This is a genomic window from Pseudomonas sp. GW821-FHT03A09 (assembly GCF_059421065.1).
Window position 1 is genome coordinate 230687 of sequence record NZ_JBWKUX010000006.1, and the last position, 113862, is coordinate 344548.

Sequence of the window (113862 nt, forward strand, 5' to 3'; positions counted from 1 at the left end):
CGATGCCGCAGCCTTGGGCTTCCTCGGCCTTGGCGTACAGCCGCCAACCCCGGAGTGGGGCACCATGCTGGCCTCGGCCCGCGACTACATCGAACGCGCCTGGTGGGTCGTGAGCCTGCCTGGTTTGACCATTTTGCTCAGCGTGCTGGCAATCAACTTGATGGGCGACGGCCTGCGCGATGCGCTGGACCCGAAACTCAAGAACGCCGCCTGAGGAGATTCCCATGTCATTGTTAGAAATCAAGAATCTCAATGTGCGCTTCGGCGACAAGACCGCCGTACCGGTGGTCGATGGCCTCGACCTGTCGGTCGACAAAGGCGAAGTACTAGCGATCGTTGGCGAGTCGGGCTCGGGTAAATCCGTGACCATGATGGCGCTGATGGGCCTGATCGAGCACCCCGGCATCGTCACCGCCGACTCACTGACCTTCGACGGCAAGGACATGCTCAAGCTGAGCAGCCGCCAGCGTCGCCAGATCGTCGGCAAGGACCTGGCGATGGTGTTCCAGGACCCGATGACCGCGCTGAACCCGAGTTACACCGTGGGCTTCCAGATTGAAGAAGTGCTGCGCCTGCACCTGAAAATGTCCGGCAAGCAAGCGCGCAAGCGGGCCATCGAACTCTTGGAAAAAGTGGAGATCCCAGGCGCTGCCAGCCGTATGGATGCCTACCCGCACCAACTGTCCGGTGGTATGAGCCAGCGTGTGGCTATCGCCATGGCCATTGCCGGCGAGCCGAAACTGCTGATTGCGGATGAGCCGACCACGGCGTTGGACGTAACGATTCAAGCGCAGATCATGGAGCTGCTGCTGGCCCTGCAGAAAGAACAGAACATGGGCCTGGTGCTGATCACCCATGACCTCGCGGTGGTGGCTGAAACCGCCCAGCGCGTGTGTGTGATGTACGCCGGCCAGGCCGTGGAAGTCGGCCAGGTGCCGCAGTTGTTCGACATCCCGGCACACCCGTACAGCGAAGCGCTGCTCAAGGCGATCCCGGAGCACAGCCTCGGAGCCACGCGCCTGGCCACTCTGCCGGGTATCGTGCCCGGTCGTTATGACCGCCCGCAGGGTTGCCTGCTGTCGCCGCGTTGCCCGTATGTGCAGGACTCCTGCCGCGCCCAGCGGCCTGGCCTTGATCCGAAAACCAACAGCCTTGCGCGCTGCTTCTACCCCTTGAACCAGGAGGTGGCGTAATGGCCGTCGTTCTTACCGCCCGCGACCTGACCCGTCACTACGAAGTGTCCCGTGGCCTGTTCAAGGGCCACGCCACCGTGCGCGCCCTGAACGGCGTGTCTTTCGAGCTGGAAGCCGGCAAGACCCTCGCCGTAGTGGGCGAGTCGGGTTGCGGCAAGTCCACCCTGGCTCGTGCGCTCACATTGATTGAAGAGCCGTCTTCCGGTTCCTTGAAAATCGCTGGCCAGGAAGTGGCCGGCGCCGACAAGGCCCAGCGCAAACAACTGCGCAAAGACGTGCAGATGGTGTTCCAGAGCCCCTACGCCTCGTTGAATCCACGCCAGAAAGTGGGTGATCAACTCGGCGAGCCGTTGCTGATCAACACCAACCTGTCCGCCGCCGAACGCCGCGAAAAAGTGCAGGCGATGATGAAGCAAGTGGGCCTGCGCCCTGAGCATTATCAGCGCTACCCGCACATGTTCTCCGGTGGCCAGCGTCAGCGTATCGCGCTGGCCCGGGCGATGATGCTGCAACCGAAAGTGCTGGTGGCGGATGAGCCGACCTCCGCTCTGGACGTGTCGATCCAGGCCCAGGTGCTCAACCTGTTCATGGACCTGCAGCAGGAATTCAACACGGCCTACGTGTTCATCTCCCACAACCTGGCGGTGGTGCAACACGTCGCCGATGACGTGATGGTGATGTACCTCGGCCGCCCGGTGGAAGTGGGCCCCAAGGAAGACATCTACGCCCGTCCGCTGCACCCGTACACCCAGGCGCTGCTGTCGGCCACCCCGACCATCCACCCGGACCCGAACAAGCCGAAGATCAAGATCGTCGGCGAGTTGCCCAACCCGCTGAACCCGCCGCCTGGCTGCGCTTTCCACAAGCGCTGCCCGTACGCGACCGCCCGTTGCAGCAGCGAGGAGCCGCAACTGCGTGCCTTGGATAACCGCCAGGTGGCCTGCCACTACGCGGAGCAGTTCGTCGCCTGATCCCGCAACAAAAATGCCCTGGGCGATTTAGCCCAGGGCATGACATGAGTTCTACCGCCCCACCCGTCGGATTGCGCATCAGTCCGGCAGGTGGGGCTTTTTTTCAGACCGACTTATGTATCGCTGTCACCGTCCGAGGTGTCATCGTCGTCTGGTGGGGCTTGCTGGTCATCGTCATCCTTGGAGCCACCCTGGTCTTCATCACCGGGCTCCGACTCACTCTTGGCCAATTGCAGACCTGCGGCCTGCGCCGTCTTCGCGGCCACGAACCCCGGGGCCTGGCCCTGCACAGTCGTATTGGCCCACGCGGACGAAATGCCCAGGGATAACATCACCAGCACTTTTAGCATCAGCACTAAACGTTGAAAGATAGTCATGGTCGATTTCCGTCCAGTCAGTGGAACATGTGCGCCGGCGTTCGACCGTCGCTGTCAATCAAGCTAGTTCCTATCCTGGTTTTGCGCCACTTGCTGTCAGGTATCGCCGCCGTCGTAGGTTTCGCTGTCCTCCCCTTCGTTGTAGGGGGTTCCTGGTCTTCCTTGGGCGCCGCTTGCGCTTGGGGCTGCCAGTTGCCGGAGTTGACTTCGCTCTGCTTCTTCTTGGTGACCGGGCCAGTGTCTTTCCACTGCGGCGTCCCGGCGTCGGCCAGTACCGGTGTGGCGGGCAGGGCCAGGCTGGCGAGCAGTAGCAAGGGGATGGTGTGTTTAAGGCTCAGTACAGGGGGCTCCTTCCTAATGAGTGAATAGGAAAACGCTAGACCTGATGTGGAGTTATCGCCAATCCAACGCCAAATGAAGATCAAAATGTGGGAGCTGGCTTGCCTGCGATGGCGGTGTATCAGCCAGCATTTCAGTGACTGATCCATTGCTATCGCAGGCAAGCCAGCTCCCACATTTGGTCATGGTGCGCCCAATAAAAAGGGTGAAGCCATGACAGCTTCACCCTTCTCGATACCGCTCAGCCCTTAATGATGCTCGCGAGTCGCACGGAACTTCACATCCGGCCAACGCTCTTCCATCAGCGCCAGGTTCACCCGGGTCGGTGCCAGGTAGGTCAAGTGACCACCGCCGTCCACTGCCAGGTTTTCCACAGCCTTGTTGGAGAACTCTTCCAACTTCTTCTTATCGCTGCAATCGATCCAACGCGCGGAATACACGGTGATTGGCTCGTAGGAGCATTCGACCTTGTATTCCTCTTTCAGGCGGCTGGCCACCACATCGAACTGCAGCACGCCCACGGCGCCGAGGATGATGTCGTTGCTGCGCTCGGGGAAGAACACCTGGGTGGCGCCCTCTTCCGCCAACTGCTGCAAGCCTTGGCGCAGTTGCTTGGATTTGAGCGGGTCACGCAGGCGTACGCGGCGGAACAGTTCCGGGGCGAAGTGCGGGATACCGGTGAAGCCCAGGGTTTCGCCTTCGGTGAAGGTGTCGCCGATCTGGATGGTGCCGTGGTTGTGCAGGCCGATGATGTCGCCAGCGTAGGCCTCTTCCAGTTGTTCACGCTCGGAAGAGAAGAACGTCAGGGCGTCGCCGATGCGCACGTCCTTGCCGGTGCGCACATGGCGCATCTTCATGCCTTTTTCGTATTTGCCGGAGCAAATGCGCATGAAGGCAATACGGTCGCGGTGCTTGGGGTCCATGTTCGCCTGGATCTTGAACACGAAGCCCGAGAACTTCTCTTCCACCGGCTCCACGGTGCGCTCGTTGGCCACACGCGGCAGCGGGCGCGGAGCCCAGTCCACCACGGCATCGAGCACGTGGTCGACACCGAAGTTGCCCAACGCGGTCCCGAAGAACACCGGCGTCAGCTGGCCGTCGAGGAATTCCTGCTGGTTGAACTCGTGGCAGGCGCCCTGCACCAGTTCCAGTTGGTCGACGAAGCGGTCGTACTCGTCACCCAGGTGGGCACGGGCTTCGTCCGAATCCAGCTTCTCGATGATCTTGGTTTCGGTGCGCTCGTGACCGTGGCCGGCGGTGTAGACGATGATGTAGTCGTCGGCCAGGTGGTACACACCCTTGAAATCGCGGTAGCAACCAATCGGCCAGGTGATCGGCGCCGCCTTGATCTTCAGGACGGCTTCGATTTCATCCAACAGCTCGATGGGATCGCGGATATCGCGGTCGAGTTTGTTGATGAAGCTGACGATAGGCGTGTCACGCAGACGGCACACGTCCATCAGGGCGATGGTACGTGGCTCGACGCCTTTACCGCCGTCGAGGACCATCAACGCCGAGTCCACTGCGGTCAGGGTGCGGTAGGTGTCTTCGGAGAAGTCTTCGTGGCCCGGGGTGTCGAGCAGGTTGACCATGTGGTCGCGATACGGGAACTGCATGACCGACGTGGTAATGGAGATACCCCGTTGTTTTTCCATTTCCATCCAGTCGGAGGTGGCATGGCGGTCGGATTTGCGGGATTTCACCGTGCCGGCCACTGCGATTGCCTTGCCCATCAGCAGGAGCTTCTCGGTGATGGTGGTTTTACCGGCATCGGGGTGGGAAATAATGGCGAAAGTGCGGCGTTTCGCGACTTCGGCGGCCTGGTGGGTCATGGGAAATCGCCTGGCAGGTGAGTCAAAAAAGGGCGGCGAGTATAGCGCAAACCCCAGGGGCCGGACCACCGTTCACCCGATTAGGGGTGGCTAAATGCTGCCAAGTGTGGAACCTTTTAAAAGGTCGAGACGTCCACTCCCCTGCTACCACACTCGTAACAGGGACTGAAAAATCAGCAAGTTAGCCTGACGAGGCTGCGCTCATGGCTCGGATTTTTACCGCGTTGCCGGTATGGACGAGCTGCTTTTCGCGAACGCATTCGAAGGCGGCCAGGAATGGCATTGCCGCTCGGAAATGTGTTCGCCGACAAAAGAAAAAAGGAGTCCGCCTGTGGCTATTCGCTATGGCAAAGGGCTGATAGGAAGCGTGGTTGTCGTCGCGCTCCTGGCCCTGCTGGTCCACTGGATCGGCATCAACACGATCGAACTGTACCGCGACGATTTGTTGTTTTACCTGCAAGCTCACCTGATCCTCGTTCTTGTCTCCATGCTGGCCGCCCTCGTTGTGGGCATCCCTGCCGGTATCCTGCTCAGCCGACCGAACATGGTCGGGCGCGCAGAACGCTTCATGCAAATCTTCAACATCGGCAACACCGTCCCTCCCCTGGCCGTACTGGCCATCGCCCTCGGCGTCCTCGGCATCGGCAGCGGCCCAGCCATCTTCGCGTTGTTCCTCGCCTCCCTCCTGCCCATCGTGCGCAACACCTACGAAGGCCTCAAAAACGTCCAGGGCTCCCTGAAAGAAGCTGCCACCGGCATCGGCATGACGCCGCGCCAGGTGCTGTTCCGCGTGGAATTGCCCAACGCCGTGCCGATCATCATCGGCGGCGTGCGTGTGGCCCTGGCGATCAACGTCGGTACCGCACCGCTGGCCTTCCTGATCGGCGCCAACAGCCTGGGCAGCCTGATCTTCCCCGGCATCGCCCTGAACAATCAGCCGCAATTGCTGCTTGGCGCCGCGTGCACCGCGTTGCTGGCATTGCTGCTTGACGGTCTGGTGACCATGGCCAGCCGCCTCTGGCTGGAACGCGGGTTGCGTCCGTCTTAAGGCCTGGCAAAGGAATACACATGAAAAAGATAACTCTGATATTGAGCTGCTTCCTGCTGTTCGCAGGCATTGCGCAAGCCGCCGAAAAACCGGTGATCCGCATCGGTGCCCGGGTGTTCACCGAACAGACCCTGCTCGCCGAAATCACTTCCCAGTACCTGCGCAGCAAGGGCTACGACACCCGTGTGACCGGTGGCCTGGGCAGTAACCTGGCACGCAGTGCCCAGGAAAGCGGGCAACTGGATTTGATCTGGGAATACACCGGTGTGTCGCTGGTGGCCTACAACCATGTCGATGAGAAGCTCGACAGCGAACAGTCCTACGCCCGAGTGAAAGAACTCGACGCGAAAAAAGGCTTGGTCTGGCTGTCGCCGTCGAAATTCAGCAACACCTACGCCCTGGCCCTGCCCGAGAACGTGGCCCAGGCGTTCCCGCAGATCAACAGCATCAGCGACCTGACCCAAGCCTTGGCCGAAGACGCCAAAGCCACACGCCTGGTGGCCCTGGACACCGAGTTCGCCAACCGCTCCGACGGCATGGGCGGCATGGTCAAGCTGTACGGCATGAACCTCACGCGCAAAAACACCCGGCAGATGGACGCTGGCCTGGTCTACACCGCGCTGCGTAATGGCCAGGTGTTCGCCGGGTTGGTCTACACCACGGACGGGCGCCTGAACGCCTTCAAATTGAAGCTGCTGGAAGACGACAAGCACTACTTCCCGGACTACACCGCCGCACCCGTGGTGCGTCAGGTTTATCTCGATGCCCACCCGCAATTGGCCGCTGACCTCAAGCCTCTGGCCGCTCTGTTCGATGACGAAACCATGCGTCAGTTGAATGCGCGGGTCGACGTCGACCATGAAAGCCCTTCCGCTGTAGCCGCCGACTTCCTGCGCCAACATCCGATCAATCAATAAGAGGAGAAGACATGGAATTCCTGAACGCCTTTTCCCATCTTGATTGGGCCCAAGTCCTGCACCTCACGTGGCAGCACATTACCCTGGTCGGTATCGCCGTGATCCTCGCGATCTTGATCGGCGTGCCCCTGGGCATCCTGATGACGCGTTTTCCGACGCTGGCCGGGCCGTTGCAAGCCAGTGCCACGGTATTACTGACGGTGCCATCCATCGCCCTGTTCGGCCTGCTACTGCCGTTCTACTCCAAGTTCGGCCAGGGCCTGGGGCCGATGCCGGCGATTACCGCCGTGTTCCTCTATTCCTTGCTGCCGATCATGCGTAACACCTACCTGGCCCTGACCGGCGTAGAACCGGGCATTCGCGAAGCCGCACGCGGCATCGGCATGACGTTCGGCCAGCGCCTGCGCATGGTCGAACTACCTATCGCGGTGCCGGTGATCCTCGCCGGTGTGCGCACCGCCGTGGTGATGAACATCGGTGTGATGACCATTGCCGCCACCATCGGCGCCGGTGGCCTCGGTGTACTTATTCTGGCCTCCATCAGCCGCAGCGACATGTCGATGCTGATCGTCGGCGCCGTGCTGGTCAGTCTCCTGGCCATTTTCGCCGACCTGCTTCTGCAATGGCTGCAACGCTCGCTGACTCCAAAAGGATTGCTCAAATGATCGAACTTCAAAACCTGTCCAAGACCTTCCAAAGCAACGGCAAGATCGTAACAGCCGTTAACGATGTGAGCCTGACCGTCAATGAAGGCGAAATTTGCGTATTCCTCGGCCCCTCGGGCTGCGGCAAGAGCACCACGCTGAAGATGATCAACCGCCTGATCAAGCCCTCTTCAGGCAAGATTTTGATCAACGGCGAAGACACCACCGACCTGGACGAAGTGACCCTGCGCCGCAACATCGGCTATGTGATCCAGCAGATCGGCCTGTTCCCCAACATGACCATCGAAGAAAACATCGTGGTGGTGCCGAAACTGCTCGGCTGGGACAAACAGAAATGCCACGACCGCGCCCGCGAGTTGATGAGCATGATCAAGCTGGAACCCAAGCAGTACCTGCATCGCTACCCGCGTGAGTTATCGGGCGGGCAGCAACAGCGGATCGGCGTGATCCGTGCTCTGGCGGCCGATGCGCCGTTGCTGCTGATGGATGAACCGTTCGGCGCGGTCGACCCGATCAACCGCGAGATGATCCAGAACGAGTTCTTCGAGATGCAGCGGGCACTGAACAAGACGGTGATCATGGTCAGCCACGACATCGACGAAGCGATCAAGCTGGGCGACAAGATCGCAATTTTCCGTGCAGGCAAGCTGCTACAGATCGACCACCCGGACACGCTGCTCGCGCACCCGGCCGATGAATTCGTCAGCAACTTCGTAGGCCAAGACAGCACCCTCAAGCGCCTGCTGCTGGTGAAGGCCGAAGACGCGGCGGACAACGCACCGTCGGTGAGCCCGGAGACGCCAGTGGCCGATGCGCTGGAACTGATGGACGAGCATGACCGCCGTTATGTGGTGGTCACCTGCGCCGAGAACAAAGCACTGGGCTATGTACGACGTCGCGACCTGCACCGTCAGACCGGGACCTGCGGGCAATATCTACGCGAATTCAACGCCACGGCGGCGTATGACGAGCATTTGCGCATCCTGTTGTCGCGCATGTACGAGTTCAACCGTTCGTGGTTGCCGGTGATGGATGCGGAGCGGGTGTTCCTGGGGGAAGTGACCCAGGAGTCGATTGCCGAGTACCTGAGTTCCGGTAAGTCGCGTGGGGGCAAGACCAGTATCGTCTCCCCAGCGGAAATCGCCCTCGCCTGATAGACCGCTATCGCAGGCAAGCCAGCTCCCACAGGGAATGCATTCCAACAGGTGCATGCCATTCAACTGTGGGAGCTGGCTTGCCTGCGATGAAGACGCCGCCAATCCCCCTGATTTGCCCCACCCGGGGAACATCATTCCGTCACACCGGTCGGTTACATAAGTAGCTGCACGAGGTGCCGCGACGAACGCGTGCAAAAACGCGACATTTTTAGTTGATCTATGGCCCCTCACGTCCTAAAGTTCGCGCCGAACGTCCATGCTGGAAACGATCCATCCGGCTCAAGTACTGACGACGAGACAGCAAGGCCAAGGGAAGCGGTTATTCCCATGGCCTTTTTGCTTTCGGCGACATGCCTTGGGAAGTAGGCGAACCAAAGTGGGGATACGGAGGACGTTCATTTGCACCCATTGATCAAATTAGTTTGCCCTTAGGAGTTCCCAGCATGTCGATCCAGGTCGAAGATTATTTCGCGCGCGCCACTTTTGACAAAATGAAGGCGTTCGCCGACAAGCAAGAAACCCCATTCGTGGTGATCGACACCGCGATGATCAGCCAGGCCTACGATGACCTGCGCGCCGGTTTCGAATTCGCCAAGGTTTATTACGCGGTCAAAGCCAACCCGGCTGTCGAGATCATCGACCTGCTCAAAGACAAAGGCTCGAGCTTCGACATCGCTTCGATCTATGAGCTGGACAAAGTGATGGACCGTGGCGTCAGCCCGGACCGTATCAGCTACGGCAACACCATCAAGAAGTCCAAGGACATCCGCTACTTCTACGAGAAGGGCGTGCGCCTGTTCTCCACCGACTCCGAAGCCGACCTGCGCAACATCGCCAAGGCCGCACCGGGCTCGAAAGTGTATGTACGCATTCTCACCGAAGGCTCGACCACGGCGGATTGGCCTCTGTCGCGCAAATTCGGCTGCCAGACCGACATGGCCATGGACCTGCTGATCCTGGCCCGCGACTTGGGCCTGGTGCCCTACGGCATCTCGTTCCACGTCGGTTCGCAACAGCGCGACATCAGCGTGTGGGACGCGGCCATCGCCAAGGTCAAAGTGATCTTCGAACGCCTGAAGGAAGAAGACGGCATCCACCTCAAGCTGATCAACATGGGCGGCGGCTTCCCGGCCAACTACATCACCCGTACCAACAGCCTGGAAACCTACGCGGAAGAAATCATCCGTTTCCTCAAGGAAGACTTCGGCGACGACCTGCCGGAAATCATCCTGGAGCCAGGCCGTTCGTTGATCGCCAACGCCGGTATCCTGGTCAGCGAAGTGGTGTTGGTGGCGCGCAAATCCCGCACCGCCGTCGAGCGCTGGGTGTACACCGACGTGGGCAAGTTCTCCGGCCTGATCGAAACCATGGACGAAGCCATCAAGTTCCCGATCTGGACCGAAAAGAAAGGCGAGATGGAAGAAGTGGTCATCGCCGGCCCTACCTGCGACAGCGCCGATATCATGTACGAAAACTACAAGTACGGCCTGCCGCTGAACCTGGCAATCGGTGATCGTCTGTACTGGCTGTCGACCGGTGCGTACACCACCAGCTACAGCGCGGTTGAATTCAACGGCTTCCCGCCGCTGAAGTCTTACTACGTGTAAGAACGCTGCACATAAAAAACCCATGACGTGTCATGGGTTTTTTTATATCTCAGGAAAGGGTAACGGCGCGTTGCTGGTAGGCTTCAGCCATGGCGCGAATCTGCGGATCGTTGGCGGCCTCCAAGGCTTTATGGGCCGTACGCAAAAATTTGAGATTCCCGCCCGCCAACGCCTTGCGCAACCACTGCAGTGCCTCTTCGATTTGACCTTTATCAGCCAACACCGCGGCATAACTGAACTGTCCGCGAAAATCGCCACCCTCCGCGGAACGGCGATACCAGTCGACGGCGGCCTCCAGATCTCTTGGGCAAAACTGCCCGTCTTCCAGATAACGACCCACCAGGTTCATGGATTTGGCATGCCCCTGCTCGGCCGCCAGACGATAAAACATCAGCGCTAGCGGGCGATCTTCAGCCACGCCTCGGCCGGTCGCCAGCAGGTTCGCGTAGTTGTACTGGCCCCAATCCAACCCAGCCTCCGCCGCTCGGCAATATTCTCGCGCCGCCGCCACCTCATCAACGGCACAGCCCCAGCCATGCTCCAGGCAACGCCCGGCCATATTGCGCGCCATCAAATGCCCGCCTTGGGCCGCGATCTGAAACCAACGCAGTGCCAACGCTTCATCCCGCGCAATGCCGCGCCCTTCCAGCAGGATTTGCCCGAGCAACGCCTGGGCGTCGAGTACGCCCTCCTTCGCCGCCATCAGGATGGCCTGGGCGGCGCGCACCGGGGAGTCGTCGAGCATGCTTTGCAGTTGTTCGACGTTGAGCACTTCTTCACGGCGCAATAAAAAGCCCATGTCAGACCTCGACCCAGCGACGCAGCAGGTTGTGGTACGTGCCGGTGAGTTGGATCAGGGCCGGGTGGTCCGGGACGTCACGGGTCAGTTGCTGGATGGCACCGTCCATCTCGAACAACAAGGTGCGCTGGCTGTCTTCGCGCACCAGGCTTTGGGTCCAGAAGAACGAGGCATAGCGCGCGCCGCGGGTCACGGCGTTGACTTTATGCAGGCTGGAACCGGGGTACAGCACCATGTCGCCGGCCGGCAGCTTGACCCGTTGCAGGCCGAAGGTGTCCTGGATTTCCAACTCACCGCCGTCGTATTCGTCCGGGTCGCTGAAGAACAGGGTGGACGACAGGTCAGTGCGCACCCGCTCGTGACTGCCCCGGGCCTGGCGCACGGCGTTGTCGATATGGAAATCGAAACTGCCACCCGCGGTGTAACAGTTAAGCAACGGCGGGAAAACCTTGTGCGGTAGCGCCGCTGACATAAACAACGGATTTTTCCACAACCGCTCCAGCATCGCCGCGCCAATTTCCTTGGCCAGCGGGTGACCTTCGGGCAATTGCAGGTTGTGCTTGGCTTTGGCGGACTGGTGCCCGGCGGTGATCTTGCCGTCAGCCCACTCGGTGGTTTCCAGGGCCTGGCGAATGCGCTGCACTTCCTCACGAGAGAACAGGCCGGGTATGTGCAGCAGCATGGGGCAGTACCTGAAAACAGAGAGTCATTAATGGTATTGATTCTTATCCGCCCTGTAAAACACCGGAGACGAATGAGTGTGCAAAAACCGTAAGCCAAAAGTGTAAAGAATGTAAATTCAATGCAATTAGCAATGTATCGCAATTGATATGAATACTTGTTCACCCTATATTCCGCGACCTCACATCCTTGGGGAAAGGACACGTCATGTCGCGCATTACTACAAAAACACCTGCCAGTTCACCACGCATGCTGGCTTCGGCCATCGGCGTCGCTCTCAGTGCCAGCTCCGTCGCCCATCTGGCGCAAGCGGCTGAAGACACCGAACAAAAAGGCGAGCGCAACAGCATCTCCCTCGGCGCCACCAGCATTACCGGCCAGGAACAGGACAACACCTCCTACCAGGTGGAAAAAGCCTCTTCACAGAAGTACACCGCGCCGCTGGTGGACACCCCGCGCTCGGTCACCGTGGTGCCGCAACAAGTGCTGAAAGACACCGCCGCCACCTCGTTGCAGGATGCCTTGCGCACCGTGCCGGGCATTACCTTCGGTGCCGGTGAAGGTGGCAACCCTCAAGGCGACCGCCCGTTCATCCGTGGTTTTGACGCCCAGGGCGACACCTACCTGGACGGCGTGCGCGACACTGGCGGCCAGAGCCGCGAAATCTTCGACATCGAGTCGATCGAAGTCAGCAAAGGCCCGAATTCGTCCTTCGGTGGTCGCGGCTCGGCCGGCGGCAGCATCAACCTAGTGAGCAAGACGCCACAGGCGCGGGACTTCACCAACGGTGGCTTCACCTACGGTTCCGACCAGACCCGCCGTTACGTACTCGACGTGAACCGTCAGTTCCTCGACGACAGCGCCGCGTTCCGTCTGAACCTGATGAGCCACGAGCAGAACGTGGCCGGTCGCGATGCGATCAATTACGACCGTTGGGGCGTGGCGCCGTCGCTGACCTTTGGCCTGGGCACACCGACCCGCGTCAACGTCAGCTACTACCACATGGAAAGCGACGACCTGCCGGACTCGGGCATTCCTTATGGCTACAGCAACAGCGGCGCCAAAGCCGCGCATGTGCATGACAAGCCCACCGACGGCGGTGACAGCAACAACTTCTACGGTTTGAAAGACCGTGACTTCCGCAAGACCCGCGCCGACATCAGCACCGTCTCCGTCGAGCACGACCTGAACGACAACATGACGCTGAAAAACACCCTGCGTCACGGCAGCACCGGCCAGGACTACATCCTCACCCAGCCGGACGACAGCCAGCACAACGTCAACCAGTTCGGTACCGTTTGGCGTCGCGCCAACACCCGCGTGTCCACCACGACCACGACCACCAACCAGACCGATCTGTTTGGTAATTTCCAACTGGCGGGTATGAAGCACTCCTACTCCACCGGCCTGGAATTTACCGGTGAGGAAACCCGCTACAGCGGCTACACCGTGTCGCCAAACGCCAACCCAAGCGGCGGTTGCAAACCCGGCCTGGTCGGCAACAGCGGCGGTAGCTGCACGTCCCTGGGCAATCCGAACCCGGACGACGCCTGGACCGGCAGCGCCACACGCAACTACATGGGCACCAACACCAAGGCCACCAGCCGCGCCGCCTACGTGTTCGACACCATCGAACTCGACCCGAAATGGCTGCTGAATGTCGGTTTGCGCTACGACACCTTCGACACCGTGGCCAATACCAACGCCACCACCGGGCGTTCCAAGATCAAAGAGGACAGCCAGTTCTTCAACTGGCAGGCTGGTTTGGTCTGGAAGCCTGTGGATAACGGCAGCATCTACGCGTCTTACGCCACTTCGGCCTCACCAGCCGGCGGCCTGGTCGGTGAAGGCGCCGATGGCAACCCACTGTCGGCCGGTGCCGCCAGCAGCGACCTGAAGCCGGAAGAAACCGTCAACTACGAGCTGGGCACCAAGTGGGACCTGTTCCACGACCGCCTGTCCCTGACCGCCGCAGTGTTCCGCACCGAGAAGAAGAACACCCGCATCCTGGTAGACGCGATGACTTACCAGAACGCCGGCGAATCCCAGGTCGATGGCCTGGAGCTCTCCGCCAGCGGCAAGCTGACCGATCACTGGCAGGTGTTCGCCGGCTACAGCTACCTGGACAGCGAACTGGTCAAATCCGGTCTCAACGGACGTAATGGCGTGGTCAGCGCTGGCTCCAACAAAGGCAACGAAATGCCCAACACGCCGAAGAACACCTTCAGCCTGTGGACCACTTATGACATCACGCCAAAACTGACCATCGGCGGCGGCGCGTTCTACGTCGACCAGGTTTACGGTGATGCGGCCAACACGGTGTACGTGCCGTCCTACACCCGCTACGACGCCATGGCCAGCTACAAGCTGACCAAGAACGTCGACCTGCAATTGAACGTGCAGAACCTGACCGACAAGACCTACTACGACAAAGCCTACGCGGCGCACTTCGCCAACCAGGCGGCCGGTCGTACGGCGCTGTTGACCACCAGCTTCCACTTCTAAAAGCGGTCAACGTTCAGCCAAAAGCCCCACGCATCGGATGCGTGGGGCTTTTGCATGTAAAACAGAATGTTTCTCGACAACTCACGGCATAATGCGCGCCGTGACGAACAAACCCAGATGAGCGAGGCGGTCAGACGTGTTGAAGAAAACCCTGTTTCAGTTGCACTGGTTCTTCGGCATCACGGCCGGGCTGGTGCTGGCGTTAATGGGGATCACCGGAGCAGCGGTTTCGTTTCAGGATGAAATCCTGCGGGCGCTCAACCCCGCGACACTGAGCGTGGAAAAACGCGAGGCTGGCGTATTGCCGCCCGCCGAACTGGTGCGCAAGCTCGAAGCCACCGAAGGCAAGACCGTGTCGATGCTGTGGGTGGAAAGTGAAAGCGGCAATGCCGCCCGCGTGTTTTTCACCCCGCCGCCAGGCGAGCGTCGCGGCCAGATGCGCTACTTCGACCCCTATACCGGCGACTACATGGGCGATGCCGTCGGCCAGGATGTACTCGTCTTCACTCTGCAACTGCACCGTTTCCTGGCCATGGGTGAAACCGGGCGCAACATCACGGGCGCCTGCACGCTGCTCCTGGTGTTCTTCTGCCTCTCCGGCCTGTACCTGCGCTGGCCGCGCCAGGTGGCGAGCTGGCGAGCCTGGCTGACATTGGACTGGCGCAAAAAAGGCCGCAGCTTCAACTGGGACCTGCACTCGGTATTCGGCACCTGGTGCCTGTTGTTCTATCTATTTTCGGCGCTGACCGGGCTGTATTGGTCCTACGACTGGTACAGCAAAGGGCTGACCCAACTGCTGTCCGACGCCCCACAAAACGAACGGATGCGCAAACGCGGCCCGCCGCCCGCAGGCCCGGCACCAGTGGCCAACTACGACGCCATCTGGAGCAGCATCTACGCCAACGCCGGTCCCGACCTGAGCGCCTACAACATCCGCATGCCGGCCGTCGCCGGGCAACCGGCTACCGTCTATTACCTGCTCAAGTCATCGCCCCATGACCGGGCGCTGAACCAGATCAACCTCGACCCGGCCAACGGCGAGGTCAAATCCCACGATCAATACGCGAGCAAGACGCTTGGCTCACAGTTACTCACTAGCATCTATGCACTGCACACCGGCAGCTACTTCGGCCTGACCGGCAGGATCATCCTCACCGTCAGCTCGCTGTTGATGCCACTGTTCTTTATCACCGGCTGGCTGCTGTACCTCGACCGTCGCCGCAAAAAGCGCCAGGTACGCGACGCCCGCAAAGGCTTAGGCTCCAATCACAGTGATGCACCGGCGTGGCTGATCGGCTTCGCCAGCCAGAGCGGCTTTGCCGAGCAACTGGCATGGCAAACGGCTGGGCAACTGCAGGCCGCAGGCTTGCCGGTGAAGGTGCAGCCTCTGGGAAGCGTCAGCCAGAGTGACTTGAGCCAGTCTGAAAATGCTCTGTTCGTGGTCAGCACTTTCGGTGACGGTGAAGCGCCGGACAGCGCCCGTGGTTTTGAGCGCAGCGTGCTCGGCCAGGACCTGTCCCTCAAAGGCTTGAACTACTCGGTGCTGGCCCTGGGTGACCGTCAATATGAGCACTTCTGCGGCTTTGCCCGACGCCTGCATTTCTGGCTGACCCATCAAGGCGGCAATGCGCTGTTCGCCCCCGTGGAAGTCGACAGCGGCGACACCGAAGCCCTGCTGACCTGGCAACAACAACTCGGCCAACTGACCGGCCACGCGCCTGCAGCGGCCTGGCAAGCGGCGCCGTATGAAAACTGGACGCTCAACCAGCGCACCCTGCTCAACCACGACAGCGTCGGCGCCGACATTTACCTACTGGGCCTGACACCACCTTCGCCGCAAAGCTGGCTGGCAGGTGACTTGGTGGAAGTGTTGCCGCGCAACTGTACCTGGGCCGTCGAGCACTTCCTTGAAGGCCTGGGCCTGGCCGGCAGCGACGGCGTGGTGATCGACGGATTGACGCAAACCCTCGACCAAGCCTTGGCCACCCGCCAGCTGCCGACCCATCGTGCGCATCTGGTCGGCCTGCACGCCCAGGCGCTGGTGAACGCCTTGGTGCCCTTGGGCATGCGCGAGTACTCCATCGCCTCGATTGCCAGCGACGGCGTGCTGGAGTTGATAGTGCGCCAGGAACGCCACCCCGACGGCAGCCTGGGGCTCGGCTCGGGCTGGCTGACCGAACACGCGGCCATTGGCTCAGGGATCAGCCTGCGCCTGCGCCGCAACAGTGGTTTCCACCTGCCACAGGCACCGGTGCCTCTGATCCTGCTGGGCAACGGCACCGGCCTGGCCGGCCTGCGCAGCTTGCTCAAGGCGCGCATTGCCGATGGCCAGCAGCGTAACTGGCTGCTGTTCGGTGAGCGCAATATCAAGCACGACTTCCTCTGCCAGGACGAACTGCACGGTTGGTTGGCCGGCGGTGACCTGGCCCTGCTCGACCTGGCGTTTTCCCGGGATCAGGAAGAGAAAATCTACGTGCAGGACCGCCTGCGAGAGTCGGCGGATGTGCTACGGAAATGGCTGGCCGATGGCGCGGCGATTTATGTCTGCGGGAGTTTGCAGGGTATGGCGGCGGGGGTGGATCAGGTGCTGCATGAGGTGCTGGGCAGTGAAGCCGTGGAGCGCTTGATCGAGCAAGGCCGCTATCGTCGAGACGTCTACTAACCTCCTGAATGAACAGCGATCAAATTGTGGGAGGGCCCCCCTCCCACAGTTTTAACTGCATTCCAAGTCAAGTCGGTTGCAGTTTTTGCTCGAACACCGACACACCGTCCAAGTCCCGCAAAATCACAGTCAACTCCGCCGTCTGCCCATCAATCTGCACTTCGCCAAAAAACTGAAAACCGGCAAACGGCGAGGTGTTCTGTGCGGGTGGCGCCTTCTCGAATACCACTTCAGGACCAAAGGTTTTATCCAACTGATTCGGCCCGAAGCTTCCGGCATTCAACGGCCCGGCTACAAATTCCCAGAACGGCTCGAAATCCTGGAACGCCGCACGATCCGGGTGGTAGTGATGCGCTGCGCAGTAATGCACATCCGCCGTCAGCCACACATGGTTACGCACCTTTTGCGCTCTTAAAAAGCCCAACAACTCGGCAATCTCCAATTCACGACCTTGGGGTGCACCTGGGTCATTGTTGGCGATGGCTTCCCAACGTGGCACGCCAGGACTGACCTCACCGTCAGGTACGCCAAGGCCAATGGGCATGTCGGCGGCGATGACTTTCCACTGCGCCTGGGAACCCTTGAGTTCGCGCTTGAGCCAGTCCAATTGCTCACGCCCCAGAAAGGGTTTTTCGCCGCCCAGATTGTCATCGTTGGGCCCACGATAACTGCGCATATCCAGTACAAATACGTCCAACAGCGGGCCGTAGTTGAGTTTGCGATAAATGCGCCCGCCGCCATCGGCACTCTGTCGACGCATGGGTGAATATTCCAGCCAGGCCTGACGCGCACACCCCACCAGGGTGTTGATGTCCTTGGTCTGATAACGCTCATCCAGTTGCTTGCTCGGCGACCAGTTGTTGACGACCTCGTGATCGTCCCATTGCCAGATTTGCGGCACCTCGGCATTGAAGCGGCGCACGTTCTCATCCATCAGGTTGTAGCGATAGTTGCCGCGATATTCATCCAGGGTTTCGGCGACTTTGCTCTTGGCTTCGGTGGTGATGTTGCGCCAGATGCGCCCGTCCTCGACGGTGAGTTGCGCAGGCACCGGGCCGTCGGCGTAGATGGTATCGCCGCTGTGGATAAAGAAGTCCGGCAGGCGCAAGCGCATGGCTTCGTAGATGCGCATGCCGCCGATGTCGGGGTTGATGCCGAAGCCCTGGCCGACGGTATCGCCGCTCCACACAAAACGAATGTCGCGGCGCTGTTGCGGCACGCTGCGCAGGTGGCCAAACCAGGGCTCACTGGCGACGCCGGTCTGTGCATCCTCGAAGTACACGCGATAGAAAATCGCCTGATCGACCGGCAGCCCGGTGAGTTCGACACGGGCGGTAAAGTCGGTGCGGCTGTCGGCCAACGGCGAGATGAACTTACGGGGGTTGCTGAACACACTGCGGGTGTCCCACTCCACCACCATCTTGGCCGGGCGGTCGCTGCGGCTCCAGATCATGGCGCGGTCGCCGAGCAGGTCGCCGGACTGCACGCCATCGGTGAGTTGCGGCCGGTCTTTCACCGAAGCAATCACCGCCGGTGCCAGGCCTGGCAGCAGAATGCCGGCGCCGACGGCTTGCATCACACGGCGACGGCCGAGATCGAAGTGGCTCATGCAGGTGCCCTCTTGAGTATCAAAAGAACAACTTAAGCACGCGCAGATGACACTAATCTTGCGATCAATGGAGTTCAAATGTGGGAGGGGGCAAGCCCCCTCCCACATTTTTGAACAGTGTCAGGCTTTGGCAGGTGCAACCGACAGTTCGACCGCTTCCGGGCGTTTGATCAGCGCATACACCAATCCGGTCAACACACTACCCGCGACAATCGCCAGCAAATACAACAACGCATGGTTCATCGCATTCGGGATGATCAACACAAACAACCCACCGTGAGGCGCAGCCAGCTTGCAGCCGAAATACATCGACAACGCACCGGTCAAGGCGCCCCCGGCGATGCTGGCCGGGATCACCCGCAGCGGGTCTTTGGCAGCAAACGGGATCGCCCCTTCAGAGATAAAGCACAGCCCCAGAATCATCGCGGCCTTGCCGGCTTCGCGCTCGGTCTGGGCGAACTTGCGGCGCGCCAGGAACGTGGCGATGCCCATGCCAATCGGCGGCACCATGCCGGCGGCCATGGTCGCCGCCATCGGTGCGCCACTCGAGGCCGCCAGCAAGCCGACGGAAAACGCATACGCCGCCTTGTTGATCGGCCCGCCCAGGTCGACACACATCATGCCGCCCAACAGAATGCCCAGCAGCACCGCGTTGGTGGTGCCCATGGTGCTGAGGAAGTCGGTGAGCCCAGTGAGCAGCCGCGCAACGGGCGGGCCGACCAGATAGATCATCACCAGGCCGGTGAACAGGCTCGCCAGCAACGGGATGATCAGAATCGGCTTGAGCGCCTCCAGGCTCTGCGGCAGCTTCACCGCACGGGTGATCAGTTTGACGCAGTAACCGGCGAGGAAACCGGCAAAAATCCCGCCAATAAAACCTGCCCCTAATGTGCCCGCCAGCAACCCACCGATCATGCCGGGCGCGATGCCCGGACGGTCGGCAATCGAGTAGGCAATGTAGCCCGCCAGTAGCGGCACCATCAGCATAAAGGCCTGGTCGCCGACGGTTTTGAGCGCCGCCGCCAAGGTGCCTTTTTCTTCGAAGGCATGGATACCGAACACGAACGACAAGGCGATCAGCAACCCGCCCGCCACCACCATCGGCAACATGAACGACACGCCGGTGAGCAGATGCTTGTACACACCGGTTTTTTCCTGCTTGGCCACCGCGCCACTGGCCACGTTTTCAATCGCACCCTCGGCCAACGCCTTGTTGAGGGTCGCTTCGGCTTGCTTGAGGGCGATGCCGGTGCCGCAACGGTAAATCTTCTTGCCGGCGAAACGCTCGGTGGCGACTTCGATATCCGCTGCGAGCAACACCACGTCGGCATTCGCGATGGCTTCCGGGCTCAGGGGCGTACGGGCGCCCACCGAACCTTGGGTCTCGACCTGCAAGTCATAGCCCAGGCGTTTCGCCGTTTGCTGCAAGGCTTCGGCGGCCATGAAGGTGTGGGCGACGCCCGTAGGGCATGCGGTAATCGCGACAATGCGCGGTGTGTGTTTAATCGTCTGTTGCGCCGTGGCATACACCTGGGACTCTTCGGCGCCCCGGCGCAACACGGCGTCGACATCCGCCAGCGCCTGGGCTGGCGTGCTCTGGAACACCCGTTTACCGACAAACCGCTGCATGTCCACGGGCGTGCTGCTGACCAACAGCACCCACTCGGCAGCCTCTATCGTCGCCTGGGACAACTGGCGCTCCGGGCGTGCGACGTCCACCACTTCGACGCTGGTGCTCCAGCCTTGGCGCTGCGCGGCGGCGTCCAACAAGCGGGCGCACAGCACACTGGTGACCATGCCGTTCGGGCAGGCAGTAACAATGGCTAACTTCATTACAAACCCTCTTATTGTTCTGTCAGCGTGCGCACATCGACGCCGCTTTCCAGACGCGCCAGTTGCGCGTCATCGCTGATGCCGAAACCAATCTGTGTTACCGCCATTGCGGCAATCGCCGTGGCACGGCGCAGGGTGTGCTCGGGTGTATCGCCACCGAGCAAACCGTGGAGCATTCCGGCCAGCAGCGAGTCACCCGCACCGACGGTGCTGGCCACGCTGACCTTAGGCGGCGTGGCATGCAGTGCCATGCCTGGCCGATACCAGGTCACGCCCGCAGCACCATCGGAAACCACCACATGCTCCACCCCCTGACGATGCAACCGGCTGATCGCGTCAGTGGCGTTGTCCAGGGCTTCAGCCAGTTCCTCAGTGTTGGGCTTGACCAGCCACGGGCCCGTCTGCAAACCGGCGCGCAGGGCGTCGCCGCTGGTGTCCAGGGCAACTTTCAAACCGAGGTGGTTCAGATGCACCAGCAGGTCTTGGAACCACTGCGCACTGACGCCACCGGGCAAGCTGCCAGCGACCACCACCGCATCGTGCCCCGGTGCGATCAGCGTGAGTTGATTGAGCAACGCCAGCTGCGCCTGCTCGCTGACCTGTGGTCCCGGCGCGTTGATGTCCGTGACCCGTCCGTCCTGTTCGGCAATCTTGATATTGCTGCGGGTTTCTCCCGGCACGCGGATAAACGCATCGGCAAAACCGCGCTGTGCAATCAACGCCTCGAAGGCTTGGGGATTATCTTCACCGAGAAAGCCGCCAACGGTGATTTGATGGCCCAGGTCGGCCAAGACCTGGGCAACATTCACGCCCTTGCCGGCGGCATGGGTCAGCAGGGTTTCGCTGCGGTTGACGGCCCCCGGTTCCAAGTGTGCGAGGCGCACCGTGAGGTCCAGCGCCGGGTTCAGCGTCAGGGTCAGAATCTTCGCCATTTACACAGCCTCCACAAGGGCACGCACGTCGGCGGGCGAGCCCAGTGCGAGTGCTTTTTGCGCCAGGCCCTGGGCCTCGCTCAGGCTGAATTCCCGCACCCGCGCCTTCACTTCAGGGATGCTGCGGGCCGACACGCTCAATTCGTCCACACCCAGGCCGATCAACACCGGCACTGCCAGCGGGTCGGCTGCCAACTCACCGCACACACCGACCCATTTGCCATGGGCATGGGCGGCGCGCACGGTGATGTCGATCAGTTGCAAGACGGCCGGGTGCAAGCCATCGGCCTGGGCCGATAGCGTCGGATGGCCACGGTCGATGGCCAGGGTGTACTGGGTCAGGTCATTGGTGCCGACGCTGAAGAAGTCCACTTCCTTGGCCAGTACTGGCGCCAGCAAGGCAGCGGACGGTACTTCGATCATGATCCCTAGCTGCAAATCCGCCACCGGGATTTCCAGGCGCAGGCGCTCGGTCATGTCGCGGGCCGCGCGCCACTCATCCACGCTGCCGACCATGGGGAACATGATGCGCAGCGGGCGGCTGTCTGCCGAGCGAAGCAACGCACGCAACTGGGCTTCCATGATCTGTGGGCGCTGCAACGTCAGGCGGATGCCGCGCACACCGAGGAAGGGGTTCTCCTCCTCGGCAATCGGCCAATACGGCAGCGGTTTGTCACCGCCGACATCGAGGGTGCGCACCACCAGCGGGCGACCGCCAAGGCCATCGAGCACACGGCGGTATTCGGCTTCCTGGGTGGCTTCGTCCGGCGCTTGGGGGTGCGCCATGAAAATAAGTTCGGTACGCAGCAGGCCAATACCTTCGGCGCCCTGCTCCACCGCGCTGGCGACACCGGCGCTTTCGCCGATGTTGGCGAACACTTCCACGGCGTGACCGTCGCGGGTCAGTGCCGGTTGATGGCGCTGGGCCGATGCGGCTTGCAGACGCTGTTCGCGGGTGTCGCGCTCGACAACGGCACGTTGCAAGGCGCTGGCGTCGGGATCGACATGCAGGCGGCCGCGCTGACCGTCGAGCAACAACGGCGTGCCCGAAGCCAGCAACAACACCGCTGAACCTGCGCCCACCAACGCGGGAATGCCCAGTGCTCGCGCCACAATGGCACTGTGGGCCGTGGCGCCACCACGGGCGGTGAGGATGCCCGCTACTCGGGCTGGATCAAGACGCGCCACATCCGAAGGCCCGACTTCGTCCATCACCAGAATGTAGGGCTCATTCGGTTCCTGGGCGGTCTCGACGCCGCACAGCTGCGCCAGCACACGACGGCCAATGTCACGCAGGTCGGCAGCACGCTCGGCGAGCAAGGCGTCCTGCAACGACTCTTGTTGCTTGGCGGCGGCTTCGATCACGCTCATCCAGGCCGCTTGCGCGCTTTCGCCTTGTTTGAGACGGGTGTCGACTTCGTCGGTCAGTTCCGGGTCGTCGAGCATTTCCTGGTGGGTGATGAAGATCTCGCGAATGGCCTTGGCCTGGCTGCGTTCGATCAAGCCTTGGATGTCACGTCGTACATCGGCCAGAGCCTGTTGCAGGCGCTGGCGCTCAACGGCGCAAGACTCACCGCGCAGTGGGTAATCGAACACTTGCTGGACCTGAATATGGGCCGGGCCGATGGCGATGCCCGGAGCAGCGGCGATGGCCTGGATCTGGCTGCCGGACAGCGGCACATTGATCAGTGGCTCGCTGTCGAGCATGGCAGGTTGGGCGCTCACGCTCGGCAGCGGCTCGACGTCTTCGCCGAGACCTTCCTCTACTGCCGCCAACAAAGCAGGCAAGGCGTCACCGGCAATCGTCGGCTCGGCGACAAACTCCAGCACCTGGCCGCGACGGGCGCCCAAACTCAACAATTTACTCAGGCTTTTCACCGACACCGCCCCCACCGGGCCGTCGATGATGCGCACGCGGATATCGCCGTCGAAGCTTTTTGCCAACTGCGCGAGGATCTTGGCCGGACGCGCGTGCAAACCATGGGCGTTGGCCAGGGTGATGCGTGCGCTCGGCCAATCAGGTGGCAATTCGCCGCCGAGGACTTCGAGCACCGCCCGGCTGCTCGTGGCGCGGCCCAACTCCTGGCCGCGACCTTCAATCAGCAACGCACACAGGCGCTCCAGCAAGGTCTGGTGTGCTTCGCCCAGGCTCGCCAGGCAGAACAGGCCGTTCAGCGGCTGGCCCAGGTAACGCATGGGTTTGTCCGGGGTAACGAACGCCAGGCCGGGACGCTTGACCGTCTGTTCGCTGTGCAACCACCACAGGCCATCGCCCAAGGGCAACGCGTCGACTTGCTGCAGCACAGCGGCGAAGCCATTGCTGACACAATCGGCCTGGCGCAACAGGCGTGCACCGCGCCAAACCAGCTCTTCGAAATCATCGGCGGACACCCCCAGGCTGATCATCTGCGCATCCAGCGCCAGTTCCTGCGGCGCGCCTTGCAGCAACTTCAGCAAGGCTTCGGCGGAGCCGGCGCGGCGCAGCGCCTGCCCCAGGTCGGTTTCACCGAGGGCACGGGTCAGCAGTTGCAGCAGACGCAAATGCTCATCGGATTTGGCGGCAATGCCGATGGCCAGGTAAACGATCTGGCCATCGCCCCAGTCCACCCCTTCGGGGAACTGCAACAGGCGTACGCCGGTGGAAAACACTTGGTCACGGGTTTCTGGGGTGCCGTGGGGAATGGCGATGCCTTGGCCGAGAAAGGTAGAGCCTTGGGCTTCACGGGCCTGCAAACCACTGAGGTAACCCTCGGCGACCAGGCCATCGGCCACCAGTTTGTCAGCGAGCAAATGCAAGGCGGCAGATTTATCCACAGCCACTTGGCCCATGGATATCTGCTCTACAGTGAGCTCCAGCATGCCGTTCTCCTAGTTAGTGCAAGGAATGCACTAGGTATTGTTTTGAATAAATCTGCGCAGTGGCGTTCAAAAATAACTGACTGAGCGGTCAATTGGCAGTAGCCACTTAGTCACGAACGTCGTAAAAATACGCCAGCTGAAACGTTTAATCTAGAATTTATGGCAGGTTACGCGTTAATTGCGCAAGCTTGAAGGGCCACTCGGCACTTGTGCTCAGACATTGGTCGTGTGCTGGAATCGGTTACGATTGGACAAAATGTCGGGGCAAGCTCCAAAAAACAAGGAAATCCCGGTTTGAAACTCAGTGATATCGCACGCCTGGCCGGTGTGTCCGTGACCACCGCCAGCTATGTCATCAATGGCAAGGCCGAACAGCAGCGCATCAGCAACGCCACCGTCGAGCGGGTGCGTGCCGTGGTCGAGGCCCATGGTTTTACTCCCAACCCCCAGGCAGCCGGGCTACGCAGCCGGCACACACGCACCCTGGGTTTCATCCTGCCGGACCTGGAAAACCCCAGTTACGCACGCATCGCCAAGCTGCTGGAGCAAGGCGCGCGGGCGCGGGGCTATCAACTGCTGATTGCCAGCTCCGACGATGAGGCCGACAGCGAACGCCAACTGCTGCAACTGTTCCGCGCACGGCGCTGCGATGCGCTGTTTGTCGCCAGTTGCCTGCCGGCCAGCGACGACAGTTACCGCGAGCTGCAAGCCAAAGGTCTGCCGGTGATCGCCATCGACCGGGTGATGGAGCCTGGGCAGTTCTGCTCGGTGGTCAGCGACGACCGCAAGGCCTGCCAACAACTGACCAGCAGTCTGCTACAACCGCTGCCCAAACAAATCGCGCTGATCGGCGCCCACCCCGAGTTGAGCATCAGCCAGGAGCGCGCCGCAGGCTTTCGTGAAGCACTCAAAGGCTTCAGCGGTGACGTGATCGTCGAACACGGTGAAGCGTTCAGCCGTGATTGTGGCCGGCAATTAATGGAACAACTCCTGCAGCGCCTGGGGCATTTGCCTGACGCGCTGGTGACCACTTCCTACGTGCTGCTGCAAGGTGTATTCGACGCACTGCATGACTTCCCACTCAAGTCCCGGCCATTGCGCCTGGGTACGTTCGGGGACACTCAGTTGCTGGATTTCCTGCCGTTGCCGGTCAATGCCATGGCCCAGCAACATCAATTGATCGCCGATACAGCCCTGCGCCTGGCCCTCGCGGCAATTGAAGAAGAGCAGTACCAGCCCGGCGTGCACGCCATCGGCCGTACATTCAAGCAGCGCATTCACGAGGCTTGAACGTGGAGCTGATCGACACCCACACCCACCTGGACTTCCCGGACTTCGATGATGATCGCCGAGCAGTCCTCGCCCACAGCCGCCAACTGGGCGTGCAACGTATGGTGGTGTTGGGGGTGTATCAGCAGAATTGGCAGCGGTTGTGGGATCTGGTGCAAACGGATGACGGCTTGTTCGCCGCCTTCGGCCTGCACCCGGTGTATCTCGATGAGCACCGCCCTGCCGATCTGACGGAGTTGGGTGACTGGCTGACTCGCCTGCACGGCCACCGACAACTGTGCGCGGTCGGCGAGATCGGCCTGGATTACTTCCTCGAACAGCTGGACCGCGAGCGCCAGCAACATCTGTTCGAAGCCCAATTGAAACTCGCGGTGGACTTCCAGCTACCGGCGCTGCTGCACGTACGTCGCAGTCACGCGGCGGTGATTGCCACGCTCAAGCGTATCCGTCTGCCACGGGGCGGCATCATCCATGCGTTTGCCGGTAGCGTTGAAGAGGCTCGCGAATACATCAAGCTTGGGTTCAAACTGGGCTTGGGCGGCGCAGCCACCTGGCCCCAGGCACTGCGCATGCACAAAGTGCTGGATCAACTGCCGCTTGAGGCGATCGTCCTGGAAACCGACTCACCGGATATGGCGCCCGCCATGTACCCCGGCCAGCGCAACAGCCCGCAACACCTGCCGGACATCTGCACCGCCCTGGCCGCACGCATGGGCATCGATGCATCACGACTGGCTGAGGCGAGCACACGCAACGCGTGCGAGCTGTTCAATTGGCAAAGAGCTGACAGCCTGTAGATTCAAGGTCATCTTTTGCCGGTGACGGGCGTAACGCACAATCAGGAAATGCACCAACACTGCCATCAGCGAAATGTTGAATTGCCCAATCACACTGAGCAGCCCCACCCACTCCGCCACAAGTGCCATCAGCAAGGTCGCACTGGTCAGAATGACCATGCCCGGACGAACCATCGCCCATTGGTCCAAGGCTCGGAATTGGCGTAACTGCTTATGGCAACACAGCTGCAGGCAGGAATGGCAATACCTGCAGCCAAATGGTTCATCGATGGCAATCGCATTCAGTTGCCAAGGCTTGAGCTCGAACGTCATATCACAGTGAGTGCAATGCCCTTTGATGCCGATGACAGCGGTCATGGCCGTACCTCCCCAAGACATTTACTAAGTGATACAAATTCTCGCCTATTTACTTCGTAATGAAAGGCTGACGGGGAAAACAGGAAAAGAACCACACCGCAAAAGTCTTATTCCTACACAAAAGCCTTACACGCGAAACGCACCGATCAATTGCTTCAACTCGACAACCTGCACCGACAACTGCCGGCTGGCCGCTTCGGTTTGCTGAGCCCCTTGTGCCGCATGCTCGCCCGCGCGATTGATGGCGACGATGTTCTGGTCGATATCATGGGCGACCGCGGTTTGCTGCTCCACGGCCGCAGCGATCTGCTGATTCTGGTCGACGATCATCCCTACGGCACCGAGGATGTTTTCCAGAGCCTTTTGGACTTTTTCCGACTGACCCACGGTGCCGCTCGCCATTTCATGGCTACTGCCCATGGCCTTCACGGCCGCCTCCACACCGCTGTGCAAGCGGCTGATCATCTGCTCGATTTCTTCGGTGGAATGCTGGGTACGTCGCGCCAGGGTGCGCACTTCATCAGCCACCACGGCAAAACCACGCCCCTGCTCGCCAGCACGCGCCGCTTCGATGGCGGCATTAAGTGCCAGCAAGTTGGTTTGCTCGGCAATGCTTTTGATCACGTCCAATACGCGGCTGATGGCCTGACTGTCGGAGGCCAATTGGTTGATCACCCGCACCGACTCATCGATCTCCGAAGCCAGGCGCACAATGCTGCCTTGTTGGGACTGCACCAAGCCACGGCCGCTGACGGTTTCATCATTAACGCTGTGGGCACTGCTGACGGCAGCCGCCGCGCTGCGCGCCACCTCCTGGGCGGTGGACGACATCTGGTTCATCGCTGTCGCGACCTGTTCGATCTGGCTGCGCTGGCCCGACACAGCCTGGTTACTCTGCGCTGAAACGGCCTCCACCTGACCGGCTTGCAGTTCCACCTGGCTGACCGTGTGCCCGACGCGCTCAATCAGGTCGTGAATTTTGGCCACGGTGCCGTTGAACACCTGGCCCAGATCCCCAAGCTCATCGCGACTGTGAGCGACGAAAGTCACGGTCATGTCGCCCGCCGCCACGGTGTCCATCATCGCCCCCAAGCGCCGCAAGGTCGTGCGGGTGGAGGCATAAAAACCTGCATACAAATAGAAGATCAGCAAGAACACCGCAGCCAGCGCCACCACGAGCATCACCATATGCATTCGGTTTTGCGCCAAGCGCTGCTCCAGCTGTTGCTCGAAAAACTTCAGAGTGGCGTCATCGAGTTGATAAGTCTTGGCCATCAGCTGGCTGACGTCGTCATAGAAACCCTGCCAAGGTGCGTCGAGAGTTTCAGCCATCACCACCCGCTCTTCGAACAACTCAGCCCCCTGTTTAAGGCTGGCCTGGCTGGCTTGGGCCAAGGCGTCGAGCGCGCCGTGTGCGGCCTTGCTGGCACCCAGCGCATCTTGCAGTTTCAAGGCATATTCGGCCTGGAGTTTTTCCAACTGCTGTTGCAGCTCATCAAAGCGCGTACTGGAAGAGGAATTAATAAACCCCTGGCCCAATGAGTAAGCGCCCATCGCGCGACCTTCCCCAAGTGCTTGGGTCACTTGCGGGGTGATGCCCGTGACCAGGTCACTGAGCTGGCGCAGGTCACTCTGCGAATCACGGCTCAAGCCGGATTGGCTGGCGATGATCTGGCTGAGCATCTGGGCCTTGTTGAGCAACTTGCCGATGAGCGCCGTTTTATTGAGCAGCGAGGTTTCCTGTTGCTGGGCCTTGAAGGCTGCGATCAGTTCGTCCCGCTTGCTTTCAAAGGCGGCAATTTGCTCAGGTTGAGCCGCCGTGGCGTTGAGGCTTTGCAAGCGGGCGAGCACGTTCTGCTCCAAGGCGCTGATTTTGCCCTCAAGGTCGCCCGCCTTGCCCGACTGGCCAAGGGTCGCGTTGATCTGCACCTGATTGTTGAGGGTTTCCAGCTCGCGCCGCAGCACGAGGCTGCTGCCGAGCAGGTCGAGGCTTCGCAGTTCGATACGGGTGCCCTGGAATTCATTCCAGGAGTCACGCACGAGGAAAGAGTTGGTCGCCAGCATCGGCAGTAGAAACAACACGCTGATCAGGCTGAATTTCATGCCGAAACTCAGGCGGTTCATCAGCGCAACGGCGGGATAGAGCAAGCTCTTCAAAGGTGGACTCCCTTTCTATTATTTTTATTGAGCGCAGGGCGACGGCAGATAGCCACTATTTGGCGCTCTGTCTGTATAGCTCAATTCGAAAGGGAGTTTTGTAACGTAAGGTTAACGGCTTCAGATCTATATCAAACCCAATGCGGGAGCGGGCTTGCTCGCGAAAGTGCAGTATCAGTCAACAAATTTGCCACTGAACCACCGTATTCGCGGGCAAGCCCGCTCCCGCACTGTTGAGCAGGCTCACTTAGTCAGGGCAACACGGTCCAGATCGCAAACCCGGCGTACCACAACACGGCGGCGCGCAGCAGCAGTTCCCACAGGCGATCCAGGCTGTTGATGCCATCGACGCCCACCACAGGCGCTGGGATTTCTGCGGCTACCAGGCCGACTTTTTCCACCAGCTGTGCAGCGCTGATATCCCAGCTCAACAGCTCGTGGAGCATCACCTTGCTGACCGCAACGAAGTTGCCCACCAGGGCGAAACTTGCCGCCAGCAGACGTACCGGCAACCAGTCAAACGCGTGCCGCAACTGCCCGGCGCGCTCCGCTACCAGCGGGTTCTGGCTATGCTCGTTGGCCAGCGCCAGCAAGCGATAGGCCAGCGCTGCCACCGGACCCAACAGGAAATACCAGAAAATCACCGCAAAAAAACTCTGATACGCCTGCCAGAGCAGATGCCCCTGAACCCGCTCCAACAATTGCTCGCCACTGTCGGCACCGATTTTCAGGTCACGTTCGGCCACGTGTTCGGCTGCTTGCAGGTCACCGCGACGCCAGGCATCACGGAAAGGCCCCAACTGCCCCAACAGATCACCACGCCCCAGGCTATAGATCACCACCAGCAAGTGCAGCGGCAATGCCAGCAAGCCATAGGCCACCGGTTCCAGCACCAGCAACAACAGCGCCAGCACCGCCACGGGCAGCAGCACCAGCAACGCCAGAATCAGCCAGGGTCGCTTGCCCATACGCGAGCTCGACTCCAGCTTGGCCAGCTCACGCAACCAGCCGCCATCACGCTGTAACCGTAGGCGCAAAGCCGAGAACTTTTCGATCCACACCGCCAGCACCAACACCAGGAAACTCATCGTGCGTGTCCTCCATCCTGCAGGGCGCTGCGAAAGCGCGTCCAATCAAAAGCGGGGCCGGGGTCGGTCTTGCGACCCGGTGCAATATCGCTGTGACCACAAATACGCCGATGCGTTATATCGGGGTAGGCTGCCAGCAACTGGCGTGTCAGATCGATCAGCGACACATACTGGGCATCGGTGAACGGCAGCTCGTCCGTTCCCTCCAGTTCGATCCCCAGGGAAAAATCATTGCAAACCTCGCGCCCCTCGAAACGGGAAACCCCAGCATGCCATGCCCGGTCGCGGCACGAGACAAATTGCGTCACCGTGCCGTCGCGCTCAATCAGAAAATGCGCAGACACACGTAAGGCGGCAATCCCTTCAAAGTAGGGATGCTCCGTGACATCCAGGCGATTCTGGAAAAACTCCTGCACCTTGCCGGTAGCGAACTGCGCCGGTGGCAAGCTGATGTTATGCACCACCAACAGCGAGATTTCACCAGCGGGGCGCTCGTTGAAGTTGGGCGAAGGGCAATGACGGATACCCTGGCACCAACCGCTGGCGGGGTCCAACTGCATACTGGCTCCTAGAATGAGACGAGGTGTTACCAGTATGCCGCGTTCCACCCTGCGGTTGCGATCACTTGCCGCGATTGAGTTGACGCAGGTTGCCGATCACCGAAGCCAATGCACGATCGAACAGCAAGCCCCCGTCCAGCGTGCGCAGCACGCCCTGCTTGAAGGCCATGGCCAATTGCAGAGCACTCTTCTCCATGACTTTGAGTCCGGTACGGCTGACAAAAATGTAGGTATTGGCCGGCGGTATGATCACCGTCAGCTTGCAGCGCAGGGTGGTGCTTGCGTCAGCCTGGAACTCGAACCAAGTACCAGTCCGCAACTGGTAGACCTTAAGCAAGTCCGGGTCATCATTCGCCAAGGTCACGACCGGATCAACCCCACCTGAACCGAGTACAAAGGGCTCACGTACTTCGATCAGCTTATCGAGCCCCTCGCCACCGAATGACTGCACATGCATGGCTTGCAACCGATCAAAGAATTCACGGGTGCTGAAGGGGTCGAACGCCGCACTGGTCAGGCCGTCGCGCAATGCCTTGAGCAGCCCGGGCAACTGTTCCAACAGGTGACGGCCAGCCTCGGTGTCTTTTTGCAGACCCACGCTCCAGATCAGTTCATCCATGGTGCGCAGCCCAGCCTGCCATTGCACCGACTGCTCACCATGCTTGAGATTGGCCAGCAACAGCACTTGGCTCCACGCTTGTTGGATAAACTGCACCACCGCCTGGGGCAACACCTTGCCCAGCAATCGCCGGTTGAGCACATCGGCCACACGCTGGCGAGCGGCTTGCGCGCGTACACGTCCTTCTTCGGCGACATGGGTGTGCTGTTCAAGCAGTTCGCTGCGACACCGCTCATCCGAGGTAAACGCGGTGAACTGCGCGAGCAACTCGGAAAAAATCGTCATGTCGTCAACAAAGTCATTCAGCAGACGCTGCACCACCTGCTCGATATGCAGGTAAAGGCTGTCGCGCTGATAGTCCTCCCGTGGGCTCCAGCCCATGGCGGCAGCGGCAACTTCATTGAGCAGACGCCGCGCAGGATGACTGGCACGGCTGAAAAAGCTCTTGTCCAACACCGCCACTTTCAACATCGGAATCTGCAAGCGGCCGATCAATGCCTTGAAGGCATCAGGCACGGTGCGGTCACTGAGGATGTATTCGAACAGCAGCGCAACCAGGTTGATCACATCCTCGTCGGCATCCTCCACCACGCGGGACTTGCCGCTCTTGACGCTGACCCGGGTCAATAGCTGTTCAAGTTGGTTACGCAGGTCAAAATCGTCCTCGGACTCAGGCTCGGGTACGTATTGTTGCAAATGGGAAAGCAGGCGTAGCAAGTCGCGCGTAGCAATCGGTTGCGGCTCGGCGCTGGCCTCCAGGGTGGGAGAAACGCTGCCACGGACGGCCGCCAGCAGTTTCTGCAAAGCGGCGAAGGCCTCGCCACCGCTATCGTCGGACGCAGGCTCCGCGGACGGCGAACTCGCCTCACGCTGATGGTCGCGGGATGCACGCCCACCTGGGCGGCGAGACGGAACGACCTTGAGTTCCGGTAGTACTCCAGTGGCGATCAACAGCTGATTCGCTTCGCCATACAGCAGGTCGGCGTCACTGAGCACGTATTTCTCAAAGAGCTTGAGCATGATCAGCTTGACGCGAATTTCCACGCCCAAGCTGCGTCCAGCTTGCAAAAAAAACTCACACAGCAATGCCGGGCCCAACGGGTTTTCACCTTCATCCAGGTGCCGGCCTAACAAGGTGCCCAGGCGCGCCGTCAGTTGCCCAAGTGCCAGGCCGTCGCGGTGGCGCACCCGGCCCAACATGGCCTCCAGCGCCACAGCCTTTTCCAGTTCGTCACTGGAGGTGCAGGAGCCGGCCTCGTACGACATCACCGGTACCAAGTGCGCCTCACTACGCCCCGCCTGGCCCAGATCGGCAAAGGCTACAAACAGCTGTTCCATGAACCCGCGCTCGAAATTCTTGCGCTTGAGGCGCAGATCGCGCATGGCTTCAAAAAAAATGTGATGGTCGGCGTTACTGCGAGCCTTGTCAGCCATCTCGAACAAGGTGTCGTCTGCGTTATCGAACAGCTCCTGCAGCCCTTGTTGCAACTGTTGCGCGGCCTTGTCACGTACCTGCAGCAACACCACCGGCAGACGCGCGAGCGGCGATGGCGTGGCCTGTGCCTTGTTGATAGGCACCACCTTTCCGTCATTGTGCATCCTGGCCTCCTGAAACGGCGGTGTTGATCACCAAGACGTCAAAGCTATGACGCCAATTGCAAGGCGCGAGATTATCTTGCAAATGAGGGCAGTTGCGCCAGCAAACTCTGTCATTACGAGGTAAATGAGGGGTGAGCCTGGGTTCGGCCGCCCACTGCCTCTATAATCCAGGCACTTTGTTTGTGGAGCCTGTTATGCCGAATCTCCGTCTTGCCGACCTCACCGCCGAAATCGAAGCCAACGTGCGCCGAGCACTCCTGGAAGACATCGGCAGTGGCGATATCACTGCGCAGTTGATCCCGGCCGAACGGCTGGCCAAGGCCACGATCATTACCCGTGATGCGGCGGTTATCGCCGGTACCGCCTGGGTGGACGCGGTATTCCGCCAACTCGACCCGCGCGTCGCCGTGCATTGGCAGGTAGCCGACGGTGAACGTGTGGCCCCCAACCAGCCGCTGTTTCACCTCGAAGGCCCGGCGCGTTCACTGCTCAGCGGTGAACGTTGCGCGCTGAACTTTCTGCAAATGCTGTCAGGCGTGGCCACGCGGGCTCAGTACTTGGCGGATTTTGTCGCCAGTACCCAGGTCAAGCTGCTGGACACCCGCAAAACCTTGCCGGGTCTGCGCCTGGCGCAGAAGTACGCCGTCACTTGCGGGGGTTGCCACAACCACCGCATCGGTCTGTATGACGCGTTCCTGATCAAGGAAAACCATATCGCTGCGTGTGGCGGCATTGCCCAGGCCATTACCGCCGCCCACAAAATTGCCCCGGGCAAGCCGGTGGAGATCGAAGTGGAAAGCCTGGAAGAACTGCGTGAAGCACTGGCAGCGGGTGCCGACATCATCATGCTCGACGAGTTGAGCCTGGATGACATGCGTGAAGCCGTACGTCTGAACGCCGGCAAAGCCAAGCTGGAAGCCAGCGGTGGAATCAATGAAAGCACCCTGCTGCCCATTGCGGAAACCGGGGTGGACTACATCTCCATCGGCGCGATGACCAAGGATGTGAAGGCGGTGGATTTGTCGATGCGCCTGAGCATCTGACTGAAATGCACATGTAGTGAGCGGGCAAGCCCGCTCACTACACCGTCAGACGACGAGATCATTCATCTCGCAATACTCTTCCCATTCGACACCCAGCACCTCGGCCGCCTCTTTGTGCAGGGCCAGCCGTACGGCTTCGAACTCTTCCGGTGTAGAGGTGTATTTGAGGGTCAGCTCCCAAGGCTGGTAACCCTGGCTTTCGGCCTCGTCCTCGAATGCCCACTGGATCTGGTCGCGCTGGTCATCAGCACTCAAGTCCTTGATCTCTTGTTTAAGCTGCGGCGATTCCTCGAGGTACTTTTCGAGCGCTGCCTGGTGCCGAACTTCCTGGGTCATCTCAGTCGTGGTCATGTTGTTCTCTTAGATCGAGGAATGGGGATGCATCTGGGTCATCAAGGTTGCGCAGATAAATTCTGGCCTTCAGAACCATTCTGGGATCATCTGAAAACGTTGCCTTTGAAACAGTGGTGCCTTTTTGCCCGAGACAGGAATCGAACCTGCGACCTTCGCGTTACGAGTGCGCTGCTCTACCGGCTGAGCTACACGGGCGGTGGGCTAAAGCTAGCACCGCATTGGGCATGCGGCAACTAACTGGCCCACCGCCCAGCAGCCGTTATGCGCCGCCGGCGCCGCAGCCCTTGACGACATATTGCGCGTCAGCCGTGGTGGCACACGTCCAGCCTGTGGTGGCACTGCGCGTCAGAGTGATGGTCTTGCCCAGCACGGGTGCAGGTGCATCGAGGATTTCACAGCTGATGGAACCGGCACCAGTGGCCACATCACCTGCCACGTCGATCTTGCAGTTGGCGGTAGGACTGGTGCCACCGACCAATGACAGGGTCGGGACAGTGCCCTGGTTGATCACGTCTTCGTAACCTGCCTTCAGCGCCGAGATTTCAGCCAGGCCCGCCGTGAACTTGGCCTTGGCCTGGTGCTTGGTGTACATGGGCAAACCGATGGTTGCCAAAATGCCGATGATTGCCACGACGATCAGCAACTCGATCAAGGTAAAACCTTTCTGACGCATCACATTCACTCTCCAGAGATAGAACCCAAGACAAGGCGCTTCCTGCGCCCCGTAATTTGCAGCGGCGCCAGTGTACTCATCCACGAGCGGGCAATCGCGTGCAAGACGCACATTCTGACATTTTATCGCCCACCACCCCCATGCCCGAATCCGTCACCTGACTAAGCTATAAAGCTTCCACTACCTGTGTGCGGAACCGTAACATGAACGACGCTTCGACGATCTACGCCTGGGAAGGCATCAACCGCAAAGGACGCAGGGTGACCGGAAAAACGTCTGGCCATGACCTTGCTCTGATCAAGGCGCAACTGCGCCAACAGGGCATCTGCCCCGGCCGCGTGCGCAAGCAGCATCTAGGTTTTCCCACGTTCACTCATACGATAAAACCCGCTGATATCGCGCTGTTCACTCGCCAGTTGGCGACGCTGCTCCAGGCCGGCATCCCCTTGTTGCAAGCGTTCGACATCATCCGCGAAGGCGTCGAGAACCGACAGTTGGCCGAGTTGGCCAAGGGGCTGAAACACGAAATTTCCGCCGGCAACAGCCTGACTGCCGCACTGCGTAAACACCCACGCTACTTCGATGACCTGTATTGCAACCTGATTGCCGCCGGCGAACAAGCCGGCGCCCTGGAAACCCTACTGGAGCGAGTGGCAATCCACCTGGAGAAAAGCCAACGGCTCAAGGCCAGAATCAAGAAAGCCATGACCTACCCGATCACGGTAATGGTGGTTGCCAGCCTGGTCAGCGCGGTGTTGCTGATCCATGTGGTGCCGCAGTTCCAGAGCCTCTTTGCGGGTGTCGATGGCCAGTTACCCGGCTTTACCTTGTGGGTCATTTCCCTGTCCGAATTCCTGCAGCACGCCTGGTGGTTTGTGGCCCTGGCCATGGGCACAGCGATTGCCGGGCTACGTCTGGCCTACCGGACTTCCCCTAGCTTTCGTCACGGGCTGGAAGCGGGTTTGTTGAAACTGCCCTTGGCAGGCACACTGCTGAAGAAGTCCGCCATCGCCCGCTATGCCCGCACACTCTCGACTACATTTGCAGCAGGCGTGCCCCTGGTGCAGGCATTGAGTTCGGCAACCGGCGCCGTCGGCATTGGCCCATTCAAACAGGCAATCGAGCGTATGCGCCACGATGTATCCGCAGGTATGCAACTGAATCACTCCATGGCCACCAGCGGCTTGTTTCCCGGCATGGCGATCCAGATGACAGCAATCGGTGAAGAGTCTGGCACCCTGGATGGCATGCTGGAAAAAGTCGCGAGCCATTACGAGGCCGATGTGGACCACTTGGTCGATAACCTCACCACCCTGATGGAGCCGCTGATCATGGTGGTGCTGGGTGGCATTGTCGGAGCGCTGGTTATCGCTATGTACCTGCCGGTCTTCCAATTGGGGAGCGCATTTTGAGCGTGCTGTTCACTGAGCTTCCATGGACTTTTGTCGCGATGGCGCTGGTGCTGGGCCTGATCGTCGGCAGCTTCCTCAATGTACTGGTATGGCGTCTGCCAAAGATGCTCGAACGGGAATGGCGTGCCCAGGCGCACGAAATCCTCGGCCTGCCCATCGTGCCTGTCGGGCCCACCTACAACCTGATGCGCCCCAACTCCTGCTGCCCACATTGCAACCAACCGATTCGCCCCTGGGAAAATATCCCGCTGCTCAGCTATCTGATGCTCCGGGGGCGTTGTGCTCATTGTCGCGAGCCCATCAGCCCCCGTTATCCTTTTACCGAACTGACCTGCGCACTGGTTTCGGCCGCCATTGCCTGGCACTTCGGCTTTGGTTGGCAGGCCGGCGCAGTGATGGTGCTGAGTTGGGGGTTGCTGGCCATGAGCCTGATCGATGTGGACCATCAACTGCTGCCGGACGTGCTGGTGTTGCCGCTGCTATGGCTGGGGCTGATCCTTAACAGCGCTGCCTTGCTCACGACACTACCCGATGCACTGTGGGGCGCAATCATTGGCTACATGAGTCTGTGGACGGTGTTCTGGCTGTTCAAGCTGATCACCGGCAAGGACGGCATGGGCCATGGCGACTTTAAGTTACTGGCCCTGCTCGGTGCCTGGGGAGGTTGGCAGATTCTGCCAATGACGCTGCTGATGGCATCGCTACTGGGAGTGTTTGCCGGGCTGATTCTGATGCGTTTGCGCAAGTCCCAGGTCTCGACGCCGATGCCATTTGGTCCATGCCTGGCGATTGCCGGCTGGATTGCATTGCTCTGGGGTGGTCAAATAACCGACTTCTATTTGCAGTCTGTCGGTTTCAGATGACCACTTCTGTCGCAACACCCTGGATTCTTGGCCTCACTGGCGGCATCGGCAGCGGTAAAAGCGCTGCCGCCCAGCACTTTATCGACCTGGGCATCGACCTGGTCGACGCCGATCATGCCGCACGCTGGGTCGTCGAGCCCGGCCGGCCGGCACTGGCGCGCATCACCGAGCATTTCGGTGCCGGCGTGCTGCTGCCCGATGGCCAATTGGATCGCGCTGCGTTGCGCAAACTGATCTTTGAAGTGCCCGAGGAGCGCCGCTGGTTGGAAGCTTTGCTGCACCCACTGATTGGCGAGGAGATTCGCAGCCACTTGGCACGTGCGCAATCGCCTTACGCGATCCTGGTGTCGCCATTGCTGATCGAATCCGGGCAATACAGCATGACCCAGCGCATCCTGGTGATCGACGTGCCGCAATCGCTGCAGATTCAGCGTACCCTGCAGCGCGACGGCATCAACGAACAACAGGTGCAAGCGATTCTCAAGGCCCAGTCCAGCCGCGAAGACCGCCTGAACCATGCCGATGACGTACTGGTCAATGACCAAGACCTCGCCTGGCTGCACAGCGAGGTCGAGCGACTGCACCACTTTTACCTTACTTTGCGTGGAGGCCGATCATGAGCCAACCCTTGACCGTCGACTGCCCAACCTGCGGTGCACCCGTGGAATGGGTCGCGACCAACCCCAACCGGCCGTTCTGTTCGGACCGCTGCAAACTCATCGACCTGGGCGCCTGGGCAGCGGAAGAACACAAGATTCCCGTCGCTCCGGATGCCGAAGACGAGCTGTTCTCCGAAGACCTGCCGCCACGTCACTAAGGCCGCATAAAAGCATATTCCTGCTGGTCGTCGAGGTTCTCTGCAAGGTATTGCAGCTCGTCGGCCAAGTCTTCGAAACTGCGCACACCCTTGCTCTGCTGTACCACCGCACTGAGCATGGCACGCAGGGTCAAGCCCGGGTCAAAACCGATTTCCTGCGCCGCGTCCTGGCTTCTGCGCAACTCCTGCCGTGCCCACTCATACACACTCATGATCCGTGCTCCTGGAAAATTTCGCAGAGCATGGGCCTGCCTGGGTGGCCGAGATTTGATCTGGATCAATGCTGCGGATCGTCATCCTTCCAAGGCGCCGAGAGGTAGCGGGTTCGGTTGAAGGTCTCCAACCATTCCGGACTGAACACCACCAAGGCACTGATCACCATGCCGTTGATAAACGCCTCGGGGAAGATGATCAGCCAGAGATAACCGACGAAGTCTTCCAGCCATTCCGGCATCGCGAAACGGCCGTCGAACCACAACAGGCACAGCGCGACCAGCAGACAGAGCAACGCCGACAGCGCAGCAGCGAAAAAACCGGAGCAGAAAATATACACAAAGGGATTTCGCGGTCGTGCTCGCTCCACCAACAGCGCGCAGCCTTCGGTAACCAGCACCGGCAGCACGATCAACAACAAGCCGTTGACCCCCACGGCGGCCAGATCCTGACGCCCGAGCAACACCAGGCCCATTTGCGCGGCAAGCCCACCGATGATTGCCAGGGGCCAGTCAAGCAACAGGGTCACGGCGGTCATGCCGATAAAGTGATAGGAGACTCCCGTATCGAAATCCCGCCGCACCAACCACAGCATGAACAGCGCAAACACCGTGCCGAACAGCAAATGCTGGCGCCGTCGGTCGGCAAACAACTCGACCCAGGGCGAACGCAGGATTGCCCAGAGCACCAAAGGCGCAAACAACAACCAACCGATGCCGAGGGTGGCCGGTGCCAATACCGCCGCGCTGATCATGGGAGCCTCCCCCTTGCAAAAAACCTCATGGCACACCTCGTTCCTGGAGCCATTTTTCAATGGCCAGTCTACACCGGCGTTTTAAAGCAAGACTTCCTGTGGTCATCGTTTGGACGCTAAGCTGCAAGCATGGATGACTCAGATTATTTGCGCCTGCTCACGGTAGCGGCCGAACAAGCCAATGCGTTCTTGTCCAATGCCCGCAAATGGGAGCGTGAGCGTTGGGTCTGCCAGCGCCTGCTGCAAGGCTTGAATGTGCCCTATCGAGCCGAAGAGTTTCACCCCGCCGGGCAGGAGCCGCCGGACGTATTGTTTCGCGATGCCAGTTTCGAGGTTTTTTTTGTTCTGGATGAAGGCCGGCGCCTGAACGACGAATGGCGCGATGAACTGCTGCGCCGACGCAGTGCGTTTTCCCTGAGCCAACTGGTACGACGCGAGGCCAAGCCGCGACGCATTCCCGCCCATGAATTTCTGCTGCGCCTGGCCCCCACCCTGCGCAAGAAAGCCCATAACTACAAAGAACGCGGCATGGACCTCGGCGAGCTGGACCTGATCGCTTTCACCAGTCTCAAGCGTGAAGTCCTGGACCTCAACAGCCACTTCCCGCCGCCCACCGAATACTTGCGCCAGGGCTGGCGTTCGCTGTCGTTGGTGGGACCGACCTTTGCCCGGGTGCTGTTCGCCCACCCGGATGCACCGGACTTCTTGCGCAACAACTTGGGCCGCAGCATAGTATTCGACGTAGGCATCAGCCTGTGACTCGGGCACAGGCTACGCTTGTGGCAATGCCGCCATTCCACTGACTGTAACGCGGTGCCCTTTTGCAACGTCTACCTGACGAGGCCTTTTATGACCAGCCGCCTGAACCCCGATGACCAACAGCATGTCGAAGAGTACCTGCAACTCTCCCAGAACCAAGTCGAGCGCAAGCCTTTCAGGCCATGGCTGCTCCTTGGTGTGGTGCTGGTGGCGGTGATCGGGCTCGGTTTGCTGAGCCGCCTTTTGAGTTACCTGACGCTATGAGCTGCGTGGCGCTCGCGAGGGTAACTGCTCCGATTTCTTTTAGCCTTGCGAGATATCCCCATGACCCATCGTATTATTATCGTCGGCGGCGGCGCCGGCGGCCTGGAGTTGGCTACCCGCCTGGGTAAGACTCTGGGCAAGCGCGGCACCGCCAGCATCACGTTGGTAGACGCCAACCTGACCCATATCTGGAAACCGCTGCTGCACGAAGTGGCTGCCGGCTCGCTGAACTCATCGGAAGACGAACTCAATTATGTCGCCCAGGCCAAATGGAACCACTTCGAGTTCCAACTGGGACGCATGAGCGGGCTTGACCGTGAGCAGAAAAAAATCCAGCTGGCTGCCACCCTCGATGAAGAAGGTCGTGAGCTGGTGCCCGCGCGGGTATTGGGTTACGACAGCCTGGTGATCGCAGTGGGCAGCACCACCAATGATTTCGGCACCGAAGGCGCCGCACAACACTGCCTGTTCCTCGACACCCGCAAGCAGGCCGAGCGCTTCCATCAGCAGCTGCTCAACCACTACCTGCGTGCTCATGCCGGCCAGACCGATGTGGAAGAAAAAATCAGCGTCGCCATCGTCGGCGCTGGCGCCACCGGGGTTGAACTGGCCGCCGAGCTGCACAACGCAGCCCATGAACTGGCGGCCTACGGTCTGGATCGCATCAAGCCGGAAAACATGCACATCACCCTGATCGAAGCTGGGCCACGGGTATTGCCCGCACTGCCGGAGCGGATCGGCGGGCCTGTGCACAAAACCCTGGAGAAACTCGGGGTAACCGTGCTGACCAACTCAGCAGTCAGCGAAGTGACAGCGGACGCCCTGATCACCAGCAGTGGTCAGGTGATCCCGGCCAGCCTGAAGGTGTGGGCCGCGGGTATTCGCGCCCCCGGTTTCCTCAAGGACATTGATGGCCTGGAAACCAACCGCATCAACCAACTGCAAGTACTGCCGACGCTGCAAACCACCCGCGACGAAAATATCTTCGCCTTCGGCGACTGCGCCGCTTGCCCGCAACCAGGCACCGACCGCAATGTGCCACCACGGGCCCAGGCAGCTCACCAGCAGGCCTCGTTGCTGGCCAAGTCGCTTAAGCTGCGAATCGAAGGCAAAGATCTGCCCAGCTACAAGTACACCGATTACGGCTCGCTGATCTCGCTGTCGCGATTCTCGGCTGTGGGTAACTTGATGGGCAACCTGACCGGCAGCGTGATGCTCGAAGGTTGGCTGGCGCGAATGTTCTACGTGTCGCTGTACCGCATGCACCAGATGGCGTTGTACGGTTTCTTCCGCACGGCAATGCTGATGCTGGGCAGCAAGATCGGACGTGGCACCGAGCCTAGGCTCAAGCTGCACTGATTGACTTAACGGCAGCGAAAAAATCCCCCTATCGAATGGTAGGGGGATTTTTATTGGGTGGCGTAAAACTCAGCCATATGATCGACGAACGCCCGCACCTTTGGTGCCAGGTGTCGGGACTGTGGATAAAGGGCGTAGTAGTGCCGCTCACCTAATGAATAATTGGGCAGGATGGGCACCAATTGGCCCAGCGCCAAGTCATTGCGCACCGTGGCCTGGGTGAAACATGCAATACCAGCCCCTGCCAACGTCGCCGCGTGCAGCGCACTGATGGTATTGCTCCTGAACCGCCCCGATGGCGTGACCTTGGCTGCCTCACCGCGTGCCGGGCTCAACACCCAATCCGACGATGCACCAATGAATGTCAACAGGCGGTGCTTGTCGAGCTCCTGGGCTGAGCGCGGCAAACCATGACGGCCGATGTAAGCCGGCGACGCGACCAGGACCTGCCTGGAAACCGTCAACGTGCGCGCCATCAAGGTTGTGTCCGCCAGGGCGCTGGCAATACGTATTGCGACGTCAAACCCTTCAGCGACCAGATCGACGAATTGATCATCACAGTGCAGCTCAAGCTCAATGTCGGGATAGCGTCGCTGAAAACCCGGCAGCCAGTGCGATAGATCCAGCGTCCCCACTACCAGCGGAACACTGACCCGCAACAAGCCTTCCGGGCGCTGATGCCCCTGGGCGACAGCCTGGGAAGCCGCCTCGATGCGATCAAGAATATCGACGCACGCGGCGTAGTACTGCTCCCCAACCGAGGTCAGGCTGAAACGCCGCGTGTTGCGATTGATCAGTTGGGCGCCCAATTCAATTTCCAGCTGCTGCAACTGTCGGGAAATCGTCGAATGCGTGGTGTCCAGGCGTTCTGCGGCGGCAGAAAAACCCTTGGCTTCAACGATGCACCGAAAGGCGCGCATGGCGGATAACTGGTTCATGAATCAGGCGATCCCAGGCTGGTCAGGAGAATCAGTTAACCGGCAAAGCAATGATTTGCGAAGTGGTCAGTACCGAGCCGAAGGTATCTTCGATCTCAGCCAGCGCCGCGTTGTGCAACTCATCCTTGCTCACCGTACGGCCATCGACACGGGTGATCGCCCGAGTAGCGGTGGCATCGGATGCTACCACAACGTCATAACCCAACGGTGCGGCGTCCCGAGCGGCGCCGGCGACACAGGCGTGAGTCATCAGGCCCGTGATGATCAGCGTCTTGACACCTGCCTGCTTCAATTGGGCATCCAGGTTGGTGCTGGCAAACACGCTGACGGTGGTTTTCTGAACAACCTTATCTTGTGGGCGTGGCTTCATCAGCGGATGAAAATCGACTGTCTTGCCATTAGTGGCGAATACAGCAGCGCCGTCCGGGGAAATATGCTGCACGTTGATGACCTGGATGTGCTCCTTGTCGGCGAACTTGATCAGACGCTGGGTGTTTTCCAGGGCTTTCATGCCATCGGGGATCGGCATACGGCCAGTGAAGTATTCATTCTGGAAGTCAATTACCAGCAAGGCGGTGGTTTTCGGGTCCAGTCGACCGATGGGTTCGGCGCCCGACATGGCGCGAATGGTCGGGTGTGAGTTCGCAGCAGGTTCAGCGGCGACTGCAAATTGGCCGAGGCCCATCATCATGCCCAAGCCAATAAGCGTGTGCTTGAACAATGAAGGCAACGTGCGAGCGGGTTGAGCAGCAAGGGTATAGGTCATGATGCGAATTCCTGTAGAGGTAGGTGAGTGACGAAGCCCAGTCTAGGGAGCTGTAATCAGCAGACCAACGCACCAATCAGCACAATATCTGTTTGGAATTTGCACAAGTACCGTTAAAAAAGGCAAAAAAAATCCCCGTATCTTTCGATACGAGGATTTTTAATATGGTCGGGGTAAGGGGATTCGAACTCCTGACATCCTGCTCCCAAAGCAGGCGCGCTACCGGACTGCGCTATACCCCGGTAAAAAAAAGGCGACCTTTCAGTCGCCTTCTTCGATCAGTGCTTTTGGCCTCTGATCTTAAGATTCGATTCCAGCGTTAACTGGTTTCAAAAATGGTGGGTCGTGTGGGATTCGAACCTACGACCAATTGGTTAAAAGCCAACTGCTCTACCAACTGAGCTAACGACCCAAATATGGTCGGGGTAGGGGGATTCGAACTCCCGACATCCTGCTCCCAAAGCAGGCGCGCTACCGGACTGCGCTATACCCCGATTTTGAAATTGGCTCCGTGACCAGGACTCGAACCTGGGACCCAATGATTAACAGTCATTTGCTCTACCGACTGAGCTATCACGGAACTACATATCTCAAATGTGCAACTTTTACTGCGATGTTACTTTCTCTTCGATCTGTCCGTATCGCTACGTTCATGTCTCTGAGGCGCGCTATTCTACAATCTTAAAAACCCCTGTCAACCCTTTAAATTGCTTTTAAGACAATGATTTGCGCTTGTTTCTGATTTCTTCTTGGGGAGAAGAAACCCGTGGGCTGACGTTGCTGCGGGGCGCACTTTACAAGCCTTTTCCTTACAGTTCAACGCCCTATCGAAAAAAAAAGGCCCTGCAATGCAGGGCCTTCTTTTATTACGCCAATAACTGGGTTCAGTGGAAGACGATTTCGTCGTTTTCCACAACCGCCTCGACGCGGGTGCCAGGCATAAAGCTGCCCGACAGGATCAACTGCGCCAGCGGGTTTTCGATCCAACGCTGGATCGCACGCTTCAGAGGCCGTGCGCCATACACTGGGTCGTAACCGACCGCGATCAGCTTGTCCAACGCCTCGCTGCTCAGCACCAAGTCCAGCTCACGCTCAGCCAGACGGCCACGCAGGCGACCCAACTGAATCTCGGTGATGCCCGCGATCTGATCCCGTGCCAGAGGCTCGAAGATCACCACTTCGTCGACCCGGTTGATAAATTCCGGACGGAAATGGCTGGTCAACGCGTCCATAACCGCGGCACGTTGCGCTTCACGATCACCCACCAACTCCTGGATCTGCGCCGAGCCCAGGTTGGAAGTCATCACAATCACCGTATTACGGAAGTCCACGGTACGCCCGTGGCTGTCCGTCAGACGGCCATCTTCCAGCACTTGCAACAGGATGTTGAACACATCCGGGTGCGCCTTCTCGACCTCATCCAGCAGGATCACCGAGTAAGGCTTGCGCCGTACGGCTTCGGTCAGGTAACCGCCCTCTTCGTAGCCCACATAACCTGGTGGAGCGCCGATCAAGCGTGCCACCGAGTGCTTCTCCATGAACTCGGACATATCGATCCGCACCATCGCCTCTTCGGTATCGAAGAGGAACTCGGCCAGCGCCTTGCACAACTCGGTCTTACCCACACCGGTCGGGCCGAGGAACATGAACGAGCCGCTCGGACGGTTCGGATCGGACAAACCTGCCCGGGAACGCCGCACTGCGTTGGACACTGCCACAACCGCTTCTTCCTGGCCGATGACACGCTGATGCAACAGGCTTTCCATCTTCAGCAGCTTGTCGCGTTCGCCTTCGAGCATTTTCGACACCGGAATGCCAGTCCACTTCGAGACGACTTCGGCAATTTCTTCCTCGGTCACCTTGCTGCGCAGCAACTGGTTTTCGCTGTGTCCATGCTGGTCGACCATCTGCAGGCTGCGTTCCAGGTCCGGGATCACCCCGTACTGCAACTCGGCCATGCGGTTCAGGTCGCCTTTACGGCGTGCAGCTTCCAGTTCCTGGCGGGACTGCTCGATTTTTTGCTGGATCTGCGCAGAACCCTGTACTTCGGCTTTTTCCGAGGTCCAGATTTCTTCCAGGTCCGAATACTCACGCTCCAGGCGGACGATTTCTTCCTGGAGTTTTTCCAGGCGTTTTTTCGCCGCGTCGTCCTCTTCTTTCTTCAGGGCCTGGGACTCAACCTTCAGTTGAATCAGGCGCCGATCCAGGCGGTCGAGCACTTCCGGCTTGGAGTCGATCTCCATGCGGATGCGGCTGGCCGCTTCGTCGATCAAGTCGATGGCCTTGTCGGGCAATTGACGGTCGGTGATATAGCGGTGGCTCAACTTGGCCGCCGCAATGATCGCACCGTCAGTAATGGCCACCTTATGGTGGACCTCATAACGCTCTTTCAGGCCCCGCAGGATCGCGATGGTGTCTTCTTCACTCGGCTCTTCCACAAGCACTTTCTGAAAACGACGCTCAAGGGCCGCGTCCTTTTCAATATATTGACGATACTCGTTGAGCGTAGTTGCACCGACGCAATGCAACTCACCCCGAGCCAAGGCCGGCTTGAGCATGTTGCCGGCATCCATGGAGCCTTCGCCTTTACCGGCGCCAACCATGGTGTGCAGTTCGTCGATAAACAGAATGATCTGCCCTTCCTGCTTCGACAGCTCGTTCAGCAGGGATTTCAGGCGTTCTTCGAACTCGCCACGGAACTTGGCACCGGCAATCAGCGACCCCATGTCCAGGGACAGCAGGCGTTTGCCTTTGAGGCCGTCCGGCACTTCACCATTGATGATGCGCTGGGCCAGGCCCTCGGCAATCGCGGTTTTACCCACGCCAGGCTCACCGATCAACACCGGGTTGTTCTTCGTGCGACGCTGCAGGACCTGGATGGTGCGGCGAATTTCATCGTCACGGCCGATCACCGGATCAAGCTTGCCTTCTTCGGCGCGCTTGGTCAGGTCGACGGTGTATTTATCCAGTGCTTGGCGCGACTCCTCATGGTTAGGGTCGTTCACCGCGTCACCGCCACGCAGGTTGTTGATGGCGTTCTCCAGGGCTTTCTTGCTCACGCCCTGGCCGAGCAACAACTTGCCGAGCTTGCTGTTCTCGTCCATCGCGGCGAGCAGCACCAACTCACTGGAGATGAACTGGTCGCCTTTTTGCTGGGCTAGACGGTCTGCCTGGTTGAGCAGGCGCGCCAGATCCTGCGACATGTTCACGTCGCCGGTAGGATTTTGGATTTTCGGCAGTTGGTCGAGCTCTTTGCTCAACTCCTTGCGCAGGCTGTTGACGTCGAAGCCCACCTGCATCAACAAGGGCTTGATAGAACCGCCTTGCTGTTCCAGGAGCGCCTGCATCAAGTGCGCCGGTTCAATGGCCGGGTGGTCTAGGCCCACCGCCAAGGATTGAGAGTCAGACAATGCCAACTGCAATTTGCTGGTTAAACGATCAATACGCATTAGTCACCTTCCTTTTGAGCAGGCCGGAGCTATGAAAACATCCTGATTGAAGAAACCTGCCAGATACCCTTATAGATGGGGTGGATTCTGGGAGTTTCAAGCGTCGGGCAGTTGACCCAAGTCAGAAGAGTCTAGCGGTCAAGCCAGATAAGGGAGGCAAACCGACCAGTGCGCGGGCTGCGGCGGTAAGAAAAGAAGCGTGGATCGTTCACGGTACAGAAACCACCGCCATAAACAGCAGTGACACCGCGTGCGGCAAGGCGCAAGCGCGCCAGCTTATAGATGTCGGCCATGAACTTGCCCGGATTGCGGCTGGGCAAAAAGGCTTCAGCGGTGATGGGCAATTGCTGCATAAAGGCTTCACGCACTTCCGGGCCAACTTCAAAGGCCTGTGGGCCAATAGCCGGGCCGAGCCAGACCAGAACCTCGCCAGGTTCGGCATCCAGACTTTCGAACGCCGCCTCCAGCACCCCTGCCGCCAAGCCACGCCAACCGGCATGGGCCGCCGCGACACGAGTACCGGCGCGGTTGCAGAACAACACAGGCAGGCAGTCAGCAGTCATTGAGGTGCAGGCAATGCCCGGAGTACTGGTCCAACTGCCATCGGCCTCAACGATTCGGCTTGGATCAGCCTCTACCACGCTCACCCCGTGAACTTGGCGCAGCCAGGCCGGCTGGATATCAAAGGCATCGGTGAGACGACGACGGTTTTCAAGCACCGCCTCAAGGCAGTCCTCGACATGATCGCCCAGGTTGAGGCTATCGAACGGCGCCAGGCTGACGCCGCCCGCACGGGTGGTGACGCAGGCTTTTACCCGAGCCGGCGCGGGCCAGTCAGGAATCAGCCAGTCACTCATCCGATAAACGCCTCGCGGTCTTGCTTGAGCAGCGACAACAACCAGACCAAGTCGTCTGGCAGAGGCGATTCCCAGCTCATGCGCTTACCGCTCGTCGGATGGTCCAGCTCCAGGAAGCGTGCATGCAGCGCCTGGCGCGGGAAGTTCTTCAACGACTCGACCATGGTCGCACTGGCCGCCGGTGGAATACGGAAGCGACCACCGTAGGCAGGATCTCCGACCAACGGGAAGTTGATGTGGGCCATGTGCACGCGAATCTGGTGGGTACGGCCGGTTTCCAGCTTGACCCGCACGTGGGTGTGGGAGCGGAAACGCTCGAGCACACGATAGTGGCTCACGGCCTGCTTGCCGCCTTCCATCACCGCCATGCGCTGGCGCTGCTGGCCGTGGCGGCCGATTGGGGCGTTGATCTTGCCACCCGCCACCACGACGCCGATCACGATGCACTCGTAGATCCGGCTGACGCTGCGGCTCTGCAACTGTGTGACCAACTGCGTCTGCGCCTGAATGGTCTTGGCCACCACCATCAAGCCGGTGGTGTCCTTGTCCAGACGGTGCACGATACCGCAGCGCGGGACATTGATGATGTCCGGCACGTGGTGCAACAGGGCATTGAGCAAGGTGCCATCAGCGTGCCCGGCTGCCGGGTGAACCACCAGGCCTGCGGGTTTGTTGATGACCAGGATGTCATCGTCTTCATAGACGATATCCAGCTCGATGTCCTGGGCAACCCATTCTCCCTGGGCTTCCTGCTCGGCAGTCAGCTCAAGAATCGCACCGCCATGGACTATGTCTCGCGGGCGGATAACCGCTCCATCCACAGTCAGGCGGCCGTCTTTGATCCAGGCGGAAAGGCGCGAGCGCGAGTGCTCAGCGAATAATTGTGCGGCGACTTGATCGAGGCGTTGGCCGCCCAATTCGGACGGCACCTCTGCGCGAAGTTCAATTTTATCGGACATGCTCAGACTAGGCGTGGCACAGCCTTTGGTTTCGGCTGCGCGCTTGTGGTTAAATACGGCGTCTTTTGCCCCGAGGCTTTCAACGGGGCGCTCATCATAACAGGACGGCCCCGCCCAAGACAGCGGCCGTCATAGGGACGCAAGCCGCCATGCAAGTGAAACACCTGCTGCTGATCGCCATCCTCGCCATGACTGCTGCTTGCTCGTCAACAAAGGACGTCGTCGACGAAAACCTGAGCGAAGTCGAGCTTTACCAGCAAGCTCAGAAAGACTTGGACAATAATAGCTACACCAGCGCCACAGCCAAGCTGAAGGCCCTGGAGTCGCGCTATCCGTTCGGACGCTACGCCGACCAGGCCCAGCTCGAACTGATCTACGCCAACTACAAGAACGCCGAGCCGGAAGCTGCCAAGTCCGCCGCCGAGCGTTTTATCCGCCTGCACCCCCAGCACCCGAACGTGGACTACGCCTACTACATGAAGGGCCTGACCTCGTTCGACCAGGACGTGGGCCTGCTGGCGCGCTTCCTGCCGCTGGACATGACCAAGCGTGATCCGGGTGCCGCCCGCGACTCCTACAACGAGTTCGCCCAGCTGACCAGCCGCTACCCCAACAGCCGCTATGCGCCGGATGCCAAGCAACGCATGATCTACCTGCGTAACCTGCTGGCTTCCTACGAGATCCACGTGGCCCACTACTACCTGACCCGTCAGGCATACGTGGCCGCCGCCAACCGTGGCCGCTACGTAGTGGAAAACTTCCAGGAAACCCCATCCGTGGGTGACGGCCTGGCCGTGATGACCGAGGCTTACCAGCGCCTGCACCTGGACGCTCTGGCGAGCACCAGCCTGGAAACCCTGAAGCTCAACTACCCGGATCACCCAAGCTTGAAAGACGGCCAGTTCGTGCCTCAGGTCGCCGAAGCGGATAACCGTTCGTGGCTGAGCAAGTACACCTTGGGCTTGATCGAATCCCGTCCACCACTGCCACCAGGCGAAACCCGCGCCAACCAGGACGTGATGAAGCAGTTCCAGGACGCGAAAGAAGCCATTCCTTCGGAACTCAAGCCTCACGACGAAAACGGCGATGTGATCGAAGAGCAGGCACCACAGGCCCTCGGCAACAACGAAGACCGTTCGTGGTTCAGCTACATGACCTTCGGCATCTTCGACTGATTGGTCCAGGCAGTATAAAAAGGGAGCCCTCTGGGCTCCCTTTTTTGTGGGCAAGCATTATTGCGCTGTGCGCCTGCCAAGTCCTTGGCTAAACTGGCGCATTCCTTGTCGAGAAGCTGCTTACCATGGTTCGTCTACTGTTCTGGATTGCCGTCATTGCTGCCGCAGTATGGTTCTGGCGCAAATTCAAAAGCCCAAGCGCTCATCAGCAACGGTCCCGTGAGCCCGATGCCACCCCAATGGTGCGTTGCGCCCACTGCGGCGTACACCTGCCGCAGAATCGTGCACTCAGCTCACGTCAAGAGTGGTACTGCACCCAGGCACACCTGGAACAAGGCCCGAAGTCTATCCAGCGCTGAGGCGACCAGCAGGCGCGTAAGGCGTCGGGTCGATAATGGGTGCACGCCCCAGCAGCAAGTCAGTAAATAACTGGCAGGACGCCGGCGCGAGCACCAAGCCATTGCGGTAATGCCCACAATTGAGCCACAGCCCTTTAAACCCGGGAACCTCGCCAATATAGGGAATACCTTCCGGCGAGCCGGGCCGCAAACCCGCCCAGTGGCCCACCACTTCAGCGTCGGCCAGCGCGGGAATCAACTCCACAGCCGAAGCCTTGAGGCTTTCCAAGGCCGTTTCTGTCGGCGTCTTGTCGAACCCTTCATGCTCCAGCGTACTGCCAATCAATATGTGCCCGTCACGGCGCGGGATCGCATAGCGCCCTTTGGCCAGGACCATGCTCGGCAGAAATTCCGAGGCACATTTGTACAAAATCATCTGGCCTTTGACGGGTTCAACGGGCAATGCCAAACCCAGTGTCCCCAATAACGCCCCACTCCAGGCTCCTGCCGCGAGCACGACCTGATCGCCGAGAACTCGCCCCGCCGCCGTTTCGACGCCCACCACGACGTCGCCCTCCAGGACAAAGCCTGCGACTTCGCACTGCTCGTGAACCGTCACACCGGGCAATGCCAGCAACGCCGCTCTCAAGGACTTGACCAACCGCGGATTGCGCACATTGGCGACATTGGCCATGTAGATGGCTTGGGAATAACCGCCCCCCAGCACCGGCACAGCATCATGCGCAGCCGACACATCCACTTTGCTCAGGGGCCGCCCCTCACGTGCCGCCCAGGCCAACGCCTCGGCCTCATCCTCCAGGTCGAGCCAGTACAGGCCCGTGGTATGAACCTCCGGATCGACACCCGTGGCAGCAAACAACCGTTGCGCCAGTTGTGGGTAAAAATCCTGGGACCAATGGGCCAAAGCAGTAACCGCCGGGCTATAGCGCCACGGGTACAACGGCGAAACAATCCCACCACCGGCCCACGAAGACTCTTGCCCAAGCCCCGCACGCTCCAGCAGCACGACAGGCTGCCCTTGGGTGGCCAGGTTGTACGCCGTCAACAACCCGATTACTCCGCCGCCGACAATCACCACTCGCTGTTGCTTCGCCATCATTTGATCCAGCCGATATAAAGGGACAGGCGCACACGGCGCCCATTCATCCAGCACTCTCATCATTGCCCCCAGCACGTCTTGCGCGACATCTCAGGAAGGGCTCCCGGATTGCTTCGCGCACCCGTGCTGCTCAAGCTGAACTCACCGCACGCGTCGCCCGCCATGACTGAGTCGACAACGGGCGTGGCCAGCAGGTCAAAATCCTGGGGGTTCAATACAGCACTGATTCTATAGTGATCATTGCCCGCACTGACGCCCTCCGCATCAATAAAAGTGCCGTTCCTGGTGTAAAAACGCTCCAGGTGCTGGGCTTGTTCGGTCAACAACGCGGCGATTTGCCCGCGATAAACCTTTTTTACATGCCCGGTATATCCGGGGTAAGCGATACCCGCCAACACTGCAATGATCGCCACGGCGACCAGTAACTCGATCAGGGTAAAACCCTGGCTATCCATGCCCATTCGCTTGCTCCTTATTGAAGTTGCCGCCATAGGATGCGTTGAAACCACACGCGCCCTCCTTCCTCCACTCGCGCATATACGCTTTCCAGCACCGTGCGCGATTGGCCACCGAGCCCGACAGCCGTCACCCGAAACAACTGCGCCGAGGTTTGTGGCGGCAAATGCGCCAGCCCCAACCCGCTGCCTATGGATTGAATGCCATAGAACCCGCCGTTCAAGGCAACCCAGGTGACTGCCGAGACAGGATTCGTCCCGGCACCTATCAGCGAAAATGCCTCTTCAGGTGGCGCGCAGGTCGTCATCGAGTGGCATTCGGGTAGCCCACTGCCATCCCGCTTTACAGCGGACTCCCCTAACCTGAGACCGCTTTCTCCGCTTTGAAAAGATTGGTTGCGATGCCACAAGCTGCCAGCGACTTTTTGCTGGGATATCGCACCTTGCATCGATGACAAGCCAACCAGTGATAACAACAACAGGAAGACGAGGCTGATCAGCAACACCATCCCCGCCTGACTTAAATGACTACCACCACTTATCCTCACCATGGCCCTACCCCAGACGGTTTCGCAGCGCCGCCACGACGCTGTAGGTCTGGTCCTTCACACGCCCCGTCGGATCTTGCAACGTCATGAGAATGCGCACACTGCGTATCAACGATTCATCGGCCGGGTTCTTGTCGTAACGCACCACACCTGCTGATGTCGGCTTGGCCGCCATGCCAAAGCTGATGTCGAACGTTCGCACGTTATCGATCAGTACCGCCTTGGCCGGCGCCGCCGGGGTGCTGACTTTCAGTTGGCCTGATTCATAGGTGTAGGTGAGTTGGCGCAGCGCAAAGCGGACCTGTCCAGGCGTCGACCCGGGCGGTGCTCCGACGTACGCTTGGGCTGCCGTCTTGCAGTCGGACACCACCGTCCAATCAGGCTTGCCTCCACTGACATCCGCAGTGACCAATGTCAGTGCCATTGCACTTCCCGACATATTCCAGCCCACTGGTCGCTCAAAGATGGCTGGAGCGTCATCGATAAATGGAACGGCCAAACATCCAAATATGCCTGCCAGACGAATATCCTGCGTCATCTTGCCCAGGACAAACCGCGCATCGTCCTGCAGGACCATCGCAGCCTGCTGGCTGGCGTACGTCTTTCGTGTGCTGATCAGCACCTGGCTCCCACCCAGTACCAACAGCAGCCCAACGGATAACGCCAACAGCATTTCAATCAGGCTGAAACCACGTGCAAGGCGCTTCATTGCGACGCTCCCGGTTCATCAGCAATGCGGCTGGTAAGTGTGAAGATCTCCGTTCCCCCCGGGCCGCCTGCGCTCCTGGCGCCCTGCCAACTGATGCTGACGGTGACTTCATGCCCCCTGACCGACACGGCCCCTTTGGCATCTGGACCCGCGAAGCCAATGATATTGGCTTCGAAGTCATGCAGGTCCAGGTCACGGACACTGGAGGTCGGGGTGCTGGGTGGCCCTTGCTCGGCCCGCTCCCATGAATAGTCAGCGCCTGAATTAGCGCGAATTCGGTCGAGCATATCGTAGGCAATGAAGCTGGCCTGGCTGGTCATCCTGGCACTTTCGGTGTGCTTGAGCGCATTGAGTTGGATGGCCGAGGCTCCCAACAAACCAACGGCCAATATCAATACCGCCACCAGCACCTCGATCAGCGTCATGCCAGTTTGGCGCCAGCGGAAGGTGCGTAGAAAAAACGTGTCTGTACGGGCAAGCATTACCGTCGTCATCCATGTCGAGGGCCGAAAAAAGCAGGAAAAACCTACGTGTGGCCCAAGACTAGCGCCGGTTTTTAACCAATGCCGCTCTAGGAACAAAGGGAAATACTTTGGACATAAAGGCCATCATTCAACCCAAGCAGCCGGTAGCTATACCTATCACTACCCGTCGAATCACCGACGGCGTCCACGGAGGGACGGCATATGAAAGAACGAGGCTTTACCCTGATCGAGTTATTACTGGGCCTGATGGTGAGCGGCATCCTGGCGCATCTGGCAGCGCCCAACTTCAAAGGGTTACTTGAGGCATACCAGCAACGCAGCGCAGCAAACTCGCTGGCGGACGGCCTGCGCTTCGCACGCAATGAAGCGCTCGCACGCAACCGCGACGTGGTCATTCATGCATCGGAGGACGATTGGAGCCAAGGCTGGCGAGTCATCGAGGATGTCAGTGGGCGCGGTCATATGGACGATGACAACCCGGTACTGCTGGAGAGGCAGGACAGCGGGCACATAACCATTGTGGGCAATGGGCCGGTCAAAAGCCTGGTGCGCTTCAGCGGGTTGGGCGAACCGATTTTTACAGGAGGAGGCTTCCGTGCCGGCACCGTTCACATATGCGGCATGGACCAGGCACAAAGCCTGTATCAGGTCGTGCTGGCCCCCAGCGGCCGCATCAGCCTGCGCAGTGATAAAACCGAGCAGGCATTATGCCGGGGCTAGCACATCGTGGCTCAGAGCAGCGAGCGAATCCGCAGTTCCTTGGGCATCGAGAACGTGATGTTCTCTTCACGGCCGGCCAGCTCATCGGCACCGGTAGCACCCCAAGCCTGCAACTGCTGGATTACGCCGCGTACCAGGACTTCCGGGGCCGAGGCACCCGCCGTGATACCGATACGCTCAACACCATCGAACCAACTGCGCTGCATGTCTTCGGCGCCGTCGATCAGGTAGGCGGGCGTAGCCATGCGTTCAGCCAGCTCACGCAGGCGGTTGGAGTTGGAACTGTTCGGGCTGCCGACCACCAGCACCACGTCGCACTCGTTGGCCAATTGCTTGACCGCGTCCTGGCGGTTTTGCGTGGCGTAGCAAATGTCATCCTTGCGCGGGCCGCCAATGGCCGGGAATCGCGTGCGCAAGGCATCGATAACGCGGCTGGTGTCGTCCATCGACAAGGTAGTCTGCGTCACGAAGGCCAAACGCTCAGGGTTGTGTACCTGCAAGTTGGCGACGTCTTTTTCGTCTTCCACCAGGTAGATAGCCCCGCCATTACTGGCATCGTACTGACCCATGGTGCCTTCGACTTCCGGATGGCCGGCGTGGCCGATCAGGATGCATTCACGACCGTCGCGACTGTAGCGAGCGACTTCGATATGCACCTTGGTGACCAATGGGCAGGTAGCGTCGAACACTTTCAGGCCACGCCCGGCAGCCTCGGTACGCACGGCCTGGGAAACACCATGGGCGCTGAAGATGACGATAACGTCGTCCGGCACCTGGTCGAGTTCTTCGACAAAGATCGCACCGCGTGCGCGCAGGTCTTCGACCACGAATTTGTTGTGGACGACTTCATGGCGCACATAAATCGGCGGCCCGAAGACTTCCAGGGCGCGATTGACGATTTCGATCGCCCGGTCCACGCCGGCGCAGAAGCCACGGGGGTTGGCGAGTTTGATTTGCATGCTGTGCCTCGTGTCTTGCTCGGCAAGAAATTGGACCTTGTGGGAGCTGGCTTGCCTGCGATGCGAACAACTCGGTGTATCAGCTACACCGGGGTGATGCTATCGCAGGCAAGCCTGCTCCCACACAAGCCAGCCCTCACAGGAGCCGGTTTCGTTGATCAGAGCGCTTTAACGTCGATGATTTCAACGTCAAACGTCAAGGTTTTACCGGCCAACGGGTGGTTGAAGTCGATGGTCACTTGCGTGTCATCGAAGGCCTTGACCACGCCAGGCAGCTCGGTATTCGCCGCATCATTGAAGATCACCAGCAAGCCTTCCGACAGGTCCATGCCTTCGAACTGCGAACGCGGGATGATCTGTACGTTCTGCGGATTGGGCTGGCCAAAGGCGTTTTCCGGCAGGATCTGCAGGTTGCGCTTGTCGCCGGCCTTGAAGCCGAACAGGGCTGCCTCGAAACCCGGCAGCAGGTTGCCATCACCGACCTTGAAGGTCGCAGGGGCTTTGTCGAACGTGCTGTCGACCGTGTCGCCATTCTCCAGGCGCAATGCGAAATGCAAAGTGACTTCCGTGTTCTGGCCGATACGTTGCTCAGCCAATACCTGATCAGTCATTGACGGTCTCTCCGGTTTTCTTACTTTTGAACATGTCCAACGCCAGCATGATTGCACCGACGGTGATGGCGCTGTCGGCAAAGTTGAACGCCGGGAAATACCAGCGGTTCTGCCAATGCACTAGGATGAAGTCGATCACATGGCCCAAGGCAATGCGGTCGTACAGGTTGCCCAACGCACCGCCCAGCACCAACGCCAGGGCGATGGCGAGCCAGGTGTCATCGCGGCCCAGGCGCTTGAGCCAGACCACCAGCACCGCACTGACCACCACGGCGATCAGTGCGAACAGCCAGCGCTGCCAGCCACCGCTGTCAGCGAGGAAGCTGAAGGCGGCGCCGGTGTTGTAGGCCAATGTCCAGCTGAAGTAATCCGGGATCACCACAATCTGCTGGAACATTTCCAGAGCACCCTCGAAGTGAGCCTTGCTGACCTGGTCAATGACCAGGACCAGCACGCTCAATACGAGCCAGCCCAGACGTCCGAAACGGCTGGTGTTAGGCATAGTGGCGAACCTCACCAGCACCGCTGATATTGTCGACGCAACGGCCGCAGATTTCCGGATGCTCAGGGTTCACGCCGACATCTTCACGGCAGTGCCAGCAACGGGCGCACTTGGGGAAGGCCGACTTGACCACTTTGAGCTTGAGGCCCGGCACTTCGGTCGCCACGGCGTCTGCCGGTGCCTGGGCAAACGGAGCCAGGCTGGCCGTCGAGGTGATCAGCACGAAGCGCAGCTCGTTGCTCAGCTTGGCCAGGTCGGCGGTCAGGCCGTCCTCGGCAAACAGAGTGACTTCAGCTTGCAGGTTACCACCGACAGCCTTGGCCGCACGCTGGACTTCCAATTCCTTGTTCACCGCAACCTTGACGGCCATCACGCCTTCCCAGTACTCGCGGCCCAGTTCGAAGTCAGCCGGCAATTCGGTCAGGCCCTCGTACCAGGTGTTGAGCATCACGGACTCGTTGCGCTCGCCCGGCAAGTACTCCCACAGCTCATCGGCGGTGAAGGCCAGGATCGGTGCGATCCAGCGCACCAGCGCTTCGGAGATGTGATACAGCGCGGTCTGCGCCGAACGGCGCGCCTTGCTGTTCGCGCCGGTGGTGTACTGGCGGTCCTTGATGATGTCGAGATAGAAACCGCCCAGCTCCTGCACACAGAAGTTGTGGATCTTCGAGTAGACGTTCCAGAAGCGGTATTCGCCGTAGTGCTCTTGCAGTTCGCGCTGCAGCAACAGGGTACGGTCCACGGCCCAACGGTCCAGGGCGAGCATGTCCTCGGCCGGCAGGATGTCGGTAGCCGGGTTGAAACCGGTCAGGTTCGACAGCAGGAAGCGTGCGGTATTACGAATACGGCGGTAGGCATCGGCGCTGCGCTGCAGGATCTGCTCCGACACAGCCATTTCGCCCGAGTAGTCGGTCGAGGCAACCCACAGACGCATGATGTCGGCGCCCAAGGTGTCATTGACCTTTTGCGGCGCAATCACGTTGCCCAGGGACTTGGACATCTTGCGGCCGTTTTCATCCACGGTGAAACCATGGGTCAGCAGTTCGCGGTACGGGGCGTGGTTGTCGATCGCGCAGCCGGTCAGCAACGACGAGTGGAACCAGCCACGGTGTTGGTCCGAACCTTCCAGGTACAGGTCGGCGCGTGGGCCGGTCTCGTGCCCCATAGGGTGCGAGCCGCGCAGTACGTGCCAGTGGGTGGTGCCCGAGTCGAACCACACGTCGAGGGTGTCGCTGATCTTGTCATACAGCGGAGCCTCGTCGCCCAACAGCTCAGCGGCGTCCAGCTTGAACCAGGCTTCGATGCCTTCCTGCTCAACACGCTGGGCCACGACTTCCATCAGCTCAACGGTACGTGGGTGCAGCTCGCCGCTTTCCTTATTGAGGAAGAACGGGATCGGCACACCCCAGTTACGCTGGCGGGAGATGCACCAGTCCGGACGGTTGGCGATCATCGAGTGCAGGCGCGCCTGGCCCCAGGCCGGGATGAAGCCGGTGTCTTCGATGGCTTTGAGCGAGCGCACGCGCAGTGTGTCGCCACTGACCGGCTCTTTGTCCATGCCGATGAACCACTGCGCGGTGGCGCGGTAGATCAGCGGGGTCTTGTGGCGCCAGCAGTGCATGTAGCTGTGCTGGATGGTAGCGGTCTGCATGAGCGCACCGACCTCGCTCAGCTTCTCGATGATCGCTTTGTCAGCCTTGAAGATGAACTGACCGCCGAAGAACTCCAGCGAAGGCACATAAACACCGTTGCTCTGCACCGGGTTGATGATGTCATCGTTGACCAAGCCGTATTTCTTGCAGATCACGAAGTCGTCCACGCCATAGGCGGGGGAGCAGTGAACCACACCGGTACCCGAACCCAGCTCAACGTAGTCAGCCAGATAAACCGGCGACAAACGGTCATAGAACGGGTGACGGAAGTTGATCAGTTCCAGCGCGGAGCCAGTGGTGGTGGCGATCACCGAACCTTGCAGTTCGTAGCGGGCCAGGCAGGACTCGACCATTTCTTCAGCGAGCACCAGCAGGCGATCACCGACGTCCACCAGGGCATAGGTGAACTCCGGGTGCACGTTCAGCGCCTGGTTGGCGGGGATGGTCCACGGGGTGGTGGTCCAGATCACGATGGCCGCGGGCTTGCTCAGGCTGGCCAGGCCGAAGGCCTCGGCCAGTTTGGCATCGTCGGCGATCGGGAACGCGACGTCGATGGTCGACGACTTCTTGTCTTCGTATTCGACTTCCGCTTCAGCCAGGGCCGAACCGCAGTCGAAGCACCAGTTCACGGGCTTGAGGCCCTTGAACACGAAACCGCCCTTGACGATTTCGGCCAAGGCGCGGATTTCACCGGCCTCGTTCTTGAAATCCATGGTCTTGTACGGGTTGGCCCAGTCGCCCAACACGCCCAGACGGATGAATTCGGACTTCTGCCCTTCGATCTGCTCGGTGGCGTAGGCACGGCACAGTTCGCGGGTTTTATCCGCGCCCAGGTTCTTGCCGTGGGTCACTTCGACTTTGTGCTCGATCGGCAGGCCGTGGCAATCCCAGCCCGGGACATAAGGTGCGTCGAAACCCGAAAGGGTTTTCGAGCGGATGATCATGTCCTTGAGAATCTTGTTCAGCGCATGACCGATGTGAATCGTGCCGTTGGCATAAGGAGGGCCGTCGTGCAGGACGAATTTCGGACGATCCTTGCCAATTTCGCGCAACTTTCCGTACAGGCCAATACTGTCCCAGCGCTGCAGGATCTGTGGTTCGCGCTGTGGCAGGCCGGCCTTCATTGGGAAGGCGGTGTCCGGAAGGTTTAGCGTGGCTTTATAGTCGGTCATTTAAGGCTCTTCGGTTAGCGATGGGCGCTAGGTGCGGCTAGTGCACGGGCGGCGGCGACATCCGCATTGATCGCCGTTTTCAACGCCTCAAGGGAGGCGAAACGCTGCTCTTCACGCAGCTTCTGGTGGAAAACCACCGTCAAACGCCGGTCATACAGATCACCGGCAAAATCCAAAAGGTGTACTTCCAGGTGGGCCTTGCCATCACCTGCAACCGTGGGCCTGACGCCTATATTGGCGACTCCCGGCCACGATTGGCCGTCGATGTCGACACTCACCAGGTAAACGCCGGTCAGCGGCACACGACGGCGCTTGAGTTGCACGTTGGCAGTTGGCGTGCCCAATTGGCGCGCCAGCTTCTGCCCGTGCAGTACCCGCCCGGCAATGCGGAACGGGCGACCGAGCAGACGCTCGGCCAAGGCAAAGTCGGCAGCGGCCAGGGCATTACGCACCTGGGTGCTGCTGACGCGCAGGCCATCCAGTTCGACGGTTTGCGCGGCTTCGACGGTAAAACCCTGGTTGACGCCAGCGTGTTGCAGGAAATCGAAATCCCCTACGCGGTCGCAACCGAAACGGAAGTCGTCGCCAACTTCCAAATGCTGCACCCCCAGGCCGTCCATCAGGATACGGTCGACGAACTCGGCGGCGCTGAGACTTTGCAAACGCTGGTTGAAGGCCAGGCAGAGGACTCGGTCCACACCCTCTTCAGCCAGCAGCTGAAGCTTGTCGCGCAAGCGGGCCAGTCGGGCCGGTGCCGTTTCCGGGGTGAAAAACTCCCGCGGCTGTGGCTCAAAAATCACCACGCAGCTGGGCACGCCCAACTCGACCGCTCGCTCGCGCAGCCGAGCCAGGATAGCCTGGTGGCCACGGTGAACACCGTCAAAGTTGCCAATAGTGGCGACGCAGCCCCGATGTTCAGGGCGCAGGTTGTGGAGACCTCGAACCAGCTGCATAACGCGCTTCTTGCTCATAAAGTGGTCGATTATAACCACACCCGGCCCCGGACGACAGGCAACAGCGCAGGCCAAATGGGTCGATTCGATAAAACAATCGTTTTATTACGGCAAAGTCCCTACCCCAGGGACTTGCGATTGAAATCCCGCAGACGGAAGCCTTGCAGCAGCAACATGCCGAAGTAAACCACAACACCGACGACCACCAGCAAGCCGAGGCGCATGAAGCGCTCCAGCATATGCCCTTCGTCCCAGGCTGGCATGAAGTGCATCAAACCCAATAGCACTGCCGACATCGCGCCCACCGCCACCAGCAGTTTGAGCGCAAACATGCCCCAGCCCGGTTGCGGTTGGAACATCTGCTGCTTACGCAGTTGATAGAACAGCAGGCCAGCATTGATGCAGGCGCCGGCACTGATGGCCAAGGCCAACCCCGCGTGCGCCAGTGGGCCAATGAACACCAGGTTGAGCAATTGGGTGACGATCAGCGTGAAGATCGCGATTTTCACCGGCGTACGGATGTTTTGCTGAGCATAGAAGCCCGGCGCCAACACTTTGATTACGATAATGCCGAGCAGGCCTACCGAATAGGCAATCAGCGCACGCTGGGTCATGGAGGCATCAAACGCGCTGAACTGGCCGTACTGGAACAACGACACCGTCAGCGGTTCAGCCAGGATTCCCAAGGCCAGGGAACACGGCAGCACCAGCACGAAGCACAGTCGCAGCCCCCAATCGAGGATGCGCGAGTATTCCTGGCGGTCCTTGCTGGCGTAGGTGCGCGACAGGGTCGGCAACAAAATCGTGCCCAGGGCCACACCCAGCACGCCGGATGGCAGTTCCATCAGGCGATCGGCGTAGTACATCCACGACACTGAGCCAGACACCAGCAATGAGGCAAACGCCGTGTTGATAATCAGGGAAATCTGGCTGACCGATACGCCGAGGATCGCCGGCAGCATGTTGCGCATCACGCGCCAGACGCCGGTGTCCTTCAGGTTCAGGCGCGGCAGCACGAGCATGCCAATCTTTTTCAGGTGTGGCAGTTGGTACAGCAGTTGCGCCAGGCCACCAGCCAGCACGGCCCAGCCGAGAGCCATCACCGACGGGTCGAAGTACGGCGTGAGGAACAACGCAAAGATGATCATGCTCACGTTGAGCAAGGTCGGCACGAACGCCGGCACCGAGAAGCGGTTCCAGGTATTCAGGATGGCGCCAGCCAGGGATGACAGCGAAATCAGCAATATATAAGGAAAAGTCACCCGCAGCAGATCAGTGGTCAGCGCGAATTTTTCCGGTGTATTGGCAAAACCCGGGGCCGTAGCCCAGATCACCCAGGGTGCGGCAAGCATGCCGGCGATGGTGACGAGCATCAGAGCCAATGTCAGTAAACCTGAGACATAAGCAATAAAGGTACGGGTCGCCTCCTCGCCCTGCTGAGCCTTGTATTCCGCCAGGATCGGCACGAACGCCTGGGAAAACGCGCCCTCGGCGAAGATCCGACGCAGCAGGTTGGGCAGTTTGAAGGCAATAAAGAAGGCGTCCGTGGCCATGCTGGCGCCAAAAATCCGCGCCAGCAGGGTGTCGCGAACAAACCCCAATACCCGGGAGATCATCGTGATAGAGCTGACGGCAGCCAACGATTTGAGCAGATTCATTGAAAGAGTTTGCGCCTATAGATAAACAGCAGGCGAACAAAGCGCCCACTTATGCGATACTGCGCGCCTGCAACAGCACAGAGCCAAAGCTCGCGAGTTTACAGGTCAAGCGCCGGAAATAAATCACCCGCCTCTTCAGATCGACCACTCAGCAGTTCGCATCAGCCGCCCTTGACAACCCATCAAGTCATCGGCATGATTCGCGGCCTATTTTGTTTGCTATTTCCTAAAAAGTCTTTCGAGGAGCTCGACGGTGGCCAACACACCTTCCGCCAAAAAACGTGCAAAACAGGCTGAGAAGCGTCGCAGCCACAACGCCAGCCTGCGTTCCATGGTTCGTACCTACATCAAGAATGTAGTTAAAGCCATCGACACCAAAGACGCTGCTAAAGCTCAAGCTGCTTACGTTCTGGCTGTGCCTGTTATCGACCGTATGGCCGATAAAGGCATCATCCACAAGAACAAGGCCGCTCGTCATAAGAGCCGCCTGAATGGCCACATCAAGGCTCTGAGCGTCGCTGCTGCAGCCTAAGTGGTAACAACTGCCACGCAGCTCAGGTTGCGAAACAGTTAAGAAATGCCCCGTACCGAAAGGTCCGGGGCATTTTTGTTTGCGCCTCACATCTGGAGTGCACAGACCAAAATGTGGGAGGGGGCTTGCCCCTCGATGGCAGTGGATCAGTGGGAAATACGCTTGCTGACACACCGCTATCGGGGGCAAGCCCCCTCCCACATTTTGATCACAGTGCATTTTCAGGCGCAAAAAAAGCCCCGAACCAGTCGGGGCTTTTTGCTACCTATTGATCAAACCACAATCAATGGTGGTGACCGCCTTCACCGTGGACGTGGCCGTGAGCCACTTCTTCCTGGGAAGCGTCGCGGATGGCAACGATCTTCACTTTGAAGTTCAGGCGCTGGCCAGCCAGTGGGTGGTTACCGTCGACAGTCACGTCATCGCCGTCCAGATCGCGGATGGTGACGATCTGCATTTGGCCGTCCGGTGCGGAAGCGTGGAACTGCATGCCCACTTCCAGTTCGTCGACGCCTTCGAACATGCTGCGGCTCAGGGTGCTGACCAGTTCGGCGGAGTATTCGCCGTAGGCATCTTCAGGCTCAACGGCTACGGTCAGTTCATCACCAACGTTCTTGCCTTCCAGAGCCTTCTCCAGGCCCGGGATGATGTTGCCTGCGCCTTGCAGGTAGACCAGCGGCGCGCCGCCGGCTGAGCTGTCGATGACCTCACCAGCGTCGTTGGTCAGGGTATAGTCGATGGAGACAGCCTTGTTAGCGGCGATCGTCATGGGGCGAGACCTTTTGCATAAGAATGAAGAACGGACAAGTCTAAACAAGGATTTGCCCGAAAGCGAACAGAACCCGGACAGACGGGACCGATCAACGGCCTCCTTCATCATCGGGTTCCATCAGGACGACGACCAGCACTGGGTGGCCGAACTCTCCTGCGGGCACACCCAGCACCTGCGCCACCAACCGCCATGGCAGTCCCGGGCGTGGGTACTCGACCCGACGCAACGCCTTGGAAAAATAGGCCAACCCTTTGTGTGCGGCTGGTGTGCGCAAGGGCACGAATAACGATAACCTTGATGCCTGATTCCCGGCAGGCGCTCAACCATAGAGCACCACCGAAGCCATGCACCTCCAGAGAATTCGCATGCAGACTTTTTTTATCGCGCCCACCGATTTTGGTGTGGGTCTGACCTCCATCAGCCTTGGGCTGGTGCGCACCCTTGAGCGAGCCGGGTTGAAAGTCGGCTTCTTCAAACCGATTGCCCAGCCCCATCCCGGCGATACTGGCCCGGAACGCTCCACCGAACTGGTAGCACGCACCCACGGCCTGAAACCACCACAACCCCTGGGCCTGGCCCACGTTGAGCGCATGCTGGGTGACGGCCAGCTCGATGAGCTGCTCGAAGAAATCATCACGCTGTATCAGCAGGCGGCCGTGGGCAAAGATGTGCTGATCGTGGAAGGCATGGTGCCGACCCGCAGCGCCAGCTACGCGGCACGGGTCAACCTGCACCTGGCCAAGAGCCTCGACGCCGAAGTGATCCTGGTGTCCGCACCGGAAAACGAAGTGCTCACCGAGCTCTCCGGCCGCGTCGAGTTGCAGGCCCAACTGTTCGGCGGTCCGAAAGATCCGAAAGTGCTGGGCGTAATCCTCAACAAAGTACGCACCGACGAAAGCATGGAGGCGTTCTCGGCACGCCTCAAGGAGCACTCGCCGTTATTGCGCAGCGGCGACTTCCGCCTGCTCGGCTGCATTCCCTACCAGCCCGAACTCAACGCCCCGCGTACCCGCGACGTGGCCGACCTGATGGGCGCGCAGATCCTCAACGCTGGCGACTATGAAAGCCGGCGCATGACCAAGATCATCATCTGCGCCCGCACCATGCGCAATACCGTGGAACTGCTCAAACCCGGCGTGTTGGTGGTGACCCCAGGCGACCGTGACGACATCATCCTCGCCGTCAGCCTCGCGGCGATCAACGGCGTGCCCCTGGCTGGCCTGCTGCTGACCAGTGACACCCTGCCCGACCCGCGCATCATGGATCTGTGCCGCGGCGCGTTCCAGGCCGGGCTGCCAGTGCTGTCGGTGAGCACCGGCTCCTACGACACGGCGAACCAACTCAACAGCCTTAACAAAGAAATCCCCATCGATGACCGCGAGCGTGCGGAGATCATCACCGACTTCGTCGCCAGCCACCTCGATGCCCGCTGGCTGCACCAACGCTGCGGTACGCCACGGGAGATGCGCCTGTCACCCGCCGTGTTCCGCTACCAGTTGATCCAGCGCGCCCAGGCAGCCAACAAGCGTATCGTACTGCCCGAAGGCAGCGAACCGCTGACCGTGCAAGCCGCCGCCATCTGCCAGGCGCGCGGCATTGCCCGCTGCGTATTGCTGGCCAAGCCGGCGGACGTGGAAGCCGTCGCCCGCGCCCAAGGCATCGAATTGCCCGAGGGCCTGGAGATTCTCGACCCGGACCTGATTCGCCAGCGCTACGTCGAACCGATGGTGGCCCTGCGCAAGAGCAAAAGCCTCAACGCACCGATGGCCGAGCAGCAATTGGAAGACACCGTGGTGATCGCCACCATGATGCTCGCGCTGGATGAAGTGGACGGCCTGGTGTCCGGCGTCATTCACTCCACCGCCAACACCATCCGCCCTGCCCTGCAACTGATCAAGACCGCGCCGGGCTGCACGCTGGTGTCGTCGGTGTTTTTCATGCTGTTCCCCGAGCAGGTGCTGGTGTACGGCGACTGCGTGATGAACCCGCATCCGAGCGCGGCCGAATTGGCGGAGATCGCCTTGCAAAGCGCCGACTCGGCCGCTGCGTTCGGTATCACACCGCGCGTGGCGATGATCAGCTACTCCAGCGGCGATTCGGCCAGCGGCGAGGAAGTGGAAAAAGTCCGCGAAGCCACCCTGCTGGCACATGAACAGCAAAGCTCGCTGCTGATCGACGGCCCGCTGCAATACGACGCCGCCGCCAACGAAACCGTCGCTCGGCAGTTGGCGCCCAACAGCCAAGTCGCTGGTAAAGCCACCGTGTTTGTATTCCCGGACCTGAACACTGGCAACACCACGCACAAGGCCGTGCAACGCAGCGCCGATTGCGTGAGCCTGGGGCCAATGCTTCAGGGCCTGCGCAAACCGGTGAACGACCTACCACGGGGCGCTCAAGTAGACGACATCGTGTACACCATCGCACTGACAGCGATCCAAGCCGCCAACCGAACCATGGATATCTAAATGCTGGATTTTCTACCTGCCGCCATACGCGGGGTGATTGCTTCACTGTTGCTGGCGCTGAACACAATCCTGTTGTGTTCATTCCTGTTTATCGTGGCGTTGTTCAAGGCACTGCCGTTCGCCAAGCGTTTCAGCGAATGGCTGATGAACCACACCCATGAAGCCTGGGTCACCAACAACAAGGGTTGGATGAACCTGGTGCAGCGCACACGCTGGCACGTGACCGGCCTTGAAGGGTTGGACTACCAGCACTCGTACCTGGTGACCAGTAATCACCAGAGCTGGGTCGACATCATGGTGCTGCAATACGTGCTGAACCGCCGGATTCGCCCGCTGAAATTCTTCCTCAAGCAAGAGCTGATCTGGGTGCCGGTGATCGGCCTGGCCTGGTGGGCGCTGGGCTTTCCGTTCATGAAACGCTACACCAAGGCCTATCTGGAGAAGCACCCAGAGAAGAAAGGCAAAGACCTGGAAACCACCCGCAAGACCTGTGCGAAGTTTCGCGACAACCCGGTGGGCATTTTCAACTTTGCCGAGGGCACGCGGTTTACCCCAGGAAAGCATGCTCAACAGAAATCGCCGTTTCGCTATCTGCTCAAACCCAAAGCCGGTGGTATCGCGTTTGTGCTGGACGCCATGGGTGAGCAGCTGAAGTCATTGGTCAACGTAACCATTCACTATCCCGCCGGTCGCCCTGGGTATTGGGATTTGCTGTGCGGGAAGGTAAAGGACGTGGTGGTGCAGTTCGAAGAAGTGCAGATCCCGGCCGAGTTTATCGGCAAGAATTATGAGCAGGACGGGGAGTATCGGACGGCGTTCCAGGGCTGGATCAACCGGTTGTGGGAAGACAAGGATGCAGGCCTAGAAAGGCTCCACACCGAATACCCAGACAAGCATTGATCAAAATGTGGGAGGGGGCTTGCCCCCGATGGCAGTGTGTCAGTCAGTACATCTTTTTCTGACCCACCGCTATCGGGGGCAAGCCCCCTCCCACATTTGATTGCTAGAAGCTTTAGATCGCGCCGCGCTGACGCAACAGCTCCAGCACTTGCTTGACGCTCTCTTCCAGTGACAGGGCCTGGGTGTCGATCACCAGATCGGCATTCAACGGCACATCATAAGGGAACGACTCGCCCGGGATGTTATCCCCACCGGCAGCGTACAAGCCTTGCGGATCACGCTCGGCACACACCAGCGGCGACGCTTGCACATAAACCGTCAGCAGACGATCAGCACCAATCAGCGCCTTGGCCTGTTCGCGGCCTTCGGCGTCCGGTGCGACGAACGCCGCCAGGGTCAGCAGGCCCGCTTCGTTGAACTGGCGCGCCACGTGAGCGGCACGACGCCAGTTCTCTGTGCGACCGGCACGGTCCTGCGGCAAGCCCTTGTTCAGGTCGTGACGCAGGTTCTGGCCATCCAGTACGAATACCGCGCGGCCCATGTCGAACAGCTTGCGCTCGACCGCGTAGGCCAAGGTGCTCTTGCCCGCACCGGACAAGCCGCTGAACAGCACGGTGGCTGGCTGCTGGCCGAAGCGCAATGCACGCTCTTCGGTAGCGACATGAGCCAACTTGCCGTGCTGCGCCGCACCGCCGTGGCCGACGGGTGGCGCGATGATCATGCCTGCGGCCACCGTGCCGTTGGTCAAACGGTCGATGACGATAAACGCACCGGTGGTGCGGTTGCTGTCATAGCCGTCCAGGGCAATGGCGGCGTCGAGGCTGACCTTGACCCGGCCGATTTCGTTCAACTGCAGCGAACTCGCCGGACCTTCGGCCAGGGTGTTCACGTCCACACGGTGCACGATGCTGGTGATGGAACCCGGCACGTAGCTGGTGGCGCGCTTGATGTCGTATTTCTTGCCCGGCAGCATCGGTTCCTCGGCCATCCACACCAGCATGGCGTCGAAGGCGTCGGTCACTTGTGGCACGTTGTCGGCATGCACCAGCAGGTCGCCACGGGAGATGTCGATCTCGTCTTCCATGGTCAGTGTCACAGCCTGGCCCGGGCCTGCGTGTTCCAACTCACCTTCGAAGGTGACAATGGATTTGACGCGGCTGCTCTTGCCCGACGGCAGCACCACCACTTCGTCGCCCTTGTGCACGATGCCGCTGGCCAGGGTGCCGGCGAAACCACGGAAGTTCAGGTTCGGACGGTTGACGTACTGCACCGGGAAACGCAGGTCGGTGTAGTTGCGGTCGTTGGCGATTTCGACGGTTTCGAGGATCTCCATCAGCGACTGGCCGGTGTACCACGGCGAACGCTCGCTCTTGTTCACCACGTTGTCGCCCTTGAGCGCCGACATCGGCACGAACGCCAGGGTGCTCGGCTTGAAGGCGATGCCGTCGGCGAACTTCAGGTAATCGGCCTTGATTTGCTCGAATACGCTTTGGTCGAAGCCATTGATGTCCATCTTGTTGACGGCCACCACGATGTGCTTGATGCCCAGCAACGAGGCGATGAAGCTGTGGCGACGGGTCTGGGTTTGCACGCCATAACGCGCGTCAATCAAGATAATCGCCAGGTCACAGGTAGACGCACCGGTGGCCATGTTGCGGGTGTACTGCTCATGGCCAGGGGTGTCGGCGATGATGAATTTGCGCTTGGCGGTGGAGAAGTAGCGGTACGCGACATCAATGGTGATGCCCTGCTCACGCTCGGCCTGCAGGCCATCGACCAGCAACGCCAGGTCGATGTCGTCACCGGTGGTGCCGACCTTCTTCGAATCGCGGGTGATGGCTTCCAGGTGATCTTCGTAGATCATCTTGGAGTCGTGCAGCAGGCGCCCGATCAGGGTGCTCTTGCCGTCGTCGACGTTGCCGCAGGTCAGGAAGCGCAGCATTTCCTTGCGCTCGTGCTGGCCCAGGTAGGCGAGGATGTCCTCGCTGATCAAATCAGATTGATGCGACATGACAGCCCCTTAGAAATAGCCTTGACGTTTTTTATCTTCCATCGAGCCGGCACCATCGTGATCGATGACACGGCCCTGGCGCTCGGAAGTTCGCGTCAGGAGCATTTCCTGAATGATGTCCGTCAGCGTCTCGGCTTCGGACTCCACCGCGCCCGTCAACGGGTAGCAGCCAAGGGTACGGAAACGTACTTTCTTTTTGACGATTCGGGCTTTGTCTTCGTCGGACAGGTGCTCGAGGATGCGGTCGTCGTCGATCATGATCAACGTGCCGTTCTTCTCGATCACTTCACGCTCGGCGGCGAAGTACAGCGGAACGATCGGGATGCCTTCCAGATAGATGTACTGCCAGATGTCCAGCTCGGTCCAGTTGGACAGCGGGAACACACGGATCGACTCGCCCTTGTTGACGTTGCCGTTGTAGACGTTCCACAGCTCCGGGCGCTGATTCTTCGGGTCCCAGCGGTGTTTGCTGTCGCGGAACGAGTACACGCGCTCTTTGGCGCGGGATTTCTCTTCATCACGACGGGCACCGCCGAAAGCTGCGTCGAAACCATGCTTGTCCAGGGCTTGCTTGAGGCCCTCGGTCTTCATGATGTCGGTGTGCTTGGCGCTGCCGTGGGTGAACGGGTTGATGCCCTGCGCCACGCCATCCGGGTTGACGTGGGTGATCAGGTCCAGGCCCAGTTCTTCGACCATTTTGTCGCGGAACTTGTACATCTCCTGGAATTTCCAGCGGGTGTCGACGTGCATCACCGGGAACGGCAGCTTGCCCGGGAAGAAGGCCTTGCGTGCCAGGTGCAGCATCACGGCGGAGTCTTTACCGATCGAGTAGAGCATCACCGGGTTGTCGAACTCGGCGGCGACCTCGCGGATGATGTGGATGCTTTCCGCCTCCAGCTGTTTCAGATGCGTCAGTTTGTCGACCATGGTTACTCACGGAAAAACGATCTTATGGACGGCCTGCGGGCCGTGTTCGAGCGAGGCATGCTAGCACAGCACCTTCTTCTATTCAGGGAGCCATCTAGATCGAAACGGTATATGAATATACCTGCCTGTTTGGGCTTCCTGTGGGAGCCAGCACCCACATGTTTGCCCAGCAGTGAAGCTTAGATAGGATTCGGGCAATCGATGAACAGATGCTCCAAGGCAAAACGGCGAGCCAGGTAATCACCCAGTGCCTGTACGCCATAGCGCTCAGTGGCGTGATGGCCGGCGGCGATGAAGCTGATGTCGTTTTCACGCGCACTGTGGAAGGTTTGCTCGGAAGCTTCGCCGCTCAGGTAAAGGTCGACACCGGCAGCAATCGCCTGGTCGATGTAGCCCTGGCCACCGCCGGTACACCAGCCGACGCGACGGATCATTTCGCTGCCTTCGATCAGCAGCGGCTCGCGCCCCATCACGTCCTGCACACGGCGGGCGAAATCCCGGGGCGACAAGGGCTCGGCGAGGGAACCAACCAGGCCGACGATCTTGGGGTTGCTCGGGTCCAGAAGACCTTCGACGGTGATATCCAACTGGCGAGCAAGCTGCACGTTGTTGCCGACGTCGGGATGCAGGTCCAGTGGCAGGTGGTAGGCCAGCAGGCTGATGTCGTGCTTGAGCAGCGTCTTGAGACGACGCTGCTTCATGCCGGTGATGCAGGGGTTCTCGCCTTTCCAGAAATACCCGTGGTGCACCAGGATCAAATCGGCCTGGGCTTCGACGGCGGCGTCCAGCAACGCTTGGCTGGCGGTCACGCCGCTGACGATGCGCATGACTTGCGGACGCCCCTCGACCTGCAGGCCGTTGGGGCAGTAATCGGCAATTTTTGCACTGCCGAGGTAGCGGTCCGCTTCCTCGACGAGGGTGGTAAGGGGGACGGCCATAAAAGACTCCTAAATATCCCGTTCCGAGGCGCTCGCAGCCTCGTATAATGCGCGACATTATGGGCGCTCTCCCGCCCCCTGCAACCTGTCAGGACTTACTTGATGCTCAAGGCACTGCGTTTTTTTGGATGGCCATTGTTGGCTGGCGTGCTGATCGCGATGCTGATTATTCAGCGTTATCCCCAGTGGGTGGGCTTGCCCAGCCTTGATGTGAACCTGCAACAGGCGCCGCAAACCAGTTCAGTGGTACAAGGCCCGGTAACCTATGCAGACGCCGTCGTCATCGCGGCCCCCGCCGTGGTCAACCTGTACACCACCAAGGTCATCAACAAACCGGCGCATCCGTTGTTTGAAGACCCGCAGTTCCGCCGCTACTTCGGCGACAACGGCCCCAAGCAGCGCCGCATGGAATCCAGCCTGGGTTCTGGGGTGATCATGAGCCCGGAAGGCTACATCCTCACCAATAACCACGTGACCAGCGGCGCCGACCAGATTGTCGTGGCCCTGCGCGATGGTCGTGAAACCCTGGCCCGTGTGGTCGGCAGTGACCCGGAAACCGACCTCGCGGTACTGAAGATCGATTTGAAAAGCCTGCCCTCGATCACCATCGGCCGCTCCGAAGGGCTGCGCGTAGGTGACGTGGCATTGGCCATCGGCAACCCGTTCGGCGTCGGCCAGACCGTGACCATGGGCATCATCAGCGCCACCGGGCGTAACCAGCTGGGGCTCAATAGCTACGAAGACTTCATCCAGACCGACGCGGCGATCAACCCGGGCAACTCCGGCGGCGCATTGGTAGATGCCAATGGCAACCTGACCGGCATCAACACCGCGATATTCTCCAAGTCCGGCGGTTCACAAGGCATCGGTTTTGCGATCCCGGTGAAACTGGCCATGGAGGTGATGAAGTCGATCATCGAACACGGCCAGGTGATTCGCGGCTGGTTGGGCATCGAAGTACAACCATTGACCAAGGAACTGGCCGAATCGTTTGGCTTGACCGGTCGCCCTGGCATCGTGGTCGCGGGTATTTTCCGTGATGGCCCGGCGCAAAAAGCCGGCCTGCAATTGGGTGATGTGATCCTGAGCATCGATGGCGAACCGGCCGGTGATGGCCGCAAGTCGATGAACCAGGTGGCACGGATCAAACCGACCGACAAGGTCACGATCCAGGTCATGCGCAACGGCAAAGAGATCAAGCTCGCGGCGGAAATCGGTCTGCGGCCACCGCCTGCACCGGTAAAAGAAGAGGAATAGATTCAACCTTGCAGGTGCTCGTTCGAGGGCACCTGTAAGGTGATGTTTCAAAGCGATCAATTCTCATTAGGCATGTTATATTGTTTCAATATCGCTATTGGAACGTTCTACCATGCCGTCTCGAAAATTTGTGCCCTTGGCTGGCCTGGCCTTGGGTTTGCTGATTGACCCCGCCTACGCCGAAGAAAGCACCGTTGAACTGGACGCCATCAGCGTTACCACCGACGCCTATGAATCCGCCACCAGTCCCGTCAAAGGCTACCGCGCGACTCGCTCCGCCAGCGCGACCAAAACTGACACGGCTATTCGCGATATCCCACAATCCATCAGCGTAATTCCCGCCACGGTACTCAAAGACTTGGGCAGCACCAGCGTCGAGCGCGCCTTGGAATATGCCGGTGGCGTGTCCAAGCAAAACAACTTCGGCGGCCTGACGCTTTACGAATACAGCGTGCGTGGCTTCACCACGTCAGAGTTCTACCAGGACGGCTTCAGCGCCAACCGCGGCTACCCGAGCACACCGGACGCGGCCAATATCGAGCGCATCGAAGTGCTCAAGGGCCCTGCTGCCAGCTTGTATGGCCGTGGAGACCCAGGTGGCACCGTGAACATCGTCACCAAGAAACCCCAGCCAGATGCCTTCACCACCTTGCAAACCAGTGCCGGAAGCTGGGACCGCTATCGCACCACCCTGGACGTCAACACACCACTGGACAGCGAAGGCAACGTGCTATCGCGGGTCAATCTCGCGGTGGAAGACAACCACAGCTTCCGCGACCACGTGGATGCCCAGCGGGTGTTCGTTGCGCCGTCCTTCAGTTGGCAACTGAACCCGGACACTCACCTGTTGGTAGAAAGCGAATTCGTCCGCCACAGCTCGACGTTCGATCGAGGCATTGTCGCCAACACCGGCATGTCCCACTCCACGTTCCTGGGTGAACCCAACGACGGCAATATCCGTAACCACAACAACCGCATCCAGGCCGCCATCGAACACAACCTCGACGATACCTGGCAACTGCGCCTGGCCAGCCACTACAAACAAGGCAGCCTGTGGGGCGATGCCTCGGAAAACCGTGCACTGAACGCCGACGGCCATACCATCAACCGCCGCTACCGTGAACGCTCCACCGGCTGGCACGACAGCATTACCCAACTGGAACTGCGTGGCCGGTTCGACATCGGCACTTGGCAGCACGAACTGCTGATCGGTACCGAATACGAGGACTACCGCAAGAAGGAACGCGTGACCGCGATTGCCGGCAGCCCCTACGCCATCGACATCTACAACCCCGTTTACGGCCAGCCCAAACCCAATGGCGCACGCTCCGGCACTGACGTCTTTGAACAGGTCAAAAGCCAAGCGCTGAACCTGCAGGACCAGATCGTGTTCACCGACCGCCTGCGCGGCATGGTCGGCGCACGCTTCGAGCACTTCGAGCAAAGCACCGAAGACTTCGCCCGCAACCATGCCAAGAGCCGGCAAACCCACGACGCCCTGACCCAGCGCGCCGGCGTGCTCTACCAACTCACCCCACAAGTCGGCCTGTTCGCCAACGCCTCGACTTCATTCAAACCCAATAACGGCCTGGACGCTGGGGGCAAATCCTTCAAACCGGAAGAAGGCGTTGGCTATGAAGTGGGCATCAAGAGCGAGCTGTTCGACGACCGTCTCAGCACCACCCTCGCCGCCTTCCATATCGACAAGGAAAACGTCCTGGCCCTGGACCCGGTCACCGATACCAACCGCGCCATGGGCAAAGCCCGCAGCCAGGGTTTTGACCTGCAAGTAAGCGGGCAAGTGACCGACGCCGTACGAGTGATCGGGGCCTTCGCCTATATCGATGCCGAAGTCACCAAAGGTGACAAAGCCATTCCGGCCGGCAGCCGGATTCTCGGCGTGGCCAAGCACAGCGGCAGCCTGCTGGGCGTGTATGAATTCCAGGATGGCGCGTTACGCGGTTCAGACCTGGGTGCGGCATTCACCTATGTCGGTGACCGCTCCGGAGAAGCGGGCAGCCGCTTTGAATTGCCCGCCTACCACACCGTCGATTTGCTGGCCCATTACAAGGCCACCGAACAGGTCACAGTGGGCCTGAACCTTAACAACCTGTTCAACGAAAAATACTACGAGCGCTCCTACAGCACCTACTGGGTCAGCCCCGGTGAGCCGCGCAATCTAACCCTGAGTCTGACCCTTAACCTGTAAAAGGACGTCACCATGCACCCTCTCAAACCCCTGGCATTGATTGGCCTGCTGTTTGCCACCCAGGTATCGGCCCATGGCCTGTGGACCGAACAACGTCGTGGCAACATCGAAGTGATTTACGGCCATGGCGCCGAAGACAACGCCTTCAAGGCCCAGAAAATCAGCGGTGCCTGGGCGTACGACGCCAGCGGCAAAATGATCCCGGTAACCGTGGAACGCCTCAACGACCACGCACGCCTCAAGCCGCTCAAAACGCCGGCGGTGCTGGCGGTAGCGCTGGATAACGGCATGTGGTCGCAAACGGCGGATAAAAAATGGATCAACAAAGGGCGTACCCAAGTGCCTGGGGCCATTGAGTCGACGCAAACCTTCAAGTACAGCCTGGCGATCTACGAACCGGGTGCCAAGCTGCCCAAGCTGGATGCCCTCAAATTGCTGATCCTGCCGGAAGCCGACCCGCTGACCGTCGGCCCGGGCAAGTCACTGCCGGTACGAGTGCTGCTGGATGGGAAGCCTGCGGCGGGAGTCAAATTGATCGGCGATTACCGTAATGCGCCGAACACCTTGAGTACCGAGACCGATAAAGATGGCCGTGCTCAGGTGCTGGTGCGCAATGAAGGCTTGAATGTGATTTCTGCGCAGGTAGAGGTGCCGCTTAAAGACAATGCCGACGTGGCGACGCGTGGCCTGTTCACCTCACTGACTTTCCTCGGCGAACCCCATCACGAGTAACACCTTCAACTTCAAGCGGGCTCAGTAGAAATGTGGGAGGGGGCTTGCTCCCGATTGCAGTGCATCTGTCATATACCCCGTGACTGACACACCGCGATCGGGAGCAAGCTCCCTCCCACATTTAAATCTCACTCGGCTTGATTACAAGGTTGTCGGCGCTCTTTCACACAAAGCATTGAGCGCCGCCGCCCACTGCGGGTCGTCATTCAGGCACGGTACCAACACCAGCTCCTCGCCTCCCGCTTCGCGGAATTGTTCCAAGCCGCGATCGCCGATTTCTTCGAGCGTCTCGATGCAATCGGCGACAAAGGCCGGGCACATCACCAACAGCTTTTTCACACCCTGTTGGGCCAGGGTCTCAAGGCGAGCCTCGGTGTAGGGTTCGATCCACTTCGCCCGGCCCAGACGCGATTGAAAAGCCACCGACCACTTATCGTCGGGCAGCCCCATCCGCGCGGCAAAATCCCGCGCCACACTGAAACACTGGCCGCGATAACAAGTGGCACGCACTTCGGGCGACGCGTTGGCGCAGCAATCCGTCGCGCCATCAAAGCTATGGTTTGGGTTGAGCTTCTTCAGGTGCCGCTCCGGCAGGCCGTGGAAGCTAAACAGCAAGTGATCATAATCCTGCTGCAAATGCGGCTTGGCACTGGCGACCAGGGCGTCGAGGTATTCGGGTTGATCGTAAAAGGGCTGCAGGATGGCGAAACGCAGGTCGAGCTTTTTGTCCCGCACCACGCGCCGTGCCTCTTCCACCACCGTGGTGACGGTACTGTCGGCGAACTGCGGGTACAACGGTGCCAAGGTGACATTGCGAATACCCTGGCCGGCCAGACGAGTCAGCACACTTTCAATGGAGGGTTCGCCATAACGCATGGCCAACTCGACCGGGCCTTGGGTCCATTGCGCGGTCATCTGCTGCTGCAGGCGACGGCTGAGTACCACCAGCGGCGACCCCTCGTCCCACCAGATCGAGGCGTAGGCATGGGCTGACTGCTCGGGCCGCTTGATCAGGATCAGCGACACCAGCAAGCGCCGCACGGGCCACGGCAAGTCGATCACGTAAGGGTCCATCAGGAACTGATTGAGGTAGCTGCGCACATCGGCCACCGAAGTGGACGCCGGTGAACCCAGGTTGACCAGTAACAACGCGTGATCCGTCATGCAACATCCTATCTCTAGAGGCGGCTGGACAAGTCTTCCAGGGCCGCGTGCAACTCAGTGAACTGAAAAGTGAAACCAGCGGCCAGCAGCCGTTCGGGGACGGCCTTCTGCCCGCCCAGCAACAACCCGGACAACTCACCCAAGCCAACCTTCAACGCCAAGGCCGGCATCGGCATGAACGCGGGCCGGTGCAACACCTGGCCCAGGGTCTTGGCAAATTCGCGGTTACGCACCGGGCGAGGCGCGCACGCATTATAAGGACCGCTGGCGTCAGGCTTGTGCAGAAGAAAATCAATCAGGGCGATTTGATCTTTTATATGCACCCACGGCATCCACTGCCGACCATCGCCGATCGGCCCGCCCAGCGCCAGCTTGAAGGGCAGCAACAGCCGCGACAAAAAGCCGCCCTCGGCAGCCAGCACCAGGCCGGTGCGCACCAGCACCACACGTAGGCCCAACGCTTCGGCGCGCAGTGCGGTTTCTTCCCAGGCGATACACAGTTGGCTGGGGAAATCATCCTGCACCGGGCCGCAGGCTTCGGTCAGTTCGCGTTCGCCGCCGTCGCCATACCAGCCGACGGCGGAACCGGAAATCAGCACGGCCGGTTTCTGCTCAAGGCTTTCCATCCACGCCAGCAAGGTTTCGGTGAGACTGATACGGCTGCTCCACAGCAGCGCCTTGCGCTTTTTGGTCCATGGACGATCAGCGATGGGCGCACCGGCCAGGTTAATGACCGCGTCCACCACGCCGATAACCTCTTGCAGGCGAGCGACACCCAGCACTTGATCGCCACAGACCTTGGCAACCTGTTCCGGGTCACGGCTCCATACGGTCAGGCGATGGCCTCGGGCGAGCCAATAACGGCAGAGTTGGCGACCGATCAAACCAGTACCGCCGGTCAGCAAAATATGCATAGGACGCTCCTTATGTAACGTTTGCCGCCCGCCACTGGTCTATTTTGTATGCAGGGATCATTTGTAATCGGGCGTAACTTTGGTTTGTTCAGGGCTCAGTCTTAACCTTAGGTTACGCCGTAAGAACAGGCACGCCAAAACTTATACCAAAAAACAATATTGTACAGCTATTGGTGTCGGCGTAGGCTGTACCCAACGGTAAACGAGGCCTCCTATGACTGTTCCCATCGCGATCATCGGCACCGGCATCGCCGGTCTCTCCGCCGCCCGAGCGTTGCAAGACGCGGGGCACACCGTACAACTCTTCGATAAAAGCCGCGGCAGCGGCGGCCGTATGTCCAGCAAGCACAGCGATGCCGGCTCACTGGACATGGGCGCGCAATACTTCACCGCCCGCGACCGGCGCTTCGTCAACGAAGTACAGCGCTGGCAAAGCAACGGTTGGGCCGAACAGTGGAAGCCGCAGCTGTACAACTTCAAGTCCGGCCAGCTCAGCCCCTCTCCCGATGAACAGATACGCTGGGTCGGCACGCCGCGCATGAGCGCCATCACCCGCGCGCTGCTCGACGACTTGCCGGTGGAGTTCGGTTGCCGCATCACCGAAGTGTTCCAGGGCAAACAACACTGGAACCTGCTGGACGCCGATGGCGACAACCACGGCCCATTCAGTCACGTGGTGATCGCTACGCCAGCCCCCCAAGCCACCGCCCTGCTGGCTGCCGCGCCTAAGCTGGCAAGCGCCGCCGCCGGGGTGAAAATGGACCCGACCTGGGCCATCGCCCTGGCCTTCGACACGCCTTTGGATACACCGATGGAAGGCTGCTTCGTTCAAGACAGTCCTCTCGACTGGCTGGCGCGCAACCGCAGCAAACCAGGACGCGACACCACCCTCGACACCTGGGTACTGCACGCCACCAGTGCGTGGAGCAAGGCCCACCTGGACTTGCCCAAGGAAGCCGTGATCGAGCACTTGCACGGCGCATTCGCCGAACTGCTGCACAGCAGCATGCCCGCACCTTCGTTCAGCCTGGCCCATCGCTGGCTGTATGCCCGACCGTCGAGCAGCCATGAGTTCGGTGTCTTGGCCGACGCCGATCTCGGCCTATACGTGTGCGGCGACTGGTGCCTGTCCGGCCGGGTGGAAGGCGCTTGGCTCAGCGGCCAGGAAGCGGCGCGACGGTTGATTGAACATATGTCGTAGCACGCACCCAAAACAACTGTACAAATTATTTGTACTTGTACAGCATCAAATCTATGATGAAATTAGTTGTACAGCTTTTGTAGTCTGTATAGGTATTTCGCAGAGGTTTGACCATGTCCAACACCGGTAAACCGAAGATCGCCATCAGCACCTGCCTGCTCGGTGAGAACGTGCGCTTCAACGGCAGTGGACGTGGCATTTATACCCAGGCGTTTTGCGCACGCCATCCCAACCTGACGGTTGAAGAAGACGGCCGCCTTGACCCGGTGCAGCGGGAGAACTTTATGACCCGCGTCTTCGTCTACGCCAGCTGGCAACAGCTGTTGGCCGACGGTCTTACTCGGCACCGCCTGCTGGCTTTTCACTCGCGCTACAAATACCTGCTGATGGCCCACAGCCCGGCGCACTACAAAAGCCTCGGCCATCGGTTGGGCAACATGGCCAAGGGCGACACTCTCGACGGCTTGGCCGCTTGCTATTTCAGCGAGCTGATGACCGGCCTTAAGCAATGCGCCACCCGTGGCACCCACACCAACGTGCTGCAACACATCAGCGGCTACCTCAAGCGGGCCATCAGCGCCGACGACAAGCAGGAAATACAAACCGTCATCGGCCAATACCGTAACGGCATCGTGCCTCTGGTGGTGCCGATCACTCTGCTCAAGCATCACTTTCGCCAACACCCGGACCGCTACATCGCGCAGCAGGCGTACCTGCAGCCGCACCCGGAAAACCTCAGCCTGCGTCACGCGATCTAACTCATCATGAAAGCTGCCCTGCTGGACGAACCCGCCGAAGATATCGCCCAAGCCCTGGAAAACGGCTGGCTGCCGATCCGTGAAGTGGCGCGCCAGACCGGCGTCAACGCCATCACCTTGCGTGCCTGGGAACGTCGCTATGGCCTGATCGTGCCCCAGCGCACCCCCAAGGGCCACCGGCTGTTCAACGCCGAGCATGTCCAACGTATCCTCACCATCCTCACTTGGCTCAACCGCGGTGTGCCGGTCAGCCAGGTCAAGCAACTGATCGACTCTGCTCAATCAAACCTCGACACCGTCGAAGATGAGTGGCACGCCCTGCGCCAGGTGCTGATACACGCCATCAGCGAACTGGCGGAGCGCCGAATCGACGATGCCCTCAACCGGGCCATGGCGCTGTATCCGCCACGCACTTTGTGCGAGCAATTGATGTTGCCGCTGCTCAACGCGCTTGAACAAAAATGGCAGGGCCAGTTCGGCGCACAAATGGAGCGGGTGTTTTTCCTGTCATGGCTGCGCAGCAAGTTCGGCGCGCGCATCTATCATAACAACCGCCAACTGCAGGGTGCGCCGCTGCTGCTGGTCAACCATTCCGACCTGCCCCTGGAGCCGTGTCTGTGGCTCTGCGCCTGGCTGGCCAGCAGCGCCGATTGCCCGGTGGAGGTATTTGATTGGCCACTGCCGGCCGGCGAGTTGACCCTGGCGGTAGACCACCTGCAACCCCGTGCAGTGCTGCTGTATTCAAGCAAGGCGCTCAACGAGTCGGTGCTGACCAAACTCATCAGCGGCATTCGTTGCCCAATCCTGATTGTCGGGCCAACGGTATGCATCCACCACGCCGAGTTGGCCGCATTAACCCGTGACACCCCGCAATTGTCCGTGGCCGAAGACCCGTTGTCGGCTCACCAGATACTGATCCAGCGTGGAATTGTTTAAATGCATTTGATCTGGCTGCGCACCGACCTGCGCCTACACGACAACACCGCCCTGGCCGCCGCGTGCCAGCGAGGCCCGACCGCGGCCATTTACCTGATCACGCCCGAACAATGGCTGGCCCACGATGACGCGCCGTGCAAAGTCGACTTCTGGCTGCGCAATTTGCAGCATCTGAGCCAAGCGCTGGGCGAGCTGAACATTCCCTTGCTGATCCGTACGGCCAAGACCTGGGACGAGGTCCCGGACGTGTTGAGCACCCTATGCCGGGAAATGTCGGTCGCGTCGGTGCACGTCAACCAGGAATACGGTGTCCATGAAAGCCGCCGCGATGCAGCAGTGGCCAAGTCCTTGGAAGCTGACGGCGTGACCTTCCACAGTTACCTCGACCAGCTACTCTTCCAGCCCGGCAGCGTGCTGACCAAGACCGGCAGCTACTTCCAGGTGTTCAGCCAGTTCCGCAAAGTCTGCTACACCCGCCTGCACAGTGCCTTGCCACCCCTCGTCGCGACGCCAAAAGCCCAGGCCCCGCTCAAGCTCAACAGTGACGCGGTGCTGACCATCGTTGAAGGCTTCGAGCCGCCCAGCGAAACCTTGCGCGACCTCTGGCCGGCCGGTGAAGACGAAGCCCGTCGCCGCCTGGAAGCTTTCGCCAATCAGCAGATCAGCGACTACAAAGACGAACGCGATTACCCGGCCAAGCCCGGCACCAGCCAGCTGTCCGCCTACCTCGCCGCTGGCGTGGTTTCGCCACGCCAATGCCTGCATACCGCGCTGCAAACCAACCACGGTGAGTTCGAAAGTGGTGACGTGGGCGCCATCACCTGGATCAACGAATTGTTGTGGCGCGAGTTCTACAAACACATCCTGGTCGGCTACCCACGAGTCTCCCGTCACCGTGCGTTCCGCCCCGAGACCGAAGCCGTGGCCTGGCGCCACGCCCCCAAGGAGCTGGCCGCCTGGCAACAAGCCCGCACCGGCCTGCCAATCATCGACGCCGCCATGCGCCAACTGCTGGAAACCGGCTGGATGCACAACCGCCTGCGCATGGTGGTGGCGATGTTCCTGACCAAGAACCTGCTGATCGACTGGCGTGAAGGCGAGCGCTTCTTTATGCGCCACCTGATCGACGGCGACCTGGCCGCCAACAACGGCGGCTGGCAATGGAGTGCCTCCACGGGCACCGACTCGGCACCGTACTTCCGGATTTTCAGCCCGTTGAGCCAATCGGAAAAGTTCGACAGCGAAGGCGTGTTCATCAAGCGCTGGTTACCGGAGCTGGCCGCGCTGAATAAAAAACAGGTGCACAGCCCCGAAACAGTCGGCGGCCTGTTTGGCGTAGCCGATTACCCGCGCGCGATCGTCGACCTGAAGCAATCTCGTGAACGCGCACTGGCCGCGTTTCGCGGCCTGCCATCACGCCAGGAGGTTGCCGAACATGAGTGACTTTCGTCGTTATTGGCTGACCGGTGCCAGCAATGGTATCGGCGCGGCGCTGGCCGTGGAACTGCTCAACAGCGGTGCCCACGTGGCCCTCAGCTCGCGGGCCAAAGACCCACTGGAATCACTCGCTCAACGGTATCCAGGGCAAGTGCTGGTGGTGGCCGGCAACCTGACCAACAGCCAGACCGTGCGCGAAATCAGCGAGCACATCGCCGCGGAATGGGGGTCGTTGGATACGGTGATCCTCAACGCCGGCACCTGTGAATACGTCGACGCCAGACAGTTCGATTCGTCGATCATCGAACACGTGGTGCGCACCAACTTGCTGGCCAGCAGTTACTGCATCGAAGCCGCGCTGCCCCTACTGCGCAAAGGGCTGAACCCGCACTTGGTGGGCGTGACCAGCGCGGTGACCTACCTGCCAATGCCTCGCGCCGAGGCCTATGGCGCGTCCAAGGTGGGCTTGCGCTACCTGTTCGAAGCCCTGCGCGGCAGCCTGTCGCCGGAGGATATCGACGTCACGGTGATCAGCCCGGGCTTTGTCGACGCACCGCTGACCGAACTCAATGATGTCCCGATGCCCTTGAACTGGTCCGCGAACAAGGCGGCGAAGTACATCTTCGCCAAGCTTGCCAACCGGCCCCTGGAAATCGCCTTTCCCGCGTTGTTCATTGCCACCTTGTGGCCACTGTCGAAACAGCCCAACCGTGCTCAACTGATCATCGGCAAACGCAGGCTGCGCAGCCCACCGCCACAAAAGGACGACCAGTGAATCGGCAACCGGGGCACTGACGTCTGTCAGAGCATTCACACGCACATCACGTGCTTGCCTTACACTGCGCGCCTATGACCACCATCCCCCACACCCAGATCACCGAACCCGCCGTCACCTGCTCGACGTGCGCGGCCTGCTGCTGCCAGCTGGAAGTCATGCTGATCACCGACACGGGCGTGCCGGAGCGCTTTATCGATACCGATGATTGGGGCGGCGAAGTGATGCTGCGCCTGGACGACGGTTGGTGTGCAGCGCTGGATCGAGACACGATGATGTGCACGATCTACGAAAGGCGACCGCTGATTTGCCGGGAGTTCGAGATGGGGGCGCCGGAATGCATCGAAGAGCGTCAGGGGATTGCGACGGCTTACCGGTAACTCCCTGTGGGAGCTGGCTTGCCTGCTCCCACATTTGGTTGGCGGTGTGCTTGGGCATTACAACGGCAGGGTGTAGTGCAACGAGTAGCTCTCTACCCCATCGTTATTGCTGCTGATACCGGCGTTGGAATAATGCGTGGCGCGAATGCCCACTTCATGCCCGCCGGCAAAGCGCAGGCCAAAGCCCAAGCGGTCTTCGAACTGGAAAGCCTGGCCGAGGTTGTTGTCTTCGACCCGAGTGCGCGAGAACAGTGCTACGCCGATCCCCGCCTCGATGTAAGGCTTGACCGATTCTCCGGCGAACTCATACACAAATACGGGTGAGAACGACAGGCTGCTCACGCTGGCGCGCTTGTCACCGTCCCAGTAGGTGTAGGCGCCACTCCAGTAGCCGGTCAGCCGGCCGGTATCGCTCTGCCACCAGCTTTTATCCCAGTCAGAAGTCAGGCCCAGGCGATAGGTCATATTCGAATCGCGCGTACTGCCTACCCCAAATTCCAGCCCTGCGGCCTGCGTTGAAAAAGAGTACCCCACCAGAGCAGCCGCAATCGCAGCCAAAGACAACATACGCTTCATAAGAAACATCCTTCCCAACGAAGTTATTTGGTTTTGTACAAGCTCACTCGCTATTGAAACTGGCCTGAAGACAGAAGTTCAGTTGCTAAACGCCGTAATTCGACGAATTTTTCACAAACCAAAATTACGCACAACGCCAGGATATTTCCATAGCAGGGGTAGGATATTTCTTAGATGCTCAGCGTCGCCGCTGGTCCAGAACTGGGCCGGCTCTGGATTCCCCTCGGCCAGCAACTCGCGCTCGGCCAACAATCGCTTGAGCTGGCGGGCGACGGCAGCCCCCGTGTCAATCAGGATGATGCTGGGCGGGAGCATCTGTGCCAGCAGTGGCTTAAGGAAGGGATAGTGGGTGCAACCGAGAATAATGGTGTCGCAACCGGCGCTGAGCAGCGGTTCGACGTAGCCCTGCAACATCTTGCGCAGCGCAGGGCTGCCGAGGTCGCCGGTTTCTATCAACTCAACCAACCCAGGGCAGGGTTGGGTAATCACCCGCACATCAGTGGCGAAGCGGTCGAGCAAGGCAGCGAACTTGGCGCTTTGCAGAGTACCGGTGGTGGCAAGCACACCGACCACGCCGCTGCGAGTAGCGGCGGCCGCGGGCTTGACTGCCGGCTCCATACCGACCAGCGGCCAGTCGGGGTAGTCTTGGCGCAGGTCGGCGACCGCAGCTACGGTTGCGGTGTTGCAGGCGATCACAAACGCCTTGACGCCGCGCTCGCGAAAGAACTCGGCCACCCTTCGGGAACGCTCAAGAATGAACCCCGGGGTTTTCTCCCCGTAGGGGATATGCCCACAGTCCGCCACGTACAGCAGCGACTCATGAGGCAACAACTGTTGGATTTCATCCAGTACCGTCAAGCCACCGATACCGGAATCGAACACACCGATGGGCGCGCCTTTATCCATGCCGAGTCCCACACACACTGCAACCCGGATCGCGTTTGACCCGCAGCTCGCGAAAACGCGTAGTCAAGGCATCGATCAGCAATAAACGTCCCACCAACGGCTCACCAAAACCCGCCAGCAACTTCAGCGCTTCCAGCGCTTGCAGGCTACCGACCAGCCCCACCAACGGCCCGACCACACCGGCTTCGCTGCAAGTCAGTTCGGTGTCACTACCGTGCCCATATAAACAGTGGTAGCACGGGCTGTCGGCGCGACGCGGGTCGAACACCGACAACTGCCCCTCAAGCCGAATGGCCGCGCCACTGATCAATGGCTTGCCAGCCGCGACGCAGGCAGCATTGACCGCCTCGCGGGTGGAGAAGTTGTCGCTGCAATCAAGCACCACGTCCACACTCGCCACCGCCGCCGTCAGTGAGTCAGCATCCAGCGCTGTACGATGGGCAATCAAGGTGATCTCAGGGTTGATTGCTGTCAGGCGGCGGACGGCCGAATCGACCTTGGTCTGCCCGACGCTGTCGGTGTCATGGATGATCTGGCGTTGCAGGTTGGTCAGATCGACTGTGTCGAAGTCCGCCAGGTGCAATTGGCCCACACCCGCCGCCGCCAAATACAGTGCGACCGGCGCACCCAAGCCGCCGAGGCCGATGATCAGGGCGCGGCTGTTTTTCAGGCGCAACTGACCTTCGATATCGACATGCTGCAACAGAATCTGCCGGCTATAGCGCAACAGCTCCTGATCGGTCAGCACGGCCGGCGCCCCAAAGTGATGCGCTCGTGGTCACCCAGGTCGATGCGGCTGTGCACCTCTTCGAAACCTTGGCTCAGCAACAGGTCACGCACAGCGGCTGCTTGATCGTAACCGTGCTCAAGCAAGAGCCAACCACCCGCATTCAAGTGAGCCGGTGACGCTTGGATGATCAGCCGTAAGTCGTCCAGACCGTCGTGGCCCGCCACCAGCGCGCTGGCGGGCTCAAAGCGCACATCGCCAGCGACCAGGTGTGGATCGTTATCAGCGATATACGGCGGATTGCTGATGATCAGGTCGTAAGCCAGGCCTTGCAGGGCACTGAACCAATGGCTGCTCAACACCGTGGCGTTCTTCAGATGCAGGCGCTGGCGATTGCGTTCGGCCAGGGCGACGGCTTCCAACACCCGGTCAACGGCAGTGACTTGCCAGGCCGGACGCTCGCTGGCCAAGGCCAGGGCAATGGCGCCGCTGCCAGTGCCCAGGTCAAGGACCTTGGCCGGTGTGGCCGGCAGCAGTTCCAGGGCGGCCTCCACCAACAGTTCGGTTTCCGGACGCGGGATCAACGTGTGGGGCGCGACCTCCAGGTCCAGTTTCCAGAAGCCTTGCTGGCCAAGGATGTACGCCACTGGCTCACCGCTACGGCGGCGCTGCAGGTAACCGGCGAAGGTCAGCGCGTCTTCACTGCTGACGATTTTTTCCGGCCAGGTATGCAAGTAGCTACGGGATTTACCCAAGGCAGCCGCCAGCAAAAGCTCCACATCCAGGCGCGCGGTGGGCGAGTCTGGCAGGTCGGCGGCTCGCAGCAGGCTGGCGATGATGGTCATTTATTCACCTATTGCCGCTAATTGATCAGCCTGGTATTCGGCGAGCAACGGCTCGATCACCGCTTCAACGCCACCGGCGAGGATCTCGTCGAGGGAATAAAGGGTGAGGTTGACCCGATGATCAGTGACCCGGCCCTGGGCAAAGTTATAGGTACGGATGCGTTCGGAACGGTCGCCCGAACCCACCAGCAATTTACGCTCGCTGGCAATTGCGTTGGCGGCGGCGCTGGTCTGCTGGTCGTTGAGCTTGGCCGACAGCCAGGACATCGCCCGTGCACGGTTCTTGTGCTGGGAGCGTTCTTCCTGGCATTCCACCACGATGCCCGACGGCAAGTGAGTGATCCGGATCGCCGAGTCGGTCTTGTTCACGTGCTGACCACCAGCGCCCGACGAGCGGTAGGTATCGATGCGCAAGTCCGCCGGGTTGATCTCGATGGCTTCCTGTTCGTCCGGCTCCGGCAACACGGCGACAGTACACGCCGAGGTGTGGATACGGCCTTGAGATTCGGTCGCCGGAACGCGTTGTACACGATGGGCGCCGGATTCGAACTTGAGCTTGCCGTAGACGTTGTCGCCTTCAACCCGGGCGATGACTTCTTTATAGCCGCCGTGTTCACCTTCGTTCTCGGACAGAATCTCCACGCGCCAACCGCGACGCTCGGCATAACGCGAGTACATGCGAAACAGGTCGCCGGAGAAGATCGCCGCCTCATCACCCCCCGTGCCGGCACGGATTTCGAGGAACACGTTGCGGCCATCATTCGGGTCTTTGGGCAGCAACATGCGTTGCAGGTCGCCTTCCAGCTCGGCCAGTTTTTCCTTGGCCTCACGGACTTCTTCCACGGCCATTTCACGCATGTCCGGGTCACTGTCCTTGAGCAGCGCCTGGGCGCCCTCGAGGTCGGCTTGCACCTTCAACAGGTTTTTATAGGTGGCCACAACGGGCTCAACCTCGGCGTATTCCTTGGAATAGGCGCGGAATTTGGTTTGATCGGAGATGACCTCGCCATCGCCGAGCAAGGCGGTCAGTTCTTCGAAACGGTCCTGGAGCACGTCCAGTTTATTGAGCAGTGACGCTTTCATTGCGGTTTTTTATCCGAAGAGCTATCTGACGCGCCCTCACCGAGGGCAAAGAGTTCCTGGGCCATGGCCAGCGCATCGAGGCGGCCTTCGGCGGTAAGCTTTTTCAACTGCACGCTGGGCGCATGCAGCAATTTGTTGGTCAGGCCGCGAGCCAATTGCATCAGCACCTCTTCGGCGCTGCTGCCGTTGGCCAGCAAACGCTGGGCCTTGGTCAATTCCTCATCGCGCAGGCGTTCGCCCTGCTGACGATACGCCTTGAGTACATCCACCGCCGCCAATTCACGCAGGCGCACCATGAAATCTTCGGCACCGGTGCTGACCATTTCCTCGGCGGCCTGGGCAGCGCCCTGACGGCTCTTGAGGTTTTCAGCGACCACTTCATGCAGATCGTCGACGCTGTAGAGGTAAACGTCGTCCAACTCGCCGACTTCGGGCTCGATATCACGGGGAACAGCGATATCCACCATGAAAATAGGCTTGTGCTTGCGCAGCTTCAGCGCGCTTTCCACTGCGCCCTTGCCGAGGATTGGCAGTTGGCTGGCGGTGGAACTGATCACGATGTCGCTGCGCACCAATTCGGCCGGGATATCCGACAGCAGCACCGCGTGGGCCCCGAACTGCTCCGCGAGGATACTCGCGCGCTCAAGCGTACGGTTGGCGACCACGATGCGCTTGACACCCAAGTCGTGCAGATGGCGGGCGACCAGGGTGATGGTCTCGCCGGCACCGATCAGCAGTGCCTGGCTGCGTTGCAGGTCACTGAAAATCTGCTTGGCCAGGCTGACGGCGGCAAACGCCACGGAGACCGGGTTTTCACCGATCGCTGTGTCGGTGCGCACCTGCTTGGCGGAATTGAACGTGGCCTGGAACAGGCGCCCCAGCAGCGGGCCCACGGTTCCGGCCTCACGGGCCACGGCGTAGGCGGACTTCATCTGGCCGAGGATCTGTGGCTCGCCCAACACCAGCGAGTCGAGCCCTGCGGCGACGCGCATCATGTGACGAACTGCCGCATCCTCTTCATGCACATAAGCACTCGCGCGCAGGTCGTCGAGGCTCAAATGGTGGTAATCAGCCAGCCAGCGCAGGACGACATCCGCTGAAAGATGTTCCTGCTCTATATAAAGCTCACTGCGATTGCAGGTCGAAAGGATTGCAGCTTCGCGGCTGTCGGTGAGCCGGCAGAGCTGCTGCAAGGCCTCAACCAACTGCTCTGGCGTAAACGCCACGCGCTCGCGCACGTCTACGGAGGCAGTCTTGTGGTTAATACCGAGTGCGAGGAAGGCCATTCAATATCGCTGATGATGTCGGGAAGCCGACAATTGTCCTACTTCGAAAGACCCAGAACAACCACCGTCGTCTATTGTCCTAATGCCTTGTGTCTATAAAGGCGCCAACTGAGACTCGGTTATGTTTGGCCGAAGGCTTGTGTCATGATGATCCGACCGCAGGTTAGTCGTCCTCTTCCTATATGAATAGATCTTCCGCGTTGCTCCTTGCTTTTGTCTTCCTCAGCGGCTGCCAGACTTTGGCCCCCGTGTCGCCGGACGGTACGCCTCCGGTTGAAGACAGCACCCCCGCCCCTGAAAAGCCCAAGGTTTATTCCTCGTTCCAGGAAGAAACGATCTACAGCCTCCTGACCGCAGAACTGGCCGGCCAGCGCAATCGCTTCGATATCGCGCTGGATAACTACGTGACCCAGGCGATCAACACTCAGGACCCTGGTATTTCCGAGCGCGCGTTTCGTATCGCCGAATACCTGGGGGCCGACCAGGCTGCGCTGGACACGTCGCTGATCTGGGCCAAAAACGCCCCGGACGACCTGGAAGCCCAGCGCGCTGCAGCCGTTCAATTGGCACGGGCCGGGCGCTATGACGACTCCATGGTCTATATGGAGAAAGTCCTGCAAGGCAAAGGCGACACCCATTTCGACTTCCTCGCGCTGTCGGCCGCCGACACTGACCAGGACACGCGCAATGGCTTGATGAAGAGTTTTGACCGGTTGCTGCAAAAGCACCCGAAGAACAGCCAACTGATTTTCGGCAAGGCATTGCTGCTGCAACAGGATGACGAAGCCGACGCGGCCTTGAAGCTGTTGGAGCAGAACCCACCGGAAGAGGGCGAAATCGCACCGATCCTGCTGCGCGCGCGCCTGCTGCAGAACCTCAGTCGCGGCAAGGAAGCGATTCCCCTGCTGGAAAAAAGCATCAAGAAGTACCCGGAGGACAAGCGCCTGCGCCTGACCTACGCGCGGATGCTGGTTGAACAGGACCGCATGGAAGACGCAAAAGTGCAGTTCGCCAACCTCGTCCAGCAATACCCGGACGATGATGAACTGCGTTACTCCCTGGCGCTGGTGTGCCTGGAAGCCAAGGCCTGGGACGAGGCCAAGGGGTACCTGGAAGAGCTGATCGAGCGGGAAAGCCATGTGGACTCGGCGCACCTGAACCTCGGCCGCATCGCTGAAGAACGCAACGACCCACAAGCGGCCCTGCTCGAATACGCCCAAGTCGGCCCAGGCAATGACTACCTGCCAGCCCAACTGCGCCAGGCTGACATTCTGATGAGCAACGGTCGCACCGATGAAGCCGAAAAGCGCCTGGCGGCAGCCCGCGATGCCGAACCGGACTACGCGATCCAGCTCTATCTGATCCAGGCCGAGACCTTGTCCGCCAACAATCAAGGCGAGCGCGCCTGGAAATTGCTGCAACAAGCCTTACTGCAATACCCCGACGATCTGAACCTGCTGTACACCCGCGCCATGCAGGCGGAAAAACGCAATGACCTCGCGCAGATGGAAAAAGACCTGCGCCTGATCATCAAGCGCGACCCGGATAACGCCATGGCCCTCAACGCCTTGGGTTACACCCTGTCCGATCGCACCACACGTTACGCCGAAGCCAAGGCGCTGATCGAGCAAGCGCACAAGCTCAACCCGGAAGACCCGGCCGTGCTCGACAGCCTGGGCTGGGTGAATTACCGCCTGGGCAACCTGGACGAGGCGGAGCGCCTGTTGCGTCAAGCGCTGGAACGCTTCCCCGACCAGGAAGTCGCCGCTCACCTGGGTGAAGTGCTATGGGCCAACGGCAAGCAGCGCGAAGCGCGACAAATCTGGGAAAAATTCCTCAAGGAACAACCCGAAAGCCCCATCCTGCGCGGCACCATCAAGCGCCTGACCGGATCCGAGACCCTTTAAGCTTATGTTCTTGCGCCACATTGTAGTGTTCAGTCTCATCGCCCTGCTCGCCGGTTGCGCGGGCATAGGCAGCCGTGAATCCGTTGAGGGCCAGGGCAACCCGGCGCAATGGAAGCAGCACAAGGATCAGCTCAGCAGCATTGACGGCTGGCAGATCGAAGGCAAGGTCGGAGTACGTGCGCCGAAGGATTCCGGCAGCGGCACATTGTTCTGGCTACAACGCCAGGATTACTACGACATCCGCCTGTCTGGCCCCCTGGGGCGCGGCGCGGCTCGCCTGACTGGTCGGCCGGGGCAAGTGAGTCTCGAAGTGGCCAACCAGGGTCGCTACGAAGCTGCATCGCCAGAAGCCCTGCTGGAAGAACAGATTGGCTGGAAACTGCCGGTATCCCATCTCGTCTGGTGGGTGCGCGGCTTGCCCGCACCTGACAGCAAGAGCCGCTTGAGCCTCAACGGCGACAGCCGCCTGGCCACCCTTGAGCAGGACGGTTGGCAGGTCGAGTACTTGAGCTACGTGCAACAAAGCGGTTATTGGCTACCCGAGCGCATCAAGCTGCATGGCACCGACCTGGATGTCACGCTGGTGATCAAGGACTGGCAACCGCGCAAATTGGGGCAATAAAAGTGACTGTGCAAAAACTGACGCTGCCCTCCCCCGCCAAACTCAATTTGATGCTGCACATTCTCGGGCGCCGTGAAGACGGCTACCACGAATTGCAGACGCTGTTTCAATTCCTCGACTACGGCGATGAGCTGACGTTCGCTGTTCGCGACGACGGCGTGATCAAACTGCATACCGAATTCGAAGGCGTGCCCCACGACAGCAACCTGATTGTGAAGGCCGCGAAAAAACTTCAGGAACAATCCGGCTGTTCGCTCGGCATCGACATCTGGATCGACAAAATTTTGCCCATGGGCGGTGGAATCGGTGGCGGCAGCTCGAACGCCGCCACCACACTGCTGGGCCTGAATCACTTGTGGCAACTGGGCTGGGACCACGATCGCCTGGCTACGCTGGGCCTGACGCTAGGCGCCGACGTCCCGGTTTTCGTGCGCGGGCACGCGGCTTTCGCCGAGGGCGTGGGAGAAAAACTCACCCCCGAATACCCCGAGGAGCCGTGGTATGTCGTGCTTGTGCCGCAAGTATCTGTAAGTACAGCAGAAATTTTTTCAGATCCGTTGTTGACACGTAACTCTTCTCCCATTAAAGTGCGCCCCGTTCCCAAGGGAAACAGTCGAAATGACTGCTTACCGGTTGTAGCAAGGCGTTATCCAGAGGTACGTAACGCTTTGAATTTGTTAGGTAAATTTACCGAAGCAAAATTAACCGGAACTGGAAGTTGTGTGTTTGGGGGCTTCCCAAGCAAAGCTGAAGCTGATAAAGTCTCGGCCCTTCTTACAGAGACCCTTACAGGGTTTGTAGCAAAGGGAAGCAACGTTTCGATGTTGCATCGCAAGCTGCAAAGTCTGCTCTAAAAGGAACCGAGTGTTAGGCACTCGTTGCAACAGATACAGGGGCGTCGCCAAGCGGTAAGGCAGCAGGTTTTGATCCTGCCATGCGTTGGTTCGAATCCAGCCGCCCCTGCCATTTTCTAATACTCATCCAGGTTACCCTCAGCCTCTAGGTACTGCGCGTGTCCAAGATGATGGTCTTTACGGGGAATGCTAACCCCGATCTGGCTCGACGTGTCGTACGTCAGCTGCATATCCCTCTCGGTGACATCTCTGTCGGTAAATTTTCCGACGGCGAAATTACAGCCGAGATCAATGAAAACGTTCGCGGTAAAGACGTCTTCATTATTCAGCCGACTTGCGCTCCGACCAACGATAACCTGATGGAACTCGTCGTGATGGCTGATGCCTTCCGCCGCTCCTCAGCGACTCGAATCACAGCTGTAATCCCTTACTTTGGTTATGCCCGTCAGGATCGCCGTCCGCGTTCCGCACGTGTGGCTATCAGCGCGAAAGTCGTTGCTGACATGCTGACCGTGGTAGGTATCGATCGTGTTCTCACGGTTGACCTGCACGCTGACCAAATCCAGGGGTTCTTCGATATTCCGGTAGATAACATCTACGGCTCCCCAGTATTGGTGGATGACATCGAAGACCAGCGCTTTGAAAACCTGATGATCGTGTCCCCGGACATTGGTGGCGTCGTGCGTGCACGGGCTGTTGCCAAATCCCTGGGCGTGGACCTCGGGATCATCGACAAACGCCGTGAAAAAGCCAATCACTCTGAAGTGATGCATATCATCGGTGATGTCGAAGGGCGTACCTGTATTCTGGTTGATGACATGGTCGACACCGCCGGCACCCTGTGCCACGCGGCGAAAGCCTTGAAAGAGCACGGTGCGGCTAAAGTCTTCGCCTACTGCACACACCCTGTGCTGTCGGGCCGAGCGATCGAGAACATCGAGAACTCCATGCTGGACGAACTGGTGGTGACTAACACCATCCCGTTGTCCGCTGCCGCTCAAGCCTGTTCGCGTATCCGTCAACTGGATATCGCACCGGTAGTTGCCGAGGCGGTTCGCCGCATCAGCAATGAAGAATCGATCAGCGCGATGTTCCGCTAAGGGTCAAACCTTAGGAACACCCCACTGACGAAAAGCGCCCCGCCCCAGCATTCTGTTGGGGCGGGGCTTTTTTGCCCATATCGAGTACGGCGCTGGTCGCAAACGCCCCTCGATGATGGCTATTTTGGAGATACAAAATGACTGACTTTACTCTGAACGCCCAAGCGCGTACTGACCTGGGGAAAGGTGCGAGCCGCCGCCTGCGTCACGCCGCCAACATCCCTGCTGTTGTTTACGGTGGTGGCAAAGCTGCTGAATCCGTAACCATCCTGGCCAAAGAAATCGCCAAACTGTTCGAAAACGAAGCTGCCTACAGCCACGTTATCGAACTGAACGTCGATGGCGCCAAGCAGAACGTCATCGTTAAAGCGATGCAGCGTCACCCGTCCAAGCAATTCATCATGCACGCTGACTTCGTTCGCGTTGTTGCCGGCCAGAAACTGACCGCTATCGTGCCTGTACACTTCATCGGTGAAGAAGCTCCGATCAAGAAAGGCGGCGAGATTTCTCACGTTGTGAACGAAATCGAAGTGACCTGCCTGCCAAAAGACCTGCCTGAGTTCATCGAAGTCGACCTGGCTAACGCTGAAATCGGCGCCATCATCCACCTGTCCGACCTCAAAGCCCCTAAAGGCGTTGAGTTTGTCGCACTGGCTCACGGTGATGACAAAGCTGTTGCCAACGTTCACGCTCCACGCGTTGCTCCAGAAGCTGAAGAAGGCGCTGCAGAGTAATCCACTCTGTATTGCCGGAGCTTGAGGAAACATCGCGGACCGGAACGTAGCGAGAAAGCGGGCGATAACGCGGCGTTTACTCTTGAGTAAATGAGCTATTGTTGTCCACTTTCGCCGCACCAAGGTCGGCGACGTTATCCACAACTCCAAAGGAAGGGCCCCTGTCGTGACTGCCATTAAACTGATCGTTGGCCTGGGAAATCCAGGCGCCGAATACGAACAGACCCGGCATAACGCGGGGGCCCTTTTTGTTGAGCGCATCGCCCACGCGCAAGGTGTGAACCTTGTGGCCGATCGCAAGTATTTCGGCCTGACCGGACGCTTTTCGCATCAAGGTCAGGATGTTCGTCTGCTGATTCCCACCACCTATATGAACCGCAGCGGCCAGGCTGTCGCGGCGCTTGCGGGTTTCTTTCGGATCAAACCCGAAGAAATCCTGGTGGCCCATGACGAACTGGATCTGCCACCCGGTGTTGCCAAGCTCAAGCTGGGCGGCGGGCACGGCGGACACAACGGCCTGCGCGACATCATCGCGCAGTTGGGTAATCAGAATAATTTCTACCGTCTGCGGCTCGGCATTGGCCACCCAGGCGTTACCAGTATGGTTTCAAATTTCGTCCTGGGTCGTGCGCCACGCGCCGAACAGGAAAAACTCGATGCCAGCATCGACTTTGCCCTCGGCGTGCTGCCGGATATCTTCGCCGGTGAATGGAACCGCGCGATGAAAAACCTGCACAGCCAGAAGGCCTGACTCTTACCGAGGGGAAACACCATGGGATTCAATTGCGGCATCGTCGGCCTGCCCAACGTAGGCAAATCCACCCTGTTCAACGCCCTGACCAAGTCCGGTATTGCGGCGGAGAACTTCCCCTTCTGCACCATCGAACCCAACAGCGGTATCGTGCCGATGCCGGACCCACGACTGGACGCACTGGCGGCCATCGTCAATCCCAAGCGTATCCTGCCGACCACCATGGAGTTCGTCGACATCGCCGGCCTGGTGGCCGGCGCGTCGAAAGGTGAAGGCCTGGGTAACAAGTTCCTGGCCAACATCCGTGAAACCGATGCCATCGCCCACGTGGTCCGCTGCTTTGAAGACGAGAACGTGATTCACGTCTCCAACAGCGTCGACCCGAAACGCGACATCGAGATCATCGACCTGGAACTGATCTTCGCCGACCTCGACAGCTGCGAGAAGCAACTGCAGAAAGTCGCGCGCAACGCCAAGGGCGGTGACAAGGACGCAGTGGTCCAGAAAGGCCTGCTGGAGCAGTTGATCGCACACTTCACCGAAGGCAAGCCGGCACGCAGCCTGATGAAGAACATGGGCGCTGATGAGAAGGCCGTGATCAAGGGCTTCCACCTGCTGACCACCAAGCCTGTGATGTACATCGCCAACGTTGCCGAAGACGGCTTCGAAAACAACCCGCTGCTCGACGTGGTCAAGGCCATTGCCGAGGAAGAAGGCGCCATGGTTGTTCCAGTGTGCAACAAGATCGAAGCGGAAATCGCCGAACTCGAAGACGGCGAAGAAAAGGACATGTTCCTTGAGGCCCTCGGCCTGGAAGAGCCTGGCCTGAATCGCGTGATCCGCGCAGGCTACGAAATGCTCAACCTGCAGACCTACTTCACCGCCGGTGTCGAAGAAGTCCGCGCCTGGACCGTCAAGGTTGGTGCCACCGCGCCACAGGCGGCTGGTGTGATCCACACCGACTTCGAGAAAGGCTTTATCCGCGCTGAAGTGATCGCCTACAACGACTTCATTCAGTTCAAGGGTGAAGCCGGTGCCAAGGAAGCGGGCAAGTGGCGTTTGGAAGGCAAGGAATACATCGTTAAAGATGGCGATGTGATGCACTTCCGTTTCAACGTGTAAGCGTTAACTGCGGTTTATACAGCGAATAAAAGCCGATGCATTGCATCGGCTTTTTTGTAGGCGCTGTTTACCCATAATCAAAACACGCACACTAAGCATCAAAAATTTCAGACTTGTCCTATTTACTCATTTTCATCTTATTACAAGAACTCAACGCCAAGTATAAAACAAATTTACCCTACACAACATTGGCAACCCACACACTCAACAGCAAGTGACAACACTTATAAAATTCTATCTACTGAAGCGAGCCTGCATACCAATAGTGAAGCAGTAGCGATTATGGAGTAATCAATCAATGTTGGCTTCTGACTCTATGGACAATAAAGCGGATATTTCACTGCTTGATGACCCCGACATTGAAGATATGTTGAGTAGCACTGCCCCGCTCAATATTGATATTTTGCTGCTGGGAGAAACCGGCACAGGCAAGGATACCTTGGCGCAACGAATCCATCGTTTATCCGGGCGACGAGGGAGCTTCATCGCTGTGAATTGTGCTGCCATTCCAGAAACACTCGCGGAAAGTCAGCTATTCGGCGTCAATAGCGGAGCCTATACCGGCGCTGTGCAGTCCAGAGCAGGCTTTATCGAAGCCGCGCATCTAGGCACCTTATACTTGGATGAAATCGACAGCATGCCTCTTTCTTTGCAAGCCAAGCTATTGCGGACGCTGGAGTCGCGCGGTGTCGAGCGGCTGGGCTCGACCCGGTTTATCCCGGTGGACATGCGAGTCATCGCATCGGCCCAAGAGTCGCTATATGAAATGGTTGAACGAGGGGCTTTTCGGCGGGACTTGTATTTTCGTTTGAGTGTCATCAACATCCAGCTCCCGTCTTTGCGAGAGTGCAGAGATCGAATAATCCCGCTTTTCTTGACCATGATCCGACAAGAGGCGGAGTCTTTTAAATGCACTTTCCCCCACCCCCCAAGTTTCTTGTTACAACAGCTGTTATGCCACCACTGGCCAGGCAACGTCCGCGAACTGAGTTCTACGGCTAAACGCTTTGTATTGGGCCTACCTCCACTTTCAGTGAGGGGTAAGGATCATGAGGTATCTGAAGCAGGCCTCAAGGAACGCTTACAACGCATTGAGAAATCACTGATTGAAGAGTCACTGCGTCGGCACAATGGCAATGTGGATCTGGCAGCGGCTGACTTGAGGATTGCCAAACGTACTTTTTATTACCGAATGAGACAACTTGGGATTAGCTCAACGGTTGTTTGAAACCCTCGCGCGCTTGGAAATATTTGGAATGCATTCGGTTTTTGTAAATAACTGGAACTACTTAACTATCGAGCACCACCCAGTTAACGTCAGACGTCATATTGTAAACCGATGCAAAAAGCATGATGGCTGAGTAGTGCACTATATTTCAAACAAACGAAGTGGAGAATGTTTATGTCTCAAGTTAACGGTTACGCCCCCTACAACCCTTATAACTCCCCCTACGGCGCCGGCGAGACCGCTGGAAACCCCGGCCTTGACGCAGAAAGTCAGCGGTCGAAGGAAATTCAAACTCAAGGCTTGAGGCTGAGCAACGACGCAACTCAAGATAGCAACGTTAAAGGCGCTGCTGAGAAAAGGCGTTAATGCAAGCACCTCCTCGGCTCACCAGCCGAGGAGGTGCATCTTGGATTAAAAGGGTGCCGACACTTCAAGCCTGCGTAAAGTACCATTGCTCACCTACCGGGGTTACCAATGCTTGTAGAAGACAATAGCTCAATAGCGCTTACCGGCCTTAAAAGCGCCGTTCAATCATCTGATCGGTCATCATCAAGTTCTGATGTTGACTTTTTTTCCTCACAACTCGAACGTCCCATTTCGACAAAGCATATGGAAGCACAATTTGAAACGACAAGTTTGCTAACGAACGCTGCAGCGGCGCTCGATACAACAAAAAACAAAGTAACGAGAGACCTCAGCAGACTTAGCAAAAGCATAGACAGGGAGGCGTTACGTAAGTACCCAAATGATCTTTCCAACGCATTGCTCATGTCGCACCTGTTCGTAAAAACTCTCGGTAAAACAACCCAGTGCATCGACAAAATATGCAACCTGCAGTAGCAAACAGACGCTTCCTGCAGTCAACGCTACTGGCTCTCACCTTTCTGCTTCTGTTGAGTGGTTGCGGTGACCGTGTCGAACTGCATCGACAACTTTCCGAGCAAGAGGCCAATGAAGTTATTGCAGAACTGGCGGACAAATATATTCGGGCTCAAAAAATACCGACCAAGGATGGTGTAACGGTAAGTGTTGACTCAAGTGACATAGGCCGAGCTGTTCGCACTCTGGAGGCTGTAGGCCTGCCCAAACTCGCTCGCGCCACACTAGGCGATACGTTTCGAAAAGAGGGCGTTATTTCTACGCCACTGGAAGAGCGCGCCCGCTACATCTACGCCTTATCCCAAGAGCTTGAAGCCACCCTGTCGAACATCGATGGTGTGATCGTTGCCCGAGTGCACGTCGTGCTTCCCGAGCGTATTGCACCAGGAGAACCGGTGCAGCCTGCATCCGCCTCGGTTTTCATCAAACACGATCCTCGCCTTGACCCCGACAATATCCGAGCCCGTGTTCGCAGAATGGTCGCAAGCAGTATTCCGGGGATGACCACCGCAGTGGACAATCCACAAAAACTTAGCGTCATATTTGTACCCGCCACGGCTTACCAGGAACAAAAGCGATTGGTCTACTTCGGACCTTTCTTAATCCCGGCCGATGACCGCAGCTTTTGGTGGACCTGCTTCGTGGGTGTGCTGGGTGGTTTGATTGTGACGGTGGCCGGTTCACTCTTCCTGTTAAACCGGCGACAGCGGCTTGCGCAGGCGATACCTGACGTAACGGCGGGTCCTGCTCATGATCATTAGCCACGCCTTATCCATGAGTGACCATCTTGCTTGGGCTCAATGGTGGGCATTTCCCTGGAAGACCGCTCACGAAAGCTGGAGATCTTTTTACCCTGAAATTGCTTTGATGCAATGCTGTGAGGCCCTGATGAAGAACGGGCTTGCAGGTGCTGCCCCCTCCTTGCCTCCTCCGCCTCAGTTTGCGGTGCTTCGGCTAGCGCTTGCCTCAACGGACCAACTCAACCTCGCGCTCAAATTGATTCAACTTACTGTCACGCCTGAATCTGCACCCTCTTTGAACGAAGGCGATGACCTATGGTGCATGAGTCTTTCCAAAGCCCTCTCACCTGACATGCTTCTGTCCCAAGATGACCCTTTGCAATTACTGTGCAATTGGATCGCGCCCACTGTCTGGCAGCGGCTTCGATTACGTTTTCCCGTTGAGCGAGTTCTCACGGTGGAAGAAAGAGCTCCCGTAGGCAATGACGACACACTGGCCGCGATATCGTCTGCCAAAGCCTTTCGCATCACCTTGAGTCCGTCGGCAAATCGTTCGCCGCCATACACACCCAGCAACGCCTGCATCATCGTCGCCAACGATTGCCGCGTGGATGACCCAACTGGCGATAAAGCTCCGCCATATGTTCGATCGGATGAACACGTATGTTCATATTCCGCTTACTCAGCGGTTGTTTATTGTTCTCCACTTCCAGGTTAAACAGATGAGCAAGCTCATCCACGCCATTAACGGGCACAGGCGTTGAGGTCTGGCTGACAGCTGGCTGATCCACGGATTGGACCGTTTGCACATCGGGATTGAATTCAACTTTCATGGACAGACCTGAACAGGAAGAGTGTTTCCCTGTGTGGCAAAACCGACGGCAGCTACCAGGACACAGCCGACGCACTGGATATTCCTATCGGCACCGTCCGCTCGCGCCTGTCACGGGCACGCGAACAGCTTAAACGTGCCACTCACAACCCGAAGTACCCTTAACGTCAGGCCACGTGTTGGGCGGCAGGGATATCTGCCCAACGCGACCCGGCTTTTCAGGTAATCGGCAGGGCGAATCGCGATCCACTCGTCGCCGGATTCGTTGATTTCGCTTAAACAGTTGAAAGCGTAGATAAAAATTAAAAATAAATGCTTGACGCATTCCCGTTCTACGCGAATAATGCGCGCCACTTGGCTACATAGCTCAGTTGGTTAGAGCATAGCATTCATAATGCTGGGGTCCGGGGTTCAAGTCCCTGTGTAGCCACCAAGTACCGATCCATAGATGTCTACAGCAGTCTATGAATCACCTCAAGAAGCCCGCCTAGTGCGGGCTTTCTTGTTTCTGGCTGTCCACCTCTATCTATCCCTATCCTTCCCCTCCGTGTATGCCCACGTGTATGCTTCATAAATAATTGAACTGAAGGCATACAAGGATGAAACGCACAGATATCAAGCGACGCCCTCTCGCTGACACGACACTTTCCAGCCTGGAGCCTGAGGCCGGGGCATACCGCGAACTAGACAGCCCAGGGCTGTATTTCAGGGTCAAGCCAAACGGCCAAAAGTCCTGGGAATTACGCTACAAGAAGCCGGACGGCAAATGGTCATGGCTTGGTCTTGGCGGCTACCCGGAAGTGGGTGGCGCTTTCGCTCGACAGAAAGCGGCTGATCTACGCTCCGACGCATCGGAAGGTAAGAACCCGATCACCTCCAAGAAAGCTCGCCAAGCCGCCGAGATCGATGCGGCCAACGACACCTTTGAAGCATTGGCAAGGGAGTGGTACACGTCTCGCCTTAGCGGCTGGGATGCTGGTACGGCCAAAAGGATACTTGGCGCACTTGAACGCCATGTATTCCCCTCGCTCGGTAAACGCCCCTACACCTCAATCATGGCGATGGAGTGGATGGAGCTATTGAGAGGGCTTGAGCGTCAGGGGATTCTGGAACAGATGAGCCGTGTGAGGGCTTACTGCAAAGATATCTATGACCTAGCTCGAGTGACCGGCAGAGCAGTCAACAATCCGTTGGAGGGTGTGCATAAATTTCTGTCCTCGGGAAAGGCAGAGAACTACGCCCACGTCTCCCCCGATGAGCTTCCAGGGTTACTCCGAGCGATACGCTCCTATCCCCACGCCAAAGATATTCAGCTTGGCCTAAGGCTGTTGACCCTGATGGCTGTACGCCCCAGCGAACTCCGAGAAGCACACTGGGTAGAGTTCGATTTCGACAAGAGGCTGTGGACTGTTCCAGTCGAGCGCAAGGGTCGCAAGAAAGGTCGTGAGCATCTGGTGCCACTATGCATTCAAGCAGTGGAAGCACTATTAGAGCTTCGGCAAATAACCGGCGCTTACCCACTTCTGTTTCCAGGTAGAAGCGACCGCACTAAACCCCGCAGCGATACCGTATTCCTAATGGCACTCAGACGCCTTGGTTACGAGGGCCGCCAGACCGGCCATGGCTTCCGCCACATCGCCAGCACGATCCTCAACGAGCACGGATATCCAGCTGACCATATCGAGGCCCAACTCAGCCACAAGGCGCAAGGTGTTCGAGGGATTTACAACAAGGCTCAGTACCTTGAGCAACGCACACAGATGATGCAGTGGTACGCCGATCATCTCGATTCCCTAGAAGCCGGGAATGTAGTGCAAGGTCAATTTGGGAAGGCAGTGTGAGAGCACTTACCCTGCCCCCTCTAAATCCGGTGTAACGCGTGTTACTCGTGTAACGCCACTCGTCAAGTGCCCGGATTCATTGGCTTTCACGCCCGTTACATAGTTGAACGACATAGCGTACATCCGATGTAACGCTGCCCCAACGTGTAACGCAAAAGCCAGCGCTCAGGTGCTGCGGGCAGACGCTTTTCGCCCGAGCTACCAAGCGACCCTCGCTGGCTTTGCCCTTCAAGCGCAGGGCGTGGGACTTTCGGTTACACAGCGCCTGAGACACTTGGCAATGACTGACCGCCAAACCATATTGCATTCGGCGCTAGCAGCGGCCTGCTCAAATATCTCTCAACGCAACCGCTGTATGATCTCTGCCGTGCACAGGTGCTGACGTCTGCCACCTGATCGACCAGTGCTAGCTGCGCAATTACTAAACCGCCGCGTTCACCCTACATTGACCCCATATTGACCATACATTGTAAGGGGCCGGTGAACACACCTTCCGAACTCCATCATTAAGGACGATGGTGTCCGCGTATTTTTAAGCGGACGCTATAGCCCTTAACGTCAGGAATTCCATGCGCCAACGAAGCTCTTATCCCAAATCGTTCAAAGCCCAGGTTGTTCAGGAATGCCTGCAACCAGGCGCGACCATCTCCGGCGTCGCCATCAGCCATGGCATCAACGCCAACGTAATTCGAAAGTGGATGCCGCTGTACCGGGATCAGCCGCCAGCGGTGCTACCTGTTTTTATTCCAGTGAAATCTACGCCAAAGCGGCCGACTGAAACGGCGGCGGTCATCGATCTGCCGTTTGGCGATCAATCGATCACAGTGAAATGGCCAACTTCTGATCCTGAAGGATGCGCCCGCTTTGTCCGTGGGCTCACACAATGATTCGCATCGATGCCATCTGGCTCGCCACCGAACCCATGGACATGCGTGCTGGCACTGAAACAGCGCTGGCCAGAGTGATTGGGGTGTTCGGTGCGGCGAAGCCGCACTGCGCTTATCTGTTTGCCAATCGTCGCGCTACCCGCATGAAAGTTCTGGTGCATGACGGGATTGGCGTCTGGCTGGCTGCACGTCGGTTGAACCAAGGTAAATTTCATTGGCCTGGTATTCGACAAGGCTGTGAAATGGAGCTGGATAACGAGCAACTTCAGGCCTTGGTGCTCGGTTTACCTTGGCAAAGGGTTGGAGCTGGTGGCGCAATCACACTGCTTTAAAAGGCTGTAATTAGCGCCTTGGCTTACTGCCTCAAGCGACCTGCTTTGGTAAAATCCAGGGCATGACTTCCTCGCCCAATATCGATCACATGACCCCCGACCAACTGCGTGCACTCGCTGCGCAGTTGCTGTCGCAGGTCGACACGATGGGCAAGAAGATCCAGCGGATCGAAACGGTCAACGAACAGCTCACCCACGAAATCGCACTGCTCAAACGGCACAAGTTCGCCAAGCGCAGCGAGCAACTTAGCCCTGATCAGGGCAGCCTGCTCGACGACCTGCTTGATACTGATATCGCAGCAATCGAGGCTGAGTTAAAGGCGGTCAACCCGCCTGCGGCACCGGCCGAACCGCGTCAGCAGCCCAAGCGTGCACCGTTGCCACCGCAGTTTCCACGCACGGTGATCCGCCACGAACCTGAGAACACCCAGTGCGCGTGCGGCTGCCAGCTACAGCGCGTCGGCGAAGACGTCAGCGAGAAGTTGGATTACACGCCGGGCGTGTTCACGGTCGAGCAACACGTACGTGGAAAATGGGTCTGCCGCGAGTGTGAAACGCTTATCCAGGCACCAGTGCCGGCGCAAGTGATCGACAAAGGCATCCCGACCGCAGGCCTGTTGGCTCATGTGATGGTGGCCAAGTTCGCTGACCATTTGCCGCTGTATCGGCAAGAGAAAATCTTTGGCCGTGCCGGCCTGGCTATTGCTCGCTCGACACTGGCGCAATGGGTCGGCCAAACCGGCGTGCAGCTCCAGCCGCTGGTCGATGCGTTACGCGAAACGGTACTTGCCCAAGGCGTGATCCACGCTGACGAAACGCCAGTGCAGATGCTCGCGCCGGGCCAGAAGAAGACCCATCGTGCCTACGTTTGGGCCTACTGCACTACGCCGTTTTCAGCGCTCAAGGCAGTGGTTTATGACTTCAGCCCGAGCCGTGCGGGCGAACATGCGCGTAACTTCCTTGGCCAGTGGAATGGCAAGTTGGTGTGCGACGATTTCGCTGGCTACAAAGCAAGCTTCCAGCAAGGCATCACTGAAATCGGCTGCATGGCGCATGGGCTCCAAAGTTAGTTGACTGGTTGACCGAGTTGACCAGGACAATCGTTCACTATCCTGAACGAAACCAATGACCGTTACAGATCCGGTAAGGATGCCCTTTTCTCTTCAAGATCCTTTCAATTTCAACGTTGAAATTTCAGTAAGCTGGTGCGGCTGCCGCTACCACGATCCCGCGGGTTTCATGCCCCGTATACTCAGGATATCGACAGGGTCCCCAGCACCTTTTTCTGCCGCCCACCCGAGATATCAGATGAGTAACCTTCAGAAGCTGATCGTAAATGCCCGAGCCGGCTTGGCTCTCCACGAAAAAATCTCTGATGACGACTGGCAGGCAATCGCTAGGCAATGCGGTGCCGCTGAAGTCGAAGAAATCGAACAGCGTATCGTCAGTTTACGAGCTGAGTTAGAGACGGTTGAGGAGTGGGACGGGGATACGCTAGATGAGATACACGTCGCGATTTACCGCTTCACCCAATTACTGAGGTTAGCGAAAGCACGGTCTCCCAGCGGGTTTTAGACCTCTGAAGCAAACACCCGGCGGATTGGCTTATTATCGAGTGATCGAGCTACCAATCTGGAGCTCGTCGCTGCTAGGGAAAGTGATATGGATATGGTTGCTGTTCGATCTGATGCAATGACCTCTGTTGGCTACGATGCTGCCACCAAGAGAATGAGAATCCGCTTTCAGCAAGGGCATTCCTACGACTTCTGTAACGTCCCCCCGACGGTCCACCAAGGGTTGATGTCAGCTAGCTCAAAGGGCTCTTACTACAACCGGTACATTCGTGATCGCTACCAATGCTGAGGGCATGGTTGAGAGGTAGCAAGGAGGGGCATGTATGCCCACATGTATGCCTAACCCACAATAGACCAACAAAACCTATATATAACAGTACTATACAGACCCAGTTCAAATGACTGTGTACCACCAAGTACTAAAAACGGCTTACCGAAAGGTAGGCCGTTTTTTTATGCCTTGTGAAAAGTACAAGGGTCGTTGCGGTTCAGGTCGTTGGCTGGGCCTGCGTTCTCACTCGCAGGTCTCCCAAGTCAATGGTCAGATCATGCCTGGGCAGACTGCCCAGAGTATCGTTCAGGTTCATTCGCAACGGCTTATCGGCGTCCACGCCGTATTCAAGATAAGCATTGACGCGCTTTTGAGTGTGGCTCAGCCCGGCGCTACTGGAAAAACTGAGATTCGTCATGGCCGGTATCGACATGCCATGGGACTGGGTAGCGGTGTAGCTCAGGCTCATGTTTTTAACACGCAGGTTGTTACGATCACTCAGCGCCTGCCTGATCAGTGGCTCGGCACTTTCACCAGCAAGATGGCTACGCCCTATTGCATGCAGGACCTGTGGTTTGAGCTCCATACCCAGCGTCACAGAGGTGCCCTCTCCCTGCTGCAACTGATTGAGCACTTGGGAGAACTGAGGGTCATCCTTCAGCCACTGTTCAATCGCTGCTTTGTTGGCCGGAGCCACATCATCCAGCCAGGCATGGTACCCATCGTCCCGCAACCCCACACGTGTGACGGAAGATTCGACCGACGCCAGTTGGCGCAACCCGCTGTTCATCAAGTCCTGTTGGTCGATCAACTTGTCCAGTGACTGGCTGATGGTGTGATAGGCGTCCGACTTCGTCGCCACGGGGGGATGATTCGCGAAAAACCTTCGCAACGTGGCCAGCTGTTGATCCACCGTATTCCCCGACAGCTCAGTTGCAGCCATATCCCGCCTGAAAGCTGGCGAGTAAAGCGACACGCTGCGTTTAAGATCATCAATCTGCGACTGAGTCACCGGTTGCGGATGCTTGAACGAAAAGCTGTAGGCCTGTGATTGCCCACGATCAAACTTCACCATGACCGACAGCTCCGGCAATGCAAACATCGCCATGCTGGGCCCGCCGCTTTCGACCCTGCCCAACGCCAATACGTTGAACGGCGCAACATTGGCACCCACACCGCCCTGCCTGAAGAGCTGCGCACTGCTCGCCGCGCCGTGGCTGATGCCGGTTGCAGTGCGCTTGGAAGACTGGCTCTTATCTATGTGCGCAAGATTGAGATTAGCCACCCCACCGATACCGGCGCGAATCACCGAGTCCAGTTCAGCGATGTTTTCTTGTGGGCTGTACATCATGCGCAATTGCGCAAGTGCATCCAGATTGAAATCGCCACTGAGCTTCAAACTTTTGCCAGCCGCGTGCCCGTCACCCAGCGCCAACAGATCGCAGACAGTACCGCTCTCGCCAGTAAGGATCGACATCATCTTGCCAAAGTCTGCCTCTTTTACGTCAAAGCCGATGCTTGACCCGGTGTTTTTTGCAATCGCCGCAGTCAACTCGGCCGCAACCCTCAAGCCTGGCCCCAACGCCCCCGATCCCCGTCCCAGCGTGACACCAGACCCCACCGAACCGGCCAGACGCCGCATATCATCGGTACTGATCTCAACCCTGGCGCCCGTGTCAGTACGGCTGATACTCACGCCATGGGTGTGGGACTTGGAGGCCCCCAAGAAAAATTCCACCGGGGCCACCGGCTTTATCTCCGTCACCATCAACCCCAGGCTTTTACCTTGGCTTCGGCTAGGCGCAAGGGTCTGGCCGCTGCTCAGGTGCTGTACCTGCTGAGTCATTGCCTCCTTGATGGAGACATCGGTGGGCAACCCCAACAGGCCCGAAAGATGCCAGTGAAGGGCGGAGCCTGGTGTGCCAAGGTCCTTGGCCAACAACTTGAAGTTGCCATACAACGATTCCGCCTGATCGTAATTGGCGAGACCTTGGCTGGCTAACGTATGCACGGGACTGTCTTTAAACGCTTTCATGACGTCATGCAGCGACGTTTCTATGCGCGCCAAAGCACTTGGACTATGGCCTGACGTACCGTCAAGCGCTTGTACCAAATCAGTCAATTGCTTGAGCGTGCTCGCGTGATGAATCAGGTCGCCTTCGATAAGCGCCGAGGGGTGATCGAGATCCCGTTTGCGTTCGGGCTTCCAGGTGGGAAGTACCAGGTCCTGCCCCTCAAAATTGGCCAACAGCGCAGCGGTCGTTTTTTCCGCCGAGGGGGAAACTCTCTTGAACGCCTCGTACAGTTGATGCAACGTCGAGTCAGGGTTAATCGACGCCCTGCTCAACGTGGGCCTGGGGTCAAACGCCACCCCGTGTGTATCCCCCAAGCGGCGTGCGCTGGACTGGCTACTGTCCTCTACCTCGGTCAGCGCGGTGCGGATCTCTTTTGCCAACGCCTGTCGCAGGCCGGCTTCGCTCAAGACGCTTAACCGAGCTCCCAAGTCAGCAGGAATCGGCTTGCTCTGCGCCAGAGGCTTGAGCTGTTCGTGCAGGCGTTTATCGTCTGCGTAGATGCCCTCCAAACCCTGTCGGCCCGTGAAATGGTGCTGAACATCCTTCGCCTTTTGGCCAAGGGCCTCCAAGGGATGGAAGTGCGCTTTGATCCCCTGGAAAAAATCGCGTTTGAGCGGTATCCCCTCCCGGGACTGCCCCATGACATTACTGCCCACCGTCAGCGCACCACCCGGAAACTGTGCACGTACCTGCATGCCCGCCAACTTATCAGCCAGTAACGGCACCTCGGCTGCCGCCTGCACCGGCCCCCACTCTAGCGTGGTGGTAGTGGCATTCTCCAATCGATGGAACTGCTTACCCCACCCAGCAATCAGGTGCTTGTCGGCCCCCATCCGCAAGGACTCCAAAGGTTGGCGATCCGGTAGTTCAACCTTGCTCCAGTTTTTCGCGCCCCCAGAATTGCCCTGCCAGACCTGACGATCCGCTCTGAACAATTCGCCACCCTGGGTGTGTGCATAAAGATTGCCCACGTGATCCAGGGCGAGTGTCTTTATGTCAATCGAGGGTGACAGTTGCAACGGCTTGACCTGCCCGTCCTGATGAACCTGAAGTTGGTTACCCTGATCGACGGTCACAAAATTGCGGCCATCCGCTACAGCAAATCCGGTAATGCCCTTATCGCAACTCCCTGCAAGCACTTCGCCAAAGGACACCTGCGGGCGTGGCGCGGGAAGCGCGGCCAGATCATGGCTGGCGCCCTCAAACAGCGGGTCGCGTACCTTACTGATGACCACTGCCTTCAACTGTCCTTCTTGCAGCACATAGGCGCGACCGTCCAGGCCGCGCTCCAGATGGTCGATACCGGGTTGCCCAGCGTTTCCCCAACGTTGTGTCACCGCATCCCAGGTCAACAAGGTGCCTGCATCCAGTGCAACCTTGCCCCGTTCGCCCAGATCAACCGCCGCCGACAACGCCTGTAAACCAGGAAGTGGCAACCCCTTCTCGATGCCCTTGACCAGCACGTCACTGAGGTTCCATTGCGGGCGTAGCGCGTTGTTGTCTCCCAAAGGCACGCTGTGCGATTGCTCACGCACATCGCGAACCTGGGCATTGAGTTGCCCCGCATCATCATGAAAAAAACCCTCCACACGGACCGCCCCCTTCAACGACTGCTCAAGCGAATCGACCGATTGCCGGACCATCGGCAGCGTGTGGTCCCGCACCAGGCGCAAGTCAGCGCAAACCAGTTCCCCGTCCGCAGTCGCGCCATACAGCGTGCTTCCCGAAAGACCGATACGCGTGAGTTGCACAGGCAAACCCGCCTCGTCGACCGGTCGCACTGTCTGTGTGTCAGCTCCCTGAAGATGCACAAAAGACCCCTCTTGAGCCTGGCTCAGCAGCACCGTGGTTCGACCTTGCGCACTGCTGTCAACAAACCCCTCGGGCGTCTTCAGCAATTGCCCTTCGTTCGTCAGGCCAATGCGACTGAATGCACGGGTATCCGCGTCGGGCATCCAGGACAACGTGAGGGGTTCAAAGCGAAACAGTCGCCCGCTCTCTAGGCGAAACTGCTGCCCCTCTGCTGTCGTCTGAACCGCACTGACGCTCCCCACATGCGCACGCCCCGGACTGTCGCTCGCGTCGCCGGCGGTATCAGACAGGCTGCTTTTGAACACCGCCGCGACAGCCGGTGTGGACTGAATATGAAACAGATATTGACGCTCATCCTTCATCCGCAATGCATGACTGCCAGCTGCAAAAGGACCATCGGCCACAAAGTGTTTGTTCGGCAGGTTGAGGTGGCTAGCGATATCACGTCCTGCAAGTGTCGTATCAACCTGCACCTTGCCATCCTTGAGACAAGCGTCGAACTGCATCGAGGTCGGTTGCAGCGTTTGATAGTGGGTCAACGACACGGCCGGCAACAATGGCGGGCTTTTTTCGTGGCGCCAACTCGTCAACCCGTTACTAGGGTCGCTCTGTACCTTGAGAAGAGGATCTAATTTTGTACGCATGGTCTCGCTCCCAGACAGAATCAATTACAACTGCCTAGTGGGCACCTGCCTTTTCCAGTTCCGCCCCTGCTTAATTACAACTGTTACTTCATGCGCTCAAAAAAAACGCGCATCTGTATTTTGACGCTCGTTTGACCCGCTGTTAGTGTCCGACTCCCCCCACACGGAGTGCTCTCGATGAAACTGGATATCTTTCAAGTCGATGCTTTCAGCCAATCCGTCTTTGGCGGCAATCCAGCGGCCGTTTGTCCGCTTACCGAATGGTTGAGCGATGAGCAACTGCAGAACATCGCAGCGGAAAACAACCTCTCCGAAACTGCCTACTTTGTGCCCCGTGGTGAGTTCTACGAGTTGCGATGGTTCACCCCGGAGGTCGAAGTGGACCTGTGCGGCCATGCCACGCTGGCGGCGGCGTGGGTATTGATTAATAAGTTACCGGGAGCGCCTGAAGTGTTGCGCTTTGCCACCCGCAGCGGCGAGTTGCGCGTCACGCGCAATGGCGATGAACTGGCGATGGACTTCCCGACCAAGCAACCCGAACGTTGCGAACCGCCCGTCGGGATGTTGAACGCGCTGGGGATTGAGCACGCCGAGGTGTATGCCACCGATGACTACATCGTGTTGCTGGACAACGAAGCCCAAGTCGCCGCCCTCAAACCAGACTTCGCCCGTCTCAAAGGCCTGCCCAAACGCGGGATTGCGGTAACGGCCAAAAGCGCGCGGTTTGATTTCATTTCCCGCTGGTTCGGCCCGAACGTGGGCGTCAATGAAGACCCGGTCACCGGCTCCGCGCACACCTCGCTCACGCCGTTCTGGGCCAAGCGCCTGGGCAAGTCACAATTGGCTGCCGAGCAGGGTGGCGAGCGTCGCGGGCAACTGCGCTGTGAGCTCAAGGGCGACCGCGTGATTATCGCCGGTCACGCAGTGCTCTACCTGCAAGGCACGATTTACCTGTAAAAAGTACGACACCAAGGACAACAGATCATTCTCACAATGAACGGAGTTCAACGCGTGTTTCCGATTTCCCGCCGTCAACTGTCGATGATAGCCGCAGCCCTCGCCCTGGCCGGCTGTCACACCCAAATCACTGAACAACCTCCCGCACCGGAATTGGGTTCGGGTTACCGAACCGACCTTACCCCCCAACACGCCGAACGCCATATGGCCGCCGCCGCCAACCCACTGGCGGCCGAAGCCGGGCGCGAGATATTGCGTATGGGCGGCTCGGCCATCGATGCGGCGATTGCGATGCAGGCGGTGTTGACCCTAGTGGAGCCGCAGTCATCCGGCATCGGCGGCGGTGCGTTCATCATGCTCTGGGACGGGAAAACCGTGCACGCGTATGACGGTCGTGAAACGGCGCCGGCCGGGGCGACCGAACGATTGTTCTTGAAGGCCGACGGCACACCCATGGCATTCCCCGAAGCGCAGATCGGTGGACGTTCGGTTGGTACGCCGGGAGTCTTGCGTGCCCTGGAAATGGCACACAAGAAAACCGGTCACCTGCAATGGGCCAGGTTGTTCGAGCCGGCCATTCGATTGGCGGAGCAAGGCTTTGCGATTTCCCCACGCCTGCACGCGCTGATTGCCGCCGACCGCTACATCCCGCAGTCGCCGGATATGGCGGCCTATTTTCTGAATGCCGATGGCACACCTAAAGCCACTGGCACGCTGTTGAAGAACCCGGCGCTGGCTGCCGTATTCAAGCGCATTGCCAAAGAAGGACCGGACGCGCTGTACCAGGGGCCGATTGCCGATGAGATCGCGCGCAAGGTCCAGGTCAATCGCAATGCGGGCAGCCTGTCGCAGGCTGACCTCAAGGGCTACGCAGCCAAGGAACGCACACCGCTGTGCACCGACTACAAGCAGTACCGGGTGTGCGGCATGCCACCGCCATCGTCAGGCGGGATTGCTGTAGCGCAAATCCTCGGTACGTTGCAGGCCGTGGAAGCCCGCGACCCGCGCCTGGCCATAGCGCCGATGAAACCCGTGAAAAGCACCTCGCCTGCCGGACTTGAACCCACCCCCGAAGCCGTGCACCTGATCGCTGAAGCCGGTCGCCTGGCCTTTGCCGACCGCGCACTTTACGTGGCCGACTCAGACTTCACACCCGTCCCCCTCGCGGGCCTCGTCGCACCGAACTACCTGGCACAACGCGCCACACTGATCGGTGAACGCAGCATGGGTATCGCCAAACCGGGCCAACCATCGGGCATCCAGGTGGCGTACGCGCCGGACCGCTCGCCGCTGCGTATTTCCACCTCCCAAGTGGTGGCGGTGGATGACCTGGGCGGTGCCGTGTCGATGACCACCACCGTGGAAGCGGCGTTCGGCTCCCATGTGATGGTCCAGGGCTTTTTGCTGAACAACCAGATGACTGACTTCTCGTTTATCCCGCAAGAAAACGGCCAGCCGGTGGCCAACCGCGTCGAGCCCGGTAAACGCCCGCGCTCGGCCATGGCACCGACCTTGGTGTTCGACCGTAAGAGCGGCGAGTTGCTGGCTACCGTGGGTTCGCCGGGCGGCTCACAGATCATCGAGTACGTGAGCAAATCCCTAGTGGCCATGCTCGACTGGAACCTCGACCCGCAAACCGCCATCAGCTTGCCCAATTTCGGCAGCCGCAATGGCGCGACCGAACTGGAAGCCGGTCTGTTCAGCCCCGGATTGAAACAAGCGTTGAAGGACAAAGGCCACGCACTGAGCGAGATCGATATGACCAGCGGCATCCAGGCCATCGTGCGTACGCGGGACGCCCAGGGCAAGGTGTCGCTAAGCGGTGGCGCGGACCCTCGGCGTGAAGGCGAAGCCCTCGGCGATTAAACATTTCCAGCGGAGAACGCTTGTGCAGCAGGCAGACACTCTCGGCGCCATCCCTGGCGTCGACCATGGTTTTTGTTCGATCGATGATCAGCTGCGCCCGGCAGATGTGTTCATCTGCAAGCAGGTTCACAGTGCGTCGGTCGTCAAATGGCAGGCCGACCAGGTGAGCAACACGGTCGAAGCGGATGGTGTGTTCACCCGCGAACAGCAGCCGATTGCGGTGATCACGGCCGATTGCCTGCCTATTCTCTTTGCTGCCAAAAACGGCGAAATGGTTGCAGCCGTACATGGCGGCTGGAAAGGCCTGCAAAGCGGGATCATCGCCAACGCCGTACAACGTTTTGCCGATGAGGGCATTACCGTGGATCAACTGCGGGTGGCCATCGGACCATCGATCAAACCTTGTTGTTATGAGGTCAGCGAGGAATTCATCGCACAATTTCAGGCAGACCAAGGCCACCTGTGGCGCGATGAACAGGCGCCGTGGAGTGTCGAACAACCAGCGCCGTTGCTGTCACCCGAGATTGCACCACCCCATGCCACGCAAGCGGGAAGTGCCTGGTTCGATTTGAGTGGGTATGGGCTGATATTGCTGCAAGCGGCGGGCGTTCGACGGGAGCATATCGAGGTGAGTGAGGTATGCACTTACTGCACATCACCGACGTTCGCGAGCTACCGCCGAAGGACTCATCACGCGCAGGAACCAAAGACGCTGATCTACTCTTGGATCACCCGCACGCCCCTGTAGTGAGCGGGCTTGCCCCGCGCTGGGTGGCGAAGCCGCCCTAAAACCAGCTACCGCGCTCCACCTGACACAACACGGCGGTCTTATTGGAACGGTTTCTCCGCCCAGCGCGGGGCAAGCCCGCTCACTACAAAACATCCCGCCGGCTGATCAATCAACGATTGATCTTCAGCCCTTTACGCCCTGCATGCTTTTCCAACGCCAGCTCGATCAAGCGGCTCACCAACTCGCTGTAACTCATCCCTGCCGCCTGCCACAGCTTGGGGTACATGCTGATGCGGGTGAAACCGGGTAGCGAGTTGATTTCATTGATCAGTACTTCACCGTCCTCGGTGAGAAACACATCGACCCGGGCCAGTCCCGAGCAGCCCAACACCTCGAATGCTTCGATAGCCAACTGGCGAATACGCTCGCTGGCTTCATCGCTGATATCAGCCGGCACCACCACTTGGGCGGCCTGGGCGTCGATGTATTTGCTGTCGTAGGAGTAGAAACCGTTGCTCACCACAATCTCGCCACAGCCGCTGGCGATGGGATTGTCATTGCCTAACACGGCGCACTCGATTTCGCGGCCTTGAACGGCGGACTCCACCAACACTTTCTCATCAAAATCCAAGGCGAGTTCAACGGCGGCGTGGTACTCGGTTTCGCTGGCGACTTTGCTCACACCCACCGAAGAACCCTGGTTTGCAGGTTTGACGAACATTGGCAAGCCGAGCTTTTTCACCGCTGTGTCAAAGGACGTGCGCGCCGCATTGCGACGGGTCAGGGTGATAAACGGCGTGACAGCAATGCCTGCATCACGCAGCAAGCGTTTGCTGACGTCCTTGTCCATGCACACTGCGGAGCCGAGGACATCGGAGCCGACGAAAGGCAGGTCGGCCATGCGCAACAAACCTTGCAGGCAGCCGTCCTCGCCGAGGGTGCCGTGGACGATGGGAAAGATCACGTCGATGTGTTCCAGCGGCCCCTGCCCGGAAGTTTCTACCACTTGCTGGCCGGCCTTGCCTGGCACCACCGCCAACTCACGGTTGGACTGGTTAAGGGCGATCAGCGCCGGATTTTCCTGGTTGATCAGGAAGTTCGAAGTGTCATTGAGGTGCCAGTGGCCGGCCTTGTCGATACCGATCAGGACCGGCTCGAAGCGCGTGCGGTCCAGGGCGTCGACGATATTGCGCGCCGATTGCAGCGAGACTTCGTGCTCGGCCGAACGGCCACCAAAAATAATACCTACCCGCACCTTGCTCATGACCCAGCCTCACTGTTGAAAGTAAGGCTTCTTACCACGGGCGGTCAGCGATTCGCCACCAGATGTGCACCGAACAACACATAGCAACCACCGGCAAAGCGATCGAGCCACTTGCGCGAGCGGCTGTAGAGGTTGGCCATGCGCTCGCTGGAAAACACCAGGGCGACGGCGCAGTACCAACTGAACGACAAGGAGGCCATGACGATCACCGCCAGCGTCAGTAACAGTGGTGACGGTGAAGGAGGCATGGTCGAAGCGAAGATAGTCGCGACAAACAGCGCCGATTTTGGGTTGGACAAGTTACCGAGCAACCCCAGGCGCCAAGCCGAAAACAGCGAACGCCGATGCTCATCCGTCAACGGGCTCTGGCTGGCGATGGGCGCCGAACGCTTGAACAGTTTGAGGCCCAGATAAATCAGGTAGCCGCCGCCGATAATCTTGAACGCCAGGTACAGCATGGGCGCCGCCGTAAACAACGACTTGATGCCCAGGCCACCGGCCAGCCCCCATAGGACTGTCCCCGACGCCACGCCTGCCGAGGCCGCCACACCATGACGGCGCGAAGCGTTGGCGGCCAATTGGGCGATGTTGAAGAAGTTAGGCCCCGGCGTGACGACCGCAACCACCCACAGCAAACCCAGCGAAACCAAGGGCGCCAGGTAAGCAAGGTCAAAAGACGACATCGTGTGGCTCCATCAGCACAGTGCATGAGCGCTGATCATAGGCCGCCCCCTGCGCCTGCACAATCGTACAAGACCTCGGCAGACAAGGGCCTCAGACTCGGTTAACGTGTTCCCACCTCAATTTGTGACAAGTCACCATGGGCCAACCCACTTCCACCCTTGACTGGCTGCACCGCGCTCCGCACGCCAGCGGCCTGGACCGCATCGAGGCGTATTTCGCCGGGTTTGCGTTCGACCCCCATCGCCATGACACCTACGCCATTGGGCGTACGTTGTTTGGCGTGCAGAGCTATCACTACCGGGGCAGCATGACCCATAGCCTGCCCGGCACGACCATGGTAATTCATCCGGACGAAACCCATGACGGCCGCGCCAGCAGCGTGGAAGGTTTCAAGTACCGCATGATTTACGTGGAGCCGGCGTTGATCCAGCAGATTCTCGGTGGCCGGCCGCTGCCATTTATCCACAATGGCTTATCCACAGACCCCCGGCTGTTTCGCGCCAGCGAAGTGTTGCTGCAAAGCCTGGACTGCCCGATTGACCCGATGCAGGAACAGGACGCTCTGTTCGATCTGGCGCAAACGCTGAACGCGGCGTCGGGCGCCGTCGTCAGTCGCAAGTCCTTTGATTATGTGGCCGCCGAGCGTGCCCGGGAGTTTATCCACAGCGCCCTGGGCCGCAGCATCACCCTGGATGAGATGGCCGACTACTGCGGCCGCGATCGCTGGGCGTTATCCCGGGATTTTCGCTTGTTGTTTGGCACCAGCCCTTATCGCTACTTGACCATGCGCCGGCTGGACTTGGTGCGCAGTCTGCTGGCCCAGGGCCAATCCTTGGTTGACGCGGCACTGACGGCCGGCTTCACCGACCAGAGCCACATGACCCGGCAATTTCGCAGCACCTACGGCATGCCGCCGTCGCGTTGGGTGAAGATGCTCGGGCGCTGAAAAAACTGACTCGATATGTTTTTTCTTGCACCGGGTTCGGCGGGTTCAGGGCTACAGCTGACGCCCGACGACCGGCTCACCAATAGTCAGGAAATTCCCGCCTGCAATATGGTGCAAGGTCCGCAGCTCATCATGACCTTCGAAGTGCCAATGCCCCTCGCTGAACACGCGCGCATCGGCATAGGCTGCGACCACTTCGCCCAGGAACAGATCGTAGGCCTGCTGGTTATGGGGTTCGGGCAGCAAGCGGCATTCCAACCAGGCCACGCAACCTTCCAGCAGCGGCGCTTCGGTGTGTTCACCGCTAAAGGTGTGTAGGTCGTAGGTGGCGAACTTGTCCGTGTCGGCGCCGGTGATATTGCCGACCGTCTGCACCAGGTCAGCCTGGGCCACGCACGGCACTTGGAGTACGAAGGTGCCGGCACCTTCCAGCAGTTGCCGGGTCCAGGTGGACTTGTCCAACACCACCGCAACTTTCGGCGGTTCGAA

General features: G+C 59.3%; 103 protein-coding genes, 7 tRNA genes and 4 pseudogenes (2 of these 114 only partly in view). 58 read left to right on the forward strand and 56 right to left on the reverse strand.

The window, feature by feature from the left end; genetic code table 11:
- The 3 genes in view from AC07V4_RS13670 to AC07V4_RS13680 are tightly spaced (at most 10 nt apart) and all read left to right on the forward strand, a layout consistent with a single transcriptional unit that may run on beyond the window.
- On the forward strand, window positions 1–214 hold the end of the coding sequence (locus AC07V4_RS13670) for an ABC transporter permease subunit (protein ID WP_431751018.1). It extends 698 nt beyond the left edge of the window; only the last 214 of its 912 coding nucleotides appear in the window; its start codon lies beyond the left edge, outside the window; its stop codon occupies window positions 212–214.
- Window positions 215–224: 10 nt separating this feature from the next.
- Window positions 225–1193 (forward strand): ABC transporter ATP-binding protein, encoded by a 969-nt coding sequence (locus AC07V4_RS13675; RefSeq protein WP_176995121.1) that lies wholly within the window; start codon window positions 225–227, stop codon window positions 1191–1193.
- Window positions 1193–2164: a peptide ABC transporter ATP-binding protein gene (locus AC07V4_RS13680; RefSeq protein WP_016971590.1), complete on the forward strand. Its 972-nt coding sequence runs from the start codon at window positions 1193–1195 to the stop codon at window positions 2162–2164. Before AC07V4_RS13675 ends, AC07V4_RS13680 begins: the two co-directional genes overlap by 1 nt.
- A gap of 113 nt (window positions 2165–2277) precedes the next feature.
- On the opposite strand, the gene AC07V4_RS13685 is transcribed toward AC07V4_RS13680, so the two are convergent.
- Window positions 2278–2541: a hypothetical protein gene (locus AC07V4_RS13685; protein WP_492636818.1), complete on the reverse strand. Its 264-nt coding sequence runs from the start codon at window positions 2539–2541 to the stop codon at window positions 2278–2280.
- Window positions 2542–3128: 587 nt separating this feature from the next.
- Window positions 3129–4712 carry a peptide chain release factor 3 gene (locus tag AC07V4_RS13690; RefSeq protein ID WP_492636817.1) on the reverse strand — a complete coding sequence of 528 codons (1584 nt, stop codon included), beginning with the start codon at window positions 4710–4712 and terminating at the stop codon, window positions 3129–3131.
- A 295-nt stretch (window positions 4713–5007) separates the two neighbouring features.
- Here AC07V4_RS13690 and AC07V4_RS13695 point away from each other — a divergent pair, with 295 nt between their 5' ends.
- The 5 genes from AC07V4_RS13695 (at window position 5008) to AC07V4_RS13715 (ending at window position 10106) form a co-directional block, all read left to right on the forward strand.
- Complete coding sequence (locus tag AC07V4_RS13695) at window positions 5008–5760, forward strand: ABC transporter permease (RefSeq protein ID WP_493075486.1); 753 nt, start codon at window positions 5008–5010, stop codon at window positions 5758–5760.
- Between the two features lie 20 nt (window positions 5761–5780).
- Window positions 5781–6677 (forward strand): glycine betaine ABC transporter substrate-binding protein, encoded by an 897-nt coding sequence (locus AC07V4_RS13700; protein WP_492636815.1) that lies wholly within the window; start codon window positions 5781–5783, stop codon window positions 6675–6677.
- A gap of 11 nt (window positions 6678–6688) precedes the next feature.
- Complete coding sequence (locus AC07V4_RS13705; protein ID WP_135287373.1) at window positions 6689–7342, forward strand: ABC transporter permease; 654 nt, start codon at window positions 6689–6691, stop codon at window positions 7340–7342.
- Window positions 7339–8496 carry an osmoprotectant ABC transporter ATP-binding protein OsmV gene (locus tag AC07V4_RS13710; RefSeq protein WP_492636814.1) on the forward strand — a complete coding sequence of 386 codons (1158 nt, stop codon included), beginning with the start codon at window positions 7339–7341 and terminating at the stop codon, window positions 8494–8496. Before AC07V4_RS13705 ends, AC07V4_RS13710 begins: the two co-directional genes overlap by 4 nt.
- A gap of 446 nt (window positions 8497–8942) precedes the next feature.
- Window positions 8943–10106 (forward strand): type III PLP-dependent enzyme, encoded by a 1164-nt coding sequence (locus tag AC07V4_RS13715; RefSeq protein WP_492636813.1) that lies wholly within the window; start codon window positions 8943–8945, stop codon window positions 10104–10106.
- A 49-nt stretch (window positions 10107–10155) separates the two neighbouring features.
- On the opposite strand, the gene AC07V4_RS13720 is transcribed toward AC07V4_RS13715, so the two are convergent.
- Both AC07V4_RS13720 and AC07V4_RS13725 read right to left on the reverse strand, forming a co-directional pair.
- Complete coding sequence (locus AC07V4_RS13720) at window positions 10156–10905, reverse strand: tetratricopeptide repeat protein (protein WP_492636812.1); 750 nt, start codon at window positions 10903–10905, stop codon at window positions 10156–10158.
- A 1-nt stretch (window position 10906) separates the two neighbouring features.
- Window positions 10907–11587: a Fe2+-dependent dioxygenase gene (locus AC07V4_RS13725; RefSeq protein ID WP_025856255.1), complete on the reverse strand. Its 681-nt coding sequence runs from the start codon at window positions 11585–11587 to the stop codon at window positions 10907–10909.
- 206 nt (window positions 11588–11793) lie between these two features.
- Here AC07V4_RS13725 and AC07V4_RS13730 point away from each other — a divergent pair, with 206 nt between their 5' ends.
- Window positions 11794–14091 (forward strand): TonB-dependent receptor, encoded by a 2298-nt coding sequence (locus tag AC07V4_RS13730; protein WP_492636811.1) that lies wholly within the window; start codon window positions 11794–11796, stop codon window positions 14089–14091.
- A gap of 136 nt (window positions 14092–14227) precedes the next feature.
- Window positions 14228–16753 (forward strand): PepSY domain-containing protein, encoded by a 2526-nt coding sequence (locus AC07V4_RS13735; protein WP_492636810.1) that lies wholly within the window; start codon window positions 14228–14230, stop codon window positions 16751–16753.
- 67 nt (window positions 16754–16820) lie between these two features.
- Here the strand turns inward: AC07V4_RS13735 and AC07V4_RS13740 are convergent, their stop codons facing one another.
- The 4 genes from AC07V4_RS13740 to ptsP form a co-directional block, all read right to left on the reverse strand.
- Window positions 16821–18362 (reverse strand): alkaline phosphatase D family protein, encoded by a 1542-nt coding sequence (locus AC07V4_RS13740; protein ID WP_492636809.1) that lies wholly within the window; start codon window positions 18360–18362, stop codon window positions 16821–16823.
- 120 nt (window positions 18363–18482) lie between these two features.
- The gene (locus AC07V4_RS13745; RefSeq protein WP_492636808.1) at window positions 18483–20195 is read right to left on the reverse strand and encodes a PTS fructose-like transporter subunit IIB; all 1713 of its coding nucleotides are present in this window, start codon (window positions 20193–20195) and stop codon (window positions 18483–18485) included.
- A gap of 11 nt (window positions 20196–20206) precedes the next feature.
- Window positions 20207–21127, reverse strand: a complete 921-nt coding sequence (pfkB, locus tag AC07V4_RS13750; protein WP_492636807.1) for a 1-phosphofructokinase — start codon at window positions 21125–21127, stop codon at window positions 20207–20209.
- Window positions 21128–23986: a phosphoenolpyruvate--protein phosphotransferase gene (gene ptsP / locus AC07V4_RS13755; RefSeq protein WP_492636806.1), complete on the reverse strand. Its 2859-nt coding sequence runs from the start codon at window positions 23984–23986 to the stop codon at window positions 21128–21130.
- A 294-nt stretch (window positions 23987–24280) separates the two neighbouring features.
- Between ptsP and cra the strand changes: the two genes are divergently transcribed.
- Window positions 24281–25276 carry a catabolite repressor/activator gene (gene cra / locus AC07V4_RS13760; protein ID WP_492636805.1) on the forward strand — a complete coding sequence of 332 codons (996 nt, stop codon included), beginning with the start codon at window positions 24281–24283 and terminating at the stop codon, window positions 25274–25276.
- A 2-nt stretch (window positions 25277–25278) separates the two neighbouring features.
- Window positions 25279–26073 carry a TatD family hydrolase gene (locus tag AC07V4_RS13765; RefSeq protein ID WP_492636804.1) on the forward strand — a complete coding sequence of 265 codons (795 nt, stop codon included), beginning with the start codon at window positions 25279–25281 and terminating at the stop codon, window positions 26071–26073.
- On the opposite strand, the gene AC07V4_RS13770 is transcribed toward AC07V4_RS13765, so the two are convergent.
- The 6 genes and pseudogenes from AC07V4_RS13770 to AC07V4_RS13795 all read right to left on the reverse strand — a co-directional run bounded on the left by AC07V4_RS13770 (window position 26002) and on the right by AC07V4_RS13795 (window position 32453).
- On the reverse strand, window positions 26002–26430 hold the full coding sequence (locus AC07V4_RS13770) for a hypothetical protein (protein WP_492636803.1): 429 nt from the start codon (window positions 26428–26430) through the stop codon (window positions 26002–26004). The two genes, AC07V4_RS13765 and AC07V4_RS13770, sit on opposite strands and share 72 nt — an antisense overlap.
- 126 nt (window positions 26431–26556) lie before the next feature.
- Window positions 26557–27486: a methyl-accepting chemotaxis protein gene (locus AC07V4_RS13775; RefSeq protein ID WP_493075488.1), complete on the reverse strand. Its 930-nt coding sequence runs from the start codon at window positions 27484–27486 to the stop codon at window positions 26557–26559.
- Window positions 27463–28554 (reverse strand): annotated as a pseudogene (locus tag AC07V4_RS13780) (methyl-accepting chemotaxis protein); the annotation flags it as partial. The pseudogene AC07V4_RS13780 and the gene AC07V4_RS13775, both read right to left, overlap by 24 nt.
- 284 nt (window positions 28555–28838) lie before the next feature.
- Entirely contained in the window at window positions 28839–29675 is an 837-nt protein-coding gene (gene ampE / locus AC07V4_RS13785; RefSeq protein WP_492636802.1) for a regulatory signaling modulator protein AmpE, read from the reverse strand.
- Entirely contained in the window at window positions 29672–30235 is a 564-nt protein-coding gene (gene ampD / locus AC07V4_RS13790; protein ID WP_431749836.1) for a 1,6-anhydro-N-acetylmuramyl-L-alanine amidase AmpD, read from the reverse strand. The genes ampE and ampD overlap by 4 nt, the downstream gene beginning before the upstream one ends.
- Before the next feature lie 61 nt (window positions 30236–30296).
- Window positions 30297–32453, reverse strand: coding sequence for a DUF1631 domain-containing protein (locus AC07V4_RS13795; protein ID WP_492636801.1), 2157 nt, complete (start codon window positions 32451–32453; stop codon window positions 30297–30299).
- A gap of 194 nt (window positions 32454–32647) precedes the next feature.
- Here AC07V4_RS13795 and nadC point away from each other — a divergent pair, with 194 nt between their 5' ends.
- Window positions 32648–33496 (forward strand): carboxylating nicotinate-nucleotide diphosphorylase, encoded by an 849-nt coding sequence (gene nadC / locus AC07V4_RS13800; RefSeq protein WP_492636800.1) that lies wholly within the window; start codon window positions 32648–32650, stop codon window positions 33494–33496.
- Window positions 33497–33541: 45 nt separating this feature from the next.
- Here the strand turns inward: nadC and AC07V4_RS13805 are convergent, their stop codons facing one another.
- From AC07V4_RS13805 to AC07V4_RS13815, 3 genes are all read right to left on the reverse strand, one after another.
- Complete coding sequence (locus tag AC07V4_RS13805; protein WP_492636799.1) at window positions 33542–33847, reverse strand: DUF6388 family protein; 306 nt, start codon at window positions 33845–33847, stop codon at window positions 33542–33544.
- A gap of 125 nt (window positions 33848–33972) precedes the next feature.
- Window positions 33973–34045: transfer RNA gene (locus AC07V4_RS13810), tRNA-Thr, on the reverse strand.
- A 64-nt stretch (window positions 34046–34109) separates the two neighbouring features.
- Complete coding sequence (locus tag AC07V4_RS13815) at window positions 34110–34523, reverse strand: pilin (RefSeq protein ID WP_492636965.1); 414 nt, start codon at window positions 34521–34523, stop codon at window positions 34110–34112.
- Window positions 34524–34726: 203 nt separating this feature from the next.
- Here AC07V4_RS13815 and AC07V4_RS13820 point away from each other — a divergent pair, with 203 nt between their 5' ends.
- Genes AC07V4_RS13820 through yacG form a run of 4 tightly spaced genes read left to right on the forward strand, consistent with a single transcriptional unit; the run spans window position 34727 to window position 37615 of the window.
- Window positions 34727–35935: a type II secretion system F family protein gene (locus AC07V4_RS13820; protein WP_492636798.1), complete on the forward strand. Its 1209-nt coding sequence runs from the start codon at window positions 34727–34729 to the stop codon at window positions 35933–35935.
- Entirely contained in the window at window positions 35932–36798 is an 867-nt protein-coding gene (locus AC07V4_RS13825) for a prepilin peptidase (RefSeq protein ID WP_492636797.1), read from the forward strand. The genes AC07V4_RS13820 and AC07V4_RS13825 overlap by 4 nt, the downstream gene beginning before the upstream one ends.
- On the forward strand, window positions 36795–37418 hold the full coding sequence (coaE, locus tag AC07V4_RS13830) for a dephospho-CoA kinase (RefSeq protein ID WP_492636796.1): 624 nt from the start codon (window positions 36795–36797) through the stop codon (window positions 37416–37418). Before AC07V4_RS13825 ends, coaE begins: the two co-directional genes overlap by 4 nt.
- The gene (gene yacG / locus AC07V4_RS13835) at window positions 37415–37615 is read left to right on the forward strand and encodes a DNA gyrase inhibitor YacG (RefSeq protein ID WP_492636795.1); all 201 of its coding nucleotides are present in this window, start codon (window positions 37415–37417) and stop codon (window positions 37613–37615) included. The genes coaE and yacG overlap by 4 nt, the downstream gene beginning before the upstream one ends.
- On the opposite strand, the gene AC07V4_RS13840 is transcribed toward yacG, so the two are convergent.
- Both AC07V4_RS13840 and AC07V4_RS13845 read right to left on the reverse strand, forming a co-directional pair.
- Entirely contained in the window at window positions 37612–37827 is a 216-nt protein-coding gene (locus AC07V4_RS13840; protein ID WP_003171680.1) for a hypothetical protein, read from the reverse strand. The two genes, yacG and AC07V4_RS13840, sit on opposite strands and share 4 nt — an antisense overlap.
- 65 nt (window positions 37828–37892) lie before the next feature.
- On the reverse strand, window positions 37893–38582 hold the full coding sequence (locus tag AC07V4_RS13845) for an energy-coupling factor ABC transporter permease (protein ID WP_492636794.1): 690 nt from the start codon (window positions 38580–38582) through the stop codon (window positions 37893–37895).
- A gap of 129 nt (window positions 38583–38711) precedes the next feature.
- Here AC07V4_RS13845 and AC07V4_RS13850 point away from each other — a divergent pair, with 129 nt between their 5' ends.
- The 3 genes from AC07V4_RS13850 (at window position 38712) to AC07V4_RS13860 (ending at window position 40964) form a co-directional block, all read left to right on the forward strand.
- Complete coding sequence (locus AC07V4_RS13850) at window positions 38712–39341, forward strand: DUF1780 domain-containing protein (RefSeq protein ID WP_053254334.1); 630 nt, start codon at window positions 38712–38714, stop codon at window positions 39339–39341.
- A gap of 90 nt (window positions 39342–39431) precedes the next feature.
- A complete protein-coding gene (locus AC07V4_RS13855) occupies window positions 39432–39605 on the forward strand; it encodes a DUF3094 family protein (RefSeq protein WP_090366854.1) in 174 nt (57 codons plus the stop codon).
- A 60-nt stretch (window positions 39606–39665) separates the two neighbouring features.
- Window positions 39666–40964 carry an NAD(P)/FAD-dependent oxidoreductase gene (locus AC07V4_RS13860; protein WP_135307559.1) on the forward strand — a complete coding sequence of 433 codons (1299 nt, stop codon included), beginning with the start codon at window positions 39666–39668 and terminating at the stop codon, window positions 40962–40964.
- Between the two features lie 50 nt (window positions 40965–41014).
- Here AC07V4_RS13860 and AC07V4_RS13865 read toward each other — a convergent pair whose 3' ends face one another.
- From AC07V4_RS13865 to rluD, 9 genes are all read right to left on the reverse strand, one after another.
- A complete protein-coding gene (locus AC07V4_RS13865) occupies window positions 41015–41902 on the reverse strand; it encodes a LysR family transcriptional regulator (RefSeq protein WP_492636793.1) in 888 nt (295 codons plus the stop codon).
- A gap of 31 nt (window positions 41903–41933) precedes the next feature.
- Entirely contained in the window at window positions 41934–42668 is a 735-nt protein-coding gene (locus tag AC07V4_RS13870; protein WP_492636792.1) for a cysteine hydrolase family protein, read from the reverse strand.
- A 165-nt stretch (window positions 42669–42833) separates the two neighbouring features.
- Window positions 42834–42910: transfer RNA gene (locus tag AC07V4_RS13875), tRNA-Pro, on the reverse strand.
- A gap of 94 nt (window positions 42911–43004) precedes the next feature.
- Window positions 43005–43080 (reverse strand) — tRNA-Lys (locus AC07V4_RS13880).
- A gap of 5 nt (window positions 43081–43085) precedes the next feature.
- Window positions 43086–43162: transfer RNA gene (locus tag AC07V4_RS13885), tRNA-Pro, on the reverse strand.
- A gap of 10 nt (window positions 43163–43172) precedes the next feature.
- Window positions 43173–43248: transfer RNA gene (locus AC07V4_RS13890), tRNA-Asn, on the reverse strand.
- A 304-nt stretch (window positions 43249–43552) separates the two neighbouring features.
- Window positions 43553–46117 carry an ATP-dependent chaperone ClpB gene (gene clpB / locus AC07V4_RS13895; protein ID WP_492636791.1) on the reverse strand — a complete coding sequence of 855 codons (2565 nt, stop codon included), beginning with the start codon at window positions 46115–46117 and terminating at the stop codon, window positions 43553–43555.
- A 131-nt stretch (window positions 46118–46248) separates the two neighbouring features.
- Window positions 46249–46974, reverse strand: coding sequence for a peptidoglycan editing factor PgeF (pgeF, locus tag AC07V4_RS13900; protein ID WP_492636790.1), 726 nt, complete (start codon window positions 46972–46974; stop codon window positions 46249–46251).
- Window positions 46971–47933 (reverse strand): 23S rRNA pseudouridine(1911/1915/1917) synthase RluD, encoded by a 963-nt coding sequence (gene rluD / locus AC07V4_RS13905; RefSeq protein ID WP_105697438.1) that lies wholly within the window; start codon window positions 47931–47933, stop codon window positions 46971–46973. The genes pgeF (AC07V4_RS13900) and rluD overlap by 4 nt, the downstream gene beginning before the upstream one ends.
- A gap of 149 nt (window positions 47934–48082) precedes the next feature.
- Between rluD and AC07V4_RS13910 the strand changes: the two genes are divergently transcribed.
- Both AC07V4_RS13910 and AC07V4_RS13915 read left to right on the forward strand, forming a co-directional pair.
- Window positions 48083–49108, forward strand: coding sequence for an outer membrane protein assembly factor BamD (locus tag AC07V4_RS13910; RefSeq protein ID WP_431750270.1), 1026 nt, complete (start codon window positions 48083–48085; stop codon window positions 49106–49108).
- A 125-nt stretch (window positions 49109–49233) separates the two neighbouring features.
- Window positions 49234–49467, forward strand: coding sequence for a PP0621 family protein (locus AC07V4_RS13915; RefSeq protein WP_492636789.1), 234 nt, complete (start codon window positions 49234–49236; stop codon window positions 49465–49467).
- On the opposite strand, the gene thiO is transcribed toward AC07V4_RS13915, so the two are convergent.
- From thiO to pilV, 5 genes are all read right to left on the reverse strand, one after another.
- Window positions 49454–50563, reverse strand: a complete 1110-nt coding sequence (gene thiO, locus AC07V4_RS13920) for a glycine oxidase ThiO (RefSeq protein WP_492636788.1) — start codon at window positions 50561–50563, stop codon at window positions 49454–49456. The two genes, AC07V4_RS13915 and thiO, sit on opposite strands and share 14 nt — an antisense overlap.
- A gap of 62 nt (window positions 50564–50625) precedes the next feature.
- On the reverse strand, window positions 50626–51027 hold the full coding sequence (locus AC07V4_RS13925; RefSeq protein WP_492636787.1) for a type IV pilin protein: 402 nt from the start codon (window positions 51025–51027) through the stop codon (window positions 50626–50628).
- A gap of 11 nt (window positions 51028–51038) precedes the next feature.
- A complete protein-coding gene (locus tag AC07V4_RS13930; RefSeq protein WP_492636786.1) occupies window positions 51039–51530 on the reverse strand; it encodes a PilX N-terminal domain-containing pilus assembly protein in 492 nt (163 codons plus the stop codon).
- A 46-nt stretch (window positions 51531–51576) separates the two neighbouring features.
- Window positions 51577–52278 carry a PilW family protein gene (locus tag AC07V4_RS13935; RefSeq protein ID WP_492636785.1) on the reverse strand — a complete coding sequence of 234 codons (702 nt, stop codon included), beginning with the start codon at window positions 52276–52278 and terminating at the stop codon, window positions 51577–51579.
- Entirely contained in the window at window positions 52275–52760 is a 486-nt protein-coding gene (gene pilV, locus AC07V4_RS13940; protein ID WP_492636784.1) for a type IV pilus modification protein PilV, read from the reverse strand. The genes AC07V4_RS13935 and pilV overlap by 4 nt, the downstream gene beginning before the upstream one ends.
- Window positions 52761–52964: 204 nt before the next feature.
- Here pilV and AC07V4_RS13945 point away from each other — a divergent pair.
- Window positions 52965–53541: pseudogene (locus AC07V4_RS13945) on the forward strand (GspH/FimT family pseudopilin).
- On the opposite strand, the gene ispH reads toward AC07V4_RS13945, so the two are convergent.
- From ispH to murJ, 6 genes are all read right to left on the reverse strand, one after another.
- Complete coding sequence (gene ispH / locus AC07V4_RS13950) at window positions 53495–54442, reverse strand: 4-hydroxy-3-methylbut-2-enyl diphosphate reductase (protein ID WP_492636783.1); 948 nt, start codon at window positions 54440–54442, stop codon at window positions 53495–53497. The pseudogene AC07V4_RS13945 and the gene ispH overlap by 47 nt on opposite strands.
- A gap of 158 nt (window positions 54443–54600) precedes the next feature.
- Window positions 54601–55038, reverse strand: coding sequence for an FKBP-type peptidyl-prolyl cis-trans isomerase (locus AC07V4_RS13955; protein WP_169918885.1), 438 nt, complete (start codon window positions 55036–55038; stop codon window positions 54601–54603).
- A 7-nt stretch (window positions 55039–55045) separates the two neighbouring features.
- Window positions 55046–55555: a signal peptidase II gene (gene lspA, locus AC07V4_RS13960; RefSeq protein WP_492636782.1), complete on the reverse strand. Its 510-nt coding sequence runs from the start codon at window positions 55553–55555 to the stop codon at window positions 55046–55048.
- Window positions 55548–58379 (reverse strand): isoleucine--tRNA ligase, encoded by a 2832-nt coding sequence (gene ileS / locus AC07V4_RS13965; protein ID WP_431750261.1) that lies wholly within the window; start codon window positions 58377–58379, stop codon window positions 55548–55550. Before ileS ends, lspA begins: the two co-directional genes overlap by 8 nt.
- 14 nt (window positions 58380–58393) lie before the next feature.
- Window positions 58394–59332 (reverse strand): bifunctional riboflavin kinase/FAD synthetase, encoded by a 939-nt coding sequence (gene ribF, locus AC07V4_RS13970; protein ID WP_492636781.1) that lies wholly within the window; start codon window positions 59330–59332, stop codon window positions 58394–58396.
- Window positions 59333–59451: 119 nt separating this feature from the next.
- Window positions 59452–60990 (reverse strand): murein biosynthesis integral membrane protein MurJ, encoded by a 1539-nt coding sequence (gene murJ / locus AC07V4_RS13975; RefSeq protein WP_492636780.1) that lies wholly within the window; start codon window positions 60988–60990, stop codon window positions 59452–59454.
- 253 nt (window positions 60991–61243) lie between these two features.
- Here murJ and rpsT point away from each other — a divergent pair, with 253 nt between their 5' ends.
- A complete protein-coding gene (rpsT, locus tag AC07V4_RS13980; RefSeq protein ID WP_492636779.1) occupies window positions 61244–61522 on the forward strand; it encodes a 30S ribosomal protein S20 in 279 nt (92 codons plus the stop codon).
- A gap of 283 nt (window positions 61523–61805) precedes the next feature.
- Here rpsT and AC07V4_RS13985 read toward each other — a convergent pair whose 3' ends face one another.
- Window positions 61806–62291, reverse strand: a complete 486-nt coding sequence (locus tag AC07V4_RS13985; RefSeq protein WP_176995167.1) for an FKBP-type peptidyl-prolyl cis-trans isomerase — start codon at window positions 62289–62291, stop codon at window positions 61806–61808.
- Here AC07V4_RS13985 and AC07V4_RS13990 point away from each other — a divergent pair.
- From AC07V4_RS13990 to yihG, 3 genes are all read left to right on the forward strand, one after another.
- Entirely contained in the window at window positions 62290–62580 is a 291-nt protein-coding gene (locus AC07V4_RS13990) for a DUF3565 domain-containing protein (protein WP_492636964.1), read from the forward strand. The two genes, AC07V4_RS13985 and AC07V4_RS13990, sit on opposite strands and share 2 nt — an antisense overlap.
- Window positions 62581–62659: 79 nt before the next feature.
- Window positions 62660–64759 carry a phosphate acetyltransferase gene (pta, locus tag AC07V4_RS13995; RefSeq protein ID WP_431751959.1) on the forward strand — a complete coding sequence of 700 codons (2100 nt, stop codon included), beginning with the start codon at window positions 62660–62662 and terminating at the stop codon, window positions 64757–64759.
- Window positions 64760–65659 carry a 1-acylglycerol-3-phosphate O-acyltransferase, YihG family gene (gene yihG / locus AC07V4_RS14000; protein ID WP_492636778.1) on the forward strand — a complete coding sequence of 300 codons (900 nt, stop codon included), beginning with the start codon at window positions 64760–64762 and terminating at the stop codon, window positions 65657–65659.
- Window positions 65660–65771: 112 nt separating this feature from the next.
- Here yihG and cysN read toward each other — a convergent pair whose 3' ends face one another.
- The 3 genes from cysN to AC07V4_RS14015 form a co-directional block, all read right to left on the reverse strand.
- Window positions 65772–67670, reverse strand: a complete 1899-nt coding sequence (cysN, locus tag AC07V4_RS14005; RefSeq protein WP_492636777.1) for a sulfate adenylyltransferase subunit CysN — start codon at window positions 67668–67670, stop codon at window positions 65772–65774.
- Between the two features lie 9 nt (window positions 67671–67679).
- Entirely contained in the window at window positions 67680–68597 is a 918-nt protein-coding gene (cysD, locus tag AC07V4_RS14010; RefSeq protein WP_005784641.1) for a sulfate adenylyltransferase subunit CysD, read from the reverse strand.
- A gap of 179 nt (window positions 68598–68776) precedes the next feature.
- Window positions 68777–69535 carry a Nif3-like dinuclear metal center hexameric protein gene (locus AC07V4_RS14015; RefSeq protein WP_492636776.1) on the reverse strand — a complete coding sequence of 253 codons (759 nt, stop codon included), beginning with the start codon at window positions 69533–69535 and terminating at the stop codon, window positions 68777–68779.
- Between the two features lie 102 nt (window positions 69536–69637).
- Here AC07V4_RS14015 and algW point away from each other — a divergent pair, with 102 nt between their 5' ends.
- The 3 genes from algW (at window position 69638) to AC07V4_RS14030 (ending at window position 73733) form a co-directional block, all read left to right on the forward strand.
- Window positions 69638–70792 carry a Do family serine endopeptidase AlgW gene (algW, locus tag AC07V4_RS14020; protein WP_492636775.1) on the forward strand — a complete coding sequence of 385 codons (1155 nt, stop codon included), beginning with the start codon at window positions 69638–69640 and terminating at the stop codon, window positions 70790–70792.
- Between the two features lie 112 nt (window positions 70793–70904).
- On the forward strand, window positions 70905–73001 hold the full coding sequence (locus AC07V4_RS14025) for a TonB-dependent siderophore receptor (RefSeq protein ID WP_492636774.1): 2097 nt from the start codon (window positions 70905–70907) through the stop codon (window positions 72999–73001).
- A 12-nt stretch (window positions 73002–73013) separates the two neighbouring features.
- Entirely contained in the window at window positions 73014–73733 is a 720-nt protein-coding gene (locus AC07V4_RS14030) for a DUF4198 domain-containing protein (protein ID WP_492636773.1), read from the forward strand.
- Between the two features lie 141 nt (window positions 73734–73874).
- Here AC07V4_RS14030 and hemH read toward each other — a convergent pair whose 3' ends face one another.
- Both hemH and AC07V4_RS14040 read right to left on the reverse strand, forming a co-directional pair.
- A complete protein-coding gene (hemH, locus tag AC07V4_RS14035; RefSeq protein WP_492636772.1) occupies window positions 73875–74897 on the reverse strand; it encodes a ferrochelatase in 1023 nt (340 codons plus the stop codon).
- Between the two features lie 14 nt (window positions 74898–74911).
- Window positions 74912–75811: a TIGR01777 family oxidoreductase gene (locus AC07V4_RS14040; protein ID WP_492636771.1), complete on the reverse strand. Its 900-nt coding sequence runs from the start codon at window positions 75809–75811 to the stop codon at window positions 74912–74914.
- Window positions 75812–76025: 214 nt separating this feature from the next.
- Here AC07V4_RS14040 and AC07V4_RS14045 point away from each other — a divergent pair, with 214 nt between their 5' ends.
- The 6 genes and pseudogenes from AC07V4_RS14045 to AC07V4_RS14070 all read left to right on the forward strand — a co-directional run bounded on the left by AC07V4_RS14045 (window position 76026) and on the right by AC07V4_RS14070 (window position 81298).
- Window positions 76026–77012 (forward strand): NAD(P)/FAD-dependent oxidoreductase, encoded by a 987-nt coding sequence (locus tag AC07V4_RS14045; protein ID WP_492636770.1) that lies wholly within the window; start codon window positions 76026–76028, stop codon window positions 77010–77012.
- A 179-nt stretch (window positions 77013–77191) separates the two neighbouring features.
- Window positions 77192–77770, forward strand: a pseudogene (locus AC07V4_RS14050) (YbgA family protein); the annotation flags it as partial.
- A 6-nt stretch (window positions 77771–77776) separates the two neighbouring features.
- Entirely contained in the window at window positions 77777–78706 is a 930-nt protein-coding gene (locus tag AC07V4_RS14055; protein WP_492636769.1) for a MerR family transcriptional regulator, read from the forward strand.
- Window positions 78707–80149: a deoxyribodipyrimidine photo-lyase gene (gene phrB, locus AC07V4_RS14060; RefSeq protein ID WP_492636768.1), complete on the forward strand. Its 1443-nt coding sequence runs from the start codon at window positions 78707–78709 to the stop codon at window positions 80147–80149.
- Window positions 80142–80918, forward strand: coding sequence for an SDR family NAD(P)-dependent oxidoreductase (locus AC07V4_RS14065; RefSeq protein WP_492636767.1), 777 nt, complete (start codon window positions 80142–80144; stop codon window positions 80916–80918). Before phrB ends, AC07V4_RS14065 begins: the two co-directional genes overlap by 8 nt.
- A 74-nt stretch (window positions 80919–80992) precedes the next feature.
- Window positions 80993–81298 carry a YkgJ family cysteine cluster protein gene (locus tag AC07V4_RS14070; RefSeq protein WP_431751310.1) on the forward strand — a complete coding sequence of 102 codons (306 nt, stop codon included), beginning with the start codon at window positions 80993–80995 and terminating at the stop codon, window positions 81296–81298.
- Between the two features lie 57 nt (window positions 81299–81355).
- On the opposite strand, the gene AC07V4_RS14075 is transcribed toward AC07V4_RS14070, so the two are convergent.
- From AC07V4_RS14075 to hemA, 6 genes are all read right to left on the reverse strand, one after another.
- On the reverse strand, window positions 81356–81874 hold the full coding sequence (locus tag AC07V4_RS14075) for an acyloxyacyl hydrolase (RefSeq protein WP_492636766.1): 519 nt from the start codon (window positions 81872–81874) through the stop codon (window positions 81356–81358).
- Between the two features lie 111 nt (window positions 81875–81985).
- Window positions 81986–82780: a glutamate racemase gene (gene murI / locus AC07V4_RS14080; RefSeq protein ID WP_492636765.1), complete on the reverse strand. Its 795-nt coding sequence runs from the start codon at window positions 82778–82780 to the stop codon at window positions 81986–81988.
- The gene (locus AC07V4_RS14085) at window positions 82773–83528 is read right to left on the reverse strand and encodes a molybdopterin-synthase adenylyltransferase MoeB (RefSeq protein ID WP_492636764.1); all 756 of its coding nucleotides are present in this window, start codon (window positions 83526–83528) and stop codon (window positions 82773–82775) included. The genes murI and AC07V4_RS14085 overlap by 8 nt, the downstream gene beginning before the upstream one ends.
- Window positions 83522–84352, reverse strand: a complete 831-nt coding sequence (gene prmC, locus AC07V4_RS14090; RefSeq protein ID WP_492636763.1) for a peptide chain release factor N(5)-glutamine methyltransferase — start codon at window positions 84350–84352, stop codon at window positions 83522–83524. Before prmC ends, AC07V4_RS14085 begins: the two co-directional genes overlap by 7 nt.
- The gene (gene prfA / locus AC07V4_RS14095) at window positions 84353–85435 is read right to left on the reverse strand and encodes a peptide chain release factor 1 (protein WP_060754819.1); all 1083 of its coding nucleotides are present in this window, start codon (window positions 85433–85435) and stop codon (window positions 84353–84355) included.
- The gene (gene hemA / locus AC07V4_RS14100) at window positions 85432–86721 is read right to left on the reverse strand and encodes a glutamyl-tRNA reductase (protein WP_492636762.1); all 1290 of its coding nucleotides are present in this window, start codon (window positions 86719–86721) and stop codon (window positions 85432–85434) included. The genes prfA and hemA overlap by 4 nt, the downstream gene beginning before the upstream one ends.
- Before the next feature lie 182 nt (window positions 86722–86903).
- Here hemA and AC07V4_RS14105 point away from each other — a divergent pair, with 182 nt between their 5' ends.
- The 10 genes from AC07V4_RS14105 to sctJ all read left to right on the forward strand — a co-directional run bounded on the left by AC07V4_RS14105 (window position 86904) and on the right by sctJ (window position 96679).
- Window positions 86904–88628 (forward strand): tetratricopeptide repeat protein, encoded by a 1725-nt coding sequence (locus AC07V4_RS14105; RefSeq protein WP_431751304.1) that lies wholly within the window; start codon window positions 86904–86906, stop codon window positions 88626–88628.
- A 4-nt stretch (window positions 88629–88632) separates the two neighbouring features.
- Complete coding sequence (gene lolB / locus AC07V4_RS14110) at window positions 88633–89250, forward strand: lipoprotein insertase outer membrane protein LolB (protein WP_492636761.1); 618 nt, start codon at window positions 88633–88635, stop codon at window positions 89248–89250.
- A 50-nt stretch (window positions 89251–89300) separates the two neighbouring features.
- Complete coding sequence (gene ispE / locus AC07V4_RS14115; RefSeq protein WP_492636963.1) at window positions 89301–90104, forward strand: 4-(cytidine 5'-diphospho)-2-C-methyl-D-erythritol kinase; 804 nt, start codon at window positions 89301–89303, stop codon at window positions 90102–90104.
- 37 nt (window positions 90105–90141) lie between these two features.
- Window positions 90142–90216: transfer RNA gene (locus AC07V4_RS14120), tRNA-Gln, on the forward strand.
- Window positions 90217–90262: 46 nt separating this feature from the next.
- On the forward strand, window positions 90263–91204 hold the full coding sequence (locus AC07V4_RS14125; protein WP_003208392.1) for a ribose-phosphate pyrophosphokinase: 942 nt from the start codon (window positions 90263–90265) through the stop codon (window positions 91202–91204).
- Between the two features lie 137 nt (window positions 91205–91341).
- A complete protein-coding gene (locus AC07V4_RS14130) occupies window positions 91342–91938 on the forward strand; it encodes a 50S ribosomal protein L25/general stress protein Ctc (protein ID WP_431752663.1) in 597 nt (198 codons plus the stop codon).
- Window positions 91939–92104: 166 nt separating this feature from the next.
- Entirely contained in the window at window positions 92105–92689 is a 585-nt protein-coding gene (gene pth, locus AC07V4_RS14135) for an aminoacyl-tRNA hydrolase (protein ID WP_492636760.1), read from the forward strand.
- A 21-nt stretch (window positions 92690–92710) separates the two neighbouring features.
- The gene (ychF, locus tag AC07V4_RS14140; RefSeq protein WP_492636759.1) at window positions 92711–93811 is read left to right on the forward strand and encodes a redox-regulated ATPase YchF; all 1101 of its coding nucleotides are present in this window, start codon (window positions 92711–92713) and stop codon (window positions 93809–93811) included.
- Window positions 93812–94109: 298 nt separating this feature from the next.
- A complete protein-coding gene (locus AC07V4_RS14145; RefSeq protein WP_492636758.1) occupies window positions 94110–95039 on the forward strand; it encodes a sigma 54-interacting transcriptional regulator in 930 nt (309 codons plus the stop codon).
- 824 nt (window positions 95040–95863) lie between these two features.
- Window positions 95864–96679 carry a type III secretion system inner membrane ring lipoprotein SctJ gene (sctJ, locus tag AC07V4_RS14150; RefSeq protein WP_492636757.1) on the forward strand — a complete coding sequence of 272 codons (816 nt, stop codon included), beginning with the start codon at window positions 95864–95866 and terminating at the stop codon, window positions 96677–96679.
- A 563-nt stretch (window positions 96680–97242) separates the two neighbouring features.
- Here sctJ and AC07V4_RS14155 read toward each other — a convergent pair.
- Window positions 97243–97491, reverse strand: a complete 249-nt coding sequence (locus AC07V4_RS14155; RefSeq protein ID WP_492636756.1) for a hypothetical protein — start codon at window positions 97489–97491, stop codon at window positions 97243–97245.
- Between AC07V4_RS14155 and AC07V4_RS14160 the strand changes: the two genes are divergently transcribed.
- The 8 genes and pseudogenes from AC07V4_RS14160 (at window position 97479) to AC07V4_RS14195 (ending at window position 102413) form a co-directional block, all read left to right on the forward strand.
- Entirely contained in the window at window positions 97479–97655 is a 177-nt protein-coding gene (locus AC07V4_RS14160; RefSeq protein ID WP_492636962.1) for a sigma factor-like helix-turn-helix DNA-binding protein, read from the forward strand. The two genes, AC07V4_RS14155 and AC07V4_RS14160, sit on opposite strands and share 13 nt — an antisense overlap.
- A 191-nt stretch (window positions 97656–97846) precedes the next feature.
- A tRNA-Met gene (locus AC07V4_RS14165) sits at window positions 97847–97923 on the forward strand.
- 166 nt (window positions 97924–98089) lie between these two features.
- On the forward strand, window positions 98090–99331 hold the full coding sequence (locus AC07V4_RS14170; RefSeq protein ID WP_492636755.1) for a tyrosine-type recombinase/integrase: 1242 nt from the start codon (window positions 98090–98092) through the stop codon (window positions 99329–99331).
- A gap of 569 nt (window positions 99332–99900) precedes the next feature.
- Complete coding sequence (gene tnpA, locus AC07V4_RS14175) at window positions 99901–100218, forward strand: IS66-like element accessory protein TnpA (RefSeq protein WP_492636754.1); 318 nt, start codon at window positions 99901–99903, stop codon at window positions 100216–100218.
- The gene (gene tnpB / locus AC07V4_RS14180) at window positions 100215–100550 is read left to right on the forward strand and encodes an IS66 family insertion sequence element accessory protein TnpB (protein ID WP_157815127.1); all 336 of its coding nucleotides are present in this window, start codon (window positions 100215–100217) and stop codon (window positions 100548–100550) included. Before tnpA ends, tnpB begins: the two co-directional genes overlap by 4 nt.
- A gap of 62 nt (window positions 100551–100612) precedes the next feature.
- Window positions 100613–101605, forward strand: a pseudogene (gene tnpC / locus AC07V4_RS14185) (IS66 family transposase); the annotation flags it as partial.
- Between the two features lie 253 nt (window positions 101606–101858).
- Window positions 101859–102125, forward strand: coding sequence for a hypothetical protein (locus AC07V4_RS14190; RefSeq protein ID WP_492636753.1), 267 nt, complete (start codon window positions 101859–101861; stop codon window positions 102123–102125).
- A 117-nt stretch (window positions 102126–102242) separates the two neighbouring features.
- The gene (locus AC07V4_RS14195) at window positions 102243–102413 is read left to right on the forward strand and encodes a KTSC domain-containing protein (protein WP_493075492.1); all 171 of its coding nucleotides are present in this window, start codon (window positions 102243–102245) and stop codon (window positions 102411–102413) included.
- A 199-nt stretch (window positions 102414–102612) separates the two neighbouring features.
- Here the strand turns inward: AC07V4_RS14195 and AC07V4_RS14200 are convergent, their stop codons facing one another.
- Entirely contained in the window at window positions 102613–106926 is a 4314-nt protein-coding gene (locus tag AC07V4_RS14200; protein WP_492636751.1) for an AvrE-family type 3 secretion system effector, read from the reverse strand.
- A gap of 177 nt (window positions 106927–107103) precedes the next feature.
- Between AC07V4_RS14200 and AC07V4_RS14205 the strand changes: the two genes are divergently transcribed.
- From AC07V4_RS14205 to pgeF (AC07V4_RS14215), 3 genes are read left to right on the forward strand one after another with little or no spacing between them, the layout of a single operon-like run.
- Window positions 107104–107883, forward strand: a complete 780-nt coding sequence (locus AC07V4_RS14205) for a PhzF family phenazine biosynthesis protein (protein WP_492636750.1) — start codon at window positions 107104–107106, stop codon at window positions 107881–107883.
- A gap of 36 nt (window positions 107884–107919) precedes the next feature.
- Window positions 107920–109749: a gamma-glutamyltransferase gene (ggt, locus tag AC07V4_RS14210; RefSeq protein ID WP_492636749.1), complete on the forward strand. Its 1830-nt coding sequence runs from the start codon at window positions 107920–107922 to the stop codon at window positions 109747–109749.
- A 22-nt stretch (window positions 109750–109771) separates the two neighbouring features.
- Entirely contained in the window at window positions 109772–110497 is a 726-nt protein-coding gene (gene pgeF / locus AC07V4_RS14215; RefSeq protein WP_492636961.1) for a peptidoglycan editing factor PgeF, read from the forward strand.
- Window positions 110498–110648: 151 nt separating this feature from the next.
- Here the strand turns inward: pgeF (AC07V4_RS14215) and ddlA are convergent, their stop codons facing one another.
- Together ddlA and AC07V4_RS14225 are read right to left on the reverse strand one after the other, a co-directional pair.
- Window positions 110649–111743, reverse strand: a complete 1095-nt coding sequence (gene ddlA, locus AC07V4_RS14220) for a D-alanine--D-alanine ligase (RefSeq protein WP_492636748.1) — start codon at window positions 111741–111743, stop codon at window positions 110649–110651.
- Window positions 111744–111787: 44 nt separating this feature from the next.
- Window positions 111788–112426, reverse strand: coding sequence for a LysE family translocator (locus AC07V4_RS14225; RefSeq protein WP_492636747.1), 639 nt, complete (start codon window positions 112424–112426; stop codon window positions 111788–111790).
- Window positions 112427–112563: 137 nt separating this feature from the next.
- On the opposite strand from AC07V4_RS14225, the gene AC07V4_RS14230 reads away from it, so the two are divergent.
- Entirely contained in the window at window positions 112564–113373 is an 810-nt protein-coding gene (locus AC07V4_RS14230; RefSeq protein ID WP_492636746.1) for an AraC family transcriptional regulator, read from the forward strand.
- Window positions 113374–113424: 51 nt separating this feature from the next.
- On the opposite strand, the gene AC07V4_RS14235 is transcribed toward AC07V4_RS14230, so the two are convergent.
- Window positions 113425–113862, reverse strand: partial view of a flavin reductase family protein gene (locus AC07V4_RS14235; protein ID WP_492636745.1) — the 3' portion only. It continues 138 nt past the right edge of the window; 438 of the gene's 576 nt are visible here — the last part of the coding sequence; the start codon falls outside the window, past its right edge; its stop codon occupies window positions 113425–113427.

Excerpts from the sequence above, each read along its gene's own strand:
- AC07V4_RS13675 (WP_176995121.1), top strand. The coding sequence starts at position 225 with ATGTCATTGTTAGAAATCAAGAATCTCAATGTGCGCTTCGGCGACAAG.
- AC07V4_RS13680 (WP_016971590.1), top strand. The coding sequence starts at position 1,193 with ATGGCCGTCGTTCTTACCGCCCGCGACCTGACCCGTCACTACGAAGTG.
- AC07V4_RS13685 (WP_492636818.1), bottom strand. The coding sequence starts at position 2,541 with ATGACTATCTTTCAACGTTTAGTGCTGATGCTAAAAGTGCTGGTGATG.
- AC07V4_RS13690 (WP_492636817.1), bottom strand. The coding sequence starts at position 4,712 with ATGACCCACCAGGCCGCCGAAGTCGCGAAACGCCGCACTTTCGCCATT.
- AC07V4_RS13695 (WP_493075486.1), top strand. The coding sequence starts at position 5,008 with ATGTGTTCGCCGACAAAAGAAAAAAGGAGTCCGCCTGTGGCTATTCGC.
- AC07V4_RS13700 (WP_492636815.1), top strand. The coding sequence starts at position 5,781 with ATGAAAAAGATAACTCTGATATTGAGCTGCTTCCTGCTGTTCGCAGGC.
- AC07V4_RS13705 (WP_135287373.1), top strand. The coding sequence starts at position 6,689 with ATGGAATTCCTGAACGCCTTTTCCCATCTTGATTGGGCCCAAGTCCTG.
- AC07V4_RS13710 (WP_492636814.1), top strand. The coding sequence starts at position 7,339 with ATGATCGAACTTCAAAACCTGTCCAAGACCTTCCAAAGCAACGGCAAG.
- AC07V4_RS13715 (WP_492636813.1), top strand. The coding sequence starts at position 8,943 with ATGTCGATCCAGGTCGAAGATTATTTCGCGCGCGCCACTTTTGACAAA.
- AC07V4_RS13720 (WP_492636812.1), bottom strand. The coding sequence starts at position 10,905 with ATGGGCTTTTTATTGCGCCGTGAAGAAGTGCTCAACGTCGAACAACTG.
- AC07V4_RS13725 (WP_025856255.1), bottom strand. The coding sequence starts at position 11,587 with ATGCTGCTGCACATACCCGGCCTGTTCTCTCGTGAGGAAGTGCAGCGC.
- AC07V4_RS13730 (WP_492636811.1), top strand. The coding sequence starts at position 11,794 with ATGTCGCGCATTACTACAAAAACACCTGCCAGTTCACCACGCATGCTG.
- AC07V4_RS13740 (WP_492636809.1), bottom strand. The coding sequence starts at position 18,362 with ATGAGCCACTTCGATCTCGGCCGTCGCCGTGTGATGCAAGCCGTCGGC.
- AC07V4_RS13745 (WP_492636808.1), bottom strand. The coding sequence starts at position 20,195 with ATGAAGTTAGCCATTGTTACTGCCTGCCCGAACGGCATGGTCACCAGT.
- pfkB (WP_492636807.1), bottom strand. The coding sequence starts at position 21,127 with ATGGCGAAGATTCTGACCCTGACGCTGAACCCGGCGCTGGACCTCACG.
- ptsP (WP_492636806.1), bottom strand. The coding sequence starts at position 23,986 with ATGCTGGAGCTCACTGTAGAGCAGATATCCATGGGCCAAGTGGCTGTG.
- AC07V4_RS13770 (WP_492636803.1), bottom strand. The coding sequence starts at position 26,430 with ATGACCGCTGTCATCGGCATCAAAGGGCATTGCACTCACTGTGATATG.
- AC07V4_RS13775 (WP_493075488.1), bottom strand. The coding sequence starts at position 27,486 with ATGACCGTGACTTTCGTCGCTCACAGTCGCGATGAGCTTGGGGATCTG.
- ampE (WP_492636802.1), bottom strand. The coding sequence starts at position 29,675 with ATGAGTTTCCTGGTGTTGGTGCTGGCGGTGTGGATCGAAAAGTTCTCG.
- ampD (WP_431749836.1), bottom strand. The coding sequence starts at position 30,235 with ATGCAGTTGGACCCCGCCAGCGGTTGGTGCCAGGGTATCCGTCATTGC.
- AC07V4_RS13795 (WP_492636801.1), bottom strand. The coding sequence starts at position 32,453 with ATGCACAATGACGGAAAGGTGGTGCCTATCAACAAGGCACAGGCCACG.
- nadC (WP_492636800.1), top strand. The coding sequence starts at position 32,648 with ATGCCGAATCTCCGTCTTGCCGACCTCACCGCCGAAATCGAAGCCAAC.
- AC07V4_RS13805 (WP_492636799.1), bottom strand. The coding sequence starts at position 33,847 with ATGACCACGACTGAGATGACCCAGGAAGTTCGGCACCAGGCAGCGCTC.
- AC07V4_RS13815 (WP_492636965.1), bottom strand. The coding sequence starts at position 34,523 with ATGCGTCAGAAAGGTTTTACCTTGATCGAGTTGCTGATCGTCGTGGCA.
- AC07V4_RS13820 (WP_492636798.1), top strand. The coding sequence starts at position 34,727 with ATGAACGACGCTTCGACGATCTACGCCTGGGAAGGCATCAACCGCAAA.
- coaE (WP_492636796.1), top strand. The coding sequence starts at position 36,795 with ATGACCACTTCTGTCGCAACACCCTGGATTCTTGGCCTCACTGGCGGC.
- yacG (WP_492636795.1), top strand. The coding sequence starts at position 37,415 with ATGAGCCAACCCTTGACCGTCGACTGCCCAACCTGCGGTGCACCCGTG.
- AC07V4_RS13840 (WP_003171680.1), bottom strand. The coding sequence starts at position 37,827 with ATGAGTGTGTATGAGTGGGCACGGCAGGAGTTGCGCAGAAGCCAGGAC.
- AC07V4_RS13845 (WP_492636794.1), bottom strand. The coding sequence starts at position 38,582 with ATGATCAGCGCGGCGGTATTGGCACCGGCCACCCTCGGCATCGGTTGG.
- AC07V4_RS13850 (WP_053254334.1), top strand. The coding sequence starts at position 38,712 with ATGGATGACTCAGATTATTTGCGCCTGCTCACGGTAGCGGCCGAACAA.
- AC07V4_RS13855 (WP_090366854.1), top strand. The coding sequence starts at position 39,432 with ATGACCAGCCGCCTGAACCCCGATGACCAACAGCATGTCGAAGAGTAC.
- AC07V4_RS13860 (WP_135307559.1), top strand. The coding sequence starts at position 39,666 with ATGACCCATCGTATTATTATCGTCGGCGGCGGCGCCGGCGGCCTGGAG.
- AC07V4_RS13865 (WP_492636793.1), bottom strand. The coding sequence starts at position 41,902 with ATGAACCAGTTATCCGCCATGCGCGCCTTTCGGTGCATCGTTGAAGCC.
- AC07V4_RS13870 (WP_492636792.1), bottom strand. The coding sequence starts at position 42,668 with ATGACCTATACCCTTGCTGCTCAACCCGCTCGCACGTTGCCTTCATTG.
- clpB (WP_492636791.1), bottom strand. The coding sequence starts at position 46,117 with ATGCGTATTGATCGTTTAACCAGCAAATTGCAGTTGGCATTGTCTGAC.
- pgeF (WP_492636790.1), bottom strand. The coding sequence starts at position 46,974 with ATGAGTGACTGGCTGATTCCTGACTGGCCCGCGCCGGCTCGGGTAAAA.
- rluD (WP_105697438.1), bottom strand. The coding sequence starts at position 47,933 with ATGTCCGATAAAATTGAACTTCGCGCAGAGGTGCCGTCCGAATTGGGC.
- AC07V4_RS13910 (WP_431750270.1), top strand. The coding sequence starts at position 48,083 with ATGCAAGTGAAACACCTGCTGCTGATCGCCATCCTCGCCATGACTGCT.
- AC07V4_RS13915 (WP_492636789.1), top strand. The coding sequence starts at position 49,234 with ATGGTTCGTCTACTGTTCTGGATTGCCGTCATTGCTGCCGCAGTATGG.
- thiO (WP_492636788.1), bottom strand. The coding sequence starts at position 50,563 with ATGGCGAAGCAACAGCGAGTGGTGATTGTCGGCGGCGGAGTAATCGGG.
- AC07V4_RS13925 (WP_492636787.1), bottom strand. The coding sequence starts at position 51,027 with ATGGGCATGGATAGCCAGGGTTTTACCCTGATCGAGTTACTGGTCGCC.
- AC07V4_RS13930 (WP_492636786.1), bottom strand. The coding sequence starts at position 51,530 with ATGGTGTTGCTGATCAGCCTCGTCTTCCTGTTGTTGTTATCACTGGTT.
- AC07V4_RS13935 (WP_492636785.1), bottom strand. The coding sequence starts at position 52,278 with ATGAAGCGCCTTGCACGTGGTTTCAGCCTGATTGAAATGCTGTTGGCG.
- pilV (WP_492636784.1), bottom strand. The coding sequence starts at position 52,760 with ATGCTTGCCCGTACAGACACGTTTTTTCTACGCACCTTCCGCTGGCGC.
- ispH (WP_492636783.1), bottom strand. The coding sequence starts at position 54,442 with ATGCAAATCAAACTCGCCAACCCCCGTGGCTTCTGCGCCGGCGTGGAC.
- lspA (WP_492636782.1), bottom strand. The coding sequence starts at position 55,555 with ATGCCTAACACCAGCCGTTTCGGACGTCTGGGCTGGCTCGTATTGAGC.
- ileS (WP_431750261.1), bottom strand. The coding sequence starts at position 58,379 with ATGACCGACTATAAAGCCACGCTAAACCTTCCGGACACCGCCTTCCCA.
- ribF (WP_492636781.1), bottom strand. The coding sequence starts at position 59,332 with ATGCAGCTGGTTCGAGGTCTCCACAACCTGCGCCCTGAACATCGGGGC.
- murJ (WP_492636780.1), bottom strand. The coding sequence starts at position 60,990 with ATGAATCTGCTCAAATCGTTGGCTGCCGTCAGCTCTATCACGATGATC.
- AC07V4_RS13990 (WP_492636964.1), top strand. The coding sequence starts at position 62,290 with ATGGGGCGAGACCTTTTGCATAAGAATGAAGAACGGACAAGTCTAAAC.
- AC07V4_RS13985 (WP_176995167.1), bottom strand. The coding sequence starts at position 62,291 with ATGACGATCGCCGCTAACAAGGCTGTCTCCATCGACTATACCCTGACC.
- pta (WP_431751959.1), top strand. The coding sequence starts at position 62,660 with ATGCAGACTTTTTTTATCGCGCCCACCGATTTTGGTGTGGGTCTGACC.
- yihG (WP_492636778.1), top strand. The coding sequence starts at position 64,760 with ATGCTGGATTTTCTACCTGCCGCCATACGCGGGGTGATTGCTTCACTG.
- cysN (WP_492636777.1), bottom strand. The coding sequence starts at position 67,670 with ATGTCGCATCAATCTGATTTGATCAGCGAGGACATCCTCGCCTACCTG.
- cysD (WP_005784641.1), bottom strand. The coding sequence starts at position 68,597 with ATGGTCGACAAACTGACGCATCTGAAACAGCTGGAGGCGGAAAGCATC.
- AC07V4_RS14015 (WP_492636776.1), bottom strand. The coding sequence starts at position 69,535 with ATGGCCGTCCCCCTTACCACCCTCGTCGAGGAAGCGGACCGCTACCTC.
- algW (WP_492636775.1), top strand. The coding sequence starts at position 69,638 with ATGCTCAAGGCACTGCGTTTTTTTGGATGGCCATTGTTGGCTGGCGTG.
- AC07V4_RS14025 (WP_492636774.1), top strand. The coding sequence starts at position 70,905 with ATGCCGTCTCGAAAATTTGTGCCCTTGGCTGGCCTGGCCTTGGGTTTG.
- AC07V4_RS14030 (WP_492636773.1), top strand. The coding sequence starts at position 73,014 with ATGCACCCTCTCAAACCCCTGGCATTGATTGGCCTGCTGTTTGCCACC.
- hemH (WP_492636772.1), bottom strand. The coding sequence starts at position 74,897 with ATGACGGATCACGCGTTGTTACTGGTCAACCTGGGTTCACCGGCGTCC.
- AC07V4_RS14040 (WP_492636771.1), bottom strand. The coding sequence starts at position 75,811 with ATGCATATTTTGCTGACCGGCGGTACTGGTTTGATCGGTCGCCAACTC.
- AC07V4_RS14045 (WP_492636770.1), top strand. The coding sequence starts at position 76,026 with ATGACTGTTCCCATCGCGATCATCGGCACCGGCATCGCCGGTCTCTCC.
- AC07V4_RS14055 (WP_492636769.1), top strand. The coding sequence starts at position 77,777 with ATGAAAGCTGCCCTGCTGGACGAACCCGCCGAAGATATCGCCCAAGCC.
- phrB (WP_492636768.1), top strand. The coding sequence starts at position 78,707 with ATGCATTTGATCTGGCTGCGCACCGACCTGCGCCTACACGACAACACC.
- AC07V4_RS14065 (WP_492636767.1), top strand. The coding sequence starts at position 80,142 with ATGAGTGACTTTCGTCGTTATTGGCTGACCGGTGCCAGCAATGGTATC.
- AC07V4_RS14070 (WP_431751310.1), top strand. The coding sequence starts at position 80,993 with ATGACCACCATCCCCCACACCCAGATCACCGAACCCGCCGTCACCTGC.
- AC07V4_RS14075 (WP_492636766.1), bottom strand. The coding sequence starts at position 81,874 with ATGAAGCGTATGTTGTCTTTGGCTGCGATTGCGGCTGCTCTGGTGGGG.
- murI (WP_492636765.1), bottom strand. The coding sequence starts at position 82,780 with ATGGATAAAGGCGCGCCCATCGGTGTGTTCGATTCCGGTATCGGTGGC.
- prmC (WP_492636763.1), bottom strand. The coding sequence starts at position 84,352 with ATGACCATCATCGCCAGCCTGCTGCGAGCCGCCGACCTGCCAGACTCG.
- prfA (WP_060754819.1), bottom strand. The coding sequence starts at position 85,435 with ATGAAAGCGTCACTGCTCAATAAACTGGACGTGCTCCAGGACCGTTTC.
- hemA (WP_492636762.1), bottom strand. The coding sequence starts at position 86,721 with ATGGCCTTCCTCGCACTCGGTATTAACCACAAGACTGCCTCCGTAGAC.
- AC07V4_RS14105 (WP_431751304.1), top strand. The coding sequence starts at position 86,904 with ATGAATAGATCTTCCGCGTTGCTCCTTGCTTTTGTCTTCCTCAGCGGC.
- lolB (WP_492636761.1), top strand. The coding sequence starts at position 88,633 with ATGTTCTTGCGCCACATTGTAGTGTTCAGTCTCATCGCCCTGCTCGCC.
- ispE (WP_492636963.1), top strand. The coding sequence starts at position 89,301 with ATGCTGCACATTCTCGGGCGCCGTGAAGACGGCTACCACGAATTGCAG.
- AC07V4_RS14130 (WP_431752663.1), top strand. The coding sequence starts at position 91,342 with ATGACTGACTTTACTCTGAACGCCCAAGCGCGTACTGACCTGGGGAAA.
- ychF (WP_492636759.1), top strand. The coding sequence starts at position 92,711 with ATGGGATTCAATTGCGGCATCGTCGGCCTGCCCAACGTAGGCAAATCC.
- AC07V4_RS14145 (WP_492636758.1), top strand. The coding sequence starts at position 94,110 with ATGTTGGCTTCTGACTCTATGGACAATAAAGCGGATATTTCACTGCTT.
- sctJ (WP_492636757.1), top strand. The coding sequence starts at position 95,864 with ATGCAACCTGCAGTAGCAAACAGACGCTTCCTGCAGTCAACGCTACTG.
- AC07V4_RS14155 (WP_492636756.1), bottom strand. The coding sequence starts at position 97,491 with ATGAAAGTTGAATTCAATCCCGATGTGCAAACGGTCCAATCCGTGGAT.
- AC07V4_RS14170 (WP_492636755.1), top strand. The coding sequence starts at position 98,090 with ATGAAACGCACAGATATCAAGCGACGCCCTCTCGCTGACACGACACTT.
- tnpA (WP_492636754.1), top strand. The coding sequence starts at position 99,901 with ATGCGCCAACGAAGCTCTTATCCCAAATCGTTCAAAGCCCAGGTTGTT.
- tnpB (WP_157815127.1), top strand. The coding sequence starts at position 100,215 with ATGATTCGCATCGATGCCATCTGGCTCGCCACCGAACCCATGGACATG.
- AC07V4_RS14190 (WP_492636753.1), top strand. The coding sequence starts at position 101,859 with ATGAGTAACCTTCAGAAGCTGATCGTAAATGCCCGAGCCGGCTTGGCT.
- AC07V4_RS14195 (WP_493075492.1), top strand. The coding sequence starts at position 102,243 with ATGACCTCTGTTGGCTACGATGCTGCCACCAAGAGAATGAGAATCCGC.
- AC07V4_RS14200 (WP_492636751.1), bottom strand. The coding sequence starts at position 106,926 with ATGCGTACAAAATTAGATCCTCTTCTCAAGGTACAGAGCGACCCTAGT.
- AC07V4_RS14205 (WP_492636750.1), top strand. The coding sequence starts at position 107,104 with ATGAAACTGGATATCTTTCAAGTCGATGCTTTCAGCCAATCCGTCTTT.
- ggt (WP_492636749.1), top strand. The coding sequence starts at position 107,920 with ATGAACGGAGTTCAACGCGTGTTTCCGATTTCCCGCCGTCAACTGTCG.
- ddlA (WP_492636748.1), bottom strand. The coding sequence starts at position 111,743 with ATGAGCAAGGTGCGGGTAGGTATTATTTTTGGTGGCCGTTCGGCCGAG.
- AC07V4_RS14225 (WP_492636747.1), bottom strand. The coding sequence starts at position 112,426 with ATGTCGTCTTTTGACCTTGCTTACCTGGCGCCCTTGGTTTCGCTGGGT.
- AC07V4_RS14230 (WP_492636746.1), top strand. The coding sequence starts at position 112,564 with ATGGGCCAACCCACTTCCACCCTTGACTGGCTGCACCGCGCTCCGCAC.